Here is a 113,356-nt window from a genome sequence, read left to right as displayed (position 1 = left end):
CGCCGGCCGGCGTCGGGCTCGCTCTGGATGCGCCGCACGAGGGCGACCAGCTCGGTCTCGAAGGGCAGGAGTTCCTGCGGCTTTTCGGGCGTTCCGCGATGCCATTCGGGCCGGTTGGCGGCCACCGGCGCGAGATAGTCGAGATTCATGATCGGCGCCTGCGCGTAGCGGTCGCCGCGCCGCACCACCCAGTCCCAGGCGCAGCCGTCGATCAGATTGACCAGCTCGGTGTTGTTGGGCTGGAGAACGGCGTTGATGCCGAGTTCGCGCAGCATGGTGGCGAGCGACTGCGCGATGCTCGTGTCGGTGGGATAGAGGGTGGAATAGGCGAGGTTGATGTCGAGATTGCGCCCCGCGAGCGGACCCTTGTCCGCCGGCCAGTTGACGATCCCGTCGCCGTCCGTGTCGGTGAAGCCCATCTTGGCGAGCGCGGCTTTGGCGCCGGGCAGGTCGTAGGGGTAGAAGACCGTCATGTCGGGCGAGCCGAAGTCGCTCTCGGGATGGAGGCCGCCGGCAAAGGGAATGATGAACGGCCCGCGCACCAGGGACTGGCCGAGCGCCTGCCGGTCGATCCCCTGCGAGACGATGCGGCGGAACTCGCCGTTGCGGTTCAACTCGCGGATCGCCCGGTCGCGGTCGGAGGCGGCGCCGCAGACGGTGGAGTAGTTCGGAAGCACGCTCCAGTCGATCGAGCGAGGCCCCCAGATGACCTGCGTCGGGAAGTCCGGCTTCTGAGCCTGGCGCATGGATTCCAGATAAAGGCTGGGGTCCTCGAGATTGGCGTAGTCCGCCGAGCCCGCCACCGTCTGGATCGTGCGGTCCTCCCAGGTCGAGAGCTTGTACTGCACCTCGTCGAGATAGGGGAGCTGGTTGCCCTTGTCGTCCACCTCGTAGAAATACGGATTGCGGCGCATCACCATGATCTGGTTCGGCCGGTACTCCGTCACGGTCCAGGGGCCCATCGTCACCCAGGGCGTCTTGTCGGGCGAAAGCGCCGTGGCGTAGCTGCCGTAGGTCGCGTCCTTGTTATACTTAGGGTGCAGGGGTTTCAGGATGTGCGCGGGGCCGGGGCACATCTTCTGGTAGCCCATCTGGTAGAGCGTCGTGACCGGGAAGGCCTCGGTGAAGACCCAGCGGATGGTCGCGTCGTCCACTTTCTCCAGCTTGGTGCCCTCGCCATAGGCGGCCGGGCGGCCCCAGGCGGCGACATTGGGGTCGTTCATGTTGTCTTCCCAATGGAAGACGACGTCGTCGGCCGTGAAGGGCTGGCCGTCCGACCATTTGGCGCCCTTCAGGAGATGCATGGTCAGGGCGTGGCCGTCCGTCGACCATTCCCAGCTGGTGGCGAGCTGGGGCAGGGGCTCGGTGTTCTCGGCCGTCAGCATCCAGGCCGGCGCGTTGCGCACCAGACACTGGCTGATGATCTCCTCGACGCCGCCCCAGGCGAGCACGTTGCCCGCCGCCCAGTTCCAGCCCTGCGGGCGCGAGCCCGACACATGGCGCAGGACGCCGCCATAGACGCCCGGTCCCTCGACGCTCGACGTGTCGACCACGATGGGCCGCTCGGGCAGGCGGTCCTTGACGGGCGGAAGCTTGCCCTCGGTAACGAGGTCGGCGACCCAGCCGGGCTCGCCGTAGCGCTCCAGCGCCTCGACCCGCATCAGCTTGTCGCGCGCGATGCGCACGCCCTCGCCCTTCTGCAGGCTCTGCCCGACCGGAGCCGGCTCGGGGCCTTTCAGCGCCTGCGCCGAGGCCCCGTCCACGAGCATCGCCACCGAGAGGGCCGCCAGCGCGGTGCCCGCAAACCACTTCGTCATGCGTCCGTTCCTCCCAATTCGAGCCGCAGGCCGGATCTGACGCCCGGTCCTGCCGCCCTTTTCGCAGTCTGTTCGCTCAGATGCCGTTGGCTATTCGGTCACGCGCCGCTGGCTATTCGGTTCAGGCGCCGGGGCGCTGGCCGAGCGCGCCCATCGTGCGCCGGGCCGCCGTCGCCTCGCGCACCTCCTCCACGGAGCGCACCTCGCGCCGCGCCGCGCCGGCCCATTGGCGCGTCGGCACGGTGCCGCGCGACAGGCGCTCGCGCGCGGCGGGAATGGCGTCGGCATATTGCGGAAGCCAGGCGGCCTGGGCCACCAGCATCTCGTCCACCATCTGCCAGACCTCCTCGGGCGAGCAGATCGCGCCCACCAGCGGGTCGTGCAGCACGGAGAGCTTGAGGAGATCGACATCGCCCGTCACGGCCGCCCGGACCGCCATGCGCTGAACGTCCACCGAGGCCTGGCAGGTGGCCGCGCAGCCGAGCGGCAGCGTCAGGTCCGACACCATGTTGAGGCCGAACCGGTCCACGAAGCCGGTGGATTCCACGATGCAGTCGGCCGGCAGATTGGTGATGATGCCCCGGTTCTTGACGTTGAAATGTCCGCGATAGGTGCGCCCGGTTTCCAGCGCCTCGATGATGTGGCTGGCATGCTCGTCGGTGCGGCGCGCCGGGTCGAGCCGCTGACCGGCCTCCTCCAGGAAGGCGGGGAAATCCGTCTCGAACCAGTTCCGGCTTTCGGTGGAGTAGCGCAGGTATCCACCCGTCTCGCCGTGAATCCAGTCAGACATGTCGATCCAGCGGCCGATCTCGTCGGGCCGCTTGCGATACCAGGGCAGGTATTCCGACAGGTGCCCGTTGGACTCTGTGGAGTAGAAGCCGAAGCGCTTCAGGACGTCGATGCGCACCTTTTCCTGTTGCGAGAAGACGGGATGGCGCTCGAAGGCGGCGACGAGCTCGTCCTTTTCGATGTGCCGCCCGTTGTGACGCAGGTCCACGTACCAGGTCTGGTGGTTGATGCCGGTGCAGATATAGTCGAGCTCTTCGCGCGGGACGCCCAAGGCGCTGGCGATCTGGCGCCAGCCGTTCTGCACGCCGTGGCACAGGCCGATCGTGTCGACGCCGCCATGGTCGATCGCCGCCCAGGTGTTGATGGCCATCGGGTTGGCGTAGTTCAGGAGCCGCGCGCCGGGCTCCGCCACTTCGCGGATGTCGCGGCAGAAATCGAGGATCGCCGGCACGTTGCGCTGGCCGTAGAGAATGCCGCCGGCGCAGATCGTGTCGCCGACGCATTGGTCGACGCCGTATTTCAGCGGGATCTGGATGTCGCTGGCATAGGCTTCGAGCCCGCCGATGCGCGTGCAGTTGATGACGTAGCGCGCGCCCTCCAGCGCCCGGCGCCGGTCGCCCTCGGCCACGACCGTGGTCGGCAGGCCGTTGGCCTCGACGATCCGGCGCACGATCTCCTCGGCCATGGCGAGGTTGCGCGGGTTGATGTCGGTGAGCGCGATCCGCGCGTCCCGGAGCTCGGGCACGCACAGGATGTCGGATACCAGCTTCTTGGTGAAGCCGATCGAACCGGCTCCGATGATGGCGATCGTCACGGACATCGCTGCGCCTCCCTTGCATCTTCTCTTGGGCCGACCAAGTCCCACCCGGTGAAAATCGGATCACCGGACCGGCTCCCGTCTCCCGACCCCTCGCCCTGCCTCAGGCCTTGGCGATCGCGCCTTAGCCGGGCAGGCGCCAAGCCTCGGCCCCTGCCGCGACGGGTCGAAACGGATCGGCCTGTTCGTCTCGGGGGGAGGTTATCGCCAGGCTCCGAAGCCGCGAAAGAAGCAAAATGTCCGATGACGGGTAAAATCGTGCTGCCCGTCGCGGCCGCCAGCAGCGCGGCGTCTTAGAGCCTGTTTGGAAACTCGGTCGGGTCGGTTCGACGGTGCTTTTTCGCTGTCACCCCAGGGCGAGACATGCCGCGCAAGCGCAGCAGTGCTGCGCAAGCGCATCAGATGTTTCGCCCGTCCGCATGGACCGTTGCCAATCCTCGTCGATGCGCCTTCGCATCACTCAAGTTTGGCGCCTCGCGACACCCAAAAATCCCTCGCCGGGCCTCCGCCGCCGAATTTCCAAACAGACTCTTAGCCGACTGACGCCGCGTTCACCGCGTACATGCCGCTGGTGCGAAAATCGCTCGGGCTGGTGCCGTAGGCGCGCCGAAAGGCCTTGGCGAAATAGTTGGGATCGTCGAAACCGCAGTCGATCGCAATGGCCTTGACCGGCTGCTCGCCGCTGGCCAACAGCCGCGCGGCGCGGCGCATGCGCTCGTTCAGGACGAACTCGCCCGGCGAGATGCCCTCGGCCGCCGTGAACAGGCGGGTGAAATGCGCGCGGCTGAAACCGGCGAGATGGGCGAGATCGTCCACCGACAGGCGCGCCGTCAGATGGTCGCGCACATGCGTCTTGACGAGCTCCATCGCGCAGCGCGTGCCCGCGCCGTCGTCGGCCGCCGGGCGGCCGGGGCCGAGAATGTCGTCGTAGAGCGCCATCTGCGCGGCATAGGCATGGGCTGAGGCCGCGCCGGGCGTCGTCCCGCCGCCCTCGGTGAGCTTCAGGCATTCTCCGGCAATGACGTCCACCGTCGCCTTCGCCAGCCGGAAGACCGGCCCGGCATGCTCCTGCACCGCGCGGTGAACGCGCAGCGCCTCGCCCCCGTACATGGAGATCCAGAAGAACTCCCAGTGCCCGCCCTTGGGCACGGTGTAGACGTGGTTCGAAGGGATGAGCACCAGCATGGTGTGGCCGGGGCCGACCTCGAAGCTGCGGCGCTCGAACACGAGCTGACCCGCGCCCGAGATCGTGTGCTGGAGCACGGTGAAGGGCGCGCTGCCGCGCTTCTGCCCGTCCCAGCGATAGCCGGCGTCGTCACTGAGGTGATCGTAGCCGGTGGAGGTCGGCATCGTGTGCAGGCGGTGGCGGCTGCGCGCCAGCGTCACGATGCGCATGGCCGAGCCCTGCGCCCGGAAGCGACGCAAAAGCGCCTCGTCCATGTTGGCCTCCGCCGCCACCCGTCAGGCGGCGTCGCGGCGGCCGTCCGGCTTCGGACGCGCCCATTCGGGAATGAAGGTCCCGTGGGCGCGCAGCAAATCCTCGGTCAGTCGCCAGATCTGGTCGAGGTCGAGCTCGGCTGCCGTGTGCGGGTCCATCATGGCCGCATGATAGATGTGTTCCGGCTTTTCCTCTACCAGCGCAGCCACCGTCAGTTCCTGCACGTTGATGTTGGTGCGCATGAGGGCGGCGAGCTGCGGCGGCAGGCGACCGATGCGGGTCGGCTGGATGCCGCTGGAATCCACGAGGCAGGGAACCTCGACCGCCGCCGCATCCGGCAGTGAGGAAATGCAGCCGTTGTTTCTGATGTTGCCGTAGATCACCGAGGGCTCGCCGGTCCAGACCGAGTTCACGATCGAGGAGGCGTATTCGTGCGAGGCCTTCACCTCGATTCGCTCGGCGGCGCGATAGGTCTGGACCTGGCTTTTCCAGCGCTCGATCTGCTCGACGCAGCGCTTGGGATATTCGTCGAGCGGGATGCCGTAGCGCTCGATCAGATCCTCTCGCCCTTCCTTGATGAAATAGGGCGTGTATTCGGCGAAATGCTCCGAGCTTTCCGTCACGAAATAGCCGAGCCGTGTCAGCATCTCGTAGCGCACCTTGTTGGGGCAGCGCGGATTCCAGTGCGAGGGCTTAGGGATGCGGCCCGCTCGGTAGCCTTCCAGAAGCGCGGGGTAGAGATCGATATAGGACCCGTCCTTCTGCCGATGTTCGAACTCGAGATAGAAGGCCATGTGATTGATGCCGGCCGCCCGGTAGCGGATCTCCTCCAGCGGAATGTCGAGGTCGCGCGCCAGTTCGAAGGCGGTGCCCTGCACGGAATGGCAGAGGCCGACCTGCCGGATGTGCGGGTACTTCTCCGCGATGGCCCAGGTGTTGATCGCCATCGGGTTGACGTATTGCAGGAGGATCGCGTCCGGGCAGACCTCGGTCATGTCCGCGCAGATCGCCCAGAGATGGGGCACCGTGCGAAGGCCGCGCATGATGCCGCCGACCCCCAGCGTGTCGGCGATGGTCTGGCGCAGGCCGTAGCGCTTGGGCACCTCGAAATCGGTGACGGTCGCCGGCTCGTAGCCGCCGATCTGGAAGGCGACCACCACGAAGTTCGCCCCCTCCAGCGCCGCGCGCCGATCCGTGAACGTCGTGACGCTGGCCTTCACCCCCAGCGTCGCGATCAGCTTGCGGGCGACGATCTCGCTCTCGTCCAGCCGCTGGCGGTCGATGTCCATCAGGCGGATCTCGATGCCGCCGAGCGCGGGCCGCTGCAGGATGTCGCCGACGATGTTCTTCATGAAGGTGGTGGAGCCGGCACCGATGAAGGTCAGCCTGGGCTTGGACATGAGCGGACGCTCCCTTGATCCGGTCGCCGAAGGGTTTGCTTGCCGATCGGCGTTTTTGTGTTTCCGACCGGGACCCTAGCCGATGGCTCCATCGCTAACCTAGCGGGGATATTATGCCAGAACGGGTAATATCATGCTCGAATGCTCCGCGGTCCTGAACCGTCCGATTGCCGCCCCTCGTGGCCGACAGGCGAAGGCGCGACGGAGAAAGGCGAAGCCGGCCGGGTCTTGGCCGCATCGGACCTCGGCGGCGGTCTCTCCAGGCTCTTTCGAGGGCAGGCTCCCAACGGCCAGCATATCGTAAGTAATCATTTCTATTTTTCGAGAATATATATTTCTCATGCCACCTTGAGAATTTTTTTGACTGAAACGTGGGATCGGTGCGACGAGATTCGATTCTCGTTTAGCAAAGACATAACCAAGTCGTGAGAACCTTATGGAAGAGAGAACATCCGAACAGAACGTTATTTCTTACCTTGGGTCATCCGATGCGTCTGAACATGAAACTGAAACTCGGTGCGAGCTTCGGCGCGATCCTCGCGTTGATGGGTGGCGTCGGCTATCTCGGCGTCACGTCTCTGGGCAGCACCAATGCCATGTTGCAGAAGTTCGTCGACCGGCCGTTCCGTCAGGTCGACGAAGTCAACGACATGCAGACCTCCCTGGAAGTCGTTCGGCGCAATATTCTGACCTCCTTCTTCACGGCCGATGCCGAGCTCCTGAAGCCGACGGTCGCTGAATACGATCAGAACTGGCAGTCGATCGACACGAAGCTCAGCGACGTCATGCGGACGATGACGCCGGAGTGGCGCGAGCGCTTCAAGGACGTCGCGCCCATGATGGCCGAGTTGAAGGCCATCTCGGACGAGACCTTCACGGCCGGACAGGCCGCCGATTCCTCCGCCGCCATGAACGCCTTCCTCAAGACGGACGATCCGCTGACGGCCTTGATAGCCAAGCTGGCGGCCGTTCAAGGCGCGGTGGCGCCCACCAACATGGCGGCGCTGGGCGCGCGCGAGACGATCCAGTCCCTGATCTCGGACGTTCTCGAAGCGCAGCTCCAAATGGCCCGGTCGCTTTCCTTGTCCGACGACGCGGCCATCGGCAAGGCGAGCGAGCGGCTGAACGTCTTGGATGCCGAAATCCGCGGCTCTCTCTCCTCGCTCTCCGCCTCCGGCATCGTTCCGGCGGCGGACATGCAGGCCTTGCAGGGCGCCTGGACGACCCTGTTCCAGCCTCTTCGGGAGGCGACGGACTACGGCGTCAAGAATTGGCTGACCCGGGCCAAGGAACTGTCCGACACCAAGCAGAGCCCGCTGGCCATCGCCGCCGCGCAGCGGCTCAACGAGCTTTCCGACGCCGCGACCGAGACCGCGCAGACGTTCCTGAAGGACGCCAATGCGGATTATTCCGTCACGCGCCTCAGCCTGCTCGCCCTGATCGCCGGCGCTATCGTCCTCGGCGGGGCGGCGGCGGCCTGGATGTCGTTCTCGATCGCGCGCCGATTGGGCTTCGCGACCAAGGTCGCCGACAAGATCGGATCGGGAGACCTGTCCCAGCGCATCGACGTGAAGGGCTCCGACGAGATCAGCGATCTCTTGAGCGCGATGAACCGCATGAGCCAGAACCTGTCGCGGATCGCCTCCGACATGACGGGTTCGGCCGGGCATGTGGCGACCGGTTCGATGCATTCGGCGACGACCGCCGAACAGCTTTCGTCCGGGTCCTCGGAGCAGGCGGCCGCCTCGGAAGAGGCCTCCGCCGCCATTGAGGAGATGAGCGCCAACATCCGGCAGAACGCCGAGAACGCTTCCACCACCGAGCGGATCGCCGTTCAGGCCTCCGTGAGCGCGCAGAAGACGGGCGAGGCCGTCAACGCCTCCGTCGCCGCCATGCGCACGATCGCGGAGAAGATCTCCGTCGTGCAGGAAATCGCCCGGCAGACGGACCTTCTCGCTCTCAACGCGGCGATCGAGGCCGCCCGCGCCGGCCAGCACGGCAAGGGCTTCGCCGTGGTCGCCTCGGAAGTTCGCAAGCTCGCCGAGCGCTCTCAGGCGGCGGCCGCCGAGATCGGCGTCCTGTCGACGCAGTCGCTCCTGACCTCGGAAGAAGCGGGGCAGATGCTGGACGCGCTGGTGCCGGACATCCAAAAGACCTCGGACCTCGTGTCCGAAATCTCTGCCGCCTGCCGAGAGCAATCCATCGGCGTCGATCAGATCAACCAGGCGATCCAGCAGCTCGATCAGGTCACCCAGGCCAATGCCGGCGCGGCCAACGAGATGTCGGCGACGGCCGGCCAGCTTTCGGCCGAAGCGCAGCGCCTGCAGGAAGCCGCGCGGTTCTTCAAGATCGCGCCCGACGCCGGGCGCGCCATGCCCGAGCCCGCCAGCGCGCCAGCCCCCAAACGCGTCGCCGCGCCGGCTCGCCCGGCCGCGCGAGCCAAAGCCCCGTCGCCCGTCTCGAAGAGCGGCATCGCGCTCGACCTGCCCGCGCCGCACGACGACGTCTTCGACCGAATGAGCGCCTGAGTGAAGTATCGACCCGCGGCTCTCGCTCCCATCAGGGGCGAGAGCGCTTGCCGCGCTGGGATGAGAGGTGGCGCGGGGTGGAAGTCGCCTTGCGGTTCGTTGTCCCGCCATCCCTTTCAGGGGGAGAAGGGAACTGCCGTCGAGGCCGAAAGGCGGGGCTTCACGGCGGCCCATAGTCGGTCGCAAACCGAGATCGTCAGAGTCTCGATGGGCATGATCGCCCAAGCTAGAAGAACGGAGACCCCAACCGACACGGTGCCGATGATCGCGAAGGCGAGCGGCGTATCAAAACCAGTCTTCGCGGCCAGAACGGCAAGACCACAGGTGAGCGAGACTATCACGCTGTAATGCGTGAGATACATCAGGAACGAGATCCGGCCCAGAAACTGGGAAAGTCGGTTTGACAGGAACGACTTTGCGGCGCCCGATAGATTGACGCCCACGACGACGGCGATCGCGAGCAGGATCATCGATTGCCTGTTGGACGGATCGGTCAACGCAAGAGTGCCGCCAGCAAAGATGGCCGCCGCCAGAAGCGGCAGGCCGAGATCGAAGCTGAAGGTCCGACCGAGCCTTGCCCAACCCCCTTCGTGTCGGACGTGGCCGATCAGCGCTCCGGCGAAGAAGCAGCAGACCAACGCGTTGACCACAAACAAACCCAGGAAGGCCAATGCGAGGGCCGTTTTCGTGAACCGAAGCTTGAGCGTCGCCGATAGGAAGGCGAAGAGCAGAAACGATCCCATCATTTCCGACTTCATCGTCCAAAGGAACGTCGCGAACTCGCCGCTCGACGGGCGGACATAGACGGTCGCCAACGCGTAGGACAACCAGTCGCCCAGCGAGATTGCCTCGCTAGGGGCCGGGCGGAGAAAGCGGGTGTTCATTACCTCGGACGCGGCCGTGACGTTGTTCCACCCCGCGTTGACGACCATCATGGTCAGAGCCGTCGTCGCCAAAATGGGAAGCGTCAGCCGAGGATAGCGTTTCACCGCGGACCGCTGGATGGCGAGATAGCTGCGGCTGCGCCAAACCGAAATCGTGAGTGCGTCTCCTGACAGGACGAAAAAGATCATGACGGCGAGCGCGCCGTTGAACAAGGATGCCGTAACGATATTCTTCAGACCCGGGATTGCATCTGCGAATGCCATGTAGAAACCGTGATAAACGGTGACCGATAAGGCAGCCCAACCCCGCAATCCATCGAGCTCCATGGCCCGCTCCACAGGCGGCGGCTGCAACTCGGATGGCGCCTGGCCAGATACGGGAAGCATCATCGAACCTCGGAGGCATGAGACAGGCGCCCGAAATGCTCTGCCGTCGAGAGATCGTCGCGCAAGCGCGTGTATCAGCAAGTCGCCGAATGGAAAGACGAAATTCGAGCGAACCCGTTCGGCTTACGCAAGGTTCGGTTTTGACAAATCAAGTGTATCCTTTTTGCCTCGAACTCTGCTCATTTCAGAAGAGGCGAGATTCACTAACGGCTATCGCGCGAGCGAGGAATGCCATCAACCGTTCGGTTCCGACCGCGCTTTTGTTCGCTCGATCGGCATGCGTGCGCCGCACGCTTTGGATGCTTCCTGACGGGCCAGAGGCTTTGCCGATCCCGCCGACCGTTTCCCAAGGATGGAGCAGGGGCTAATCGAATGAGGGCGTAGTATTCATTTTGGTGTAGCGCGCAAAATCGAATGGCCTTCGACGCAAGATCGGATGGCAAGAGTTTCGACCGTCTCAAGGCCCATTTGAAGGGCCTTTGATGATCAGTTCGCCCGCGCGCCTCGGTCCGTGGCCTCCCGTCACATAGGTGACCCCTTCCTCTTCCATCGCGAACCCATCGAAGATCCTGCGAACCTCGGTGTGGTCGTTGAGGGAGAGGATGAACCGTCCTTTGATCAAGCGCAGCTGCTCGGCCATCTCGGCGAACTGATCGCGGGTGAAGGCGTCTCGGCCGTAAAAGTGCTCCGTCCCGAAGTATGGTGGGTCGAGGTAGAAGAGCATGCCCGGCCGATCGTAGCGCCGAATGAACTCCTGCCAGGACAGCCGCTCGATGACGACGCCAGCGAGGCGCTCGTGGATGGCTTCCAGCATCGGCCCCAGCTTAGTGACGTTGAAGCGGGAGCCGCTGTTCGTGGAGACGCCGAAGGTCCGGCTCGTCACCTTTCCGCCGAACGACAGGCGTTGGAGATAGAGGAAGCGCGCCGACCGCTCCAGGTCGGTCAACGTGGATGGGTCCGTGGCCGACAGGCGCTCGAACTCGCGGCGCGACGCGATCTGGAAGCGCAGCATGTCGAGGAAGGCGACGTAGTGGCGCTGCAGGATGCGGAAGAATGTCGCGACGTCGCCAGAGATGTCGTTCACCGCCTCGAAGCGGGGCGCGAGCGAGCGTCGTAGGAAGACGCCGCCCATGCCGACGAAGGGTTCTGCATAGCCGTCATGTGGGGTCGCATCGATCCGGGCGATGATGCGACGAGCGAGGTTGCGTTTGCCGCCGATGTAGCCGGCAGCGGGAGCGGCCGGGGAAACCGGCTTCAGCTCGAATTCCATGCTTAACGAAGCTTTCAAGGGTCAGCTGTCAAAAGCGCCTCGCTGCCCAGCAGCAGCGGCGAGGTGACGTTAACTCCGGTGTCGTCATGCGGGGGCCGTCTGCCAAGAAAGACCCCGTAGCCGGTTCGAAGCCGGCCCTCGCCACACAAAGGCTGTGGCGAGGGATGGCCTCAGAACGCGAAGTAGAAGAGCGCGCACCACATGAGCGTCGCCAGAGCGAAGCCAAGGGGCAGACCTCGCATCGTTATGCCCGGCCGAGGTTCCGCGCGGACCTGACGCAGGAGCGCGCTCGCGACGATCGGCCGGGGACTGATCATCGGGCCAATCCGCGATAGACCGGGCGCAGCGTGTCGGCTCCCTTGATGTGCGCGGCCATCGCCGGATGCGTGCCGTCTGTCCCGAGCGTGACCTTCACCGAGGTGCCGGCCGCGTGCGCCTTGCCCGGCGTTCCAAACGCGCCATCCGCTGCGCCGGTCCACGGGCTGATGCCGCTCGCAGGGACGAAACTCGCCGTGTAGGGCGAGGCCGAACCGCTCACGAAGGCCACGCGCGGCCCGCCCTGGCCTCCGATATCGACGTTCGAAGAGTTGCCCGGCTCGAAGACCAGGTTGTCGTTGGCGATCGGCGGCGTGTCGGTCTGGATGGTGGTCGCGCCGATTGCCACGGCCGACGTGAGCGTGCCGTTGTAGGTCGAGACCTTCCAGAGGCTGGGGCTCGACGGCTCCGAGCAGATGCTCGCGAAATCAAACAGCACGTCCGGCCCGCCGTTGACGCCGACTTGCCCCTGGAGCGCCGTGTTGAACTGGTCGCGGCGTCCGCCGGCCTCGAAGCCGGCGACGGGAACCTGATTGGCGAGGTCGGTGCATTTCCAGGCGTTGTCGACCGTGCGCGGCTGGATGTTGCTCTGGATGATCGTTCGCACGCCCCCCTTGCGCGCCGACGCCCAGATGATCCGATTGTCCGAGATGATGTCGGCGATCGGCCGCGTTCCAACGAGTTCGTTGGTGCCCAGGCCGATGTGGATGTCAGTGAACCGCCCCGCTTCGAGCAGCGCGAGGATCTTCGGGCTGTTGGCCGTTTGTTCGGCCGTGCGCCCGCCGACGCCCATCGACATGAACGGAAGGCCCTCCGCATAGGCCGCGCGCTTGTGATAGCCGCCGCCCAGGCGACCGAGCCCGCCCGTGTCGTTCTGCTGTCGGAAGATGGAGTCGCCGAAGAAGCCGAGCGAGGCATAGGCACCGCCCAGGGCACTGACCATCATCGACGGGAAGAAGATGTTCAGCGAATCCGGCGAGCCCGTTGCCGTCATCGCGCCGGTCGCGTCGATGTCGTCGGGCAGATCGCTGGGGACGCCGCGCCACGACAGGTTGAGGTCCGTCGAATAATCGCAGTAGGGCGCGCTCTGCCCGCTCGCGAGGTCGAAGTAGTGACGATATTCCACGATCGAACGAGCCGTGAAGGACGCCACGCCGAAGTCGTTCGGGAAGATCGGGTCGCACTGGAACTCGGTCGCGCCGGCGGGGATCGTGAAGGACCGCGCTCCCTTGTAGGTCACGGGCACGACGACGCCGTTGTAGACCACGGAGGCCTTCGCGATCGTGATGTCCTGCGCGGCCGCGACCTCGCGCTGCGAATAGTTGCCGTTCGTCCAGAACGGGCAGAACGACGGCTGGAGGAAGGGCGGCGCGAATATCCCGACATGATAGGCGCGCCGACCCTTGAACCGCGTCTTGGAGCCGGATGTCGGCAGGACGTTGTTGCAGATCAGGCCACCCATGACCGCGTTCGTCAGGCGGCGCTGCGTGCGGGTGCCACGCGGATCGAGCAGGTAGGCGCTGGCGCGGATACGCTCCTTCAGCCGGCGTGCTGCCTGGGTCACCATATGGATGCCGTCGAACGTGTAGACGCCCGCCGCCGTCACGACACTGGTGTCGGCGTTGGACCGTTATCCTGTGGAGCTACCGGATGACGACGCAGATGCCGCAGAAGGTCGCGGAATTCCTGGGCTACCAAGCGAGCGCGTGGGGTGACGACGATGCCGGGAACACGGTCGTCGGCAGCGTGGCGGGCGGGTCCCGCCACCTTCCGAAGCCGGGCGGGGGTTCGACGCCGGGCAAGGGCGGCGCGGGCGCGGGCGACATGGGAGCGAAGAGCGGCGCCAAGCTCGGCGCGAAGCCGGCGGCAGCCGCTGCGGGAGGTCCGGACGCGGGTCTGGACGCTTGACGTTCGGAGGCGGCGGCGCCAAGGTGCGGCCGTCTCCCCGTTCGACGCGGGAGGGCAAACCGAAGTCCACCTCGGAGTGCTGGCCGTGGACGGAGGTCTCCCCACATGCGGGAGGGCAAACCCGAGATCACGGTCTCGCCAGACCCCCACACCGAGTTCTCCCCACACGCGGGAGGGAAACGAAAAAGGCACCCGCGAGGGTGCCTTTCGTCTTTCCGGGGGCCGCGTCCCCCGTCAGGCATACAGGAGCTTCCAGATGGCGACGGCGGCGGGCAGGACGCCGAGGATCAGGAGGGCGGGCGCGGCCTTCGCGAGCACGATCAGGAAGGCGCGGCCGAGGCGGTGTCCGATGCTGGGGGTCATGTCCGATCTCCTCTCGATGTGGCCGCCCCGGCGGCCGTTCCGGCCTCTCCATGTGGCATCGCGGCCGGGGGTAGCTGCCTCGACCGCGCAGCGGGCGACGCTTCGCGCTTGGGCATCGGCGCCCCCGCCCGAGCATGCCGTAGAGGCGTTACGGAACGGCGTCTACGGGCGGTCGGATTCGATCGGATCGGGCTTGCGGACGGCAGCGCGGCGCTCGTACCGGGATAGCGTCTGAGCCTCGGCGGTATAGTGCCAGAGCGCGAGGCCACCGACGAGCCACCAGCCGGACTCAATCGTGCGATCGAGGCTGCCGCTCCAGAACATGAGGCCACCGTACACGAGGGCGGCGGCCCCGCCGAGGTAGCCCCCGGCAAGGACGAGCCGCCGCGTCCAAGGGCGGCGGTGGAACGCGTTGGTCAAGGTGATCGGCAGCATGGCGGCGGGGCCTCCTCGGTGGTTGGGAGACAAGCGTGAGGCCCGGCCGTTCGGGCGTCCAGGTCAGACCGCCGCCGGCCGCACCCGCAGGCCCAGCGCATGGGCAACGGCGACGGTCTCGGCGGCGGCAACGGCGGCCGCCAGGGTCGTGAAATACCGCGGCCTTCCGGGGCCGCCGCGTCCACGTCGCATGATGACGACGTAGCAGCAGTCGGCGAGGCTCGTGACCGCGATCGTCGCAACCGTCCGGCCGTCGCGATGGACGGCCGAGGTCCAACGAGGGCAGGCGAACTCTTCCTGCGACTGCCACGACAGGACGCGGATGCCTGCGGCGCGTTCGGGGTCCGCGCGGGGATCGAGCGCGATGGCGCGGAGGGTGGCGGGGAGCGCGCGCACGGCTACCGCCCCGCCGGAGCGTAGGACGGGTCCGCCGCGCGCACGATGGCGCGCTGCCGGTCGTCCAGCCGCCCCCAGGCGGTGGACGGCGTGCCGTAGCCCGTGCCGACGAGCAGGTCGTGACGGTCGAGCGCGAGGCAGAGCGTGAGCCATTCCGAGGTCGATGCCTTGCCGTAGTCCTCGATCGACTTGTCGCCCGCCTTGATCGCGGCGAGCGCCTTGGTCTCCATGTACATGAATTGGTCTCCAGAGGGCTCAGCCCCTCGCCAAGCCGCCGCGCTGCGCGGCGGCCGGGACAGGGGCGGGCAGAATGCCCACCGCCTTGTCACCCCTTCGCGGCCCGGTAGGCGTTCGACCCCGCGTCCGCCTCGCGGGCAATCTCGGGGTGCCGCGCGCGGACCCGGTCGGCCCCGTCGCTCGTGCCGCCCCACACGCCCCGGCCGTACTCGTCCATCGCCACCCGCCACCACGCCTGGCGCGTGCCGTCGAGCGCGATGTCGGTGTCGCCCAGTGGGATCGCGGCATGATGGGTCAGGACGAGGTAGAGCCGGGCCATCGCGCGGCCGGAAGAGCAGCCCGCCGTCCCGCCCGTGGCGAAGGCCAGAATCTGGTCGGCGACCGTACCGGACTTCTGGCCTACGGTCTGGAGGTCCAAGGCGTGGCGGATCGCGCCCGCGCGGACGCGCGGGTGCATTGCAGTCTCGATGTCCATGATGGCCTCTCTGGCGAACCGCTCCCCAACACGTCACCGGAAGGATGACCGGCGACGTGTTGGGGAGCGGCGGGCCGTGGCCCGCCGGGTGCGCCGTCAGATGGGGAGGGACTTGTCGAGCGCGTCGTACTCAGCACGAGCGGACTCGAAGTCGGCGGGGCGCCCCTCGATCTGGGCGAGACGACGCAGGAGCAAGACGGCCTCAAAGTCGCCAGCGGTGCACTTTGCCGCCTCGCGGACGACAAGGCCGACGAGGTGCAGAACGTCGGGTGTAAGGCCCTCGCGACGCACTTCTTCCGCCGCTTCGTCGCATCCCTCTTGAGCGGCGACGGCGTAGTCCTGCGGCTGATAGTAAGGCTCGCCCGTCTCGATCGAGCCGCGCGCGAGCGAGAGGGTGGCGAAAACGAAAGATTCGCTGACGGGCTTGCTCATCGATGATGCCTCTTGTGTCGGGGTGTGAGGGGTGCCGTCGTGGCCGTCACTCTCCGGGCCGTCGCGATGCGCGACGGTCGGCAGAAGGGCGGGCATGGTGCCCGCCCGGTTCGTCAGGCGGCGACGTCGGCCGCGGAGCGTTGACGGTACGTCCCGACCTCGACGCCGAAGCGCTCTACGATCCTGTGGTTGTGGTTGTGGGCTTCGTAGGTGCCCTTGGGCATCCGCACCGCCACGAAGTCGCCTTCGCGACGCTGGTGGTCCGGCACCCTCTCCAGAACGATCGTCTCGCCTCCGATCTCCGAAATCTGGCGCGCGGCATCCGCGATCCCGTCCTCGTCGGTGATCTCGTCCGACCGTACGTGCACCGTACCGCCGAGCGTCAGCAGCAGGACGGGAGCGTGCTCGCTCCGGAGTTCCGCCACATGTGCCGCCTCGATCTCCTCGTCGGTGATCTCGTCGCCGACGACGTAGAATTCACGCATCGTCTCGGCGGTGTTGCGGACGTCGATGGCACCATAGGCGACACCCTCTCGGATCGCCTGCTTGAGGTCGTCGATGTCGGTGATGATCTGCTGCTCGCTCATGCATGTCTCCAAGTTGGGGTGTTGCGAGGGTGCCGTCGTGGCCGTCCCTCTCCGGGCCGTCGCAACGCGCGGCGACCGGGAGAAGGGCGGGCATGATGCCCGCCCGGATCGTCAGGCGTCCTCGACTTCGAAGAACCGCTCGACGGTCTCGGCGTCGGCGTACCGCTCGGCGAACTCGCGGGCCTCCTCGACGGTGACGGGGATCAGGCCCTCGCCGCCCTGTAGGCCGCCACTCACCCGCTCGGCCCATCGGGACCGCGCGCCACCTTCCCCAGCGAGGAAGAAGCGGCTTCCGGACGTGCGGTAGAGCGTGGTGTCCTCGTACTCGAAGTCGCGAGGGTAGCCGCGCTCGTGACGGCAGACCGTTTCGGCCTTGGTCGTGTCGTAGCGCAGGCCGCCGACGACTTTCTTGATGTCCATACTTTGCCTCCTTGTGGCTGGTTCGAGGGTTCTGGCCGTCCCCCATCGGGCCGCTTCGCGATCGGGAGCGGTCGGGTGGGAGGCGGGGATCAGACTACACCCCCTCCCGTCGTCCCCAGCGCCGCCAGCGCCTCGGCCAGCACCGCGCCGGGGTCGACGCCGAGGCGGTCGGCCTCCGCGGTGAGGCGGTCGGCCGGGTCCGCGGGGAGCCGCAGGAGGCGGGTCGCGGAGTGCCTGCGTCGGTAGCGCAGGCTGCGCTCCGCGTCGGTCATCGGGCGGTCGCCGATCGGCTTGGCGCCGCGGCGGCGGTCGGGGGTGTCGGTCTCGCTCATCGTGCCTCGTGTCTCGCCCCGTCATGTGACGGTGAGTAAAGCATGATGCAGCCCGACACGCGGCGTCAATCGTTTTTTCAAGACGAAAATGGTGACGTGGCGACTAGACCGAAGATCAACGCCATAGCATATCACTTGATCCTGCCCGAACCATCAATTGTTGACACGAGCGTACATGGAGTTTTTGAGGACGAGTCCTTTTGACGAGCGAGGAGTTGCTCAAGGACTCGCTAGAATCTCAGGATAGATACTTCTCAAAGCGGCAAGGACCCGAAGATAAACGCAAAGGACTCGCGATGGAACGGCGTAGGACTCGCAAGGATTCGAGCGGGCGACGGGGCGGCGGGAAGGATCGGCCGATCCGAGCGCTTCGAAGCAAGCCGGGGCGCGTCGGCGCGTCCCTTCAGGGCCGCAGGAGCGTCGGCCGGAGCGTCCCCGATCGGCAGCGGGCGCGGACGCTGGCGGGCACCCCGCCGCGGCCGGGGAAGGCGCGGCATAGCGCGGACATGACCTGCTCGGCGCCTGGCGCGTCCGTGGCGAGGATCATGAGGGCCGCGTCGGCCAGCGCCGCCCGGATCGCGTCGTCCGTCGCAAGCGGCGACCCGGCCTTGCCCGCCTCGCGCTGGCGCTCGCGCGAACGGCGCTTGGCCTCGCGCATGTACGCGCGACGCTCGTCGGCGGCCAGGTCGCGGACGGCGGGGGGGCTGGCCCGCCTGCTGCGCGGCCAGCGCGTCGTAGAGAGTGCGCAGGGGGTCGGCGACGGGGGCGGGCGTCGGCGGGTCCGGACTGGGGCTGCCGACCACCGTGCCTCGATCTGAACTTCTGCTCAACGGTAGTTTGACAGGTCAAACGTCAGAACGGGCAATCGGGATCGAGGTACGGTCGAGCCGACCAGCGGCCGGCCGCCTCGTCGCGCGCGAGCCGTTCGCAGAGCGCCAGCACACCTGACCAGTCGAGCCATCCGTCGCGGCCATCACGTACGCCAATGATCTCCTTGAATGCCTCGATCCGGGCACGCCGTTCCGGCGTCGCCGGCTCGCGAAGTCCGCTGAACTCCCGGCACGCTCGGTCGATCGTATCGGCCGCTGGGCGGCAGTAGCGGCCGTCCTCATAGATCCATTCCATCGCCTCGGCGGCGGCGATCAGCGTTCGACGTGCCTCCGGCTCGAAGCGCCACGGTCGCGGCGCGCGATCGGAGAGGATGCGGCGGACGAAATCCGGGAAGCGCGAAGCGCCGCCGTCCGCGTCGCTGACCGCCCGTTGGTAGGCTCGGGTCACCGGACGGGTGTCTCTGAGCGGCGTCTGAAGGGAGATGAAGTCCCTGAACTTATAGCCGTAGAGCGGCGAGCCGCCGGAAGCCCACAGCACCGCGACCAGGCAGCGGACTTCGAGACTGGTCCAGAACGGCCCGCCGACGATCGGCATGGGAACCGCAACGACGGCACGCGTCGGCTTCGCCGCGGCTGTCGCGAGGCGGGCGGCTGCGGCCTTCTCGGTCCATCTGCGGCCCCGGATCAGCGCGACGTGCTCGCCGTCCGCAACGGCGTAGATCGACAACGGCGCCAGGGTTGCGAGGGCGTCCAACAGACGCTTGCGCTGCGCGCGGGCCGTCCCCGCCTTCACCTCCGCGCCGGCCTTCGGCCACATGCGTTCGGCCAACTCGACGATCCGAACGACACGCTCGCCGTCGCCCGGCAGGACGCTCTCCACGAGGCTGCGCAGCTTCTGGGCGGTCGGGGACAGAGTCGCCGCGACCGCCTCCCGCTTCGGCTTCCCCCGCGCGACGGACAGAGCGCGCGCGACCTTCGATCGGCCGATCCCGAGCGTGTCCGCGACCTGCCGTGCCGGGACGGTCTTGCCCGCGTCCTCGGCCATCATCTCGGCCACCACGCGGATCGCGTGACGGTCGAGGGCGCGGCTCTCGAAGCTGCTCTTCGCGGGCGGACGCTTCCGGCGCTGGACGTACCTCTCGACCATGAAGCGCGCGACGCTCCTGGCCGTGGAGCGCACCTCGGCGTCGGAAAGCTCACCGCCGTCGGGACGGCGGTCACGCCAGCCGCGAAGCCCGGCATCGCCCCATGCAGCGATCTCATCGACCCGACGCTCCGACTTCGGCATCCGCCCCCATCGTTCGATCGCCTGCTTGCTCAGCCAAGCGAACGCCTCCGGCGCGACGCTCATAGATTCTTGACGATTGCGGCCCTGTCGCGCATCATCACCCCCGTACCCACACACATATGACCCGGCCGGGGTTGCACCCCCACATGGCCGGGTCGATGGGTCCAAGGGTCCGGGCGTATCGCCTCCGCGTCAAGCGCCCAACCACGGCGCCCGAGGTGGGCCGCACCGTCGCTCCGCTCCCCAGCCCTTCCCGACAGAATCCCTCTATACGATAAGGGCAAAACGGAACGCGGTAGCCGAAAGCCCTGTGGCGCAGGGCTTTGACGCATCTCCGGCTGTAACGCGTACTCTTCGTCGTCCGCTGGAATGCTTCGAGGTTCGAACCGTCTCGAACCTGTCCGATCGGGCCTACGAACCGCCGGGGTTGCGGAGCAGCATCCACGGCTCGACGCCCAGGCCCTCGGCGATCCGCTCGATGTTGTCGAGCGAGACGTTGCGCTCCCCGCGCTCGACGCCGCCCAGATAGGTCCGGTCCATCTCGATCTCCAGGGCGAACGCCTGCTGGCTCAGTCCGCGCGCGTTCCGGAGCGTGCGGATGTTGGTGGCGATGACGGATCGCAGGTGGCCGGGATGGACGCGCTTCACCGCGCCAAAGCACCCGATAGATGCATTTAAGGCGACGGGTTTTAAGCATCATTAGGATGGTGCCTTTAAGCATCATGGCGTCCGCAAGGATCGAAGCCCTTCCCCGCCACCGCTCACAAGGACTCACGTTGCGTATCCTTCCCGCCCTCCTGGCGACGCTGATCTGCGCGGCGCCCGTTCACGCCCGAACCCTCGACATGCCCGACGATGCAACCGCCTCGCTCCTGCGCGCCTACTTGGCGAACACCCCGCCGGACTTCGAGACCATGGCATCGAACTCCAACGCGGTCCGTCAGGCCTCTGAGTTCGATCGGGCGGCGACGCTCGCGTCGGAGGCCGATCGGCTGCGCCGGGACTACACGTCGATGGAGGAAGTCGACGGAATCGTGCTCCGGCTCTCCGATACGCTGGGCGAGTACGATGCGGCCGGCGGCGGCTTCCCGCTGCGCACCTTCGGCCCCGACATCTACATGCCGCTTGGCGACGCCCGGATCGTGTTCGACAACCACCGGGAGTTCGCCGTCTGGAAGCTTCCGGTCGCGGAGGCACGGGACGTGCTGGCGAAGACGGAACGTCGGGGACGCTCGATCGAACTGGAGCTGACGGTCCGGCCGTTCGCGGTTTCGCGCGAGCGCGACTACGGCGGCTCCGTGCGCACGCAGGTGCAGTCGGTCCGCATCAGCTCGGGCGGCAAGGCGCTCGGCGAGATCGTCTCCGACGAGCCGCCCCAGCCTGTGCAGCGGGCGGGCGCCGCGGCCGCCGCCGCCATCCCCGACGAGCGTCTGGACATGCTCGGCCTGAAGGTCGGGTCGTCCCATGCTGACTTCGTCAGGTGGGCGGAGAAGAATGGCTTCACCAGCGCGACGATGGACCAGCCGTGGGCGTTCGTCGCGGGACTGGACTTCACGGCCAAGCCCAAAGGCCTGCTGCCGGCCATGTTCTCGCCGAAGCCTTGGGGCGACTTCACTGCGATGCCCATCGTAGGGGGCGGGTTCGATTGCAGGAGCGAGATCGACAAGGAGAGGCTGTGCGGCACCGTGCAGTTCTCTCCGGAACCGACGATGGAGGCCAAGCGAGTGCTCTCCATGCGCATGGCGCAGACGATCGTCGGCCTGACGCCCGAGCAGGTCGTCGCCAAGCTCGGCGAGAAGTACGGGCCGCACACGGACGCCTTCGACGTGGTGGTGTCGGGTAAGGACGAGCACCGGGCGCGCCAGTATGTGTGGGGCGCTCCGTTCCCGCTCGACGACGATCGGAGCCGTGCCGTCAGCTTCGCCAGACAGGACAATAACTGGCAGATCGAGGCCGTGGTCTTCGAGCCAGAGGTGAACCGGACGGTGCTCCTGCTCCAACTCATCGGCACCCGGAACGGCGGCGACGCCCTGTCCGGCGCGTCCGACGTGCGACTGTGAGGGAGGCGGCGATGGCCAAGCTCATAGCGATCACCGGGACCGTCACCGAACTCAGCAACTCGGAGATCGGCAAGCATTGGACCGACTACGGAACGGTCCACATCCGCGGGGACGACGGGACGGTGACCCGCATCCAGAACGCGGTCGTGACCTCCGAGATGCCGAATGCGCTGAATGTCGGAACGCGGGGCACCTTCCACTTCCGCAAGATCCGCACATGGGGGCAGATCGTCGGGCGCAAGCGGCTTCTGGCCGCCTGCGAGGTGGACGGCACGCTGCGGACCGCGTCCATGCGTCAGGGCATCGTCATCTACGCCGTCTGCCTGATCCTGTCAGTCCTGCTCATCCCGATCGTGGTCGGTCTCGTCGCGTTCCCAATGGTCGCGGTCATGCTGGCCTCAATGATCCGGACGCAACGCCAGATCGCTACGCTTCGGCGGGCATCCCCCCTTGGCTCGGAGGTCCTGAATGTCCGCACGATCTGAGGTCCGCATCCTCGCAGCCATCGCAGTCCTGTTGTCCCTTCCGTCGGCTGCCGTTGCACAGTCCGACCTAGCGCGGTCGATCGCGGCCGGCGCCAAGCGCGGAGCCGCGCGCTTCGAGACCATCTACCGGGAGACGGGGATCAGCGGCGTCTCCGAGGCGGTCGAAGCCTGTTACCGCTCGCCGCGATCACGGCAGGGCATCGGGGCGCTGGCGGAGTGCGCCGGCCTCGACATCATGGGGGCGAACGTAGACGGCCAAGCCGTCGCCAGCCTCGGCGTGCCGGGCTACGGCTTCTTTTCGGGGCCGGCACTGGAGAAGCGGGTCGCGGCCGGGATGAAGGCGGCCGGTCTGTCGAAGGTGGAGCGCCGCGAGTTTGACCGGGCCATCATGGCCTACCTGAACGGCAGCGCCGAGACCTCCACTGCCAGCGCGACACCTTCGGCAGCGGCCGAGGTCATGTCCCTCCGTTCCCTCGACGGGCTGCCCTTCGACCACAACGGGTCCGAGATGATCGTGGACGCCGCGAAGGGCGTGATCGTCTATGCCAAGCCCAAGGCCTCGATCGTCGGCACGGTGGAGCCGGGGACTGTCCTCTTCCGGGGCGAGCCATGGAGTCTCGATCCGCGGTCCTCGCCGATCCGTGGAAAGGCCTACGTGTTCCGGAAGGGCTGCGCGCCCGCCCCGTACGAGGTGCGTGGCACGTACCGCGGCGAGGGCTTCGTCCTGACAGGCATCGCGCCCGTGCGGGCCAAGGAATCGTGCGCCGTCACCGGCGCCAGCACCTCGTCGGGGAACGCGCGGCTGGCGTTCGAGAGCACCTACATGGACGAGTGAGGCACGATCGGAGACGGGCGGGCCATCGTAACGAACCCCTTCATGACGTAGCCAGCGTCTTGGCGTGCCCGTTCCACCAAGTGGAAGGTCAAGCGGGTCTTGAGCGAGGAGCGCAACGGATTGCTAGCCGGCCGCCAGCGCACCGTGCAGGAAGCGTACCAGCCGCTCATGATGAAGGTTCTGCGCGTCGGCTGAGAGCGGACCGTGGTCCTCGCCCTCGTCGTAGTGGACCTCCGGCCTGCGGCCATGCTGCCGGAGCCGCGCTTCGAGGCGACGCGTCATCTCCACGGTCCAGATCGCATCGCTCGTGCCAGCGCTGAGCATCAGTGGTCCGCCGTAGCGCTCGATCTCGATTGGCGCGGTGGGCAGCAGCGCGTACGACGACCGTCGCCACGTCCAAGCCCGTTGCGCGGGGTCCCAGGACCGCCAGTTCGGATCGTCCGCATCCCGCTCGCCCGCCGCGTCGAACCCCCCGCACACGACGTCGGGCGCGGCATGGACGGCGACGGCATCGGGCAGGCCGGCTATGCCGTCGCGCGCCATCAGAGCCGTCAGGAGAAGGGCATGCTCGGCCCCGCGCGAGGCGCCAACCAGCCCAACGCGTCCGTTCGACAGCGGATGGGAGCGCAAGGCAGCGAGCGCGTCCACGGAGCGGTCCAGCGGCACGTCGACGATGCGGCCGGCATGCCAGGGCGAGCCGCCGGTCGCGTAACGAAGCGGCAGGGCGAGGAAGCCGTGGGCGGCCAGAAGCGTGGCGGTGGCATCGATCCAGCCGGACCAAGCGCCTTCCGAGCCATGGAACAGCAACACGGCGGGAAACGGTCCCTCGTTCGACGGGGCATGGGCCGCACCGAAGGCGACGATCTCGTGCTGGATGATGCGCAGCATGTACGTGCTCCTCTGGATCAATCAGCCCACGCCTGTAGCATCACTACATTCGAACGGCTGCCTCTCTGTATCCGCTCTTGGGCAGGTTGGAGCATCGCATGCGACACCTCGAAAGGGTCGAGAGCGGATGGACCACTTCCGGGCATCCGCGTTCTCGGTGTCGATCGGCACGACCGGGTGGTTAGCGGATGGTCGGCTTCGCGGAGGAATGATCGGAAAGCTGCCGTTCTTCAGTGGTTCGTGGCTGTACCCGCCATTCGGTAAGTTGTTGGCGCTGCTCTGAGATGGGGAGAGAGACGCTTGTCGTCCGGCTTGTCGCCATAAAAATATGACGACGAATGTCATGTTTTGCGGTAGGCACGACCGGACCCGAGATATCCGGAAAGGCTGTCGGAACGTGGTGGCTGCCTCTTCGAAGGCCGACGATCTTGCCGGTATCTACCTGAGGGAGTGGCGCTCGCTGCTCTCGATCCTCCGGCGTCGGACCGGCTCGGTCGACATCGCGGAGGAGGCCGTTCAGGAGACATGGCTGCGCATCGCCAGCCCGTCGGAGACTGCGCCCGTAATCCTCGATCGACACGCCTATCTCCTGCGGATCGCCGGCAACATCGCGATCGACCTCATTCGTCGCGAAGGCCGACGCGAGGCTCTGCCGCTGACCGAAGCCGTTCTGGCGACCTTCGCCGACGCGGCACCGTCGCCCGAGGCGCAGGCGATCGACCGAGACGAGTTGCGGGCCCTGGTTCGCGCCCTGGCGCTACTCCCCCCAAAGCCGCGTCAGGCCCTCCTGATGGCGCGTTGCGACCAGCTTACCCATGCCGAGATCGCCGAGCGGCTCGGTGTGTCGTCCAGCATGGTGGCCAAGTATCTTGTGCAGGCGCTGCGCCATTGCCGCGACCATCTTCCCCGCGACCGCTGAGCCGCGACAACTGCAAGTTCGCTCGCGCCGTGTCGTCATAGGGTAGGGACAGGCTTGAGCCGTCCCGGGTGCGGAGCGAAGACGAACGGATGACGGGCGAAGGCGCAACGGGCTTGCAGGACCACGAAGACGCGCACCGCGAGTTGAGCGACGAGGCGATCAGTTGGATCGTCAGGCTTCGGTCCGGCGAAGCCAGCCTTGCCGAACACGATGCCTTCGCCACCTGGCGCCTGCGCAGTCCCGATCACGAGAGCGCGGCGCGGGACGCGGAACGCTTGTGGGGCCTGCTGGGTCCTGCGGGGGACGCCGAGAGGGACGGTCGGAAGCGGCGGTCGAGACGTGCCGTGCTCGGCGGCGCCGCTGGCCTGCTCATCCTGGCGGGCAGCGTCTACAGCCTCCGTCACACAGGCGGGAGCGGGATCGCGACCGCGATTGCGGAGCGCCGGACGCTCACGCTCGATGACGGCTCCACGATCGACATGAACGCCGCCACCCGCATGCGTCCGTCCTTCTCTCAAAGCCTTCGCCTCGTGCGCCTGGACGCCGGTCAGGCGACCTTCATGGTGGCGAAGGACGCCGCTCGCCCGTTCGTGGTGGAAACGTCCCGTGGCCGCATCCAAGCCATCGGCACGGTGTTCGACGTGAACCTCGGGTCGGAGGCCGACACGATCAGCGTGTTGGAAGGGCGCGTGCGGGTGGAGGGCGACCGGTCGGGCTCCTTCGAACTCGCCGCCGGGCAGGGCGCGCAAATCGGCGCGTCCAGCGCCCCGGTCGCGCCTCTCGACGTGGAGGTCGAGACGGCTTGGCGCCAGGGGCGGCTCCGGTTCGACGCCCGGCCTTTGGGCGATGTCGTGGCGGAACTCGGCCGCTATCGGTCCGAGCCCATCCTCGTTCTCGATCCCCAGCTCAAATCGCTATCGGTTACCGGCAGCTTCCGTCTCGACGACCCGGAGAGCGTCCTGTTGGCCATCGAGGCGACGCTGCCGGTCCGTGTCCACCGCCTGCCCTTCGTCACCCTCATCCGCTGATCGCAAAAAATCTCCGCTGCCGCTGCAAGATCGCCTGTCCCCCGTCGTCTTCCATGCAGGCGGGCCGCGATGGGGATCGCGCTCGCGGGGACATATCTGACGAGGGGTATCGAGCGTGGTCGGACGCAAGGAATCAATCCGTGGAGCTTGGCACGCGATGCTCGTGCTGTCGGGCGCCTCGATCGGCGCGAGCGTGCTGGCCATAGCGGCGACGCATGCCCAGGAGGCGGCTGTTGCCTACGATCTCCCGGCCCAGCCGCTCGGGCGGGCCCTGACGCAGGCGGCCGAACGGTCGGGCCTTCAGATCATCTTCTCCTCCGACCTCACCGAAGGGCGACGCAGCCCGGCGCTGCGTGGCTCGTTCACGCCAGCGGCCGCCATGGAACAGCTCCTGGCCGGGACCGATCTCGAGCCCGTCTTCGGGGCGGACGGGACGGTCACCGTGCGGCGGGAGGGCGCCGTGGAGGTGGAGGGCAGCGCTCAGGACGCTGCCCTTCCCGTCGGCGCCGGAGCGCCCACGGATGCGGTCATGCTCGACACGGTGGTGGTGACCGCTTCCCGCTCGCCCCAGCAGATCTCCGAGACCGCGCGCACCATCTACGTAGTGGAGGGCGAGGCGATACAGGCCCAGGCTCGGGCCGGCCAGTCGCTCCAAACGATCCTCGGGCAGCGCATTCCGAGCTTCGACGTGGCCAGCCGGGGCGCCCGCACCGCCTTCGGACAGAACCTGCGCGGCCGCACGGCCCTGATCCTGATCGACGGCATCTCGCTCAACTCGGCCCGCGGCCTGTCGCGCCAGTTCGACTCGATCGACCCCTTCAACATCGAGCGCGTCGAGGTCCTGTCGGGCGCGACCGCCATCTACGGCGGCAACGCCACCGGCGGCATCATCAATATCATTACCAAGACGGGCGAGAACGCCGAGGCCGGCCTGCACGGCGAGGTGATGGGCGGCATCGAGACCGGCTTCCAGTCGGGCCGCGACCGCGACCTCAAGGGCGGCGCGGCGATCACTTGGAAGGACGACACATGGGATGCGCGGATCTCGCTCGCGGGCCGCGACTATGGTGCCTACTACGACGGGTCGGGCACGCTCCTCATTCCCGACATCACCCAGACCTCCTACGCCTACAATTCCAGCATCGATCTCATGGGCTCACTTGGCTACCAGATCGATCCGGGACGTCGCCTTGAGGTGACGGGGCAGTTCTACGACAGCGGGCAGGACAGCCCGATCGGGCTCTACTTCGGCCCCAACCTGTCGGCCTTGCGCAACCCGTCCCTGTTCGAGACGCGCGAAGGCTACCAGTCCGACGTCGACCCTCAGACGAAGCGCTCGCTTCTCAACGCCAGCTATTCCGACGAGGACGTGTTCGGCCAACAACTCCTGCTCCAGGCCTTCTTCCGCAACGAGGAGATCGGCTTCCACCCCTTCCCCGGAACGGCCGGGCGCTCGCTCTACTTCGGCGCCAGCCAGCAGGACACGGACTACTACGGCTTCAAGGCCGCGCTGGTCGCCAAGCCCCTCGACCGGCTCTCGATCACCTACGGTGTCGACGGCGACGTCGACGACTTCTCCGCGACGCAATCGATCTTCGACAACCGGATCGCGGCCCAGAGCGGGGCTTTACGTTTCCAGACGCTGGGGGTGACGGGACTCTACCCCGACATCAAGGTCTCGACGCTGGCGAGCTTCGCGGACGCCAAGTTCGAGGCGACCGATAGCCTGACCCTGTCCGGGGGTGTGCGCTACCAGTATGTCCATACGGACGTGTCGGACTTCGTCGGCGCTGCTCAACAGACGCAGATCCTTCTGGGGCTCGGCCGCACGGCCGACGCCATCCCCGGCGGCTCGATCGATTACGGCGCGACGCTCTTCAACGCGGGCGCGACCTACGCCCTGACCGATGCCAGCCAGATCTACGCCAATTTCTCGCAAGGGTTCGAGCTACCCGATCCCGGCAAGTACTACGGCATCGGCACCTACGCGCTTCGGGGCAGTCGCTACGTCCTCCTGAACGGTGTCGACGTCGCCTCGTCCGCGCTTCAGGAGGTGAAGACAAACTCGTTCGAGGGCGGCTACCGCTTCGACGATGGTCTGTGGAACCTCCAGCTCGCCGGCTACTACTCCCTGTCCGACAAGGTGGTGGACATCAACCGCCAGACCCTGACGATCGACGTGCGCGACCAGGACAAGCGTGTCTACGGCTTCGAAGCGGGCGGTGGCGTCCAGCTTCCCTACGGCTTCGACACGGGCGCGAACCTCCATCTCGTGCGCACGGAGATCGACCGGAACGGCAACTGGCTGCGCGACACGATCGGTACCAGTAGCGTCTCCAAGCTCGGCGGCCATCTCGGCTGGACCAACGAGGCGTTGAGCGTGCGGCTGGATGGACAGCACACGTTCGATCTCTCCGACGACTTAGGCGGCGAGATCGAGGGTTACACGCTGTTCGACCTGACGGGCTCCTACCGGTTCGCCGAGCAGGACCTGACCGTCGACTTCGGCGTCCTAAACCTCTTCGACAAGGACTACACAACCGTCTGGGGGCAGCGCGCCGCCAACCTCTACGGCGCGCTCGCAAGCGAGGCGATCTTCGACTATCGCGGCCGAGGCCGGACCTTCTCTGTCTCCATGTCCAAGGCGTTCTGATGACCGCACCTCTCAGCGGGGTGGCACGGGTCGCCCCGGAGGGCCGGCTCTACGCCGTCCTTGGCGGGCTCTATCTGGCGCAGGGCGTGCCAACCTACCTTCTCCTGGTCGCCCTGCCGCCGCTGATGCGCGAGGGCGGCGCGTCGCGAACGGCGATCGGCCTCTTCTCGCTCTTGATGATCCCGCTGATCCTGAAGTTCGCCTGGGCGCCGCTGGTGGATCGCTTTTCCCTGGTGGCGTCGCTCGGGCACCGGCGCGGCTGGATCGTGCCGACGCAGGTGCTGGTGAGCACTGGCATCGCCGCCATGGCATTCGTTTCCCCGAGCGACGTCGGGGCGATCTTCGCGATCGCGACCGCGATCACGCTTCTGTCCTCGACACAGGACATCGCGACCGACGGCTACGCGGCACGCATGCTGACGGCGCGCACGCGTCCCGTCGGCAACGCGATCCAGGCCGGCGCGGTGGCGCTCGGCGTGATCCTCGGTGGGACGCTGGCCTTAATTCTCTTTGGATACCTTGGTTGGCGCGTAACGCTCCTGACGGTTGCCGTGCTGTCGCTCCTGCCGCTTCTGGTCACGCCGTGGATGGGCGAGGAGGAGACGGATCCCAATTCGGCCGGGACCCGTCCCTCGCTTCTCGCGTTCTTCCAGCGTCCGGATGCGTGGGTTCTTCTGGGCTTTGCACTGACCTACCGGGCGAGCGAAGGCCTCGTGCGCGGCATGGAGGGGGCCTACCTCTTGGATGCCGGCCTGCCGGTCGCCTGGATCGGCACCCTGTCGGGCGCGGCAGCCGCGACGTCGGGGCTGCTCGGCGCGCTCGCGGCCGCGCTCGCGATCCGGCGCCTCGGCCTGACCGCGACGCTGATCGGTTTGGGGGCGCTGCGCACCCTCTGCTTCCTGGCCTTCTCACTGAACGCCTTCGCGCTTTGGCCGGGCGTGGAGGTCGCCATGGCGGCCTCGGCGTTCCAGACCTTCCTGCGCTACATGGAACTCGTCGCCCTCTATTCGCTGTTCATGGGCTTGGCCTCGCGCGACCAGCCGGGCACCGACTTCACGCTCCTGACCTGCGCCGAACTGGTGGTCTACATGGCCGGCTCGTCGCTGGCCGGCTTCGTCGCCGATCTCTTCGGCTACGCCAACCTCTTCGCGACCGCGACCATACTGTCCGGTCTCGGGATCGCCGTAGCTTGGATGCTGCTCGCTAGGCTGCCGCGACCGAGCGTTTGAATGTCGGCTTTCGGGAATGCTCTGACAGTCCCGGAACGACGTAGAGGGGTCGGAAGCGGATGAACCGCTTCTGGCCTACCGCTTGACCCAATAGAGTCCGATGCGTGGATCGCGGTCTAGCCTGCCTGTCTCGTACAACTCACGGCGCAATAAGGCCCAATCGCCGAAGGTATGCAGCTCTTTCAATAGCTCGTTGACCTCCTTTTCAGGGTAGCGACGATCTCCATCGAAATGACGAAGAAGATGGTTCAGGACCAACTCTTTGTCGGCTGCCTTACGAGGCCAGCGTGTCACTATACCGCTTGCGTCTATCAGAGCTGTCATCGATCACGATCCCTTCCGTGGCTTCCTCATCCCATGACTTCTAACTGGCCGATCGAACAATGGAACGACCGCTTTCGGGATCGTGGTGCAGTGTCGGAGACGTCTCGAAGGGGTCTATAGCGGCGGTTCGGCGGGACCGTGCCTCGGCCACGATGCGAGAAACGGTCGGCTGGCTTACCCCATAGAGCCTCGCCATGTCGGCGGCGGTCCTGCGCCCCGACAGGACGCTCTCCGCGATCTCCTCCCGCTGGCGCTGGCCGAGCTTTGGTCGACGCCCGCCGACGCGACCCTCGGCCCGCGCCTGACGAAGACCGGCCGCCGTCCTCTCGCGAATGAGTCCCCGCTCGAACTCCGCGAACGCCCCGATCATGTGCGCCATCATCCTGCCGGCCGGGGTGGTCGTGTCGATGGCCTCCGTGAGGGAGCGGAAGCCGGCCCCAGCAGCTTCCACCTTCTCCAAGATCGTCAAGGCGTCGCGGAGGGATCGCGATAAGCGATCCATTTTCCAGACCACGAGCGTGTCGCCCGGCCGAAGGTGGTCGAGCAGCCGATGGAGTTCCGGGCGTTCCCAGCGCCCGCCTGATGCGACCTCCTCGTAGACCCGCTCGCATCCGGCTTGGCGCAGCGCGCGGGCCTGCGCGGTAGTGGACTGATCTTCATTGGTTGAAACGCGAGCGTAGCCGAGGAGCACCGAGGGAGCCTTTCGCAAACGGCCGTTTGGGGACGGGCGCGACGCGCTGCGGTCGCGCCGAGCCTTCGGCCTTTCACAATCCTCTTGCGCTGGCTCCGCATCCCGCAAGAGGTTTCCGGAAGACGTGATGGCAGCCCGCTACCGAACTGTCAGGGCCTGCTAAGGTCGCCACAACCTGGGAGGGATCATGAAGCTTCTGTCGGCTAGCATACGCAACTTCCGCTCCTACCGTGACACGGTATCGATCGGGTTCGGGAACTTCACAGCGGTGATCGGCCGGAACGACGTGGGCAAGAGCACTCTGCTCGAAGCACTGGAGGTCTTTTTCAACCATCAACTCATCAAGCTCGACCAGGACGACCCGTGCGTCCACGGGGCGGACAAGGTCATCGAGATCGGGTGCGTGTTCGACAACCACCCAACGGAACTCACGATCGACGCCGTGTCTCCGACGACACTCGAGGCGGAGTTCCTACTGAACCGGGACGGGCGGCTGGAGATCGTGAAGCAGTTCGACTGCTCGGGGCGGACGGTCAAGGAGGCGGTGTTCGCGCGCGCGAGTCACCCGACCCACGACAAGCTCCGGGACCTCCTGAAGCTCAAGAACACGGACTTGAAGGCGAGAGCGACCGAACTGGGGGTGAAGAAGGGGGAAGCCATCGACTTCCGGTCGAATGCCGCCCTCCGCCGCGCCATCCGCGACGCGGTAGGCGACGAGGCCCGAGAGGAAACCTTGATCCCTCTCGCGGCCGAGGACGGCAAGAAGGTGTGGGACCAGTTGGAGAAGCATCTGCCGGCCTTCGCCCTGTTCCAGTCGGACCGGCCGAGCCGGGACGATGACCGAGAGGTGTCAGACCCCATGAAGGTCGCGATGGCGCTCGCCTTGAAGGAGGTCGAGGCCGAACTGAACGCGATCAAGGACCGGGTGCAGGCCAGCGTCATGGAGGTTGCCGAAAGGACCCTCGCGAAGCTCCGTGAGATGGACCCCGCACTCGCCGGGCAACTCACCCCGACCATCAAGACCGAGCCGAAGTGGGACGCCTTCAAGCTGAGCCTAACGGGCGACCACCAAATCCCCATCAACAAGCGTGGTAGCGGTGTCCGCCGTCTCATCCTCCTGAACTTCTTCCGAGCGGAGGCGGAGCGCCGACGCGGGGCGGACGGTTCGAGGAATGTCATCTACGCCGTCGAGGAGCCGGAAAGCTCGCAGCATCCAGACAACCAAGTGATGCTGATCAAGGCTCTCCTCGCCCTCGGCGAGGACCCCGGCACGCAGGTGTTGATCACCACCCACGTGCCTGCGGTGGCGGCCATGGTGCCCGTCGACGCGATCCGGCTCGTCAAGCGAGACGGGGACGGTCACCCTCGTCTCTGGGTCGGCGGCGACGACGTGTATCGCGAGACCGCGGAAGCCTTGGGGGTGCTACCGGATCGGCGAGCCCGTGTCGCGGTGTATGTCGAGGGACCTCACGACGTGACGTTCCTCACCATCATGGGGCGCCTCTACCGCAGCGAGGATGCTGGTCTGATCGACCTAGAGAACGACCACCGCGTGGCGTTCGTCCCGACCGGAGGAGGGAACCTCAAGCACTGGGTAAACAAGCAGTACCTCCGGAACGCCGAACTGACCGAGGTCCACATTTACGACCGGGATGACCAGCAGAATCCCAAGTACGGCGAACAGGTCGCTGCCGTGAACGCCCGGCAGGGGCGGGACATCGCCTTTCTGACCGACCGGAGGGAGATGGAGAACTACCTTCACCCCGACTGCGTGACGGCCACCTTCGGGGGATGCCCTGCCTTCACCGAGTGGTGCGACGTTCCAACACTCGTGGCCGAGCAGGTCCATGCCGCCAGCGCGTCGCCGAACCCCTGGGGGACGTTGGACCCGGAGAAGCAGTCGAAGAAGGCGTCGCGCGCCAAGTCGCGCCTGAACCAGGAGGCCGCGGCTGCGATGACGCTGGTCCAACTCAAGGCGGTCGACACGAACGGCGAAATCCTCGGGTGGCTGGTCGCGATCCGCGAGCGGGCGGATGCCTGAACGGCTTCGCCGGCCGCTGTACTGACTGGCGGCCTGCGTTGTCCTTCTCCGTTAGGACCTCCCCGTTTTCCAGTCCCGCAAGGACCGAAGCGAAGCGGGCGTAGGGGCGCCGCGTCGCCTAACAGGCACCGAAGGTGCCCCAGCGCCTGTGTGTCAACGGGGATGGCCTATCCCTCGGGCGCGATCGGCTGCCCTCGCTTCTGCGCCATCACCCCCGCCGCGTTGGCCGCGACGTGGTCGAGCAGCACTTCCGCGCCCCGCTCCAGGTAGCGTCGCACCACGGCCCCGTCGACGAGGAGGAACTGCAAGTGCGTCGCCGTCGTGATCTCCCGCGCATAGGCCAGCGCCTCGCTGGAGAAGTCGCTCGTCGTCACCACGGCCACGACGTGCGCCTTCGAGTAGATGGCAAGCCCGACCTCCTTCGCGACGTCGCCGAGGGCGACCCTTGAGCCTACGCACTTGCACTGGAAGTTCCAGCGCGAGAACAAGAGGTTCTTGCCCTCTGCGGTCAGGTCGACCTCGGCGTGAGCAGTGTCGCGGCTTCGCAGGCGGAACGCGCGGGGCTCCAAGCCTATGTCGATGATCATCCGCAGGGCCAGAAGCTCCAGCCCCAGGCCCCGGTCGTAGGTTTCCGAGCTTTCGAGGAGCCGCTGCACTTCTGACCGGGGCGTGTCGATCCGCGCGCGCAGGTCGGCTGGGACGACCTGGTCGAAGTCCGGCACGATCGACGCCAGAGGGATGCCCATAAGCTTGGGCGAAGGCGTGACCGCGCCGCTCTTTCCGCCTCGTCCCGAAGACCCGGAGGCTGGAAGCTCCAGCCAGCCGCCGTTGGCGAGCGGCTTGAGGACCTTCGCGCGGAACTGGTCCTCGTCGAAGCGGGCGCGGTGGTCACGGAGACACTCGTCGATGACACGCTTGGCCGGAAGTTCCGACGCCCCCTCGGCCTCGGCCACGCGCCGAAGGATCTGGAGGAAGATCTGCTGGCCGAGCGGCAGGTCGGCGAAGTCCGAACGCTCCGTAGCCGAGATGCCGAGGACGGCCTTCATGACTTCCTCGTCGGGCTGCGGGTTCTCTCTCCCCTCCTTGGTGAAGAGGCCCCCGTGCACCATCCAGTTCAGGAGCGTGGTGTGGTCCGTCGTTCCGACCGACAACCCCTGAATGCCCCCGCTCTCAAGTTCGCGCTTGAGGCCGTCCTTGCTCACGGGATCGCCACGCGCGTTCAGTGACCGCACGGCGTCGACGACTGCCATCCCGTTCCTAGTGTCGACGATGTGACGGACGAGAAGCCGCGACGCCGCGACCGCGTCCGGGGCCGCGCGTACCCTTTCCCCAGCCGCCGTCAGCCCGAGCGGCGAGCGGATCATCAAACCAAGGCTCGTCAGGGTCGCCGAGACGTTCGTCTTGGCGCGCTTGTTCCCGGCCCCCTTGAAGAACTCGGCGTCCCATGCGGCTGCGACCGCGTCGAAGTCGGGGGCAAGCTCGGCTAGCGTCTCAAGCGGCCGCCGAACGTCACCGATGATGCCCGGGGAGAAGTCATTGAAGGACGGGAGGCGGCTCAAGCGGCGTCCCTCAACGGCACCCCGATCGCCTCCGCAACGCTCCGGCCGACGGCGGCCGCCAGCGGCGGCGGGACGGCGTTCCCGATCTGGCGCCACTGCTGCTCAACGGTCCCGGCAAGCTCGAACCCGTCGGGGAAGGATTGGAGCCGCTTGATCTCGGAGACCCGCAGGATTCGGTTGCGCCAGTGGAACGGCCCCATGTTGTTGGACCGACGGGCCTGGATCGTCCACGACGGCATTGCGGGGCTCAGCTTGAGGAGGAACGACCAGTACCGTCCGCGCCACTTGAACTGCGGGTCCGGGTGGCCGCGCTTGTCGGTGAAGAACAGGTAGTTGTCCCCCGGCGGCACCTGACGGAGCAGATCGTGGTGCCGTCCGCCCGCGAAGTGCCCGACGTCGGAGGCGTTCTCCTCGGTGTCGAGGTCCGTCAGCACCTCGCCTGCGGTGATCCAAGGCAGGAGGCCCTTCGACGGGTCCTTGGAGTGAGTCGGAGCCGGGAGCCTGACCTTGCGGTCTAGTGTCCCAACGACGAAGCAACGCTCGCGGATCTGCGGCACGCCGTAGTCCGCCGCGTTCAGGACGCCGGTCGTCACCTTGTACCCAAGCCGCTCCGCCCGGTCGACGATCGTGTCCAGCGCGTCGGCGTGCACCTTATAGGCGAGGCCCTTGACGTTCTCCAGGACGAAGGCGCGGGGGCGGACCCAGTCCAGCATGTCGAGGTAGCCGTTCACGGTCTCCCAGCCGTTCGGGTCGTCCAGAGCCCGCAGCTTCTCCTTTCGGTAGAAGCGGCTCTTCGAGAACGGGGGGCAAGGCGGCCCGCCGGCCACGAGGTCCACCTCGCCAACTCGCCCGCCAAGGGCCTTCACGACGTCGTCGCGCGTCAGGGACCCGATCCGCCCGACGAGGAAGGCCGTCGCCGGCATGCTCCGCTTCCATGTGGTGGCGCAGAGGGCCTCCGCGTCGGAGGCGAGCACTGTCCGGAACCCTGCCTCGTGCAGGCCGAGGTCGAGGCCACCGCAGCCGCTGAACAGGCTGACGCTTCGCATTCCCGTCTCCTATCGGTCGACTGTGGCGAGGACGGCCTCGACCATGCGTCTGGCAAGCGGCGGCGGCACGGCGTTGCCCATCTGCCGAACTCTCTCGCGTCGGCTGCCGAGGATGCGGTAGTCACGCGGAAACCCCTGCAAGGCAGCAAGCTCGACCGTCCGAAGGCGCCGGTTCGCCCAATGGAAAGGACCTGTCCAAGGGCCGGGCGAGGCCGCGATCGTCCACGACGGGCGGTCGGGAGAGAGCTTCAGGAGGAAGTTCCAGAAGCGCGTCTCGGTGACGAACGTCGGATCTGGATGCCCGGCCCACGCCGTGTGCGCTTTGTAGTTCCATCCCGGCGGCACGGCGCGCAGGTGCTCCGCCCATCGTCCGGAGACCAACTCCTCCGGCTCGAAGAACTCAGGCCGGTCGAAGCCTTCGAGCGCCTCGCCTGCGGTGATAGCCCGAGGCAGTAGAAGCTCGTCCTTGAGCGAGTGCGTCGGGTTGGGCGCGGTCGGCGCGGACTTCTTGGACCCCAGCAGGAAGACGCGCTCGCGCGTCTGCGCCACGCCGTGCTCGGCGGCGTTCGCGGTCACCTGCGTGACGTGGTAGCCGGCCACCTCGGCCGCGTGCCGGAAGCCGTCCAGAACGGGGCGGTTACGAGGATGCTTGATGCTTGGGACGTTCTCGAACACGAAGCCGTCCGCGTTCGCCTCGTAGATCAAACGCCAGAACTCCTCGACGAGCGTCCGCCGCGCGTCGGGACGCGCCTCGGTGGGGGCTGGCGGACGCTCCATCGCGACGCCCGCGGCCCGAGCGCGGCGGTAGCGGGACTCCTCGCCGTCCTCGACCCAGTAGGCGGCCTTCGAAAAGGGCTGGCATGGGGCGCCCCCGACCACGATCAGCGGGTCTCCGGGCGCGAGCCGGGCGGCGGCGCGAAGGTCCAGCCCCGTCACCGCAGCCACGTCCCCCTCAAGGACCTCGCCATGGAAGGCGGCGTTCGCGCGCAGCGTCCGGCAGGCGACGGCGTCGATCTCCACGGACGCGCGCACGTCGCACCCTGCGGCCGTCGCGCCGACGCTTAGCCCGCCCGCGCCGGCGAACAGGTCGATGACGGGAAGGCGGGCGGCACGGGACCGGCGGCGCGGAGCCGCAACGGATCGTCCGGCGTCGGAAGCTATTGGCTCGGCGGAATGGTCCAGAAGGTCCATGCCGTCAGTTCCTGCCTAGGTCGAGCGGTAGCTGGGCGTCGCAGCCCCGCTCCACCAACTGGTCGACGGCATGGCGCACGAGCCAGGACACGCTGACCTTATGCCGGGCGGCAAGCTCCTTCAGAGCGCGCTCCTGCTCGCGGGAGAGCGAGGCCGTCACGCGCACGGCACCATCCTGGCCGACAACCGCCATACCCGCCTCCGCTGCAATCTGCTGCACTGTTCTGCACGGAAGATGGGTTCGGTACAACGGAGGGGGGCCTTAGATCACAGAAATCGATCGACATTGAACCCGACGGAGGGTTCCCAGGGCTGACTGCGGAGCACGGCGAACTTCCGCCTCCTTCACGCGCGATGTGGAGGCACGGACAAGGTCAGCCCCGAGGTCCGGAGCGCCGTCATGCGCGCCATCCGTTCGTCGAATACGAAGCCCGAGCGGGCGGTCCGCTCCATCGCGCACGCGATTGGACTGTGGTTCCGCCTGCATCGAAGGGACCTCTCAGGAACGCCCGACCTTGTCCTGCCGAGGCACCGCACCGCCGTCTTCCTTTCCGAAAACGCGGACGGATCACTGGCAGGCCAAGTTCGACCGTAACGTCGCCCGCGACGCGAAGGCGCGGAGTGAACTCGCGGCGCTGGGCTGGAAGGTAGTCGTGGTGTGGGAGTGCGACGTGAAGAACCATAAGGCTGTACGCGCGATCCTACGTGACACGCTCTCGTGCAACAGTCCCGCATAGACATCGCAAGGCTGAGGCGGCCGAGAACTAGGCTGCTCGTCGGCGGCAACAGTCACGACATGCGCGACGGCAGCCCGTCCCAGTTGTCCAGTCCGAAGGGCCGAAGCGAAGCGGAGCAGGCGGAGGCGCCCCGCGCCCCTCAGGAGCGCCGTGGGGCGCGCCGGAGCCTGTGCGTCAATGGGGGCGGGCGGGGTCAGGAGTGAGGCTTCGTTCACTACCCGACGAGCCTGACGTGAGGAGGTGAACGTTCCTTCATCACCGTTCGCGACAGTGAAGGTCCATTCACTGGACGGGACATCGCATGAAAGCTGTCGAAATCTTCGCCGGGGCTGGCGGCTTCTCGCTCGGGCTCAAGCAGGCGGGCGTCGAGGTGCTCGCTGCGTATGACTTCGAGCCGAGGGCGATCGCGGTGCATGAGGCGAACCTCGCCCGCCCACTCGACAAGCTGACCGGCCGCCGCCGAAGCAAGGTCGCGAACCTCGGGCGAGGCGACGCGGCGCAGCCCGATCTCGGGGACCTTCTTGCGGCCGCGCCGAGGATCGCCGCCTTTGCACCCGACCTGATCGTAGGCGGCCCACCCTGTCAGCCCTGGTCGTCGGCGAACAAGAACACGTCGACGCCGAAGGGCGAGAAATCGCCGAACGCTGCCTTAACGGAGGCCTTCTCGATCATCGTGACCCACGCGAGACCGAGATTTTTCGTGATGGAGAACGTACCCCGACTTCGAAGCTTTGACATGTACCGTCGCATCCGGGAAGTGTTCCATCGCGCTGGATACGGACTGACGGAAGCGGTGGTCGACGCCTCATGGTACGGCGTCGGGCAGGCCCGCCGGCGCCTCCTGCTGTGCGGTTGCCTGGGTGAGGACGACGGGTGGCTGCTCGACCACATCGAGGCGGCGAAGCAGCCTCGCCGGACGAGCGTCGCCGACGTGCTGGGTCCCGACTTCGGGGCGGTCTTCTTCCGCCGCGGTCACAACGACGGGGAGCGGCGGTCGATCTGGCTAAGCGCGGAGCCGAGCCCGACGATCACCTCTGGCTTCCGCCGTCGTGCAGGCCAGAAAGGGTACAAGGTCCGGAAGGCCGACCGTGAAACCTACGAGCGACTGAACGACGCGGGGAAGGCCGAGCTCCGTCGGGCCTACTGGCAGAAGCCAGGTGGCAAGAGCAGCCGTGGCACCCGCGACGTCGACCAGCCCGCGCCGACGTTCCTCGGTGGCGCTCTGACACCTCCGGTTCCCAGCTACGAGCTGAAGGAGGGGGATGTCCTGCACCCGTCGTCACTTCCTATCATGACGATCGACCAAATGTCCCTGATCGCGGGCTTCCCGTCGGACTGGAACTGGTCTCCCGCAGGCTCCGACAGCGCGAAGACGCAGATGATTGCCAATGCGGTCGCCCCGCCCGTGGGGCGCATGATCGCCACTTGCATTCAGGACTACGCGGCCGGGACGATCCCGCAGAAGGAGGTTCGGCTGCGGGACGGGTACAAGGGTTGGCTTGAGAAGAAAAACCACCTGACCGACGACGCTGTGGCCCAACTCCTGACGGACACGCGGGCGGTTTACCGTCTGCTCGGCCAGCGCGAGCTGGAAGACCTCGACCATGCGCTCGCGCGCTTGAAGAAGGTTCCTGCGTTCGCGGCCTGCAAGGCGGCCCGGCGGTCCAACCTCGTCCGATCGCTCCGCTACTGGGTCCTGCACGAGGAGTACAGACTGGAGGTCGCGCGCGAGGGTCGCATTCGGCGGTACGGCGCCGACATATCCCGATGGGACTTCTACGGGCCGAAGGAACAGAAGGCCAAGGGCAAGGTGGGCGACGTCGCGGCCGTAGGGTGACAGACCCTCTCCCGGTCCTTGCGGACCGGCTCCTCCCCTCCCCGGAGGGGAAGGGCTCACACCCCTCGCGGGGCGTCGTCGATCCGGCCGGCTCGCGACGGCTGCGCCGTCACTCCCCGTCCGCGGTTCGAGCAAAGCGGACTCGCTTTGTCCTGAACGGTCGCACCTGCATGGGTCCCTTGCTGTTGAGGTAGGGCGCTAGGTCCAAGTCCTTCGGCAGCGCCATGGCCGCCAGGACCTCGACCTCATCGGCGCGCAGGCGCTTCGAGCCGTAGGAGGCCTCGACAGATTGCGGGACGTGCCCGGTCTGGAGACTGGAAGTCCGTGGATCGATCTTGGCGATGCGGAGGAAGTCCTTGGCGGTGTGGCGCGAGGAGTGGAAGACGGCCGACAGGCGGTTGTGCAGCCCGCAGGCCCGAAGGCGCGCGCCCTGCCGCTTGGAGGCGGTGTCCGCCGGGTCCGCGATCTTGTGATGCAGGTGCGGGAACACCCAGTCGGAATCCGGTCGATTCTTGGCGTAACGGATGAATCCGACGTCTGTCAGGGCTTGGTGCAGGGCGAACAGGCGGCGGCTCCCCTCGTTCTTCACCTGCCGTTCCTGGTCCTTGCCGTTCACCAGCAGGTATCGGGAAAGGTCGGCGGCCCAGAGGCCCGGCTGCACCTCAACGATGTCTCCCCCTTGAAGGTAAGCAAGTTCGCCGATCCGGGCGCCGGTCAGCGTCCCGAGCAGGGGGAGCCAGTAGTCGTCGGGTCGATCCTCAAGGACGGCGCTCGCGAACCAGCGGTTCAGGTCCGCCACCGCGAACGGCTCGCGCACCACGGCCTTGGGGGCGTGTCTCGGTGCCTTCACCCGCACGTCGGCGAAGGGGCTGCGAAGGGTCAGGTCCATCGCCAACCACCCGAACGCCCCGGCGATGGCCTGACAGTAGCCGAGGATGGTCGTCTCGGAGCGGCAGGGTGGGACAGCCTCGCCGCGAGCTCGCGCTGCCGCGACCATGGCGACAACCTCGGCGGCGGTGCGCCCCTTGTAGGCCGGGAACTTCATCCAGTTGGTCGGAAGGTCGGCCAAGCCTTCGGCGAAGGTGCGCAGGTCGCGGGGGACGTAGTTGGCCAACGGCTTGTCCCCGACGATGGAGATGAACTCCCTGAGCTTGCTCCGCAGGCCGTTCACGTAGGAGGCGCCCCGGTCGTCCTTCGCGACGGACTCGACGTAGCTTTCCATGCACTCGCTGAGGAGCGGCAGGGGAGGAGCTTCCGGAACGGGCGGAGCGGCCGGTGCGTCAGACACAACGTGAACCATGGGCGCGCGATTCAAGATGCTGTCGTACGTTCGCCGTTCGGACACCCACGCCGAGTCGTCCAGCGCCATCGCCATGCCGATGCCGTCCAACCGTTTCCGAACAGACTCCAGGGCCTTGCGCTTCGCCTCGTAGCCGTGGGCGGCCTCGCGGTGATGCGCCGCCAGCGCCCGCGACGCGGGGTCGTCGTGCATCTCGTAGTCCGCGGCAGACCGCTCCGACGAGGCCTTGAGACCTGCCCATCGTGTCTCGCGCTCGATCGCGTCGAGTTCAGAGGCGAGCGCCCCGAGGCTTCGGTTCAGGGTGTCGCGATCGGCCATGCCTGCGTCCAGAAGTGCGTGACAGTGGGCCGCGAGCGTAACCGCGCGGCGTTGCGCTTCCGTTGCCGTCAGAAGGCCGAGAGGAACGCGGATCGGCGTCCGCCCCAAGAATTCGACGTGGGCAGCAGGGACTCGAAGCTGGAAGCGCCAGCCGCTGGGGCGCCGGGAGAGGTACACGTTGGGTTCCGCCCTGGGTACACGGCTGGGTACAGCCGGGGTTCAGGCGGGAAATTCTTCAACAATTTCAATGGGTTGTTGTGGCGGAGAGGGAGGGATTTGAACCCCCGATGCCCTTGCAGGCATGCCGCATTTCGAGTGCGGTGCATTCAACCACTCTGCCACCTCTCCGTTTGAGGTCGGCTCCGAGAAGCCGCTAGCGCATGCGCTTGGTGTGGTCGGCGCCAGTGGCGCTGGGAGGGTGCTTAACCAACTCTCGGCGGTGTGACAAGAGCCAATTTGGGCGCTTGTCGCAAATCTGCGATCTTCGGCTGAGCCATGGGGAAATGCGGTGTCCAAGGCTGGTTCGAGGCTGGAGTGAAGCCTTGGAGGTGAAGAAGAGGCGACGCCTGCCGGCTGACGATGGACGAATGGGTGGCCGAGTTGGCGCACCTATCAACATACAACGAGGAGGGCTTGTCGATTGGCCAGCGTTGGGGCCTGCTCCTGGCACCCTGGCACCCTGGCACCCTGGCACCCTGGCACCCTGGCACCCTGGCACCCTGGCACCCTGGCACCCTGGCACCCTGGCACCCTGGCACCCTGGCACCCTGGCGTCGCCTTATCCCACGGCAGAGCGGTCTTTACCCAACTGTGGTGCGTTTGGCGGTAGGAGGACGGAGCCTACGCCCACTCTGTCATCGATCCTTCCTGCATCGACGACAGAGTGCGACGTCCGAGGCAACCGCAGTCGAGCGGAAGGGCTGAGTGCGATGTCCCTGCACAGTGCAATATCGCCTCTCGACGACATCCACTCCGCCGAGCGGCCGGCGCCTCAGTGCCGCGCGGCCGCGTCCGCGCCGATGCGTCGTCCATCGGCTTGGTCGAAGAGATGGCTGGAGCGGGGTTCGATGTGGATGGGGACGGTCTCGCCGGGGCGCAAGGACAGGCGTTCGCGGAAGAGGCAGGAGATGGGCTGGTCACCGAGGCGGCCCGCCACCATGACCTCCGAGCCGGTCGGCTCCACCACGTCGATGCGGATGGGAACGCCGCCTTCGCCGATCCGGATATGTTCGGGGCGCACGCCGTAGGTCGCCTCGCCCGGGCGCACGGGGCCGAGGCTCGTGGGTAGGGGGAGGCGGTGGCCGTCGCCGGTGACGAAACCGTCCGCTTCGACGCGGCCCGACACGAAGTTCATGGCGGGCGAGCCGATGAAGCCGGCGACGAACGTGTTGGCCGGGCGGTCGTAGAGATCGAGCGGCGCGCCGACCTGCTCCACCCGCCCGTCGCGCATCACGACGATCTTGTCGGCCATGGTCATGGCCTCGATCTGGTCGTGCGTGACATAGACCGTGGTGGTGCCGAGCCGGCCGTGCAGGTTCTTGATCTCGGCGCGCATGGACACGCGCAGCTTGGCGTCGAGGTTGGACAGAGGCTCGTCGAACAGGAAGACCTGCGGATCGCGCACGATGGCGCGGCCCATGGCGACGCGCTGGCGCTGGCCGCCCGAAAGCTGGCGCGGGAAGCGGTCGAGCAGGGTCGACAGGCCGAGGATGTCGGCCGCCGGGCGCACGCGCTTCTCGATCTCGGCCTTGGCGACGTTCTTGAGCTTCAGGGCGAAGCCCATGTTCTCGGCCACCGACATGTGGGGATAGAGCGCGTAGTTCTGGAACACCATGGCGATGTCCCGTTCCTTGGCGGGCAGGTCGTTGACGACGCGGCTACCGATCAGGATCTCGCCGCCGGAGATTTCCTCCAGGCCCGCCAGCATGCGCAGCAGGGTGGACTTGCCGCAGCCCGACGGGCCGACCAGCACGACGAACTCGCCGTCCGCGATGTCGATCGACACGCCGTGGATGGTGGCGACGCTGCCGAAGCTCTTCTTCACGTTCCGAATGGTGACGGAGGCCATGGGTGGGTCCTTTCTTCAGCGCTATTTCACCGCGCCCGCCGTCAGGCCGGCGACGATCTGGCGCTGGGCAACGAGGGTGAGCACGAGGACGGGCAGGGTGACGACCAGGGCGGCGGCGGCGAGCGGCCCCCAGCTCACCTGCTCGAAGGAGAGCATGTTGTAGACGGCGACCGGCAGGGTGCGCGTTTCGCGGCTGGCGAGCACGATGCCGAAGACGAAATTGTTCCAGGAGAAGATGACGGCGAGAATCAGCGAGACGACGATGCCGGGCCGGGCGATCGGCAGGGCGACGCGGGCGAAGACCTGCCAGCTCGTGGCGCCGTCGATGCGCGCGGCCTCCTCCAGCTCCATCGGCGTCGTCTCGAAATAGCCGATCATTACCCAGATGACGATCGGCACGGTGACCACGAGATGGATGATGATCTGCGGCCAGAGCGTGCCGAGCAGGCCGACATTCTGGAACAGGAGAAAGAGCGGAATGAGGAAGGAGAGGCCCGGCGTCATGCGCGCGATCATGATGACGATCGCGGCCTTGTTGGCGCGCAGCCGGGCGATGCCGTAGCCGGCGGGAACGCCGACGAGAAGGGCGAGCAGCGTCGCGGTGCCCGTCACCAGAACCGAGTTCCAGAAATAAAGGAGGAAGTCGTTCTCGGCGAAGATGCGGGTGTAGTTGCCCCAAGCGAGGCGCTCCGGGATCAGGATGGGCGGATAGGCACCGTTGTCGATCTCGAACTTCAAGGAGAGCGACAGCATCCAGACGAAGAAGAACACGGCCGGCGAGACGATGACGAGGCCGCAGAAGAGCAGCGCGAGACGGTTGAAGAGACGGCGGAGCTTCATGGCGAACCTCAATCGTTCCACTTCGCCCGCTGCTTCAGATGCAGCATGACGAGCGACATGGCGACGATGATGACGAAGAAGATCACGGCGATCGCCGAGCCATAGCCGATATCGTAATAGGAGAAGGCGACGTTGTAGAGATAGATGTTGATCGTCTCCGAGGCCGTGCCCGGCCCGCCCTGCGTCATCGCGTAGATGATGTCGAAGCTCTTCAGCGCGTCGATGGAGCGGATGATGACGGCCACCATCATGAAGGGTGCGATCAGAGGCAGGGTGATGTAGCGGAACTTCTGCCAGCCGCTCGCCCCGTCGATCTCGGCGCCCTCGTAGGGCTCGCGCGGCAGCGAGGCGAGGCCGCCCAGCACGATCAGCATGACCAGCGGCGTCCATTGCCAGGTTTCCACCAGCACCAGCGAGGGGATGACGGTCGCCTGATCGTAGATCCAGGACTGCTCGGGCAGGCCGACCACTGACAGGAGATAGTTGAGGACGCCGAGCGAGGGATTGAACATCATGGTCCAGACCAGCGCGATGGCGACGGGCGTCGCCATCATCGGCATGACGAAGATGGCGCGCAGCACGCCGCGCAGCGGCATCTTGGAATCGAACAGAACCGCCGCCAGCGTGCCGAGCACGAGCGGCGCGACCACCGAGAGCAGGGTGTAGAACAGCGTGTGGCCCATCGATTCCCAGAAGCGGGCATCGGTCGCGAGCCTTGCGTAGTTCTCCCAGCCGACGAAGCTGGTCTCGCCGCCGAGCCGCCAGGCATGGGCGCTCATCCAGAGTGTGAAGACCCACGGGAAGACGATCACCGCCACGGTGACGGCGAGCGCGGGGATGACGAAGGGCCAGTAGTGCGGGCGCAGGCGCGCCCGCTTGCGCGAGGCGGCCGGTGCCGCCCCGCTGTCGCCGGCCTCGGAGACCAGTGCGCTCATCAGGCCTCGCTCCGCTCCAAGATCGGCTTGAACTGCTCGGAGGCCTTCTTCAGCTCGGCCGCCGGATCGGCGCCGCCCAGGAGATTGGTGAGCGCCACGCCGTAGACGTCGCGGAACTCCGTGATCGGGATGACCACGGGCAGGGCGATCTGGCTGACCTTGGCCGAGCCAGCCACGGCATCGGCCCACTCGGCCGGCATGGTGACACCCTTGCGCACCTCCGCGTCCTCCACCACCGAGGTGCGGAAGGGCACGCCGGCACCGGCCTGGAAGAGCCGCGCGCCCATCTCCTTCGACACCGCCCACTGGCAGTAGAGATAGGCCGCTTCCTTCTTGGCGGAGGCTTCCGTCACGGCGATGCCGTCGCCCAGCGTCGGCGCGGCGCGGCCGGCCGGGCCGGCGGGCACGACGCTGTAGCCGACCTTGCCGACGACGCGCGAAAGCTCGGGATTCTCCAGCGGCGCGGCGAAGCCGCAGCCATCGAACCACATGCCGACCTTGCCCTGCAGGAAGGCGGACTGGCATTCGGCCCAGTTGAAGCCGGTGACGCCGCGCGGAGCGCATTCGGTCATCAGGGCCTGGTAGAGCTTGGCGGCCTCGACGCCCTTTTCGTCGTCGGCCAGGATCTCGCCGTTCGGGCCGATGGCCTGCTGGCCGAAGCCCAGCATGAGCGAGGTCCAGACCGGCGTATTGGCGTTCTTCATGCCGCGCGCCACGAAGCCGGACGTGCCGGCCGACTTGTCGGTGAGCGCCTTGGCCGCCGCCAGAAGGGCGTCGAACGTCTCGGGGAAGGCGATGTTCTTGGCGGCGAAGAGTTCCTTGTTCCAGTAGACGATCCAATAGTCCACGGAGAAGGGCAGGGCGCGGATCTTGCCGCTCGTGTCCTTGGCGTAGGACAAGCCGGCGGGCGCGAAGTCGGATTCGGTGAGCGAAGCGTCGGTGAGCGAGGCGTCCGCCAGGAAGGGCGAGAGATCGGCGAGCCAGCCGGCCTTCTCGTATTGCCGCTTCTGGGCGTGGAAGCTGATATGGATGACGTCGAAGCTGGGCTTGCCCGAGGTCAGCTCGATCACCGCCTTCTGGCGCTGCTGCTGCTCGGGCGTCGCCTCGGCGTTCACCTTGATGCCCGTCAGCGCCTCGAACTCGGCCTGGTGCTTGCGCAGGAGTTCGCCGCGCGGGTTCTTGGTGAGATTGACCTCCAGCACCGTGCCGGCATGTTTCTTCCAGTCGACGCCGGCGGCGAAGCTCGGCCGCAGGCCGGCCAGCGCGAAGGCGCCTGTGGCGGCGGTACCGGCCAGGAACTGGCGGCGCGACAGAGCGATGGTGCGATGGGTCATGGTTCTTCCTCCCTTTTTTCGTTGATCCGGGCGGCGTCCTCCAACGTCCGTCCCGGCGCGCTCGTTCTCGTCTAAACGGTGAGCGCCAATCGTCTGGCATTGTTGACATGGGCGGCGATGGCCTCGGCCGCGCGCGCCGGATTTCGGCTTTCGATGGCGGCGAGCACGTCGAGATGCTCGCGCATGACGGGCACGACGCGCCCGTCGATGCGGTAGCGCTCGTGATGGATCAGCCGGAGCTTCACCGAGTTCACGCGGTAGGCCATGGCGATGATGGAATTGCCGAGCGCGTCGATGAACGTGTCGTGCAGCCGCCAGTCGATCGCCTGCGCCTCGGCCTCTTCCTCCACCGTGAGCCGGCGCGCCAGCGCTCGGCCCAGCATGGCTTCGTGTTCGGCCCGGATCGCGGCCAGCGTCTCGTCGCTGGCTGAGGTGGTGAAGACCGCGACCGCTTCCTTTTCCAGAAACAGGCGGAACTGGAAGGCCTCGCGGATGAGGTTCAGGTCCACATGGGCGATCTGGATGCCGCGCTGGGGCACGGTGGTGAGCAGTCCCTCCGACTCCAGGCGCGGGATGATCTCGCGGATGGCGCCGAGCGGCAGACCGGTGCGGGCGACGAGCTGGCGCTGCGAGACGAACTCGCCGGGCGTGAAGTCGCGCGCGATCAGCTTCTCGATGATGCTCTCATAGGCGCGCTCGCGCAGCTTGAGCGCGTCGCCGCCCTTGGCCTTGCCCGTTTCCGGCCCGCCCTCGGGCAGGCCCGCTGGCAAGCCGTCCGGCCCCGCCTCCGCGTCCATGGCCCGCGGCGCCTTCAGGCGGCCGCCGCGGCCGCGCCGAGGCCGTCGAGCGCCGCGCCGAGCCGGCTCGCGCCTTCGCTCGGGGTGGGCAGGAGCGGCGCGCGGGTGCGGGCAAATCCCGGCTCGCCCGTGCGATGGGCGACCAGCGCCTTGACCGCCGGGGTGACGGGAAAGCCAAGCACGGCCTCGACCAGCTGGTGCACGTCCTGGTCGTCGCGCCCTTCGCGGATCATCGGCAGGAGCCGGTCGGGAATGATGTTGGCCATGCCGGAGATCGCGCCCTGCGCGCCCAGCCGCACGCCGGCGGCCAGGCTCCGCTCGTCGCCGATCAGGATGGCGATGTCCTTGTGCTCGGCGAGCAGCCGCTCGGTGTAGGGCCAGTTGCCCGAGGAATCCTTGACGCCCATGATCGCGGCCGGGAACGCGGCGCGGATGCGCCCGATCAGCGGCACCGACAGCTCGACGGCGGTGACGGAGGGAATGTTGTAGAGGATGATACCGCGCGCCTTGTCGCCCAGCGCGCCGAGCACTTGCGTGAACCAGCCGAAGAGCCCGTCCTCGCTCAGATTCTTGAAATAGGAGGGCGGGGCGAGCAGCACGCCGCGCGCGCCGCCGTCCAGAAGCTCGGCGGCCTGTTCGATCGCGTCTCCCGCCGCGTTGGCCATGACGCAGCCGATCGTCTCACCCGGCGCGATGCCGCCGTCGCGGAAGGCGTGCAACAGGGCCGAGCGCTCGGTGCGCGAGATCGAGGCGCCTTCGCCGGTCGTGCCGAACAGCGTCACGCTGCCACAGCCCTGGTCGAGGCACCAGCGGGCATGACGAACCATCCGCCCCGCGTCGATCGCCCCTGCCTCGTCGAACGCCGTCACCAGCGCGGCCGACAGCCCGAAAACCTGCTCACCCACAACATGATCCTCCCGTTGTGCCAACAGTTTGCTGACATGTCAGCGATATGTCAATGCGTCGGCAGAGGGGATGTTAATGCTTGTTTCACGTGAGACAGGGCGGAACTGTTCAACTGGAGGACTGAGAAGCAGTTGATTGAACTCACATCCCCAATCGAAAGCCTCTTATGAATGAGGGCCTTACCGAGACCTTCATCGATTGGATTTTCTGTAACCTTCGTTGGTCAAACGCGGCTCCGTTTGGCGAAGGAAGTCCTTCCCCAGTTGCCAGCACCGTCCGCATTCGCTCGCCCGGCATTCCAATTGTTTGAGCGCAAAAACAAGCGCATTCAAATTGCGGCAACTGAACTTTGCCGGCTTATCCCATTATCCGCATACTCTCCCTCAAGCGGATAGACGTCACGCTCGCTCGACCCGCGTCCCGGCTTAGCCGCACGAGACTGTCCCTGCCTGCCGTCAGCCTTTAGGATGGCTTGCTGGTGAATCGGGAGAGTGACGCATGACGGATCGCGCGGATGGTTTCGAGGCGGAGGACACGAAGGCGCCTGAAATCGTCGCGGACCTGCGAGCCAGCCTGACCTATGCCTCGTTCCAGAACGCGGTGCCGGTGCTGGCGAGCCTCGCTCTCTCCAACCCCGGCCCGGAGCCGCTCGCCGGCCTGCGGCTCGAGCTCGATTCCGTGCCGCCCTTCCTGCGGGCGAAGCGCTGGGTGGTGGATCGGCTGGGGCCGGGTGAGACGCTGGCGCTGAGCGATCGGCGCGTCGAGCTCGACGCCGCCTATCTCGCGGGGCTGAACGAGGCCGAGCGCGGCGAGGCGCGGTTTCGCCTCCTGCGCGGCGAGGCGGTCCTGGCCGAGGCGGTCCATCCCGTCCGGCTTCTGGCGCGAGACGAATGGGGCGGGGCCGGCGACATGGCGCAGCTTCTGCCGGCCTTCGTCATGCCGAACGACCCGGCGATCGCGCCCATCCTGCGCGCGGCGGCCGAAACGCTCATAGCGCACGGCCATTCCGGCGCGATGGACGGGTATCAGAGCGGCGACCCGCGCCGGGCCTATATGCTGGCCGCCGCGCTCTATACCAGCGTCGCCGGCCTGGGCCTCCATTATGCCGAGCCGCCGGCCAGCTTCGAACGGCAGGGGCAGAAGATCCGCCGGCCCGCCAGCATCGCGCGCGACGGGCTCGCCACCTGCCTCGACACGAGCCTGCTTCTTGCAGCCGCGCTGGAGGCGGCGGGGCTGAACGCCGTGGCGCTGCTGCTTCAGGGCCATGCGGCGACGGGCGTCTGGCTGACACCACGCACCCTGCCGCGCGCGGTGGAAACCGATGTCGTGGACCTTCGCAAGGCGCTTGCCGCGCGTGAGCTTCTCGTGTTCGAGACGACCGGCGTCACCTTCCGCCCGGCCATGGGCTTCGAGCAGGCCTGCCGCGAGGGCGCGGCGCTGCTGGCCGACGAGGCGCGGCGCCCCTTCGTCTGCGCGGTGGACATGGCCCGCGCCCGCAGCGGCGGCATCCAGCCCCTGGCCTCGCACGAGCCCGCCGCGCCGGGGGACGCCGCTTCGGACAGCGAGGTCGCCGCGCCTGCCCTGCCGGCCCTGCCGGATTTCGGCGCCGTTCCCACTGAGGTGGCGGAGGAGAAGCCGAACACGCCGGGTGGGCGGATCGACCGTTGGCAGCGCAAGCTGCTCGACCTCTCCTTGCGCAACAAGCTCCTGAACTTCAGTCAGACCGCCTCCACGGTCGCCTTCCTTTGCCCCAACGTGGCGGCGCTGGAGGATCGGCTGGCCGGCGGGCAGGCCATGCGCCTCGTTTCCATCCCCGAGCAGAATCCTCTGGGCGAGCGCGACGCGGCGCTGTTTCGCGAAACGCGCGGGGAGGACTTGCAGGCGCGCTTTGCCGCCGACGCGCTGGAGCGCGGCGAACTCGCCTCGCCCTTCGATCCCAAGTCGCTGGAGTCGAGGCTGACGGCGCTCTACCGCCAGTCCCGCAGCGATTTGGCCGAGGGCGGCACCAACACGCTTTACATGGCGGTCGGCTTCCTGCGCTGGAAGAAGAAGGCCGACGACGAGCGCATTTATCGCGCGCCGCTTCTCCTTTTGCCGGCAAAGCTGGAGCGGCGCAGCGCTTCCTCGCCCTTCCGCCTCGCTCACCACGAGGACGAGATCCGTTTCAATGCCACGCTGCTGCAATTCCTGGAGCGGGATTTCGGCCTGAGCGTGCCCTCGCTTGCCGGCGAACTGCCAGGCGATGAGACGGGGATCGACGTTGCCGAGGTTCTGCGCCGGATGCGACAGGCGGTGCGCGACGTGCCGGGCTTCGAGGTGGTGGACGAGGCGGCGCTCGCCACCTTCTCCTTCGCCAAATATCTGATGTGGAAGGACCTGACCGAGCGCACCGACGCGCTGCGCCAGAACCGTCTGGTGCGCCATCTCATCGACACGCCGGAACAGGCCTTCGCCGACACGGTGCCCTTTCGCGAGGCGCGAGAGATCGACCGGACCTATGCCCAGGCCGAGATCGTGACGCCCCTGCCGGCCGACTCCTCGCAGATCGTGGCGACGCTCGCCGCCGCCGAGGGCAAGGATTTCGTGGTGGTCGGCCCGCCCGGTACCGGCAAGAGCCAGACCATCGCCAACATGATCGCCCAATGTCTTGCGCATCGGCGCACGGTTCTCTTCGTGGCCGAGAAGACCGCCGCGCTCGACGTCGTCTATCGCCGCCTGCGCGAGCATGGCTTGGGCGAGCACTGCCTGGAACTGCACTCCTCCAAGGCCGACCGGCGCCATTTCCTCGCCCAGCTTCGCAATGCCTGGGAAAGCGGCGCGGCCCGCAGCCCGGACTGGGTGGACCTGAACGGCCGGCTGCAACTGCGCCGCGACACGCTGAACAGCTATGCCGAGGCCCTGCATGGCGCCGGCCGCTGCGGTCTGACGCCTTATCGCGCCATGGGCCTGACGCTGCGCGGCGCGGAAACCCACGCGCCCGCGCTCGGCTGGCCGCACAAGGACGTGCACGATGCCGTCCACTACGCCGCGCTGGAAGAGCTGGCCGGCGGACTCGGCCGCACGGTCGCCGCCGTCGAGCTCCGCCCCTGTCTTGCGCTGGTGGATGTCGACGAATGGACCTCCGCCTGGGCCGAACGGCTCCTGGCCGAGGCGCGCCTGTCGCGCCAGGCGCTGGACGCCCTGCTCGCGGCCGCCAGCGCCTTGCGCGGCCGCGTCGGTCTGACGCCCAGCGCGCCAGAGCAGGTCGAAGAGGTCAGGCGCTTGGCGGCGCTGGCCGCCGCGCTCCAGCCGGGGGACGGTTCGCTCGCCTTCGACCCCGGCTTTGCCGGCTTGCGCGAGAGCTTCGGCGCGCTGGAGGCGACGGTCTCGGCCTTCCGCACGGAGGAAGGGCGCCTGTCCGCCAGCTACGAGCGGGAGGAGTTGCGCCGCGTGCCGGTGGAGGATCTCGACCGGCGGCTGCGCGAAGCGGGCGCGAGCTTCTGGCCTTTCTCCTGGTTCAAGCGGCGCGGCGTCGCGCGGCTTCTGGGAACCTATGCCCGCGCGGGCGCCCCGACGCCGGAAACCGATCTGCCCGTTCTGCGCCGGCTCCAGGCCCTCGCCGTACAAGCGGAGGCGAGCCCGCTCGCCGGGCGTCTTCCCGGCTTTGCCGGCATCGAGAGCGATCTCGCGCAGCTCTCCGCCCGCTTCGTCGCGGCCGACCGGCTGCGCGCCGCCGTGCTTCGCCTCGGCGAGCCGAAGGGCGAAACGGAGGTAATCCTTTCCGCGCTTCTGCCGGTGCTGGGCACGCTGACCGAGGCGAGCCCCTTGATCGAGGCTGCCCGCGCGCTGGAGGCGGCGGAGGCCCGGTGGCGGGAGGCCGAGCAGGCGTGGCGCGAGGCGAGTGGCGGCGTGCCGCTCGTGCCTCCCAAAGGCTCGACGCTCGCCGATCTCGCCGCGCTGCTCGGTGAGTTGGAGGCAAGCCGGGGTCTCCTGCGCGACTGGACCTCTTGGTGCGCCATCCGCCGCCGCGCGCTGGCCGAGGGGCTGGCGCCGCTGGTGGCCGATCTCGAAAGCGGCGCGGTCGTGCCCGAGGCGGCTGGCGCCGCCTTCGCGCTCGCCTATGCCCGCTGGTGGCTGCCGCTGGCGATCGACGCCGATCCTCGCCTTCGCGATTTCCGCCGCTTCCAGCACGAGCACGCGATCGACGATTTCCGCGCGCTGGACGATCTCGTGCGCAAGGCCGCTTCGGCGCGCATTCGCGAGGCGCTGACCCATGGCCTACCGGAGCCGCAGTCGGTGCCGCGCAAGTCCGAGCTCGGCCTCCTGCGCCATCAGATGGAGCTGAAGCGGCCGAGCCGATCGATCCGCGAGATGATCGGCGCCATGCCCGAAAGCTTCGCGCGGCTGGCGCCTTGCGTTCTCATGTCGCCTCTGTCGATCGCGCAATACCTGCCGCCCGATCAGGCGCTGTTCGACGTCGTGATTTTCGACGAGGCCTCGCAGATCACCACCTGGGACGCGGTCGGCGCCGTGGCGCGCGGGCGCCAGACCATTATCGTGGGCGATCCCAAGCAGCTGCCGCCGACCAACTTCTTCGGCCGCGCCGAAACGGAGGAGGACGCGCCCGACTTCGAGCGGGACCTGGAAAGCATCCTCGACGAGGCCAAGGCGTCCGGCCTGCCGGTGCACGACCTGCGCTGGCACTACCGCTCGCGCCACGAATCGCTGATCGCCTTTTCGAACCATCATTACTACGACAACCGGCTCATCACCTTCCCCTCGCCGGTGACGGAGGACCACGCCGTTTCATTGCGCCACCTGCCCGACGCCGTCTACGACCGGGGCAAGAGCCGCACCAACCGGGACGAGGCGCGCGCCATCGCGGCCGAGGTCGCAGGCCGCCTTCGCGCCGCGCTGGCGCTGCCGGAGGACAAGCGCCCGACGCTCGGCGTCATCACCTTCAACAGCCAGCAGCAAGGGCTGATCCAGGACCTTCTGGACGAGGCGCGGCGGGACGACCCGTCGCTCGAATGGTTCTTCGAGGACGAGCGGCTTGAGCCGGTCTTCGTCAAGAACCTCGAAAACGTCCAAGGCGACGAGCGCGACGTCATTCTCTTCTCCATGACCTTCGGCAAGGACGCCGCTGGCAAGCTCGCCATGGATTTCGGCGCGCTGAACCGCGAGGGCGGCGAGCGACGGCTGAACGTGGCGGTAACGCGCGCTCGCGCCGAGCTGCGCATCTTCTCCTCGATCAAGGCCGAGTCGATCGACCTGTCGCGCAGCAAGGCGCTCGGCGTGCGCCATCTCAAGACGTTCCTCGACTATGCCGACCGGGGCGCCGTGGCGCTGCCGGCGGTGGAGGAAGGCTCGCTCGGCGGCGTGGAATCGCCCTTCGAGGCGGCAGTGGCCGAGGCGCTTACGAGGCGCGGCTGGATCGTCGTGCCGCAGGTCGGCGTCTCCGGCTTCCGTGTCGATCTCGCCATTCGGCATCCCGACCATGCCGGCGCGTTTCTGGCCGGCGTCGAATGTGACGGGGCGACCTATCACCGATCGGCCACGGCGCGCGACCGCGACAAGGTGCGCGAGCAGGTGCTTCTGGGTCTCGGCTGGCGCATCCTGCGCGTCTGGTCCACCGACTGGTGGTTCGATCCGCTCGGCGCCACCGTGCGGCTCGATCAGGCGCTGAAAGGCCTGGTGGCCGAAAGCCGGGCGCGCGCCGAGGCGGAGGCGGAGCGCGCAAGGGTGCTGGCCGGGGAGGGGGCGCCCGCCGCCGCCTCCTGACCGCCGTCAGCTCTCGGCGGCGTCCCGCGTCATCGCGCGGGCCGTGTCGGCGAAGTTGACGGCGAGCCTAGCCGGGCGCAGCCGGCGATAGGCGACGGCGAGTTCCACCTGGGGCGCGGGCGCGCGAAGGTCGCGGTAGCGCACGCCCGCGATGCCCAGTTGGCGCAACGCATCGGGCACAAGCGAGAAACCCAGCTCGGCCGAAACGAGGCTCAGCACGGAGGCGATCTGCGGGCCGGACTGGCCGAGGGCGGGCTCGAAACCCGCCGCGCGGCAGGCCTCGACCGCCGCGTCGTGCAGGCTGGTGCCGACGCGGCGGGGCGTCAGGAGAAGGGGCTCGTTCCGTAGCGCCAGAAGATCGAGCGGCCCGGTCCCGTCCGCCGCCGGGTGCGCGGCGGGAAGTGCGGCGACCAGCCGCTCGCGCACCAGCGCAAAGGCCTGGATCGGCGAGTCCGGCGACAGGGCCGGGCGAAGGATCGCCGCGTCCAGCCGCCCGTCCTCCAGCCCGCCCAGCAGCACGGCGGAATTGGCCTCCTCCAGCCGCAGGTCGGCGTCGGGAAACCGCCGGCGGAAGGCGCGAATGCTGGCGCTCAGCACGGGATGGAGCACCGAGCTGCCGGTGAAGCCGAGCCGCAGCGTGCCCGTTTCGCCCCGCTCGGCCCGGCGCGCCGCCTCGGCCGCCTCCAGCGCGCGCTCCGGCAAGGGTCGCACCTTGTCCAGAAAGGCGCGGCCGGCTTCCGTCAGCTCCGCCCCATGCGGCACGCGGTGGAACAGGCGCGCGCCGATCTCCCGCTCCAGATCCTTGATTTGAAGGCTGAGCGGCGGCTGGCCGATGCCGAGCCGCGCGGCGGCGCGGGTGAAATTCCCTTCCTCGGCGACCGCGAGGAAATAGCGGATGTGGCGAAGCTCCATGCCATATGCATAGGCTATCACGATTGCCATTTCCATATATTGGACGCATGGGGCTGGGCGGGACTATATCCCCGGCATCAGGAGCGCCTGACGGACCTTGCACGGAGTGAGGGCTGCGTGATCACCGCCCGCGAACGGGGCGCGAAGCCAGGGGATGCGAGGGCGCATCGCTTTAAACTTCGCAGCCGACGCGGCGACGAGACCACGCGGCCAGCCAAGCTCGCGAGATCGCGTTCGGTGCTCCCAGCCGAGGTTTCCCGTCATGAGCCGTTCCCTTGCCGCCAGCAGCGCGTCCGCCCTTCTTCCGCCTCTGCCACCAGCCGCGTCCGGCTTTATCCGACACGGCACGCGCGAGCACCAGCGGGCGGGCGTCGCGCTGTTCCTGCTCGGCTTTGCCAGCTTCTCGCTGATCTACTGCGTCCAGCCGCTTCTGCCGGCCTTCGCGGCGAGCTTCCATGTCAGCCCGGCGGAAAGCTCGCTCGCCCTGTCGCTGACCACGGGGTGCCTTGCCGTCTCCATTCTCCTGGCGGGCGCGTTTTCGCAGGCGCTCGGCCGGCGCGGGCTGATGTTCGCCTCCATGGCCGGGGCCTCCGTCCTCAATCTCGCGGCGGCGCTGAGCCCCGGCTGGCACGGGCTTCTGGCGGCGCGGGCTCTGGAGGGCTTCGTGCTGGGCGGCGTGCCGGCGGTCGCCATGGCCTGGCTGGCGGAGGAGATCGAACCCGCCCACCTCGGCCGCACGATGGGCCTTTATGTCGGCGGCACCGCCTTCGGCGCCATGGTCGGGCGGGTCGGGCTCGGCGTCGCCACGGAGTTCGTGTCCTGGCGTCTCGGCATGGGGCTGCTCGGCGCGCTGTGCCTTGTCGCCGCGCTCGGCTTTCTCGTGCTCCTGCCGCCCTCGCGCCATTTCGAGGCGCGGCGCGGCTTCGACGCTCGCTTTCATCTGCGCACCTGGGGCCGGCATCTCCGCAATCCCGCGCTTCTCAGCCTTTATGCCGTGGGCTTCCTGCTCACCAGCATCTTCGTCACGCTGTTCAACTACTCCACCTTCCGCCTCACCGGCGCGCCCTATGGGCTGGGGCAGACGCAGGTCAGCCTCATCTTCCTCGCCTATGGCTTCGGCATCGTCTCCTCCTCGCTGGCCGGGCGCCTGTCCGACCGGTTCGGGCGCCGGCCGCTGCTTCTCGTCGGCTTTCTCCTGATGCTCGCCGGCATCCTTCTGACGCTGCTGAGCTCGCTCATCGCCATCGGTCTCGGCATCGCCCTCGTCACGACCGGCTTCTTCATCGGCCATTCCGTCGCCAGCGGTTCGGTCGGGGCGCTGGCGCACGGGGCCAAGGGGCACGCGACCTCGCTCTATCTCCTGATCTACTATCTCGGCGCCAGCGTCACAGGCGCGCTGGGCGGCTGGGTCTGGCAGGAGGGCGGCTGGCCGGCCATCGGGGCGATGACTAGCGGCTTCGCCCTGGCCGGCCTCCTGTTGTCGCAGACGCTTCCCGCCCAGCCCAAGCCGCAAGGCTGACGTTTGCTTATCGACAACGGCGAAGGGCGAGCGTGCCTATGGCCGCCCCTCTCAAGGCCAGCGGAAACGCCGCCCGCTAGCCTTTTCCCCGTTTCGCGATATGCTCGCGCCCAGTCAGGACGTACCAGGCTCGCAAAACACCTGTTTGGCGAGGCGAGATCGGTTTTTTCACAAAAGCGACATGCGGCTCTTTCCAAAGCCGAGAAAGACGGCTATATCGCCAATCACCGACGGCGACACGCCGACGGGACATGGCGCGGGGTGGAGCAGCCCGGTAGCTCGTCAGGCTCATAACCTGAAGGTCGCAAGTTCAAATCTTGCCCCCGCAACCATAGACGGACGACGAATAACCGGCAGCTTCGGCTGGCGGACATGGCGCGGGGTGGAGCAGCCCGGTAGCTCGTCAGGCTCATAACCTGAAGGTCGCAAGTTCAAATCTTGCCCCCGCAACCATTAGATTCGGTCGACTCCACCGGACACCTTTCCCGAGACGAACTTTTTTGAGACGCTGGTCAACCCGAAGTCTTCGGCGCTGGCTTGCTCGGAACGACATTCATGTCGCAGTCACTTTCCTGAAGGACTGTGCGTGAACCGGCGCATGGCGAGTTTTGGCGGTAATCTTTGCTTAAGCGCGGCACCCGAGGAAATCGATGTCAACATGAGCGTCTGAGCTTCCGCTCGACATGGCGGTTTGCTGGCGTTTCGTCGCGTCTTTGCGAAGTCACGACGCTTGGGAAGAGCTGTCGCCGCGAACGTTCGGGATTGGGTGCCCGGTGAAGCGTCCGCTGCGGCTTCGAGCTAGACAAACGCGATCCGCGCTCGTACGCGGCAATTCAACTTGATGGGTTTCGGAGATATTGGAGCGGGCGATGGGATTCGAACCCACGACCCCAACCTTGGCAAGGTTGTGCTCTACCACTGAGCTACGCCCGCCCGCTCTCCTGTCCGCCTCGGCGCCGTGGCCGCTGCGGATGGACGGCTTATGGACCAAGGGGGTCGATTTGGCAACAGAAAAAACGCACAAGCGTCGCAAAGGGCGAAAGGAATCGGAGGAACAAAGACTTGGCGCGTAGGGGTGTCGCGGGCGCTCGGTGACGGGCGTGGGAGAAGCGATTCTATCCGGGGCGAGCCGTCTTCTCCGGCGCCGGCTTTGGGGCCTCTTCCCGAGCGGCGCGCGCGCCGACGGGTCGCATCAGGCCTCGCGCCGCTTGACGCGGCGGGAGTGCCGGTGGCACGAGCGATGCGTGGGACGAGCGGCAGGGAGAGACTCCATGGTCGGGCAGGCTGACGGCGAATCCGGCGCTTCGGGCGCGGCGCTCTCTCGGGACGACGAAGCGCTTCGCGCGCTGGCGCCCGCGCTGGCCGAGCGCCTCGCGTCGCTCGGCATCCCGACCCGGACCCTCCAGCACGAGCCGGTCTTCACCGTGGACGAGTCGCAGGACCTGCACCGCGCCATTCTCGGCGCCCACACCAAGAACCTGTTCCTGAAGGACAAGAAGAGCCGGCTCTTCCTCGTGGTCGCCGAGCACAGCACGGCGGTCGATCTCAAGGGCCTGCACACGCGCATCGGCGCGCAGGGGCGCCTGTCCTTCGGCTCGCCCGAGCAGATGCGCGAGAGGCTCGGCGTCGAGCCCGGCTCTGTCACCGCCTTCGGCATCGTCAACGACGGGGAAGGCGCGGTGACGCTCGTTCTTGATGAGCGGCTGCTCCAGCACGATATCCTCAACTGCCATCCCCTGACGAACCGCGGGACGACCTCGATCGCGCGGGATCATCTCCTGGCCCTGTTCGCTTCGGTGCGGCACGACCCTCTCGTCGTGCGGCTCGAGGCCGACACGGCCGAACTTGCGAGCGGACAGACCTCATGAGCGACAATCCCTACGCTTCGAGCCTTTCGGGCTTCGGCCGGCAGACCGTGGCCCCCGGCGGCGCCCAGCGGGGCGCCCAGGCAAGCCCGCAGGCCGGCGCGCCCGCGCCCGGCGGCGCGGCGGGCGGCGAGCTCGTCAAGGACACGACCACGGCCAACTTCTCCGCCGACGTCATTCGCGAATCGCGCAACCAGCCCGTTCTGGTGGATTTCTGGGCGCCCTGGTGCGGCCCCTGCAAGCAGCTGACCCCTGTTATCGAGCGCGTGGTGCGCGCCGCGAACGGCCGTGTGAAGCTCGTGAAGATGAACATCGACGAGCATCCCTCGATCGCCGGCCAGCTCGGCGTCCAGTCCATTCCCGCCGTCTTCGCCTTCGTCGACGGCCAGCCGGTGGACGGCTTCATGGGCGCGCTGCCCGAGAGCGAGGTGAAGGCCTTCATCGATCGCTTGGTGAAGATGGGCGGCGGCGGCGCGGGCGGCGATCCGCTGGAGGAGGCGATCGCGCAGGCCACCGAGCTCCTGGCGGCGGGCGAGGCGGCGGGGGCGGCGCAGCTCTTCTCCGCCGTGCTCCAGCATGATCCCGAAAATGCCAAGGCGGGCGCGGGCCTTGCCGAGTGTTTCCTCGCCGCTGGCCAAAGCGACCGGGCGCAGGCGGTGATCGACCAGATGCCGCCCGAGGCGCTGAACGATCCGGCCTTCGCCACCGTGAAGACCAAGCTGAAGCTCGCCGAGGAACTGGCGGGGCTGGGCGACGCCGCCGAACTCCAGGCCCGGCTGGAGGGCAACCCGGACGACCATCAGGCGCGCTTCGACCTCGCTCTGATCGCGCAGGCCAAGGGCCAGCGGGACGTGGCCGCCGGTCATCTCCTGGAGATCGTCAAGCGGGACCGGACCTTCGCGGACGACGGCGCCCGGCGCAAGCTCCTGGAATTCTTCGACGCCTGGGGGCCCACCGACCCCGCGACCAAGGAAGGCCGCCGAGGCCTGTCCTCGCTTCTGTTCCGCTAAGGTCGCAGAAGGCCAGGCGGTTGGAGCATTCGGCGGCGGGGAGCCCGAAAGGGCGTCTTCGCCGTTCGGAGTCCGAGCGTGATTGGTGGATATCGGTGCAGGTCGGTAATCATCGATGCCGATGGGCGGAGCCTTACCCGTACACCCGCGCGATGAAGCCACGGAGGAACGCGACTGGGTTTTCCCTTTGTGACGGGCGCGTGAGCGCGTGGGATCGGCTCAGCTACGCTTTCCAGCGGGCTCCGTTGCTTAGGTCTTTGGGACTCTGGGCGCGGCGGACATGGACGGCGTAAGGGTCGGCCAAGTGGCTCGTCGCTGGGCTCCCTGCACCAGATCGGCCGGGAACCGTACAGCCCCGCCTACAGCGCCGCTGCTGGATAACTCACAGGTCGTTTCGGTTCCGTTCCGTTTCTGCTCTCCGACTGTCGGCTGCTGACTCGCAACCGCTATCGTGGGAGAAAGCTCGCCACGCAGAGGACAAGCAAGGTCTGACCAATCGATCGTGGAATGCGTGATCTCTCGGAACTCGGGACAAGCTCCTCGGAATCGACTGGCCGGAACTTCTTCCAAGCTCCTGTCTCTGCGAAGGCGTGATTCGGCGTCTTGGTATCGATCGCGCGTCGCTCCTCGCGGGCAATGAAATCTTCAACCCGGTTCGCTCTAGCACGTGTTGCGTGGACCTCTAACAAAGCTGGAGGACTGCCTTCTCTCTACCGGGGACCACGTTCGCATCACACCGCTTCTGGCCGGCGGCTGGAAGCCTGGAGGATAAAACGCTTCGGCCATGCGCACCTCCTCACCCGCCCATGGCCGAACGGCTCGCGGCCTCCATTTCCTTTCGGATGACCGATCTCGCGCCTTCCTTCTCGCTCCGCACGCCCGAAGACGATTCGCTGCCGCGCCGCGTCTGCGACCATTGCGGGTTCGTCGCCTATGAAAATCCGAAGATCGTGGTGGGATCGGTGGTGCGGTTCGAGGACCGCATTCTCCTGTGCCGACGCGCGATCGAGCCGGGGCGGGGGCGGTGGACCATTCCGGCCGGCTATCTCGAACTGAACGAGACGCCCGATGCCGGCGCCCGGCGCGAGGCGTTCGAAGAGGCCGGCGCGCGTATCGCCATCTCGCGCCTGCTCGCGGTCTATTCCGTTCCGCGCATCAGCCAGGTGCAGCTGATCTATCGCGCGCGGCTCGTCGATCCCGCCTTGGCGGCGGGGCCGGAAAGCCTGGAACTCAAGCTCGTTCGCCCCGAGGACATTCCCTGGGACGAGTTGGCCTTTCCCTCCGTCCACTGGGCTCTGCGCCACGATGCCGAGGCGGAAGCCGGCGCGCCGCCCGTGCCCTTCGGCAATCCGGACGGCGAGACGGGCGAGCGCATGCCGGATGGGCGGGCGGTCGGCGACGAGTCGCTTTAGAGCCGCCGCAGGACCTCGCGGGATCAGTCGGCCAGTCTTCTCGCTGGGGACTTTATCGCGAATGTCGGGCTCAGGCGCGGAGCATCATGACAGCCCCGCCTCGTTACCGAACAGAATCCCTTTGGTCATCCCCTCGGAGGATGCGCCAGGCGATCTGAGTTGTCCTGTTTCACGTGAAACTTTCGTTAAGAGGTTGGGGCGCCGACAGGGGCTGCTTGGCGAGATGCATCGGCCCAAACGGGTAGTTTATCCCCTCGCATCCGACGCCAAAAATGCAGCGTCGCAAATCCTGGGGCGAAATGCCCCAAGCGGCTGACCGCCCGGGGCTTGATGTCGAATGTCGTGCTGCCTGCCGGTGCTCAGGCGCTGGCGTCTTCGGCCGTCCGCCGGATTTCAGCGACGAGTTCGGCGGGGAGATTGAGCCGGGCGGCCAGAAGGTCGAGATAGGCGCGCTCGGCCGGAAGGTCGGGGTCGATCGCGAGCAGCGAGGCCGTGTAGACCTCGACCGCCGCCTCCTGCGACGGGGCGCGGCGCACGAGTTCGTCCACCGAGAGCGGCTGGTGGATTTCCTGCATGAGCAGACGCTTCTCCTCGGCGTCCAGATCGAGATCTTCCAGCCGGCCGAAGATGCGGCGTTCTTCCTCGGCGTCGATCGTGCCGTCGGCCTTGGCCGCCGCGATCATGGCGGAGAGCAGAAGCTGGGCGCGGTCCTGCGCTTCCGAGCCGGTCGGATGGAAGCTGGGATTGCTGGTCTCTGGAATCTCGCCGGGCGCGATGGGGCGGATCGGCCCGGGCTGGCCGGCGGCGAGGCTCGCCTGGTTCTGCGCCTGCCAGTTCGTGTAGGCCTTGTAGCCGAGGCCCGCGATCAGGGCGAGACCGCCGAGCTTCACGGCCGAGCCGCCGAAACTCTTCTTGCCTTTGCCGCCGCCGCGTCGCAGCAGCTGCGAGACGAGGCCGCCGGCCAGCGCGCCGCCGATCGCCTTGCCGGCGAAGCCGCCCCTGCCCCGGCCGCCCGAAAGCACGCTGGCGGCGAGATCGCCGATGCCGCCGCCCGAGCGCGCGCCCGTGCCTCCGAGCGCGCCGGAGAGGAGCTTGCCGAGCCCGTCCTGCAAGGTTTCGCCCGTGGAGGCGCGGCCCGTGCCGCCGGTGGGAAAAGCTCCGCCGCCCTGCGCGGCGCGCCCGGTGCCGAGAAACTGGTCGAGAAGCTTCTGTGCGTCGATCATGCCGCGTGTCTCCAAATGGGCCTGGAGCCTCCATTTGGGACGGGGCAGGGGCCGGGCCAACCACTGGCGGCCCGGCGCGCGATCACGGTTTCTTGTCGAAGAGCGGTTCGGTGGCGTGGCGCTTCAGAAGCGGAAACTGCAGGAGCATGAAGACCATGGTGATGGGCATCGTGCCCCAGACCTTGAACGCGACCCAGAAATCGGTCGAGAACAAGCGCCAGACCACCTCGTTGAGAATGGCGAGGAAGACGAAGAACAGGCCCCAGCGCAGCGTCAGCTTGCGCCAGCCCTCGTCGTCCAGCTTGAAGGCCTGGTCGAAGACGTAGCCGAGCAGCGACTTGCCGAAGAACAGGCCGCCGAGCAGCACGGCGGCGAACAGCGCGTTGACGATGGTCGGCTTCATCTTGATGAAGACCTCGTCCTGCAGCCAAAGCGTCAGCGAGCCGAAGACCAGCACCACCGCGCCCGACACGATGGGCATGATCGGCAGGGTGCGCACCATGATCCAGGAGACGAGAAGCGCGATCAGCGTCGCCGCCATGAACAGGGCGGTGGCGACGAAGAGCGGGCCGCCGAGTTCGCCAAGCGCAGGAAAGGCGCGCACGATCGCCTCGCCCCGATTGTTGGCGAAGAAGAAGACGACGAGCGGCCCGAGTTCGAGCGCGAACTTGACGAGCGGGTTCATCTCGCGCCGCCCCGGCGTGTTCGGGGCTTTTTCGAGGATGGGATCGGAGGACATCGAGCGGTTCCCTTTCGGGGATGGTGTCGGGCGGCGAGGCGGCGAAATTCAGGCGGTGCCGGCGCGCCCGGCAATGGCGTCGGCGAAGTCGCGCGCCTTGAAGGGCTCGAGATCGTCCACCCCTTCGCCGACGCCGACGAAGAAGACCGGCAGCTTGTGCTTGGCCGCGATGGCGACGAGGATGCCGCCGCGCGCCGTGCCGTCGAGCTTGGTCATGACGAGGCCGTTGACGCCCGCCACGTTGCGGAAGATCTCGACCTGGTTCAGCGCGTTCTGCCCGGTCGTGGCGTCCAGCGTCTGGAGCACGGTGTGCGGCGCGTCGGGGTCGCGCTTCTGGAGGACGCGCACGATCTTGGCGAGCTCGTCCATCAGCTCGGTCCGATTCTGCAACCGGCCCGCCGTGTCGATGATGAGCACGTCCGAACCGTTGGCGACCGCCTCGTCATAGGCCTCGAAGGCAAGGCCCGCCGCGTCCGCGCCGATCGGCTTGGAGACGACGGTGGAGCCGGTGCGCTCGCCCCAGATCTTGAGCTGTTCCACCGCCGCCGCGCGGAACGTGTCGCCCGCGCCGAGCGTCACGGTCAGCCCGCCGCGCGTGAGCTTGGCCGCGAGCTTGCCGATCGTCGTGGTCTTGCCCGTGCCGTTGACGCCGACCACGAGAATGACATGCGGCTTCACCTCGAGGTCGAGTTCCAGCGGTTTGGCGACGGGGGCGAGCGCGCGCTCCACCTCGTCGGCCAGGATCTGGCGCACGGCTTCGCCGGAGATTTCCTTGCCGAAGCGCCCATCCGACAGGCGGTCGGTGATGCGCATCGCGGTCTCGACGCCGAGATCGGCCTGGATCAGGACGTCCTCGAACTCTTGCAGCGTCTGCTCGTCCAGCCGGCGCTTGGTGAAAAGCGCGGTGATCTGGCCGGAAAGCTGCGAGGAGGAGCGGGCGAGGCCTTCGCGCAGCCGCTGGAAGAAGGGCTTGCGAGATTCTTGGGGGGCGCCGAGATCGGGGCCGCGTTCGCGCAGCGCCCAGCCTTCGCCATCGGTCGCCTGGCGCGCGGGCGAGAGCGGCGAAGCGGCGATGCCGCCCAGCGCGCCGACGCTTGGGTCTACGGCGACATCGGCGCGATCCGGCGCGTCGGAACCGCCAGCGGACGCGGCGGCCGTGTCTTCCGGCTCCTCGGGCGGCAGCGGGGCGTCGAGCCAGGCGAACTCGTCGTGCGTTTCCTCACTGTCGATCTCGGAAAGGGGCGCGGTCTCGGAAAGGGGCAGAGTTTCGGCGGGCGGCAGGGCCTCGATCGGCGCCAGCGGATCGACGGGCGGCTGCACCTCGGCCATCGTGCCGCCGTCTCCGGAGAGGATCGCCGCCTCGGCCGGGTCCAGCGCGGCGGGCGCGACCTCGGCTTCGGCATCGTCCGGTGTGTCGCGGTCGCCTTCGAGCCAGGAGAAGTCGGCCTCCGGCTCGGCGGCCGGCGGGCGGGCCTCGTCGAGGAAGGCGAGCGACTCGCTCGGCGCGTCCGGGGCGTCGACGACGTGGTAAGAGACGGGGGCGGGTGACTCGATGGCGGCATGCGCGGGAGCCGGCTCGGGCTCCGCCGTGCGGATGGTCGGAGGTTCGAAGGCGACGGAAGCAGCGGGCGCGACCGGCTCGACCGGAGGCTGCGACGGCTCGAACGCGCGCGCTTCAGTGTCTGCCGGAACCTCAAACGTTGGTTTCTCGATCAGGCGAGCAGGCGCCTCAGCGTGATCGGCGGGCGAGAAGGGGCCGGCCTCGATGGGGGCCGGACCCTCTTCCCGGTCAGTTACGGAGTTTTTTTTTCAGCCGCGACGCCGGAGGCGTCGTCATCGCGGCTGACCAGCGGCGTGATGCCGCCGCCCGCCGGCTCGGCGGCGGAGGCGCCGGCTTCGGCATCCGTGTCGGTGGAGGCGGCGGCGGGCTGATGAATCTCGGGCGCCGTCGCGTCCGGCCGTGCGGCGGTCGTGTCCTGCGTGCGGGCGAGGCCGCCCTCATGCTGGGTGCGATCCTCCTCCTTCGCTCCGAAGGAGAAGAGACGACGGAAAAAACCCTTGTTCTCGGCCATGATGCTTAGAGTCCGATCGATGTCAGGCCGCCGCGCGGGCGGCCGAGGAGGGGACGGCGAGCAGGCGCTCGCCCGTCTCGCCTGTAATGGTAGCGTCCACGACCTCGCCGGGGAGGCCGCTGTGCAGTTCGGTCACGGTGAAGTCTTCCGTGCGGCCCAGTCCCTCGCGCTCGATCAGCACCCGCGCCGGGCGTCCGACCGAGCGCTGGAGGTGCCGGCGATAGGCCGCATCCCCCGCCGCGCGCAGCCGGGCGGCGCGCGCCTTGCCGACGGCTTTGGGCAGCTGGGGCATCCGCGCGGCGGGCGTTCCCTCTCGCGGCGAGAAGGGGAAGACGTGGAGATGGGTGAGGCCGCATTCCTCCACGAGCGCCAGCGTGTTCTCGAACATCGCGTCCGTCTCGGTCGGGAAGCCGGCGATGAGATCGGCGCCGAAGACCATGTCGGGCCGCGCTTGGCGCAGCTCGTGGCAGAAGCGGATGGAGTCTTCCCGCGAATGGCGGCGCTTCATGCGCTTCAGGATCATGTTGTCGCCGGCCTGCAGCGACAGGTGCAGATGCGGCATGACGCGCGGCTCGCAGGCGATCGCCTCCACCAGCGCCTCGTCGGCCTCCACCGAATCGATCGAGGACAGGCGCAGGCGCTGAAGGTCCGGCACATGACGGAGCAGGCTCTGGACCAGGGTGCCGAGGCGTGGGTTCCCCGGCAGGTCGGCGCCCCAGCTCGTCATGTCGACGCCCGACAGAACCACCTCGCCATAGCCGTTGCCGACGAGGCGCTTCACCTGCTCCACCGCCGCGCCCATGGGCACGGAGCGCGAATTGCCCCGGCCGAAGGGGATGATGCAGAAGGTGCAGCGATGGTCGCAGCCGTTCTGCACCTGGACGATGGCGCGGGCGCGTCCCTCGATCGCGTCCACCATGTGGCCCGCCGTCTCGCGCACGCTCATGATGTCGTTGACGCGGATCTTCTCCGCCGCCGCGACGCCGAAATCGGGCAGGGCGCGGTAGCTCTCGGCGCGAAGCTTTTCCTCGTTGCCTATCACGGCATCGACCTCCGCCATGGCGGCGAAGCTTGCCCCTTGCGTCTGCGCGGCGCAGCCGGTGACGACGATGCGCGCATTCGGATTGTCGCGCCGGGCGCGGCGCACGCTCTGGCGCGCCTGGCGCACGGCCTCGGCGGTGACGGCGCAGGTGTTGATGATGATGGCCGGCTGACCGTCCGCGCCGAGCCCCGCCGCGCCGGCCTCGCGCTTCATCACCTCCGCCTCGAACGTGTTGAGCCGGCAGCCGAAGGAAATGACCTCGATCCCGCCGCCCGTCTTTTCGGAGCTCATCTTTTCGGGGCTCGGCCCTTCGCCGTCGCTCATGGCATCACCTCGGCGGGTGCCTCGTCGCGGGCGAACGCGCCCGTCGCGGGGTCGAGCGTGCCGGACCATTCCCATTCCGCCGGGCCGGTCATCAGAACGTGGTCGTCGCTCCGCCACTCGATCCGGAGATCGCCGCCGGGCACGGTGACGGTGACGCTGCGGCCCGTGCGACCGGTGCGCGCGGCCGAGACGGCGGCCGCGCAGGCCGCCGAGCCGCAGGCGCGCGTCAACCCCGCGCCGCGCTCCCAGGTGCGGATGCGCAGGGATTCCGGGCCGGTCACCTGCGCGAGGGAGATGTTGGCGCGGTCGGGAAACAGCGGGTGGTGCTCCAAGATCGGCCCGAACCGATCAAGGGCAAAGGACCAGACATCGTCCTTGACCCAGAAGATTGCGTGCGGATTGCCCATGGAGGCGACGGAGGGCGAATGGAGGATCGGCGCGTCGATCGGCCCGATCTGCAATTCGATGGCCCGCGTGTCGGCGAACTCCTCCGAAAGCGGGATCGACTGCCAGTCGAAGCGCGGCTTGCCCATGTCGACGGTGAGCAGCCCGTCCTCGCGCTCGAAGGCTTCGAGCAGCCCCGCCTTGGTCTCGAACAGGAAGTCGCGCTGCCCGGTCTCTGCGCTGAGCGCCTGCACCACGCAGCGCGTGCCGTTGCCGCAGGCGCCCGCTTCCGTGCCGTCAGAGTTGAGGATGCGGACATAGGCGAAGGTGCCTGCGGACACGGGATCGTGGATCGCCATGATCTGATCGAAATGCGTTTCCGCCCGCGCGGCAAGCGCGCGCGCGGCTTCGGGCGTGATGCGCGCCGATTGCCCGCGCAGGTCCGCGACGAGGATCTCGTTGCCGAGACCGTTCATGCGGGCGAAGGGAATCGAATGGGCCATGGCGTCTTGGAACCGGAGCGGAGCGGCGTTTTTCGCCTATATGGCAAGAACGCCGGGCCAATGCTACCCGCCCCGGCCTCGCCGGGGCGGGCGGCCGGTTCCCCGCACGAACTCTCGCGCGCCTTACATCTCCTCGCCGAGTGCGTAGAGGCGCAGGCGATGCCCGTCGGGGTCGAGCGCCACGAAGGATCGGCCGAAGTCGAGATCGGTGGGCGGTAGGGCGATCTCGGCGCCCTTGTCCCGCCACTCGGCGTAGGCCGCGTCCACCGCTGCGCCGTCCGCCAGCTTGAAGCCGATCTCCGCCCCGCCCGGCGCGCTTTCGGGCGCGGGCTCGACGCCGCCCCGCTTCCACAGACCCAGCATGAGATCGGAGGTGAGCGGCAGAAGCGCGAAGGTTGGGCTGAGTTCCACCGGCGCGCGGCCGAGCAGGCGCTCGTAGAAGGCGGCGCTCGCGGCCGGATCGGCGACGTAGAGAAGGATGTTGGAGGCGGTAAGCATGGAAACGTTCCTCGTCGGTTTGACGAGGCAGGGTCTACGCCCCGCTGCTGTCAGTTTCTGTCAGCAGCGGGCATGCCGCGTCGCGCTCCGAGGCTCACGACGCGTTACGATGGAAGTAGTAGGCCGCGAGCGCGAGCCCGACGGCGATCACCACGCCGCGCACCACGCCCTGCGGCAGGCGGCGCGCCGCCCAGACGCCGCACCAGCCGCCCAGCGCAACGCCCGGCGCCATGAGAGCGGCATGCAGCCAGGCGACCACGCCGCCCGAAACGAACACGGCGATGGCGACCAGCGCGATCACCGTCGCCAGCATGTTCTTCAAGGCGTTCAGCCGGTGATAGTCGCCGCTCTCAGTGAGCCCGAGCGTCGCCAGCATCATGATGCCCATGCCCGCGCCGAAGAAGCCGCCATAGATCGCGGTGAAGAACTGGAGGAAGGGGCTGGCGAGGCTGCGGCCCTGCCGCGCGTCCTCCTGATGCGGCCTCCGTGGCGTCAGCCAGGGGCCGGCGGCAAACAGCGCGGTGGCCGCCACCAGCAGCCAGGGCACAAGGCTCTGGAACTGCGGATTGTCGAGCGAGAGGAGAATCAGCGCCCCGCCGAGCGAGCCGAGCACGGAGACGAGGGCGAGCACGAGCGCGCCGCGCCACATCCGCTTGATGTCGCTCCAATAGGCCAGCGTCGAGGTAACGTAGCCGGGGAACTGCACGATCGAGGACGTGGCATTGGCGGAGATCGGCGAAACGCCGCCTAGCGTCATGGCGCCGAAGGTCAGGAACGTGCCCCCGCCCGCCACGGCGTTGATCGCGCCCGCGAAGAAGCCGGACAGGAAAAGGAGAACGGCTTCGAGAAGGGACATGGCGCACGCGGAAAGGGGAGAGGAGGCGGGACAAGCGGTTTTTAGAGACTGTTTGACAACTCGGTCGGGTCGGTCCGCCAGTGCTTTTCCACCGCCGCTTCGTTGCCAATCCTCGCCGATGCCGCCAGCATCACTCAAGTTTGGCGCCTCGCGAGCGTCGAAAAATCACCCCACGGCCCTCCGCCGCCGAGTTGTCAAACAGTCTCTAAGCGAGAGCCCGATCGCGGGAAAGAGGGGGCACGGAGGCGCGCGCAGACCAAGTGGGGCGACAAAATGGTTCGGCCTACCTAGACAATAAGCCGTTTAGCGGCTATAGGCGCCTCGTTTTCCTCAGAAAAACTTGACCGTTTCAAACGGCCATGACCGGGCAACCGGCATGTAACGAAGATGAGGCCAATGCCATGAATATCATCGCTGAACTCGACGCCCAAGAAGCCGCCCGCATCGCCGCCATCCGCACGCTTCCGGCCTTCTCGCCGGGCGACACGCTGCGCGTCAACGTGCGCGTCACGGAAGGCACCCGCACCCGCGTGCAGGCCTATGAAGGCGTGTGCATCGCGCGTTCGGGCGCCGGCTTCCAAGAGAGCTTCACCGTCCGCAAGATCTCCTACGGCGAAGGCGTCGAGCGCGTTTTCCCGGTCTACTCGCCGCAGCTGGAGTCGGTCGAGGTCGTGCGCCGCGGTCGCGTGCGTCGCGCCAAGCTCTACTACCTGCGCGATCGTCGCGGCAAGTCGGCCCGTATCGTTGAGGCCACCAACGTGCGCGCCCGCAAGCTGAACGACGACGCCCGCGCGGTCGCCGCCGACGAGCGCGCCGCCAAGGAAGCCGCCAAGGTTGCGAAGAAGGCTTCTGCCGAGTAAGGCATCCTCGCTTTCGAAGTCTTTGCAAAGGGCGGCCTTCGAGCCGCCCTTTCGCGTTTTGGCCGATCCGAAGGAGACGCGTCATGGACGCCTATTTCGACGCCAATCTCGCCAACTGGAACGAGCGGGCGCGCCTGCACGCCAGCGACACGACCGGCTCCTACCGCATCGCCCAGGTCCTTGCCGGCGGCTCCTCGCTTCATGCGATCGAAGCCGAGGAGATCGGGGCGCTGGCCGGGCTCGATGTCGTGCATCTCCAGTGCCATATCGGGCTGGATACGCTGTCGCTGAAGCATCTGGGCGCGCGCTCCGTCACCGGGCTCGACTTCTCGCCGGACGCGTTAGAGGCCGCCCGCGCCTTCGCCGCCAAGGCGGGCACCAAGGCGCGCTTCGTGGAAGGCTCGCTTTACGACGCGCCGAACGCGCTTGGCGCGCAATACGACCTCGCCTTCGTCACCTGGGGCGCCATCAACTGGCTGCCCGACATCCGGGGCTGGGCCGAGGTCGTGGCCGCCGTGCTGCGCCCCGGCGGGCGGCTCTATCTTCTTGAAGGCCATCCGCTTCTCAACCAGTGCGAATGGCGCGACGGGCGCCCGGCGATCACTTACGACCACCGGACCCCGAAGGCGCAGCCGCTCGCCTTCGACGAGACGCAGACCTACACCGGCGACGCCCGGCCGCTGACGCAGACGCGAAACTACGAGTGGATCCACCCGATCGGCGACATCGTCACCGCGCTGATCCAGGCCGGGCTGCGGATCGACTTCCTGCATGAGCACGAGCGGATCGCCTGGCGCGCCTTTCCCGAGATGATCGAGGTGGGCGTCGATCTCTTCGTCCTGCCGCCCGGCCTGCCCCGCATGCCGCTCAGCTTCTCGATCGGCGCGACCAGGAGCGCCTGACAAGACATCCGGCCAATGGGGCGTCGAGACAGTTTCGTCTCGGCGAGGTTTACGTCGAACGAGGCCAGCCGACCCCCTGAAATCCGTCGGGCGCTCCAGTCGCCCTGACCCCATCGAGGCGGCCTCCAACAAGGGGCCGCCACACGCCGCGACCACAAGGATGCGCGTATCATGAGTTTCCGTTCCCGCCTTCGGCGCATTCCCGTCGACCGTTTCCTCCTTATGCTGATCGCCACCGTCGCGATCGCCGCCGTGCTGCCCGCGCGCGGCGAGGTGGCCGAGGCCTTCGACTGGATCACCTACGGCGCCATCGCGCTCCTGTTCTTTCTCTACGGCGCGCGCCTGTCGCCCCAGGCGGTCTGGGCCGGCCTTCTCCATTGGCGGCTGCAGGGCTTCGTCTTCCTCTCGACCTTCGCGCTATTTCCGCTGATCGGCCTACTCGTTGCGCCGCTGGCCGGCCGCGTCCTGCCGGCGGAGCTGGCGCTCGGCCTGTTCTACCTCACGCTGCTCCCGTCCACGGTGCAGTCCTCGATCGCCTTCACCTCGATCGCGGGGGGCAATGTGCCGGCGGCGCTGACCAGCGCCTCCGTGTCCAACATGCTAGGCGTCGTCGTCACGCCCGCGCTGGTTCTCCTGCTGGCCAGCGGCGGCGGGGCGGGCGCCTTTTCCTTCGATTCGATCGAGAAGATCGCGCTGCAGATCCTGGCGCCCTTCGTCGCCGGGCAGATCGCCCGGCCGCTGATCGGCGGCTGGCTCGCTCGCCACAAGCCGGTGACGGTGGTGGTGGATCGGGGCTCCATCCTGCTCGTGGTCTATGCCGCCTTCTCGGAGGGCGTGGTGGCCGGCGTCTGGTCGAGCCTCGGCTGGCAGCAGCTTCTGATCGTCGTCCTGTTCGACGTCGCGATCCTTGCCGTCGCCCTGTCGATCACGACGCTTCTGGCCCGCAAGCTCGGCTTCAACAAGCAGGACGAGATCGCCATCGTCTTCTGCGGCTCCAAGAAGAGCATGGCGACCGGCATTCCCATGGCCGGCATTCTCTTCGCGGGACACGCCATGGCGCTGGTGGTGCTGCCGCTCATGCTGTTCCACCAGATCCAGCTCTTCGCCTGCGCCGCGCTCGCCCAGCGCTATGCCCGCCAGACCCGCGCCGTCCCGCCCCCGAGCGTGGCGGAAGCGGCAGCCGAGGAGCGCGACAGCGTGGACCGGGCGGCCGCCACGACCAACCCCTGACGACGCCGGCCGGGGATCAGGCTTTCGCGAGCGCCGGGGAAATGGGAACGCCGCGTTCTTGGCAGACCCGCCCCCGGCATGAGAGCCTCGCCCGATCGCCCTCCCACGCGGAACCTCCCTTTCATGCTGCATCGCCGTTCCTTCTTTTCGCTTGCGCTCGCTCTCGCCGCCTCCGCCCCCGCCCTGGCGCAAGGTCCCGCCCTGCCGGACCTGAAAGGCCGCGAGCTCGTGGTGGTGACGGAGAACGCCTACCCGCCGTTGCAATATGTCGATCCGAAAAGCGGGCAGGCGATTGGCTGGGAATATGACGCGATGAACGACATCGCCCGGCGGCTGAACGCCAAGGTGCGATACGAGAACGCCTCCTGGGACGCGATGATCGAGGCCGTCGCCGCGCGCCAATACGACATCGGCATGACCGGCATTACCATTCGCGACGACCGCAAGCAGCGCGTCGACTTCTCCGATCCCTATCTGCGCTCGCAGATGGTCATGATCGTGCGCGCCAATGAGAGCCGCTTTGCCGACGCTGCCGGTTTCAAGGCGCTGGACAGCGGCCTCGTCGGCGCGCAGGTCGGCACCACGCCCTTCTTCACAGCCGTCTACGAGGTGCTGGACGGCAACGAGCAGAACCCGCGCATCAAGCTGTTCGAGACCTTCGGCGCGCAGGTCCAGGCGCTGCGCGCGGGCGATGTCGATCTCGTGCTGAGCGACATGGCCGGTGGCCAGGCCTCCGTCGCCGCATCCGGCGGGGCGCTGAAGATCGTCGGCCAGCCGCTCGGCAACGACGATTTCGGCTTCATCTTCGCCAAGGGCTCCGACCTCGTCGCCCCGGTCAACGCCGCCATCGCCGCCTTGAAGGGCGACGGCACGTTCGACCGCCTCACGCAGAAGTGGTTCGTGGACACCAAGCTCGGCCAGCCGTGAGCCGTCCCCTCCCGCCTCGGGGCCTGCTGGCGCGGCTCCGCGCCCCCGACTTTCCCTGGTGGCTGGTGGCGCTCGCCGGTCTCGGCCTCGGCGCCGGCGGCTGGATCGCCTCGCAAGCCGGGCTGCGGCAGACCATCGCCATTCTCGCGGGCGGCCTCGTCACCACGCTGGAGGTCACCGCGCTGGGTTTCGCCGGGGCGCTGGCGCTGGGCTTTCTCATCGCGCTGGCCGGGCGCGCCCGCTTGCGCTGGCTGCGCAACCTCGCCCGCCTCTATGTCGAGATCGTGCGCGGCGTACCCGTCTTGGTGCTCCTGTTCTGGATCGCCTTCGCCGGCGTTCCCGCCGCCGTCGCCGGCTGGAACGGGCTCACCGCGCCCCTGCGCGAGGCCGGCCTCCTGCCCGAGCTTCTGGTGCGCGACGTCTCGCTTCTCATGCGCGGCGTCCTCGCCCTCGTTGTCGCCTATTCCGCCTTTATCGCCGAAATCGTTCGCGCTGGCCTCGAATCCGTGCCCCCGGGCCAGCGGGAGGCCGCCTCCGCCCTCGGCCTGTCCCGCCTCCAGCGCCTTCGCCTCGTGGTCCTTCCCCAGGCCATCCGCACCGTCCTGCCGCCGCTGGGCAACGATCTGGTCTCCATGGTCAAGGACTCTTCGCTCGTCTCCGTGCTGGGCGTCGCCGACATCACCCAGATGGGCAAGGTCTACGCCTCCGGCTCCTTCCGCTTCTTCGAGACCTATTCCGTCACCGCCTTCCTCTACCTCCTCCTCACCGTCCCCCTGTCCCTCGCCGCTCGCGCCCTGGAGCGCCGGCTGAGGCGGTGAGGGCAGGGGCGCTGCCCCTGCACCCCGGCAGGGGAAATGATTTCCCCTGCACCCCTCGTTTCTCTTGGCATGTGTCCGAACCCCGGGAGGGCCAGCGGCCCTCCCGGGGTTCGGAAAAGGTCCCAAAAGAAAGGAAGGGTTCGGGAAGTCATTTCCGAGCGGGGCTCGGGGCGGCAGCCCCGCTCTGCGCTCACCGCCGCATCAGGCATTGCGCACGCGGGCGTGGGGGCGTATTTTGGAACGATGCGAAAGAGCGCGATATCCATGGGCCGTCTGCCGACCACGCTGGGATTCTCCCCGGTGGAGGATCGCGCGCGCATGCCCGGGCGCTTTTTCTACCGGCAGATTTCGGCCGTTCTGCTTACGCGCTGAAGCCGCGCGCCGTCGGCGGCGCCTCTGTTTTTCCACTTGTTCGATTCTATCCGGCGCGGCGGCCCTGTGAGGCCGAACCGCCTTTTGAAGACGCGAAAGCCCATGAGCCAGACCGCAAAACCCCGCACGCTCTACGACAAGATCTGGGACGACCACCTGATCTCGACCGACGAGAACGGCGGCAGCCTCCTCTATATCGACCGCCATCTCGTCCATGAGGTGACGAGCCCGCAGGCCTTCGAGGGTCTGCGCGTGGCCGGGCGCAAGGTGCGCCATCCCTCGCGCACGCTGGCGGTGGTGGACCACAACGTGCCGACCTACGACCGGCGCGGTGGCATTCACAACGAGGAAAGCCGCATTCAGGTCGAGACGCTGGCCAAGAACGCGGCCGAGTTCGGGGTCGAGTATTTCAACGAGATCGACAAGCGGCAGGGCATCGTCCACATCATCGGGCCGGAGCAGGGCTTCACCCTGCCGGGCATGACGATCGTCTGCGGCGACTCGCACACCTCGACCCACGGCGCCTTCGGAGCCCTGGCGCACGGCATCGGCACGTCGGAGGTCGAGCATGTGCTCGCCACGCAGACGCTGATCCAGCAGAAGGCCAAGAACATGCTCGTCCAGGTGGACGGGACCTTGCCCGCGGGCGTGACCGCCAAGGACATCATCCTCGCCATCATCGGCCAGATCGGCACGGCGGGCGGCACGGGCTACGTCATCGAATATGCCGGCGAGGCGATCCGAGCCCTGTCGATGGAAGGCCGGATGACGATCTGCAACATGTCGATCGAAGGCGGGGCTCGGGCGGGCCTGATCGCGGCCGACGAGACGACGTTCCGCTATATCGAGGGTCGTCCGCGCGCGCCGCAGGGTGCCGCCCTCGAGCAGGCGGTGGCCTATTGGAAGACGCTGCACACGGACGAGGGCGCCCATTTCGACAAGATCGTGCGGCTCGACGCGGCCAACCTGCCGCCGATCGTCTCCTGGGGCTCCTCGCCGGAGGATGTCGTGGCGGTGGACGGCGTGGTGCCGAACCCTGACGAGATCGAGGACGAGGCCAAGCGCGACACCAAGCGCCGCGCGCTCGACTATATGGGCCTCCAGCCCGGCACGCGGATGACCGACATCACGATCGACCGCGTCTTCATCGGCTCCTGCACCAATGGCCGCATCGAGGATCTGCGGGCGGTCGCCAAGGTCGTGGAAGGGCGCAAGGTGGCGGACGGCGTCTCGGCCATGATCGTGCCGGGCTCGGGGCTCGTGAAGATCCAGGCCGAGGAAGAGGGGCTGGACAAGGTGTTCCTGGAGGCCGGTTTCGACTGGCGCGAGCCGGGCTGCTCCATGTGCCTCGGCATGAACGAGGACCGGCTGAAGCCGCACGAGCGCTGCGCCTCGACCTCGAACCGCAATTTCGAGGGGCGCCAGGGCTTCAAGGGCCGCACCCATCTCGTCTCGCCGGCCATGGCGGCAGCCGCCGCCGTCACCGGACGCTTCGTCGATATTCGCGAGTGGAAGTAAGGCGAGCGCGGCGGGGCGAGGCTCTCGTCGCGACGCTTACAGGAACAGATGGGAGCGGGGCGCAGCCGAGAGGCGGGCGCCCCGTTTTCGCGTCAGCCCATCAGCAGCCGCGCGGCGGGGCGGATCGCCGGGGCGCTGGCGATCGCATCGCCCACCACGCGGTCGCGCCCGTGGGATTTGGCGACATAGAGCAGCGTGTCGGCGCGGCCCGCCGCGTCCCACAGGCGCTCGCCGGCGGCAACGGCCACGACGCCGAAGCTGGCGGTGACGGAAAGCTGCGCGAGATCGAAAGGCCAGCGGACGGCGCGCAGCGCGCTCTGCAAGCGGAGGGCAAGGGTCTGCGCCTCGGAGAGGTCGCAGGCGCGCAGGAACACCGCGAACTCCTCGCCGCCGAAGCGGCAGACGCAGCCGCGATTCCCCACCATGCGCTCCAGCAGGGCGGCAAAGCCGCAGATCACGGCGTCTCCCGCCTCGTGCCCGTGCCGGTCGTTGATCTGCTTGAAGAAGTCGAGATCGGCCAAAACCAGGGCGTCGGGGGCCGAGCCATGCGCAGCGCGGCGCAGCTCGGCGACGCGCCGCTCGAAGCCGCGCCGGTTGAGAACGAGCGTCAGCGCGTCCACGTCGGAGGAGAGGCGGTGATGCTCGATCAGGTCCATGCCGATCGCCACCAGAACGCTGAAGGCCATGAGGACGCCGGTCACCGCGCCGCTCAGCTGGAACACGAAGGCCCAGGGCGAGTCGCGCCAGTTCGTCACCGTCATCGGCTGGTCGAGCGGCGAGGACAGGAAGGCGAGGTTCTGCAGGCTGAGGCTCGCGGCGACGAGAACGCAGAGCCAGAACAGCGCCCGGTCGATCCAGCGCTTCGAGAGGCCCGCCATGGTGCCCGCCGCCAGCAGCATCAGAACAGCGCAGCCGGCCTGGATGGAGAAGATCTCGAACTGCGCGCTGCCCGACAGGAACAGCGCCAGAAAGGCGCAGAAAAGGCTCGCCGCGATCGTCCCCGCCAGAAGGGCGTAGCGCGGCCGGCGACCGGCGCGCGAGGCCAGCGCGAGATTGGCCCCCGTCAGGGCGAAGAGAAACAAGGAGTCCTCGAAGAGCGGCTTGACGATCGCGCCTTCCCCGGCGGGGATGACGGTCATTCCGTAGGCGAGCGCCGCGAGCGAGAAGCAGCCGCTCCAGGCATAGAGGCCCGGTCCGAACCGCCCGAGGGCTGCGAACGCGATTCCGAACAGCAGAAAGGTGGCGGGAACCGCCCAGGCCAGAATATCCGCCTGCATGAAACCTCCCCCCTCGGATCGGGAGCCAGAGTCGCAGCGCACGGCCTATCGCCGGCAGAGAATCGGGCGTCGTCCCGGCAATCTGCGGCACGGATGGTTGTCGACGCGTTAACGAATTGGAGTCCGCTGGGCGCCGGAGGCGATTCTTCAAGGGGCGGTTTCATGGGTGGGCTTGGGCTACAGATGGTTTGCGGCCGGGGCGCGGGATAAGCGCCTTGACCCGCCTGGCGATCCGCCGCACACCAGGGACATGAGCGCCAGCGAGCCCCTTCCCGATGTCGAGATCGGCCTTCTCAGGCTGAAGGACGCGCGCGATCTCGCGCCCCTGCTCTCGGCCTACAACCAGGCCATGTTTCGCGGGGCGCCCGGCGCGCCCGACACGTTCTATGCCGAGCAGCTCCTGCAGGATCGCACGGGCGAGATTCTGGGCGCGCGGGTGGACGGGGCGCTGGTCGGCTTTCTCGTGTTCTACGACCTGCCCGATCCCTGGACCGGGATGCGCGCCGGCATGGCCGACCATGTGTTCGTGGACCAGCGCCACCGACGCAAGGGCATCGCCAAGGCGATGGTGGACGTTCTGGCCGAGGAGGCGGACGGGCGCGGCTGGTCGCGCCTCGTCCTCCATGCGCCGCGCCATGGCGGCTCGGGCCGCCATCTCTACGAGAAGGTCGCCGAGCCGGCCGACTGGTCGAGCTACGTCATCCGCTTCCTCGACCGATAGGGCATCCGGCCGCAAGCGCCCCACGCCCCCACGCTCTGCGCCCCCGCGTCGCAGGCCGGCCGAGGCGGCGTCATATAATCGGTTTGGATCGCGCCCGGTGCCGAAACCTTGGCCTTGCGGCTTGATTTCGCACGGCGAAGGGGCTTTTAGAAATTCTCCAGACGCTGGGGACGGCGAGCCGCCGCCCGCGGCCGAACCGATTCGCGACCGCAACCCTTCGCGACTGCTTCAGGAGTCGTTCTTGTCCAAGATCCAATCCAACCGACCCTTGTCGCCGCACCTTTCGGTGTATCGCTTCCGTCCGACCATGGCGATGTCGATCCTCCATCGCATCACCGGCGGCGCCCTGTATTTCGGCACGGCGCTCGTGGTCTGGTGGCTCCTGGCGGCGGCGAGCGGCGAGGCGGCCTTCGGCCATGCCTCGGCCTTCTTCGGCTCGATCTTCGGCCGGCTGATCCTGTTTGGCTACAGCTGGGCCCTCCTGCACCACGCCGCCGGCGGCATCCGCCACCTGATCTGGGACACCGGAACCGGCCTCGGCCGCGAGGAATCCACCCGCTTCGCCATCGCCACGCTCATCGCCTCCCTGGTCGGGACGGTTTTGTTGTGGCTCGTCGTCGCCATCTTCTGAAGGAGAAGCGCCATGGACATGAGAACGCCCCTCAAGCGCGTGCGCGGTTCCGGCGCGGCCGGCGAAGGCACGGGCCATTTCTGGCTGCAGCGCGTCACCGCGATCGCCAACCTCTTCCTGATCGCCTTCTTCATCGTGCTTCTGATCTCGCTGCATGACGAGAGCTACGAGACAGTGCGCGCGGCGCTGGCCAATCCGATCGTCGGCCTCGTCATGGCGCTCTGCGTCGTCGTGCCCTGCATCCATATGCGCCTGGGCATGCAAACGATCATCGAGGACTATTTCCACGGCGCGCTGAAGCTGCCGCTGGTGATCCTCAACACGTTCTTCGCGTTTCTCGTCGGCGCGGCCGCCGTGTTCGCGATCCTCAAGATGAGCCTGGGAGCTTAATCGCCATGGCGACCGCACAGCCGCACCGCACCGCCGCCCCGGGCCAGAACGGCAAGGCCTACGAGTTCATCGACCACGTGTTCGACGTCGTGGTGGTGGGCGCCGGCGGCGCCGGCCTCCGCGCCACGCTCGGCGCCGCGCAGGCGGGCCTGAAAACCGCCTGCATCACCAAGGTCTTCCCGACCCGCTCGCACACGGTGGCGGCCCAGGGCGGCGTCGCCGCCTCGCTCGGAAACATGGGCGAGGACAATTGGCGCTGGCACATGTACGACACCGTCAAGGGGTCGGACTGGCTGGGCGACCAGGACGCGATCGAATATCTCGTGCGCAACGCGCCCGCCGCCGTCTACGAGCTCGAGCATTTCGGCGTGCCCTTCTCGCGCACGCAGGACGGCAAGATCTACCAGCGGCCCTTCGGCGGCATGACCACCGACTTCGGCAACGGCCCGCCGGCGCAGCGCACCTGCGCCGCCGCCGATCGCACCGGCCACGCCATCCTGCACACGCTCTATGGCCAGTCGCTGCGCTATTCCTCGGAATTCTTCATCGAGTATTTCGCGATCGACCTGATCATGGACGAGGAAGGCGCCTGCCGTGGCGTCGTCGCCCTCAACATGGACGACGGCTCGATCCACCGCTTCACCGCCAAGAAGACGATTCTCGCGACCGGCGGCTACGGCCGCGCCTATTTCTCCGCCACCTCGGCCCACACCTGCACGGGCGACGGCAACGCCATGGTGCTGCGCGCCGGCCTGCCGCTGCAGGACATGGAGTTCGTGCAGTTCCACCCGACCGGCATCTACGGCGCGGGCTGCCTCATCACCGAGGGCGCGCGCGGCGAGGGCGGCTATCTCACGAACTCGGAAGGCGAGCGCTTCATGGAGCGCTACGCCCCGTCGGCCAAGGATCTCGCCTCGCGCGACGTCGTGTCCCGCTCCATGACCATGGAGATCCGGGAAGGGCGGGGCGTGGGCAAGAACAAGGACCACATCTTCCTGCATCTCGACCATCTCGACCCGAAGATCCTGCACGAGCGCCTGCCGGGCATTTCGGAATCGGCGCGCATCTTCGCCGGCGTCGACGTGACCAAGGAGCCGATCCCGGTCCTTCCGACGGTCCACTACAACATGGGCGGCATCCCGACGAACTATCACGGCGAGGTGCTGACCAAGAAGGACGGCGATCCCGACGCCGTGGTGCCGGGCCTGATGGCGGTGGGCGAGGCGGCCTGCGTGTCGGTCCACGGCGCCAATCGTCTCGGCTCCAACTCGCTGATCGATCTCGTCGTGTTCGGCCGCGCCGCGGCGCTGCGCTGCGTCGACACGGTGACGCCGGGTGAGAGCCAGGCGCCGCTGCCCAAGGGCGCCGGCGAGAACTCGCTCGCCCGCCTCGACCGCTTCCGCTACGCGAACGGCTCGACCTCGACGGCGGACCTGCGCGGCGCCATGCAGCGCACGATGCAGTCGAACTGCGCCGTGTTCCGCACCGGCGAAGTGCTGGAAGAAGGGCACCAGAAGATCCACGACGTCTGGCGCTCGTCGGACGACGTTCGCGTCACCGACCGCTCGCTGATCTGGAACACGGACCTGATCGAGACCCTGGAATACGACAACCTGATCTCCCAGGCCGTCGTCACCATGGACTCCGCGCTGGCCCGCCAGGAATCGCGCGGCGCCCATGCGCGCGAGGACTTCCCCGATCGCGACGACAAGACGTGGATGAAGCACACGCTCTCGTTCTGCGATACGGACAACAAGACCATCCGCCTGGACGACCGCCCGGTACACACCTACACCATGTCGAACCAGATCGAGTACATCGCGCCCAAGAAGCGCGTTTACTGATCGAGCCACGGCAAATGCCATCGGTTCGCTCCGAGGAGAGAACCGATGGCGTCGACGGGGCACGATAGACGCCGGCCGGTCGCCTGATCCGGCACGGGGCGGTCTTTCCCGCCCCTCGTGCCTTTGCTATCTCGTCCTTATGAGAACCCCTGCGCTGCGCGCGATCGGTGAGAGCATTCTGCGGCGCGGCCGGACCTTTCGCTTCGCCGTGAAGCAGCGGCTGCGGCTGACCGACCGGCCGACGCTGGTGGTCTATCCCGGGCGCCTTGCCGACGGGCGGCTCTCGCTCCTGGGCCGCGTTCTGGAGGACGAAGGCGTGTTCGGTGCGCCGCATTCCAACTCCACGCTCTGGAACCTCTATCTCACCTTCAAGCGCTACGAGACCGACGAGATCGGCGGCGCGCGCCTCCACTGGGAGGGGCTGGGCAGCGCGGGCGAGGTGGTCAGCAATCGCGACGGCTATTTCCGCATCCAGGCCGAGGGGCTGACCATGCCGGAGGGCGACAAGCCCTGGGCGACGCTGCGCGTCACGCTGCAAAAAGCGCGGGGCTACGATTTCGAGCCGCTCTCGGTCGAGGCGCGGGCGCGCGTCGTGTCAAACCATGCGCGCTTCGGCATCATCTCGGACATCGACGACACGATCATCCACACCGGCGCCTTCAAGATGCTGCGCCATTGGCGCATCGTGACGGCCAATTCGCCCGAGGCGAGGCTGCCCTTTCCCGGCGTGTCGCGTTTCTACCGCGCGCTGACGGAGGGTGCGGCGGGGCCGGACACGAATCCCGTCTTCTACGTCTCCTCCAGTCCCTGGAATCTTGCCGACATCTTCGAACGCTTCATGGTGCTGCGGAGCATTCCGGTCGGCCCCATGCTCCTGCGCTCGCTTTCCTCCGACGCGCTCGGCTGGCTCCTGCGCCGCCACCACGGGCACAAGGACGGGATGATCGATGCCGTGTTGGCGGCCTATCCCGAACTGCCCTTCGTGCTGATCGGCGATAGCGGGCAGAAGGACGCGGCCGTCTACGCCAAGGCCGTGGAGCGCCATCCTGGCCGGGTTCTGGCCGTGCATATCCACGACGTCTTGCCCGAGGGCTCGCCGATGGAGGCGGTGAAGGAGGCGCTGGCGCGCATTGAGGCGGCGGGCGTGCCGACCACGATGGGCCGCACGCTGGCCGACGCCGCGCGCCAGGCCGAGGGCGCCGGGCTCGTGGCCGGCGGAACCGAGCAGGCCGTGCTGGCCGAGATCGCGGCCGAGGAGGGCAAGCCGAGCCGCTTCGGGCGCTTTCCCGCCATCGTCCAGCCCTGAGCCGTCGCGCGCGCGAAGGGCTGGAAAAGAATTCGAAAGCTCCCGTCTCCTACAATCGTTTAAAGCGGCGCCCGCGCGCTTTGGCCGTGTTGCACCGCCGCGCTATTCGTGTTTAGCCCCATTCTAAAGAACTGACGTCGCATCGGAACATCGTCCCATGGTGGAACTCAGCCTTCCCAAGAACTCGGTCGTCGGCAAGGGCAAGACCTGGCCGAAGCCGGCTGGCGCCAAAACCGTGCGCGAGTTCGGCATCTATCGCTGGTCTCCGGACGACGGGCAGAACCCGCGCGTCGACACGTTCTATGTCGATACCGACGATTGCGGGCCGATGGTGCTCGACGCGCTGCTCTGGATCAAGAACAACGTCGATTCGACCCTGACGCTGCGCCGCTCCTGCCGCGAGGGCATCTGCGGCTCCTGCGCCATGAACATCGACGGCTCCAACACGCTGGCCTGCACCAAGGGCATGGACGAAGTGTCGGGCGCGGTGAAGGTCTATCCGCTGCCGCACATGCCGGTGGTCAAGGACCTCGTGCCCGATCTCACCGTGCCCTACGCGCAGCTTCGCTCCATCGAGCCCTGGCTGAAGACCGAGACGCCCGAGCCCGAGAAGGAATGGCGCCAGAGCCATGACGACCGCGAGAAGCTCGACGGCCTCTACGAGTGCATCCTCTGCTTCTGCTGCCAGACCTCTTGCCCCAGCTACTGGTGGAACGGCGACCGCTATCTCGGCCCCGCCGTGCTGCTCCAGGCCTATCGCTGGCTGATCGATTCGCGCGACGAGGCGACCGGCGACCGCTTGGACCAGCTGGAAGACCCCTTCCGCCTTTATCGCTGCCACACGATCATGAACTGCACGCAGGCCTGCCCCAAGGGCCTGAACCCGGCCAAGGCGATCGCCGAGATCAAGAAAATGATGGTCGAGCGTCGCGTCTGATCTCTGTTGCGCGATTCTTTGTCGCGCGAGATCATTCTTTCGTCGCCGCCCTGCATCCGCCGTCTTGCCCGTGCCGTATCTCCGGTACACGAGACGGCGGAGCTTTTTGCCATGATGCGTTCCAAATTCCTTCGGCCGGGCGTCGTCGCGCTCGGCCTTCTGGCGTCGCTCGCCCCGGCGGCGGCGCAGGCCGAGGAGGCGATCTTCGCCGGCGGCTGCTTCTGGTCCATGGAGACCGATCTCGACCGCGTCGACGGCGTCACCTCGACCACGTCCGGCTATATCGGCGGCACGCTGAAGAACCCGACCTATCAGGATGTCGTCACCGAGCGCACCGGCCATTACGAGGCGGTGAAGGTGACGTTCGATCCCGCCAAGATCTCCTACGACAAGCTTCTCTCGGCCTATTGGCATTCGATCGACCCGACCGACGCGGGCGGCCAGTTCTGCGATCGCGGCCCGTCCTATCGCACGGCGATCTTCCCGCTGAACGATTCGCAGCGGCAGGCGGCCGAGGCGTCCGCCAAACAGGTCTCCGTCGATCTGAAGCAGACGGTCGCGACACAGGTCCTGCCGACCGCGACCTTCTATGCCGCCGAGGACTATCACCAGGACTTCGCCAAGAAGAATCCCGCCCACTACAACGCCTATCGGATGGGCTGCGGGCGGGACCGGGCGGTGCGCGCGGTCTGGGGCGATAAGGCGCAGATGGGGCTGAAGCCGGCCCATAGCTGACGGCGGGGGCGGGGCGCGCTGTCGCACCGCGAAAATCTCCGTGCAAGGCCGGGAACCAAAGCGGGCCTTCACGCTTCTTCCCGCAACGACGCCGGCGCGGCGTATCGCGCGCCGGCCCTTGCACGGACTTTCGCAGGAGCATTCGATGGCCAAGGCGGGCACCACCCCGATCCATCCCACCAAGAACTCGATGAACGAGAACCTTCGGGCCTCGATGATCGAGCTTTTGCAAAAGCATCTCGCCTCGTCGATCGACTTGTCCTACTCGGCCAAGCAGGCGCATTGGAACGTCAAGGGTTCCAACTTCATCGGCGTCCATCTCCTGTTCGACCGGCTGCACGAAGAGGCCGAAGGCTATGTCGACACGATCGCCGAGCGCCTGACGGCACTGGGCGGCCAAGCGCGCGGCACGGTGCAGGCCTCCTCCGAATCGACGTTGCTCGACCCTTATCCGCTCGATCTCGTGGACTCGATGGACCACCTGAAGCGGCTCGCCGACAATTACGCCAAGTGGGGCGGCGCCCTGCGCGAGGCGGTGAAGGAAGCCGACGACGCGGGCGACGACCTGACCGCCGATCTCTTCACCGAAGTCGGCCGCGCGATCGACAAGTCGCTCTACTTCCTGGAAAGCCACTTCCAGCGCGCCTGAGATCGCGGGCGGCTTCCGCAAGGAGCCCTCACGATTTCGGCAAGGGCCGACAGCGGGACGAACGCTGTCGGCCTTTTTGCGTTGTGAGTTTAAGGTGCGGCGTGCACCTTGCGCGCGGACAGGAGGCTCGGCCCATGCGACATCCCCAACTTCCCAGCGAGGGCGGCTGCCGCTGCGGCGCGGTGCGGCTTCGCATCACCGCCGCGCCCATCGCCACCATGGCCTGCCACTGCAAGGGCTGCCAACGCATGACCTCCAGCGCCTATTCGCTGAGCGCCATGGTGCCGGCCGATGGGTTCGAAGTGGTTCAGGGCGAGCCCGTCCGAGGCGGGCTCAAGCAGGGCGGCATCCACCATTTCCTCTGCCCGGACTGCGGAACCTGGCTGTTCACCCGCTGGGACGGCATGGACGATCTCGTCAACCTGCGCCCGACCCTTATGGACGACACGACCTGGTACGCGCCCTTCATGGAAACCTATAACAGCGAGAAGCTCGTCTTCGCCGAGACCGGAGCCAGAATGAGCTTCGACACGTTTCCCGACGAGAGTGAGTTTCCCCACATTCTCCAGGCCTATGCGGCGGCCATCGCCAGCGCCTGATCGGCCCTTAGGGCCGTGAGACGGCGGAGCATTCGACGCGAAAGCGATAGGGGTGGCGAGCCGCGTCCCTCGGGCCGGGCTTGCCCCGCCCGGCCGGAATCGCCATCTGAAGGTCTGCCGCTGGCGGAGCGCTTGCATCGCGCCAACGCCCCTGCCATGCCGCGTTTGAGGCTGTTATGGACCATGGACAGGCCTTGTGTCGGATCAGCGAAGATCAGGCCGCGAGGAGGAGAGATCGGTCAAGACTGGCCGTCTTGACCGATCTTTCTGACGCTGCGGATGGGTTCGCCGATCCGACCCTTCGGGCCGACCGCCCCAAGCCGCCGGGGGGCGTCGCCGGCCTTGCCCATAGCCCCGCTATGGGCTGCACCCGGCTCCTACCCGGCGACTTGGGTCGGACGGCACAAGGCCTGTCCATGGTCCATAACAGCCTCTAACCTCCCGCGTCCCCGCAGCCGAGCGATCCGCCTTGTCCCTTCTCGGAGACCTGTTTTCGCCCCGCACCGTGCCGGTGCTCGTGCCCATGCCGGCCGAGCGGCCCTATAGTTACGTGGTGCCTGAGGGAATGGAGGTCGAGCCGGGCTCGATCGTGCAGGTGCCGCTCGGGCCCCGCCAGGTCGCGGGCGTCGTGTGGGACGGGCAGACGGACGCGGTGGACCCCAAGAAGCTGAAGGCGATCACCCATGCCTTCGACTGCCCTCCCTTGTCGGAGGCGATGCGCCGCTTCGTGGACTGGGTGGCCGACTACACGCTCTCGCCGCCCGGCCTCGTCGCGCGCATGGTCCTGCGGGTGCCGGTGGCCTTCGATCCCGAGCCGCTGGTGGACGGTCTGCGGCTGACCGAGGCGCGGCCCGAGCGCCTGACGCCGGCCCGCCAACGCCTGCTCGAGACAGCGGGCGCGGGCGGCGAATGGACCCGGCCGGGGCTTCTCCACGCCAGCGGCGTCTCGGCCTCGGTGCTGGACGGACTGGTGAAGGCGGGCAGTTTCGAGACCGTCAAGCTGCCGCCCCATCCCATCGTCTTTCCGCCCGACACGGCGTTTGGCCGCGCCGAACTCAGCCCCGACCAGCGCGAGGCGGCGGACCGGCTCTGCGAGGCGGTGGAGGAGGGGAGCTTTTCCGTCTCGCTCCTGGAAGGCGTCACCGGCTCGGGCAAGACGGAGGTCTATTTCGAGGCGGTGGCCAAGGCGCTGGAAACGGGCCGGCAGGTTCTGATTCTCTTGCCCGAGATTGCGCTGACGCAGAGCTTCATCGACCGGTTCCACCAGCGCTTCGGCACCGAGCCGGCGCAGTGGCATTCGGACGTGGCGCCGCGCAATCGCGAGCGCGTCTGGCGCCAACTGGCGGAAGGGCGGGTGCGGGTCGTGGCAGGCGCCCGCTCGGCGCTGTTCCTGCCGTTCCAGGACCTCGGGCTGGTGGTCGTCGACGAGGAGCACGACCCCGCCTACAAGCAGGAGGACCGCACCTTCTACCACGCGCGGGACATGGCCGTGGTGCGCGGGCAGATCGGGGCTTGCCCGGTGATTCTGGCCTCCGCCACGCCCTCGCTGGAAACGCGGGTCAACGCGCGCTCGGGGCGCTACCGCCATGTGCCGCTCACCGGCCGCTTCCAGGCCGCTGCCCTCCCAAGCCTGCAGCTCGTGGACCTGCGCCGCCACCCTCCGGCGCGCGGCCGCTTCGTCTCGCCAGTGCTTCTCACCGCGATCGAGGAGACGATCGCGCGCGGCGAGCAGGCGCTCCTGTTTCTCAACCGGCGCGGCTATGCGCCGCTGACCCTCTGCCGCGCCTGCGGCCATCGCTTCCAGTGCCGGCAGTGCTCCTCCTGGCTGGTGGACCATCGGCTGCGCGGCGTGCTCCAATGCCACCATTGTGGTCATTCCGAACGCCGGCCCGAGGCCTGCCCCGCCTGCGGCACGCTGGACCATCTCGTCGCCTGCGGGCCCGGGGTGGAGCGCGTCGCCGAGGAAATGCTCCAGAGTTTCCCCGAAGCGCGCACGATTCTCCTATCCTCGGACCTGCCGGGCGGCGCGCGGCGGCTGCGGCGCGAGCTCGACGCGGTGGCCGAGGGCGAGGCCGACATCGTCATCGGCACGCAGCTCGTCGCAAAGGGGCACCATTTCCCGCTGATGACACTGGTCGGCGCCGTGGATGCCGATCTCGGCCTCGCCAATGGCGATCCGCGCGCCGCTGAGCGCACCTTCCAGCTTCTGCATCAGGTGACCGGCCGTGCCGGGCGCTCGGGTCTGCCGAGCCGGGGGCTGATCCAGACCTTCGCGCCCGAGCATGCCGTGATGCAGGCGATCGCCGCGGGCGACCCCGAGCGCTTCTACGAGCGCGAAACGGCCGAGCGCGAGCGGGCCGGCCTGCCGCCCTTCGGCCGGCTGGCGGCGCTGATCGTCTCGGCCGATTCGCGGCGCGAGGCGGAGGAATACGGCCGCCTCCTCAGGCTCGCCGCGCCGCAGGACGGCGATCTCGAAGTGCTCGGCCCCGCCGAGGCGCCGCTCGGGCTCGTGCGCGGGCGCCACCGCTTCCGGCTCTTGATCCAGGGCGGGCGGCGGGCGCCGCTGCAAAGCTTCGTGCGGGCCATGATGGCGAACGCCCCGCGTCCGCGCGGCTCGGTGCAGGTTCAGATCGACATCGACCCGCAAAGCTTCCTATGAGGGGCCGAACGTAGAGAGGGGAGGGGACAGGCATGAGGAAGACCGGATGCCACGAGGCGCGCCGGCTGCGAGCCGGCCCCGCCTTGGTGATCGCGCTTCTGGCGGGGCTCGCAAGCGCGCCGCTGGCCGATGCGCAAGAGGCCGCGCCCCCTGTCCCCACCGCCGATCCTACCGCGCCGCCCGAGACGATGCCTCCAACCGGCTCGGACATCATCGCCTGGTATCCCGCGCCCTCGCGCTGCGCCTATTTCACGCCGGAGGACGCTGCGCGCTTCCAGCCGGACCGGCCCGAGACCTGGCGCTTCCGCTTCCTGATTCTGGCCGCAACGCCCAAGCCCGGCGAATCGACAGCCCAAGCCGAGCGCGGATACGTCATGAAGGACGGGCTCCTGCGCGAGCTAGAAACGGTGCGCAGCGGCCCCGACGCGGACGGGGCGAGCGTCACGGTCTGGCGCTCGGTCGGCGAGCCACGCCTCAACATCACCACGACCCTCAAGGTCGACGGCGAGGAGCGCGGGGCGCCGCGCCAGCGCGGCACGCTGGCCACGATCCGGGGCGACGGCCGCGAGGTGAGCGAGATCAACGGCACCTGCGCGCCATGAGCCGGCTTGACCTTCGCGCCGTCCTCGCGTCCATCACCCCGAGTTGTTTCCCTCCGGCGGGTTGACCGTCGATCCGTTCACCTTTTCGCGAGCGCCCGCCCATGTCCCTCGTCCTGCCCGACAACCTGCCCGACCTCCTGCCCTTTCTGGCCGCCTGCATTTCGGTGGTCTACGGCCTCTTCGCCATGTTCGCCCCGCGCCTGTTCCTGCGCGCCCACGGGCTCGACACGATGGAGGCGCGGCGCACGGGGCTGGCCGAAATCCGGGGCACGATCGCGGGCTTTCCCCTGGGGCTCGGGGTCGCGCTTCTGACGCTCGGCTCCTATCAGACGCTGATTCAGCTCTCGATCGGCGCGGCCTGGCTCTTCGTCGCCTTCGGACGGCTCGTCTCCATCCTGTCGGACCAGGGCGCCTCGATTCTCAACTGGACCCTGTTTCTGTTCAACCTCGCGCTTGCCGCCCTGTGTCTCGCCCCGGCCTTCGGCCTCGTCTCGGCGTGAGCCCGCGCGCGGCGTAAAGCCGTTTGCGCCTTCGATAAAATGGGCGTCGAAGCTCCATTGTCGTCCCCGGATCGCTGTGTTAGACGGGCTTCATTCCGGCGCGGCGGGTTGTTTGTTCCCATCCGTCGCCATTTTTTTGACCCGTTTCAGGTGTCGCGCTCGGCTCCCCCCGCGAGGCGCCTCGAACCAGACGTGAAGAGACGCTCGTCCGTGGCAACATCATCCTCTCCGGTTTCCGGAGTCGCAGAACGCTACGCCCAGTCCCTCTTCGAACTCGCGCGTGACGAGGGTTCGCTCGAGACGGTGGAACGGGAACTGGTGCAGTTCCAGTCCCTGATCGAAGAGAATGCCGACTTCCGCCGTCTGGTCGAAAGCCCCGCTTTCAGCTCCGACGTCCAGCTTCAGGCGATCGACGCGATCGTCGCCGCCACGGGGCCGACGCCGCTCGTCGGCAACTTTCTCAAGGTCGTGGCCGGCAATCGCCGCCTCTTCGCCCTGCCCGCCATCGTCCGGGGTTTCCGGGAGATGGCCGCCGCCCATCGCGGCGAGGTCGAGGCGGAGGTCGTGAGCGCCCATCCCCTGACCGACGAGCAGCGCCGCGAGCTGGCGGACGCGCTCGGCAACTACACCCACAAGTCGGTGACGATGCGCGAGAGCGTCGATCCCTCGCTTCTCGGCGGCCTCGTGGTCCGCATCGGTTCGCGACAGGTCGACACCTCGCTTCGCACCAAACTCTCATCCCTTAAGCTTGCGCTGAAAGAGGTCGGCTGATGGACATCCGGGCCGCGGAAATTTCCGCAATCCTCAAGAACCAGATCAAGAACTTCGGCAGCGAGGCGGAAGTCTCCGAGGTCGGTACGGTTCTGTCCGTCGGTGACGGTATCGCCCGTGTCTACGGTCTCGACCAGTGCCAGGCCGGCGAGATGGTCGAGTTCCCCGGCGGCGTGCGCGGCATGGCGCTGAATCTCGAAACCGACAATGTCGGCGTCGTGATCTTCGGCTCCGACCGCGACATCAAGGAAGGCGACACGGTTCGCCGCACCGGCGCAATCGTGGACGTTCCGGTCGGCAAGGGCCTGCTCGGCCGCGTGGTCGATGGTCTCGGCAACCCGATCGACGGCAAGGGCCCCATCGAGGGCGCCGAGCGCCGCCGTGTCGACGTCAAGGCGCCGGGCATCATTCCGCGCAAGTCGGTGCATGAGCCGATGTCGACCGGCCTCAAGGCCATCGACGCGCTGATCCCGATCGGTCGCGGCCAGCGCGAGCTGGTGATCGGCGATCGCCAGACCGGCAAGACCGCCATTCTGCTCGACACGTTCCTCAATCAGAAGCCGGCGCACGACGCGGGCAACGAGAAGGAGCGCCTCTACTGCATCTACGTCGCGATCGGCCAGAAGCGCTCGACCGTGGCGCAGTTCGTCCGCACGCTCGAAGAGCGCGGCGCCATGCAGTATTCGATCGTCGTCGCCGCGACGGCGTCCGACCCTGCCCCGTTGCAGTACATCGCGCCCTTCGCCGGCTGCGCCATGGGCGAGTATTTCCGCGACAACGGCATGCATGCCGTGATCGCCTATGACGATCTGTCCAAGCAGGCCGTCTCCTACCGCCAGATGTCGCTCCTGCTGCGCCGCCCGCCGGGCCGCGAAGCCTATCCCGGCGACGTGTTCTACCTGCACTCGCGCCTCCTGGAGCGCGCGGCCAAGCTCAACGACGACATGGGCGCCGGCTCGCTGACCGCTCTTCCGGTCATCGAGACGCAGGCCAACGATGTGTCGGCCTATATCCCGACCAACGTGATCTCGATCACCGACGGCCAGATCTTCCTCGAGACCAACCTGTTCTACCAGGGCATCCGCCCGGCGGTGAACGTCGGCCTTTCGGTCTCGCGCGTCGGCTCCGCCGCGCAGATCAAGGCGATGAAGCAGGTTGCTGGCTCGATCAAGGGCGAGCTCGCCCAGTATCGCGAGATGGCCGCATTCGCGCAGTTCGGCTCGGATCTCGATGCGGCGACGCAGCGGCTCCTGAATCGCGGCGCGCGCCTCACCGAGCTCCTGAAGCAGCCGCAGTTCTCGCCGCTGAAGACGGAAGAGCAGGTCGCGGTGATCTTCGCCGGCACGCAGGGCTACCTCGACAAGCTCAAGGTGACCGACGTCAGCCGCTTCGAGGAAGGCCTCCTGTCGCTTCTGCGCACGGAGCACAAGGCGATCCTCGACGCGATCGCCACCGAGAAGCAACTGTCGGACGACACGCGCACCAAGCTCAAGGGCGCGCTCGACCAGTTCGCGAAGTCCTTCGCCTAAGATCGGCCAGCGCCGGATAGGAGACGCACCAGACCCATGGCTTCGCTCAAGGATCTGAGAAACCGCATCGCCTCGGTGAAGGCGACGCAGAAGATCACCAAGGCCATGCAGATGGTCGCGGCGGCCAAGCTTCGTCGCGCCCAGGATGCGGCCGAGGCGGCGCGTCCCTATTCCGAGCGCATCGCGTCGGTGATGCGCAACATCGCCGGGGCGATGGAGGGCGGCGAAGCCACCTCGCCGCTCATGGCCGGGACGGGCAAGGACGACACGCATCTGCTCGTCGTCTTCACGAGCGATCGCGGCCTGTGCGGCGGCTTCAACGCGCAGATCGTGCGTCTGGTGCGTGACCATGTCCGCCGCCTGGAGGGGGCGGGCAAGACGGTGAAGATCATCTCCGTCGGCAAGAAGGGCACGGACATCATGCGCCGCGACTTCGGCTCGAAGATCGTCGCGCGTCTCGACCATAGCGGCCACCGCACGGCGAACTTCGCCGCCGCCGAGACCGTCGCCGACATGGTGATGGACATGTTCTCGAAGGGCGAGTTCGACGTCGCGACCATCTTCTTCTCGGCTTTCGAGAACGTGATCACGCAGCGCCCGACCGCCCAGCGCATCATCCCCGCCGATGTCGGCGTGGCGGAAGGCGAGGCTCCGGCCCCGGCGACCCAAGCCGGCGCGCTCTACGAGTACGAGCCGGAGCCCGAGGCGATCCTGGCCGACCTCATCCCGCGCAACATCAAGGTGCAGGTGTTCCGGGCGCTGCTCGAAAACGCCGCGTCCGAGCAGGGCGCGCGCATGAGCGCCATGGACAACGCCACGCGCAATGCCGGCGACATGATCAACAAGCTGTCGATCTCCTACAACCGCCAGCGCCAGGCGCAGATCACGACGGAACTGATCGAGATCATCGCGGGCGCCGAAGCGCTCTGATGGATTGCGGTCGGTGCCGTGAAGGGCGCCGGCCGGTTTTACCAGACGACGGACGCGGGAGGCGGAAACGCCGGGACGCGCCGACACCCACATTCGAGAGGAGGCCGTGATGGCTGACACATTGGATCGGACCGTCATGACGGGCCGCGTCGCGCAGGTCATCGGCGCCGTCGTCGACGTCGAATTCGACGGCAAGCTGCCGGAAATCCTGAACGCGCTGGAAACCCAGAACAACGGCAACCGCCTCGTTCTGGAAGTGGCGCAGCATCTGGGCGAGAATACCGTCCGCACCATCGCCATGGACCTGACCGAGGGTCTGGTGCGTGGCCAGCCGGTGCGCGACACCGGCGGCCCGATCGAAGTGCCCGTCGGCGACGGCACGCTCGGCCGCATCATGAACGTCATCGGCGAGCCGATCGACGAGGTCGGCCCGATCGAGTACACGCAGAAGCGCGGCATCCACCAGCCGGCGCCTCCCTATGTCGAGCAGAACCCCGAGTCGCAGATCCTCGTCACCGGCATCAAGGTCATCGACCTGCTCGCGCCCTATGCGCGCGGCGGCAAGATCGGCCTGTTCGGCGGCGCCGGCGTCGGCAAAACGGTTCTGATCCAGGAACTGATCAACAACGTCGCGAAGGCGCACGGCGGCTATTCCGTCTTCGCCGGCGTCGGCGAGCGCACCCGCGAGGGCAACGATCTCTATCACGAGATGATCGAGTCCGGCGTGAACAAAGACCCGCACGAGAACGGCGGCTCCACCGCCGGCTCCAAGGCGGCCCTGGTCTACGGCCAGATGAACGAGCCCCCCGGCGCCCGCGCTCGCGTCGCGCTGACCGGCCTCACGATCGCGGAAAACTTCCGCGACCAGGGTCAGGACGTGCTCTTCTTCGTCGACAACATCTTCCGCTTCACGCAGGCGGGTTCGGAAGTGTCGGCGCTTCTCGGCCGTATTCCTTCGGCCGTGGGCTATCAGCCGACGCTGGCGACCGACATGGGCGCCATGCAGGAGCGCATCACCACGACCACCAAGGGCTCGATCACGTCCGTGCAGGCCATCTACGTGCCCGCAGACGACTTGACCGACCCGGCGCCCGCGACCTCCTTCGCGCACTTGGACGCGACGACGGTTCTCAACCGCGCGATCTCGGAAAAGGGCATCTACCCCGCGGTGGACCCGCTCGACTCCACGTCACGCATGCTCTCGCCCATGATCATCGGCGAAGAGCATTACGGCACGGCCCGCAAGGTCCAGCAGATCCTGCAGAAGTACAAGTCGCTGCAGGACATCATCGCCATTCTGGGCATGGACGAGCTGTCCGAAGAGGACAAGCTGACGGTGGCGCGCGCCCGCAAGATCGAACGCTTCCTCTCGCAGCCCTTCTTCGTGGCCGAGGTCTTCACCGGCTCGCCGGGCCAGCTCGTGCCGCTCGAGGACACGATCCGCTCGTTCAAGGGCCTCGTCGAGGGCGAGTACGACCATCTGCCGGAAGCGGCCTTCTACATGGTCGGTTCGATCGACCAGGCCATCGAGAAGGCCCAGAAGCTCGCCGCGCAGGCGTAAGGGCTGGCGTGCCGGCTTCGGTCGGCGCACCCATGCGGCATTAGATGGCGGGTTCAGCTCGCCATCGTCCCTCAGACATCAGGCGGCACGGCATCTGGCTGCGCCGCCCGGCCGCTCCCCCGACGGGAGCGCGGAAGGCAGGACCATCGTGGCTAGCGGCTTCAAGTTCGAACTGGTGTCTCCCGAGCGTCTGCTCCTCTCGGAGCAGGTCACGTCCGTGTTGGCGCCCGGCACCGAAGGTTACTTCACCGTCATGGCCGGCCACGCGCCGCTCATGGCGACGCTGAAGCCGGGCATGGTCGAGGCCGCGCTCGTCTCCGGCGGCACCAAGCGCATCTATGTGCAGGGCGGCTTCGCCGACATCAACGCGGAAAGCTTCACGCTTCTCGCCGAGCATGCGACCCCGGCGGAAGAGCTGAAGGCCGAGGAGATCGATCAGCAGATCGGCGAACTGGAAACCACGCTCGCCAGCGCATCCGACGACGAGGTGCGGGCGCGCACGGAGCAGCGTCTGGCCGATCTGCGCAACGCACGCGTTTCCCTCTAAGCCAGCATCATATCTCGATTTCGAAAAGCCCGGCCGCGAGGTCGGGCTTTTTCGTTTGGGGCAATAGCCAGCAGGTCGCTCGTCAATAGGAGCCGCGATGTCGATGAACAAAGCTTCTGATTGCCGGAGCGGATACGCAGACTGTGGTGCGTAGGCGGATCGCCATCGCCATCTCCAACAGACGCCCGCCAAGTGGCCAAGGAAGGGGTGCCCAGCGCCTCCGACCTCGTTGACGTCTCAGATGACATCCTCGCCGCCGAAGGCGCTGGGATAGCGCAGAATGCCGCTCCAACCTTCCAACGCGCCTGGCACGAGTTCCAGCGCCTGAAAATTTGGCCCGGCCCAGGGCACGGTGGCGCCGCGCGCGAGACGCGCGTCGAAGCCGAGCCGGCCGTAGAAGGCGGGGTCCCCCAGCACGAAGACCGAGCGCCAGCCCTCATTCGTGGCGCGCTGCAGCCCATAGCGGATGAGATGGCTGCCGATGCCTTCGCCCTGATGGTCGGGCACGGTGGCGACGGGCGCCAGCGCCAGCGCCCGGTCTGCGCCGCGAAGGGCCGAGAAGAGGGCATGGGCGACGAGATAGTCGCCCTTAGCCGCCACGACGGAGATGATCTCGTGCCCGTCCTGGATGATCGCCTGGGGTAGGCGCGCTTCCTCGTCGCCGCCAAAGGCGCTGGCGTGGATCGTCTCGATCGCCGCCAACTCGCCTTCGCGCATGTCGCGGTAGACGATCGGCCCTTCCGTGGAGAACGCCATCAGCCCTGGCCCTCCAGATGACGGAACGCCGCGATGACGCGCTCATACACCTCGCGCTTGAACGGCACGACGAGATCGAGCGCCTCGTCCATCGTCTTCCAGGCCCATTCGTCGAACTCGGCGCTGTGGCCGCCCGGCGGCGGATCGATCGCGATCTCGCTGTCTTCCCCGAGGAAGCGGAAGGCGAACCACATCTGCTTCTGACCCCGGAACTTGCCCTTGAGGGCGATGCCGACGAGCTCGGGCGGCAGTTCATAGGTCAGCCAGTCCGGCGTCTGCGCCAGAAGCTCCACCGAGCGGATGCCGGTTTCCTCGTAAAGCTCGCGCTCGGCGGCCAGACGCGGGTTCTCGTCCTGGTCGATACCGCCCTGCGGCATCTGCCAAAGTTTGGCCGCGCCGTCCATTTCGCCTTGGGGCTCGGGGATGCGGCGACCCAGGAAGATTTTGTTGTCGCGGTTCAGGACCATGACCCCGACACAGGGACGGTAGGGAAGGCTTGCAGGATCGTTGGTCAAGACAGCTCCTCTCGAATCACGAGCGTGACGCAACTTATCGCACCGCAGTAACAAGCGGGAGATTTTCGTCAAAAGGAAGCGATGAGAGCCGCCAGCAAACTGCCGCAGGGTTTTCCTGCGACGGCGAGGCTCAGCTCCTGGCTTCCGGATCAGAGGCCAAGGCGGAGACGGGCACGATCTCGACGCCGCGCGCCGAGGCTTCCGCCGCCCATTGGGCGATCGACAGGACTGAGCCTTCGAAGGCGCTGGCGACGCCGATCGCGGTGCCCTTGGCGCGCGCGATGCGCTCCAGCGTGTCGAGCTGGCGCCGGATCGCTTCCGGGCTGCGATCGTCGTCCAGCACGAGATCGGACGCGGCGAAGGGCGTGCCGCCGGCCACCGCCACGTCGCGGCTGGCCGAGCGCGGCGAGGTGCCGTCGTCGAGATAGAGAAGGCCGCGCCGGGAGAGTTCAGCGAGGAAGGGTTCGAGCGCTGCCGGGTCCGCGTTGAACCGCGCGCCCATGAAGTTCATAACGCCGACATAGTTGGTCAGGCGCCCCATGGCCCAATGAAGCTGGTCGAACTGGCCGTTCGCCGCGTCGGCCACGGTCTGCGTGTGCTCGCCCGGCGAGACCTGCGGATAGCCGAAGGGCTCCATCGGCGCTTGCAGGAGAAGCTCGTGGCCGTTGCGGCGCGCGGCCTGCATCCACCGATCGAGGCTGTTGCCCGCCGCCGCGAAGGCAAGCGTCACGCCGGGCGGCAGGATCTGAACGGCCTTCTGCGTTCCCGTCTGGCTGATCCCGAGGCCGCCCACGACGATGGCGACGCGCGTTCCGCCGGTCTGCGCCGGGGTGCCGGAATAGACGTCGAGCGGGCGCCGTCCGTCTCCCGCGCGCACGGGCAGGGGGCCGAACGCGCTGTTCTCGAGAAGCGCCTCCTCGGGCAGATGGGCGAAGGAGGCGGGCTGGCGCAGCGAGCCCGGCTCCAGCACGCGCACAGAACCGGTTTCCAGCCCGTCGAGATCGTTGGTCTGCCGGATAAATCCGTCGCCATTGGCGATGGTCACGCCGCCGCCCGCGCTGGGGCGCACGATGGACGGGCCGGCAGGTTTGGGCGCTTCCTTGGCCTCGGGCAGCGCGGCTACGGTGACGGGTGCGGCGGGAGGCGGCTGGAAGTCGGGCTGAAACAGGAAGGTCGCCGCAGAACCGGCCAGAACGGTGGCGCCGAAGGCCGCCATGCGCAGACGCGGCCAAAGCCGGCCATTCGCCGCCGCCCGATTGCCCGCCGTCAGTTCCAGACCCAATGGCCGATACAGCTCTTCCCGCATGCACCACCTGTAGAGCGGGAGGCTGGATCGGAGCTTTCAGCGAGCCGGGAGTGCGGCACGAAAAAAGGCCCCGGCGGGTGCCGGGGCCTTGTCTTGCGGTGCAGCGGTCGTTCAGTTGGCGACGGCGGCGGAGTCCTGCTTGGGCGGGAAGGCCGCATTGGTCTTCTCGCCGCGCAGGAGTTCCAGCGCGTACTGCATCTGAAGGTCGTCCTTGGCCTCGGGCGGAACGTAGTCGAGCGAGCCGGAGCCCTCCTCGCCTTCCTCGGCGCCCTGGATATGGCCGCGCAGCGAGGATTCGCCGAGCTTCAGATCCTCGTCGGCGCCAAGGCCCATCTGCGCCTTGATTTCCTCGGGCAGCGGCTGGTCCACGACGATGTCGGGGCGGATGCCGCGTCCCTGGATGGAGGAGCCCGACGGCGTGTAGTAGAGCGCCGTGGTGAGGCGCAGCGCGCCGTTGGCGCCCAGCGGAATGATGGTCTGCACCGAACCCTTGCCGAAGGAGCGCGTGCCGACGACCGTGGCGCGGCGCTGGTCCTGCAGAGCGCCAGCGACGATTTCCGAGGCCGAGGCCGAACCGCCGTTGACCAGAACCACCAGCGGCTTGCCGTCGATGTCGTCGCCCGGCCGCGCGTTGTAGCGGCGGGTTTCCTCAGCGTTGCGGCCACGCGTCGAGACGATCTCGCCGCTCTGGAGGAACGCGTCGGAGACGCTGACGGCTTCGTCCAGCAGACCGCCCGGATTCCGGCGCAGGTCGAGCACGTAGCCCTTCAGCTTGTCGCCCGGGATCTTGGCCTTGATGTCCTTGATCGCGTCCTCGAGCCCGGTCGTGGTCTGCTCGTTGAAGCGCAGGAGCTTGATGTAGCCGACATCGTTCTCGACCGTGTGGCGCACGGAGGGAACCTTGATCTCGGCGCGCTCCACCGACAGGCGGACGGGCTGCGCCGCGCCTTCGCGCACGATGGTCAGCTCGACCTTGGTGCCGATCTCGCCCTTCATCTTCTCGACGGCCTGGGCGAGGTTGAGGCCGCGCACCTGCTCGCCGTTGATCTCGGCGATCAGATCGCCCGCCAGCACGCCCGCCTTGTCGGCCGGGGTGCCCTCGAAGGGCGAGATCACCTTGACCAGCTCGTTCTCCATCGTGACCTCGATGCCGAGGCCGCCGAACTCGCCGCGCGTTTCCGTGCGCATGTCCGCCGCTTCCTTGGCGTTCATGTAGCTGGAATGCGGGTCGAGCGAGGTGAGCATGCCGTTGATGGCCGTCTCGATCAGCTTTTGATCGTCGGGCACGTCGACATATTGCGCGCGCACGCGCTCGAACACGTCGCCGAAAATGGCCAGCTGGCGATAGGTGTCCGAACCCGCCGCATTGGCGACGCCGCTGTGCGGGCCGACGAAGGCGGTCATGGCGGTGGCACCCAGAAGCGCTCCCGCGAAGAGAATGGAGAGCTTACGTATCATTCCTCGTCCTTCCAGATGATCCATCCGTCCACCAGGGGGTCGGATCGACCGGTTTCCCGTCCTTGCGAAATTCCACGTAGAGCGAGGGTTCGGCACTCGACATGTCCGTCTTCGCGGCGCTCGCCACCCGCATCGCGCCCATGGTAGCCAGCGGCTCGCCCGCAAGCACGGTCTGCCCGACGCTGACGTCGATACGGCCCATGCCGGCCAATACGATATGATAGCCGTCGCCGGCGTCGAGGATCAAGAGCTGCCCGTAGGAGCGGAAGGGGGCCGAATACAGAACCGTCGCGTCCGAGGGCGAGGTCACGACATCGCCGACCCGCGATGCGAACGTCTCGCCGGAGGCCTGACGGCCGGTTCCGTTGTCCTGCCCGAACCGACCCGTTTCCCGGCCCGCGACGGGCCGAACGAGGCTCCCTTTCAATGTCGAAAATGCGGCGGAGGGCGCAAGCCGCGTCATTTCGCGCTTGAGCGCGGCGATGTCGTAGCTTTTGCCGGAAGCCGCTGGCGGCGTTGCGGTTTCGCCGCCCGCCGGTGCCTCCTTGGAGGCTTGGCTCGCGGCCGCTTCCGCGGCGCGCCGGGCGAGCTCCGCTGCGAGGCGCTCGCGCTCCTCGATCTCGCGGGCGCGCGCCGCTTCGCCTTCCAGCGAGGCGATCAGATCCTGCAGCGTGGTGGCCTTGGCGCCGAGTTCGGCCGCGCGGCGGGTTTCCTCGCCGATGCGCCCGCGCCCCTCGGCTTCCAGCTTCTGCTTCTCCTCGAACAGGCGCGACAGGCGCGCTTCCTCTTCCTGCGTCCGGGCGAGCGCATCGGCAAAGCGCGTCTTCTCGTCCGAAAGCTGCTGGCGCACCGCGACCAGCCTTTCCAGGTCGCCGCGCAGCTTGTCGGTCTCGGCGCGGATCTCCGGCACCACGGCGCCGAGCAGAATGGCGCTGCGAACCGAGCCGAGTGCGTCATCGGGTCGCACCAAGAGCGCGGGCGGCGGCTTGCGTCCCATGCGCTGCAGGGCGCCCAGCACCTCTGCCAGAACACCGCGCCGCTCGCGCAGCGAGACCTTGAGCCGGCCTTCCTCTTCCCCGAGCTGGCCGATCCTGTCCTCGCTCTTCGACACCTCGCCCGACAGGCGCTTCTGCTCGGCGGCGGCCTCGATCATCGCGGTGCGGATGCGCTGTCGGTCGGCCTGGAGGGCGGCGACCTCGCGGTCGATCCGCGCGGCGGTTTCCTTGGAAAGGGTGATCTCGTCGCCGAGCCGGCGTAAGTCCGCCTCCGTGCGGGCGCGCTCGGCCGCCAGCGCCTCGGCGCGGGAGCGATGCGGGCCGATATCCTGCGACGCGGAGATTTCGCCGTCCGGGCCGCGCGATAGGAGAATGGAGCCGACCGGAGCAGGGTCGAGATCGCCCCCCTCGCGCGCGAAAGCCGGCTGAAACGCGGCCAGACCCGTGGAAGCGCAGAGCATAGCGGACAGGAAAACGCGAAGCGCGGGCGCCGCGTCGCGCCGCGTCCGTTTCATCGCTGGTCTTTGCCTCTCGCCCTGCAAACGCTGTCCGTCCCGGCTTCCCATTCCCAGACCCGCGAGGCTAGGAGAGGATGCTTAAGATTCCATCAACCATGACCCATCCGCCGATCGCCTCGTGCCGCGCGCAAGCCCAGCGAAAGCAAGGGGATAGGATGGACAGGCGCGCCCGCGCCCGCCCGTTCTCCCTTTTCATCCCACACACGGCAGGCCAGGGATAGGCGGGTCAGACCCGATGGTAGGGATGGCCGGAGAGAATGGTGGCCGCGCGGTAAAGCTGTTCGGCCAGGAGAATGCGCACGACCTGATGCGGGAAGGTCAGCCGCCCGAAGGCGACGACGCGCAGCGCGCTCTTTCGCAAGTCGTCCGACAAGCCATCCGGCCCACCGATGACGAGCGCGAGGTCGCGCAGGCCCTCGTCGCGCAAGCTGCCGAGATCGGCCGCGAACTCCTCCGAGGAGGGCGTCTTGCCGGTCTCGTCGAGGACGATCAGCCGGCAATTTTCGGGCAGGGCGGCGAGCAGCCGCGCCGCCTCGTCGCGCTTGCGCTCCGGGACGGTCGAGAAGCGGGATTCCGGCAGTTCCACGACGCCCGCGAAGTCGAGCCCCAGCGGTGGGCCGGCCTTGCGCAGACGGTCGAGATAGCGGGCGCAGAGCTCCTGCTCCGGCCCAGCCTTCATCCGCCCGATGGCGGCCAGAGTCAGGCGCATGGCGAGGCCGCCGGGCGCTGCCGCCCGGCTCGGTTTCGAAGCGCTGAGCTCAATGCAGCTTCGTGTCGCTGCCTTCGCTGACGCTCCACATCTTTTCGATATTGTAGAAGGAGCGCACTTCCGGCCGGAAGATATGGATGATGATGTCGCCGGTGTCGATCAGGACCCAGTCGCCATTCTCCAGGCCTTCGACCTTGGCCTGGCCGTAGCCGCCATCCTTCAGGTCGCGCAGGAGATGGTCGGCGACGGCCGAAACGTGGCGGTGCGAGCGACCGGACGCGATGACCATGTGGTCGGCCAGCGCGGAGCGGCCAGCCAGATTGATCGCGACCACGTCTTCGGCCTTGGAGTCGTCAAGGCTCGCGGTTACGACGTCGATGACGGACCGGGCCGTGGACGTGTCGGCGGCGGTGACGTCGGAAGGAACGGCAAGGTCGCCCTTCAGTTCAGCGGCAGAAGTCAGCGAAGTTCTCCTTCAAGGGTCGCGATCGGGAGGCCAAAATCCTCCGTCTCAGGGGAGGCGGGCGCGTTCGCCCCCGTCTCCAAAAGAAAAATGGCAAGGATCTCTGTTGCTTTCAAGACGAGACGCTCGCCCGCAACATCGTGGATGACAGCCGCGACCGGGGCCCGTGCAGGAACACCCAGGCCGGCGGGGCATGGAAGGCGAGGCGGGCGCACTCCGCCTCCGGAATGCGAAACCGCGACAGGCTGCGCGCCGCGCTGGAAGACAGAAGCGCCAGGGTCGAGCCCGGCCGGTCCACCACGGCGATCGGCAGGGCGCTGGCGATGGCGCGCCAGTCCTGCCAACGATGGAAGCCGGCGAGACTGTCGGCCCCCATCACCCAGACGAAGCGTGCCAGCGGGCAGCGACGCTTCACCAGCCGCACCGTGTCGGCGCTGTAGCGGATCTGGTGCGCCGCCTCGAAGGCGGTGACGAGAATGCGCGGGTCCTCCACCAGCGCGCGGGAGGCCGCCAGCCGCTCGGCCAGCGGGCGCAGGTTGCGATGGTCCTTCAGCGGATTGCCGGGTGAGACCATCCACCAGATGCGGTCGAGCGACAGGCGCCGAAGCGCCGTCTCGGCGACGAGGAGATGGCCCTCGTGCGCGGGGTTGAAGGAGCCGCCGAAGAGCCCGACGCGAAGGCCGGGCTCGACATGCGGGATCGCCAGATCGGCGGAAGAAAGGGTCGCCGTTTCGGCGCTGGATGCGGTCACGGACGAAGCTGACCGGTGCCCGACACGCGGTAGTTGAAGGTCGTGAGCTGCTCGACGCCGACGGGCCCGCGCGCATGCATCTTGCCCGTCGCGATGCCGATCTCGCCGCCGAATCCGAACTCGCCGCCGTCGGCGAACTGGGTCGAGGCATTGTGCAGGAGGATGGCCGAATCCACCGAGCGGAAGAAGCGCTCCACCGCCGCAGCATTCTCGGTGACGATCGCCTCGGTATGATGCGAGGAATAGCGGGCGATATGGTCGATCGCGCCGTCCACCCCGTCCACCAGCGCCACCGAGATGATGGCGTCGAGATACTCGGTGCGGAAGTCCTCCTCGCTCGCCGGCAAAGCCTTCGGGTCGAGACGGCGGACGGCCTCGCTGCCGCGCACCTCGCAGCCCGCCTCGCGCAGCGCGTCGAGGATCGGCACGAGATGCGTCCCGGCCACCGCCTCGTCCACCAGCAGCGTTTCCGCCGCGCCGCAGATGCCGGTGCGCCGCATCTTGGCGTTGACCGCGATACCCCTCGCCATGGCGAGATCGGCCGCGCGGTCGACATAGAGATGGCAGAGCCCTTCGAGATGGGCGAAGACCGGCACGCGCGCCTCGGACTGAACGCGCTCCACCAGGGAGCGCCCGCCGCGCGGCACGATCACGTCGATCGCGCCGTTCAGACCTCTCAGCATCTCGCCCACCGCCGCGCGGTCCGTGGTCGGCACGAGCTGGATCGCGTCCACCGGCAGGCCGGCTTGCCCCAGCCCCGCCTGCAGCGCGCGGTGGATCGCGGCGGAGGAGGCGGACGAGTCCGAGCCGCCGCGCAGGATCACGGCATTGCCCGCCTTGAGACAGAGCGCGCCCGCATCGGCGGTGACGTTGGGCCGGCTCTCGTAGATGACGCCGATCGTGCCGATGGGCGTGCGCACCCGGCGGATCAGGAGCCCGTTGGGCCGGGTCCATTCCGACACGGTCGATCCGACCGGATCGGGCAGGGCGGCGATCTCGCGAAGGCTCGCGGCGATGGCGCGGATGCGCGTCTCGTCCAGCCGCAGCCGGTCGCGGAACGAGGCCGCCATGCCGGCGCCTTCCGCGCGCCCGAGATCCGCGGCGTTGGCAAGAATGATGTCGGGCATCGCCCGCTCCACGGCCTCGGCCATGGCGAGAAGGGCGGCGCTCTTCTGCTCGGCCGAGGCCAGGGCGAGCTCGCGCGCGGCCAGACGGGCACGCTGGCCCATGTCCTGCATCACCGCTTCGACGCTCATCGCGCTCTGTCCTGCCTTATCGAGCATGATCCGTTCCTTCCGACACTTCCTCCTGCCCGACGCGGCCTACCACGAGATCGTCGCGGTGGATCATCGTCGCGCGGGCGCCGCCGCCGAGCCGCTCCTCGATCGCGGCCGAGCGCAGGCCTGCCACGAGCCGCGCTTCCGCCGCGTCGTAGGCGACGAGGCCGCGCGCGACCTCCGAGCCCGCTTCGTCCAGCACCAGGATCGTATCACCGCGCCGGAACTCGCCGTCCACCCGTTTTACGCCGGCGGGCAGCAGGCTCTTGCCGGCATGGAGCGCGCGCACCGCGCCGTCGTCCACGGTGAGGCGGCCGGTGGCGTTGAGATGGCCGGCGATCCAGCGCTTGCGCGAGCGCACGGGGTCGGCGCCCGCGCGAAACAGGGTCTGCCGCTCGCCGCGCCGTATGGCGTCGATCGGGTTGTCGCGATTGCCGAGCGTGATGATCATCGCAGCGCCTGCGGCCGTGGCGATCTTGCCGGCGTCGATCTTGGTCTTCATGCCGCCGCGCGAGAAGATCGAGGCGGCGCCGCCCGCCATGGCCTCGATCTGCGGCGTGATCGCCTCCACCACCGGAATGTGGCGGGCGCTTGGGTTGTCAGCCGGCGGGGCGGTGTAGAGCCCGTCGATGTCGGAGAGAAGAATCAGGAGATCGGCCGACATCATGGTGGCGACGCGCGCGGCCAGCCGGTCGTTGTCGCCGTAGCGGATCTCGGCGGTCGCCACCGTGTCGTTCTCGTTGATGACGGGAACGGCGCCGAACTGCAAAAGCGTGCCGATCGTCGCGCGGGCGTTGAGATAGGGCCGGCGCTCCTCGGTGTCGCGCAGCGTCAGAAGAATCTGCCCGGCTTCCAGCTTGTGACGGCCGAGCGCTTCAGAGTAGGCGCGCGCCAGCGCGATCTGCCCGACGGCGGCGGCGGCCTGCGCCTCCTCCAGCTTCAGGGCGCCGGCCGGCAGCTTCATGATGGCGCGGCCGAGCGCGATGGCGCCGGACGAGACGAGCAGGACCTCGCGCCCTTCGCGGGCGAGCGCGGCCACGTCGTCGGTCAGCGAGCGCAGCCAGTCGAGCTTCAGCCCGCGCTCCCGGTCCACCAGGAGCGCTGAGCCGATCTTGACGACGATGCGACCGAAGCCGTCCAGCGCGTCGCTCATCCCCGCCAGTCCTCGTCCGACAGGTTGGCGCCGAAGCGGCGGCGGTCCTCGCTCGCCTGCTCGTCGGCCGCCTCGCCGTCGAAATCGGCGATCTCGCGGCGCAGGCGACGCAGCGCCTCGGGCATGCCGTGGCGGGTGATGGCGGAGAGCACGATGGGCTTGACGCCCGCCACCGCTTCCAGCTGCTCCAGCTTGTCGCGCCGCGTCTCGTCGTCCACCGTGTCGACTTGGCTCAGCGCCACGATCTCAGGCTTCTCGATCAGTTCGGGGTCGTAGAGTTCCAGTTCCCGGCGCACGGTCTCGTAGGCTTTGGCGACGTCCTCCTCGACGGCGGAAACGAGGTGGAGCAGGACGCGCGTGCGCTCGACATGGCCGAGGAACCGGTCGCCGATGCCCACGCCCTCGTGCGCGCCCTCGATCAGGCCGGGAATGTCGGCGATGACGAACTCGTGCCCGTCCACCGTCGCGACGCCGAGGTTGGGATAGAGCGTGGTGAAGGGATAGTTGGCGATCTTCGGCCGCGCGGCGGTGCAGCTGGCGAGGAAGGTCGACTTGCCGGCATTGGGCAGGCCGACGAGGCCGGCATCGGCGATGAGCTTGAGCTGGAACCAGAGCGTCAGCTCCTCGCCCTCCAGGCCCGGATTGGCGCGGTGCGGCGCCTGGTTGACCGAGGACTTGAACTGCCAGTTGCCGAAGCCGCCATTGCCGCCGGCGGCGATGCGCACCTTCTGCCCGATCTCGGTGAGATCGGCGAGCAGCGTCTCTTCGTCCTCGGCATAGATCTGCGTGCCGACGGGGACCTTCAATGTCACGTCGTCGCCCTTGGCGCCGGTGCGGTTGCGGCCCATGCCGTGCATGCCGATCTTGGCCCGGAAATGCTGCTGGTAGCGATAGTCGATCAGCGTGTTGAGCCCCGAGACGGCCTCGATGAACACGTCGCCGCCGCGCCCGCCGTCGCCGCCGTCCGGGCCGCCGAACTCGATGAACTTCTCGCGCCGAAAGGACACGGCGCCGGCTCCGCCGTCGCCCGAGCGCACATAGACTTTGACCCGGTCCAGAAATTTCATCGTTGCGTCTTTCGAATCCTGCTGCCGGCATCGAGGCCGGATCGGCATAAGGGGCGGGTTCGTCCGCCTCGTTTTGATTGAGAGCCTATCCCGCGAATTCGAATCCGCGCGAAAGGCTCTCGGCCTCTCATGTCTTTCGCATCGCCCGACGGCGAGGCGTCTCCGCCTTGCCTGGACATGCTCCCGGCCCTGGCCGGAGGGCTCGAAGGGGCATGGGATCGGACCCGCCGCCTTGCCGGCAGTGATCCTACGGATGCGGCGCCTTGGCAAGGTGGCGCTGCAAATCCGCCTCGCTCTTGCTGAACGTGACCTCGGAGCGCGCAAGGGGCACGCCGAGAAGGCGCACCGTCACATGGTTCTCCAGCGTCCCGTCGCCATTTGCCGTCATCACGTGCCGGAACGCGAGGCGCAGCGCCCGCCCGCCCGGTGCATAGCCGGTGTAGCGCAGCTCGACGCCCGCGGCCGTGCGCTCCCCCTCCACCGGAACGGCGGGGCGCAGCCGGCCGTCCCGCCCTTCCGTTTCCACCGTGCCGCGAACGAGCGGCCCGGCAAAGCGGAGATGCCAGCGTTGCAACCGCACGCCCTCAGGAAAGCGAAAGCGCTCGTCCAGCAGGAGCGTATTGCCCTCGACCCGGCCCTGGAAGCCGGCAGTGAAGGGCTCCGGCGAGAAGAACAGGGTCCGCACCTCGCCGGCGCTGACGCTTCGCCCGGCGAAGAAGCCGGCGAGATCGAACAGCGCGGCGTCCGCCCGCGCCGCATGAGTCTGCGCGAGCGAGGCCGTGAGCCCGAGCGCTAGGCCGAGCGCCGCGCGTCGGAGAAGCGCTGCGCTCACCGCCATCCACGCCCGCCCCAGGACTTCAGGGATTCCCAGGTGCGCCGGTCCATCCCATAGGTCTCGCTGGCGACGCGCCCGGCCACCAGCGAGGTGGACAGCCCGGTGCCGCGATAGCCGAAGCCGCATTTCTGGATCACCCGGCGCGAGGCGCCGTTGACGACGCGGCAGCGCACTTCCACCGTGCCGAGCTCCAACGCGCCGAAAGCATGGTCGATCATCGCCTGCGCCGCTTCCGTGGCGAAGCCCTTGCCCCAGAAGGGCCGGCCGATCCAGTAGCCGAGTTCGGCCGTGTTCTGGCGCTCCGTCGCCTGCAGGCTGCAAAGGCCGAGAAACCCGCCGGTCTCCCGCGTGGTGATCGCGAAGATCAACTCGCCGTCCACCGCCGCCAGGAAGCTCTCGGCATGGCCGAGGCTGTAGGGGTGGGGAATGCGCGAGGTCATCTCCGCGATCTGCCGGTCGTTGGCATGGCGCGCGATGTCGGGCGCGTCGCTCATGCGCACGGGGCGCAGGACGAGCCGGGCGGTGGCGAGCCGACTTTCGTCGTCTTCCTCGCCGGGGGGAAACTCCGCTGAGAGCATGGAACCGGTCCTCTGGATGAAACGGAAAACGGGGAGATGGCGGCCCATCTCCCCGTTTCGTTCCTGTCCCGTCGGAGCGGGTCAGAGGCCGGGTCGGTGGGACGCCGGCGCTCGTGAGCTACCGGTCACTCGGCGGCTTCGGCTTTCGGCATGACGGAAACGTAGGTTCGGCCTTGCGCCTTCGCCTGGAAGACGACGGTGCCCTGCGAGGTGGCGAAGAGCGTGTGGTCGCGGCCGATGCCGACATTGGTGCCGGGGTGCCAGCGGGTGCCGCGCTGACGCACGAGAATGTTGCCGGCCACGACGTTCTCGCCGCCGAACTTCTTCACGCCAAGGCGCTTGGACTCGGAATCGCGACCGTTGCGGGATGAACCGCCTGCCTTTTTATGTGCCATGGGAACTCTCCTGAAGTCTGATCTCGCGACGGGGGACCGCCAAGGGCGATCACGCAGCGCGCCGCGTTGGGTTCAAAACATGTGGACGGGAGCCGCCGATGCAAGCCCGAAGGGCTTCGGCGGCGCCCCGATCAAGCCTCGGCTTCGGCCGTGGCCTTCTTGGCCGCACGGGGCTTCTTGGCGGCTTCGCCTTCCTCGGTCGAGGCGGCGGCGGAAGCGGCCTTGCCGTCGGTCAGGATCTCGGCGATGCGCACGAGGGTCAGGTCCTGGCGGTGGCCGCGCGTGCGCTTGGAGTTCTGGCGGCGACGCTTCTTGAACGAGATGACCTTCGGGCCGCGCGTCTGCTCGACGATCTCGGCGGTCACGGTGGCGCCGGCCACGAAGGGCGCGCCGATCGTGGTGCCGACCATCAGCACCTCGTTGAAGGTGACGCGATCGCCAGCTTCGCCGACGAGGCGCTCGATCTCGAATTCGTCGTTGGCGGCGACGCGGTACTGCTTGCCGCCGGTCTTGATCACTGCGAACATGAGTTCAACCTTTTTGGGTCCGGCTCTCGGCGCCAAAGGCACCCGGGCCGTCTTCTTTTGGTTCTTGGAAGGCCCCCGGCGCATCGCGACGCACCACGGGACGCGCCTGCCATAACCGCCGAGCCACCTTTCGTCAAGGTTTTGCGACGGTTTCCCGCGCCGCCATTTCGCGCTCGTGCCTGAGCAGCCACGTCTTGCGCCAAAGCTTGCCGCCATAGCCCGTCAGGGCGCCGTCCGCGCCGATCACGCGGTGGCACGGAACGAGCAGCGCGATCGGGTTCGCGCCGTTGGCGCGCGCCACAGCCCGCACCGCAGCCGGCCGGCCCAGGTGCCGGGCGACCTCGCCATAGGAGCGCGTCTGCCCGGCCGGAATGCGCGCAAGTTCGTCCCACACCTCGCGCTCGAAGGCGCTGCCGAGACCCTTGAGCGGCAGGTCGGCGGGAAAGGGCATGCCGCCGAAATAGGTCGTCAGCGCTGCCTCGACGCGAGCGAGCATGGGGCTGGCGCGAAAGGCGATCGGCCCCGCCTTGGCCCGCAGGCGCTCGATCTCGCGCGGCAGGGCGATCCGCTCGGCGAACTCCAGAAGATGCAGATCACTCTCGCCGGCAATGGCCAGCATGGGGCCGATCGGCGTGTCGAGCCAGCTTGCCGCGAGCGTCGGCAGGAGAATGGCGCGCGCCGGCGCGTCGGTCACCAGCCGCGTGATCGCCTCGCGGAACTCGCGTCCCGAGCCGGGACCGGCGTCCGGCGGGGCGTCCGTCACCTCGGCTCCCTTGCGCAGGACGGCCTTGGCCATGTCAGAGCGTGCGCCGTCCATAGGGGTAGTCGGGTAGGACCGAGCGCACGGCGAGCGCCCGGAAATAGATCAGGAGAAAGGCCTCGAAGCTCGTGTTGTAGACGCCGCGCCCTTCGATCAGCCCGCCCATCAGCACCAGGAAGGCGGCGAGCGCGGCGGCGAGGGATTCGGGCGTGCGCATGCGGAACGGCGCGACGAAGGCGACATAGAACAGGGCGCCGACATAGGCGGCGAGGCCGAGATAGCCGCCTTCGCCGATCGCCATGATGTAGGAACTGTGCGGCTGGCGGATGGCGCCGAAGGGCAGGAGCAGGTCGAACAGCCGGTCCGAGATAGCCGATCCCGGCGAAAAGGCGCCGGGTCCGCGCCCGATCAGCCAATGGCCCTGAACCTCGTCCAGATACATCGACCAGATCACCGTGCGCCCGGTCAGGGTCGGGTCGCGGCCGAGCGCGGTGGTGACGGGCTCCCAGAGGTAAAGCGTGGCGAGGACGAGCGCGAGCACCGTGCCGATCAGGAGGCCGGAGCCGAGCGCGGTGGACAGGCGAGCGCGGATCAGCGTCGCCAGCAGCGCGAAGAAGCCGAGCGCCCCAAGGCTGACGGCCAGCGAGCCGGCCGAGCCCGACATGACGAGGCAGATGGCCGAGAGGGCGAACAAGGTGCCGGCCTTGAGCGGGCCCATCGTCGGCAGCGCGAAATAGGCGATCACCAGCGCCCACATGGCGGCGATGCCGAGGCTGTTCTTGCGCTGGAACAGCCCGCGCCAGACCATGTCGAACCCGTAGAGATGCGTGCCCCAGTCGGGAAACACGACGCTGACGACGAGCGATCCCGCCAGCATCGCGAACAGCGTCCAGAACAGGATCTTGAGCGAATGGCGCGGCGGCAACATCAGCCCGCAGGTCGCCGCCCCGAAAGCCATCAGGAACCAGAACAGGAGCGTGCGCACGGAAGTGACGAGGGAATCGCCGAGCGGCGTTGCCAGTACCCCGATCAGCAAAAAGGCGCCGAACGGGGCCAGGACCTGGGCCAAGGTTCGGCCCGAGCGGGTGTAGAGGTAGACCGCCGTGCAGGCGGCGATCGCGGCCCAGGTCAGGTAGCGGAAGGGCACGGAAAAGGGCGCGCCGCCCTCAAGGTTCTTTTCCGACAAGTCCAGGCTCGCCCAGTACCAGGCGGTGCTGAACTGGATGAGGCAGATCAGGAACAGGGCGTGGTAGGCACCGAAGCGCGAGGCAAGGCTGCCGAGCGAGAACCGGCTCCTGAACTCGGGTGAGGCGCTCCACGTCGTCATCGGAAATCTCCTTGGGCCTGCCCGCAAGAGCGCCCCGATCATGTCACGGATGGGGCCACGGGTGAAAGCCGGCCGGCTCCGGCCTTCGCACGGCCGGCGAGGCCATCGGGCCGTTTCGCACTGCGGCAATGACGCGGCGGGGGCGCGAAGGCAAGCCTTCGGCCGCCTCAGTCGTTCCAAGCAGGCTCTTTCGCGATCCTAGACGTTGGCTTCCCTCAGGGTCAGGACCGGGAGTCTTGATGGGCGCCTGGCGAGGCGCAGTGACGCCGTTCGACACCACCGATGGCCCAAACGTCGCTTTGCGCCGCCGCGACCATTCTATCGCGCTGCGGTCGCTTGACATTCCCCTTGGGGAATACAAAACATCACCCTTAACGAAGGCTTGACGATTTGGGAGCGATTTGCCGGGTTCGGGTCTGCAGGGTCTTGCTGGGCTGAACCGGAGGTTGCTTTCGTCTTCGAGGTTTCGCCTCTGCGTCGCTCGTTCCGGCACCGCGCCGAAAGAGCGGCGCCAGACCCGAAAGCCATCGAAACGAGCTAGAGCCAGCCGGCGGCGCCGGGTGCGGTCTTCGTTCGTCATCTTGCCTTGCAGCGTTTCGAAAGGCCCCACCGGGCCTCCGGTTCTTTGCGCCTGAATTCATCTGTATTATAAATCCATAAGGATATCTCATGGCCACCGACCCGACCCTTCAGGCGACGCTGAACCTGATCCTGGGCACCGCCGGCGACGACCGTCTCCTCGGCACCAGCGCCTCGGACCACATCGAGGGCCTCGACGGCAACGACACGATCTACGGCTTCGGCGGCAACAACACGCTGATCGGCGGCCTCGGCAACGACGCCCTCTACGGCGGCGACGGCAACGACCTCATCAACGGCAACAGCGGCAACGACCTCCTGTTCGGCGGCGCGGGCAACGACACGCTGTACGGCAGCGCGGGCAACGACACGCTGAACGGCGCGGCTGGCGACGACCATCTCTATGGCGGCACCGGCAACGACCTTCTGCTCGGCGGCAGCGGCAACGACCAGCTCTTCGGCGGCGAGAACAACGACGTTCTCTATGGCGACGCGGGCAATGACAGCCTGTTCGGCGGCATCGGTAGCGACAAGCTCTTCGGCGGAACGGGCGACGACAAGCTCTATGGCGAGGCCGGCAACGACACGCTCTTCGGCGGGGACGGCAACGACACGCTGGTGGGCGGCGTCGGCAACGACAATCTCCAAGGCGACGGCGGCAACGACCTGATCCATGGCGACGACGGCGACGACTCGATCTACGGCGGCGACGGCAACGACACGATGACCGGCGGCCTCGGCAACGACACGATCAACGGCGGCACGGGCGAAGACCTGCTGAACGGCGGCGACGGCAACGACAATCTCTACGGCGCGGCCGGCAACGACACGATCAGCGGCGGCGCTGGCAACGACCTGATCGACGGCGGCACCGGCAACGACGTGCTCTATGGCGATGCCGGCAACGACATCATCAACGCGGGCGACGGCGACGACAAGCTGTTCGGCGGCTTCGGCGACGACATCCTCATGGCCGGCCGCGGCAACGACACGCTGACCGGCGGCGAAGGCAAGGACCAGTTCTGGTTCGAGGCCAATTTCGGCAACGACCGCGTTCTCGACTACAAGGAAGGCGAGGACACGATCGGCTTCCGCAACGGCGTCTTCGCGGACGCGGCCGACGTTCTCGCCCATGCCGCGCAGGTCGGCAATTCGGTGGTCATCACCACCGACACCAACGACACGCTGGTTCTGGCCGGCGCCAAGCTCGCTGACATGACCACGTCGGACTTCTTCTTCTTCGCCTGATCGAAGCGAAGCGGCCTTCGGGCCGAACCTGACGACCCAGGGGTCGGGCGCGCGAGCGTCCGGCCCTTTTTCGTGCGCCGAGGCTGGCATCGAGGGCAGGGCGCTCCAACGCAAAACGCGCCGCTCCTTATGGAAAGCGACGCGTTTCGTATCGGTCCAAGCCTGCCCGTGAAGGTCGGGCGGGCGAAAAGCCTGGGAGGCTTAGCTGTCCATCTTCAGGGCGGCGATGAAGGCTTCCTGCGGAATGTCGACCTTGCCGAACTGGCGCATGCGCTTCTTGCCCTCTTTCTGCTTGTCGAGGAGCTTGCGCTTGCGCGAGGCGTCGCCGCCATAGCATTTGGCCGTCACGTCCTTGCGCAGGGCCGAGATCGTCTCGCGCGCGATCACCTTGCCGCCGATCGCCGCCTGGATCGGGATCTTGAACAGGTGGTTGGGGATCAGCTCCTTGAGCTTCTCGCACATGGCGCGGCCGCGCTTCTCCGCCTGGGTCCGGTGAACCAGCATGGACAGGGCGTCCACCGGCTCGGCGTTCACCAGCACCGTGAGCTTGACGAGATCGCCCTCGCGATAGTCCGCGAGCTGGTAGTCGAAGGAGGCATAGCCCTTGGAGATCGACTTCAGCCGGTCGTAGAAGTCGAACACGACCTCGTTGAGCGGCAGCTCGTAGCTGACCATGGCGCGCTTGCCGACATAGGACAGGTCGGTCTGCACGCCGCGCCGCTCCTGGCAGAGCGTCAGGATGTTGCCGAGATAGTCGTCCGGCGTCAGGATCGTCGCCTTGATCCAAGGCTCGTAGATCGCCTCGATCTTCATCGTGTCCGGCATGTCGGCCGGGTTGTGCAGTGGGACCGTGGTGCCGTCGATCAGCTTGATGTCGTAGACGACGGAGGGGGCGGTCGCGATCAGGTCGAGATCGAACTCGCGGCTGAGGCGCTCCTGGATGATCTCCAGATGAAGAAGCCCGAGGAAGCCGCAGCGGAAGCCGAAGCCGAGCGCGGCCGAGCTTTCCATCTCGAAGGAGAAGCTGGCGTCGTTGAGGCGCAGCCGGCCCATGGCGGCGCGCAGATCGTCGAAGGCGGCGGCGTCGGTCGGGAACAGGCCGCAGAAGACCACGGGCTGGGCCGGTTTGAAGCCGGGCAGCATCTCGGCGGTCTGGCGCTTGTCCTCGGTGATCGTGTCGCCGACGCGTGTGTCGGCCACTTCCTTGATCGAGGCGGTGATGAAGCCGATCTCGCCGGGGCCTAAGGCCTCCATGTTGATCATCTTGGGGGTGAAGACGCCGACCCGGTCCACCGGATACTTGGCGTCCGTGCCCATCATGCGGATGGTCTGGCCCTTCTTCAACTCGCCGTCGATCACGCGCACGAGCACGACGACGCCGAGATAGGCGTCGTACCAGCTATCCACCAGCATGGCTTTCAGCGGGGCCGAGCGATCGCCGGCCTTGGGCGCGGGCAGGCGCGTGACGATGGCCTCCAGAACCTCGTCGATGCCGATGCCGGATTTGGCCGAGATCATCACCGCGTCGGAGGCGTCGATGCCGATCACCTCCTCGATCTGCTCCTTCACCTTGTCCGGCTCGGCGGCGGGAAGGTCGATCTTGTTGAGGACGGGCACGATGTCGAGATCGTTGTCGAGCGCGAGATAGACATTGGCGAGCGTCTGCGCCTCGACGCCCTGCGCGGCGTCCACCACCAGGAGCGCGCCCTCGCAGGCCGAAAGCGAGCGCGAGACCTCGTAGGCGAAGTCGACATGGCCCGGCGTGTCGATGAGGTTCAGGACGTAGATTTCCCCGTCCCGCGCCTTGTAGTGGAGGCGAACGGTCTGCGCCTTGATGGTGATGCCCCGCTCGCGCTCGATATCCATCGAGTCGAGGACCTGTTCCTTGCCCGCCATCTCGCGCGCGTCGAGACCGCCGGTCGTTTGGATCAACCGGTCGGCGAGTGTGGATTTGCCATGGTCGATATGGGCGACGATGGAAAAGTTGCGGATGCGGGAAAGAGGCGTCTGGCTCATGACGCCCGCCTATATTGAATTTGATCCAAAATCGGAAATGAAATCGCGCTTTGGCCGCTCGGCACGAGGTCAAAAAGCGGCGGGCGAGCCTTCGACAAGCTCACCCGCGCACCATCAACGGAAGAAGAAGGGGCGCAGCCGCACGCCCACGACGTTGCCGGCGAAGGCCGCCACCATCCAGAGCCAGCCGTGTAGGCTGCCCGAGGCGATGCCGGAGAAATAGGCCCCGATATTGCAGCCATAGGCGATGCGCGCGCCATAGCCGAGCAGCAGCCCGCCGACCACCGCCGCCACCAGCGAGCGCAGCGGAATGCGAAGGCTGGGCGCGAAGCGGCCGGCAAGGCCCGCCGCCAGCATGGCGCCCGCGATGATGCCGAAATCCATGACCGAGGTGACATCGGCGAAGACGCTTTCCGACAGCGCCTTGGCATTGGCCGGCGTCTGCCAATAGGCCCAGGAGGCGGGGTCGAAGCCGATCAGCGCCGCACCCTTGGCGCCCCAGAGCGCGAAGGCCGAGGTGATGCCCCAGGGCCGGCCGGCGAGCGCCAGCGTCACGAAGTTGAGAAGCGCCAGCGCGACGGCACCCGCCACCACGGGCCAGGGCCCACGGGCAAAGCGCGAAAGCCCTTGGCGGGGCGAGGGGGCCTCCTGTTCCAGCGCGCCGTGGCGCTGGCGCTCCACCAGAACGGTGAGCCCGGCGATGGCGGCAAAGAGCGCGAGCGAGAGCGCGATGCCGCCCCCCGCGCCGAAGCTCTGCACCAGCGACACCGGCTCCAGGGCGGGCAAGCCCAGCCACCAGTCGAAATGCAATGTGCCGAGCACCGAGCCGATGATGAAGAAGAGGAGCGTCACCAGCATGCGCGCATTGCCGCCGCCGGCGGTGAAGAGCGTGCCCGAGGCGCAGCCGCCGCCCATCTGCATGCCGATGCCGAATATGAAGGCGCCGAACACGACGCCGGTGGAGAGCGGCGCGAGCGAGCCCTTCACCGGCAGGCCGAAGAGCGTGCCCGATGCGAGCACGGGGAAGAACAGGAGAACGGCGAGGGCGAGCATCACCATCTGCGCCCGCAGGCCCTTGCCCCGCCCGTCGAGAATGAAGACGCGCCAGGCCGAGGTGAAGCCGAAGGCGGCGTGGTAGAGCACGAGGCCCAGCGCCCCGCCGAGCAGGAGCAGCGCGCCCTGGCGCGGGCCGTAGACCGTCCCCAGCGCCAGCGTGCCGAGGGCAAGCGCGAAGGCGGCCGCGAGCGCCGGCGGGCGGATCGGCGGCGCGGAGAGGGCGGAAGCGGGCAGGGCGCGGCTCATGCCGGGCCTCCTTTCGGGGAGCGGGCGAAGGGCGAGTCGAAGTCTGACCGTAAGTTGGCCTTGTCTTTTCGCAAGCGCCAAGGATGGCATTCCAAGATGGCGCGCGCGGCTGCAACGATATTGCGCGAAAAGATGGCTAGGAGAAAATGCATTCCTCCAGGAGCGACTGACACATCCCTTTGGAAGACTGTCGAGAGCGGCGCAGACTCATAAGAGAGCGAAGCGCAGCCGATGCGGTGGCGCAGGCGTAAGCCTTCCTAGCGACGCAAGCGGGAAAGGCTGGATCAACCGGCTCAGTGAGTTTTATCGGCGTTCTGAAGGCGCGAACACAAATCCCCAGCCTCGCGAATGATCGCCTTTCAGCCCGGCCGACCACCGAGCGCCACAACTTCCTCCGCCGTGAGTTCGCGCACCGCGCCCTTGGGCAGGTCGCCGAGCGACACGGCGCCGATCCGCACGCGCACGAGGCGCAGCGTTTCCAGGCCGATGGCGGCGAGCAGGCGGCGGATGTGGCGGTT

The 113,356-nt window shown here is 67.7% G+C and carries 103 protein-coding genes and 4 tRNA genes (1 of these 107 cut by a window edge); 43 read left to right on the top strand and 64 right to left on the bottom strand.

The features are described 5' to 3' along the window. The 4 genes from AUL32_RS11430 to AUL32_RS11415 form a co-directional block, all read right to left on the bottom strand. Nucleotides 1-1,817 carry the 5' portion of an ABC transporter substrate-binding protein gene (locus AUL32_RS11430; protein ID WP_062114955.1) on the bottom strand. Its footprint begins 241 nt before the window's first position, so only the first 1,817 of its 2,058 coding nucleotides appear in the window; the start codon lies at nt 1,815-1,817; its stop codon lies off the left edge, out of view. Nucleotides 1,818-1,938: 121 nt separating this feature from the next. Further along, the gene (locus tag AUL32_RS11425; protein WP_062114951.1) at nt 1,939-3,426 is read right to left on the bottom strand and encodes an alpha-glucosidase/alpha-galactosidase; all 1,488 of its coding nucleotides are present in this window, start codon (nt 3,424-3,426) and stop codon (nt 1,939-1,941) included. Nucleotides 3,427-3,954: 528 nt separating this feature from the next. Beyond that, nucleotides 3,955-4,863: an AraC family transcriptional regulator gene (locus AUL32_RS11420; RefSeq protein WP_062115077.1), complete on the bottom strand. Its 909-nt coding sequence runs from the start codon at nt 4,861-4,863 to the stop codon at nt 3,955-3,957. Nucleotides 4,864-4,884: 21 nt separating this feature from the next. Then, the gene (locus tag AUL32_RS11415) at nt 4,885-6,261 is read right to left on the bottom strand and encodes an alpha-glucosidase/alpha-galactosidase (protein WP_062114948.1); all 1,377 of its coding nucleotides are present in this window, start codon (nt 6,259-6,261) and stop codon (nt 4,885-4,887) included. A gap of 500 nt (nt 6,262-6,761) precedes the next feature. On the opposite strand from AUL32_RS11415, the gene AUL32_RS11405 reads away from it, so the two are divergent. After that, entirely contained in the window at nt 6,762-8,789 is a 2,028-nt protein-coding gene (locus tag AUL32_RS11405) for a HAMP domain-containing methyl-accepting chemotaxis protein (RefSeq protein ID WP_244497824.1), read from the top strand. Nucleotides 8,790-8,905: 116 nt separating this feature from the next. Here the strand turns inward: AUL32_RS11405 and AUL32_RS11400 are convergent, their stop codons facing one another. The 3 genes from AUL32_RS11400 to AUL32_RS11390 all read right to left on the bottom strand — a co-directional run bounded on the left by AUL32_RS11400 (nt 8,906) and on the right by AUL32_RS11390 (nt 13,251). Further along, the gene (locus tag AUL32_RS11400; RefSeq protein ID WP_062114940.1) at nt 8,906-10,000 is read right to left on the bottom strand and encodes an acyltransferase family protein; all 1,095 of its coding nucleotides are present in this window, start codon (nt 9,998-10,000) and stop codon (nt 8,906-8,908) included. A 517-nt stretch (nt 10,001-10,517) separates the two neighbouring features. Beyond that, nucleotides 10,518-11,330 carry a DNA adenine methylase gene (locus AUL32_RS11395; RefSeq protein ID WP_062114937.1) on the bottom strand — a complete coding sequence of 271 codons (813 nt, stop codon included), beginning with the start codon at nt 11,328-11,330 and terminating at the stop codon, nt 10,518-10,520. A 313-nt stretch (nt 11,331-11,643) separates the two neighbouring features. Beyond that, nucleotides 11,644-13,251, bottom strand: coding sequence for an SGNH/GDSL hydrolase family protein (locus AUL32_RS11390; RefSeq protein WP_062114934.1), 1,608 nt, complete (start codon nt 13,249-13,251; stop codon nt 11,644-11,646). A gap of 44 nt (nt 13,252-13,295) precedes the next feature. Here AUL32_RS11390 and AUL32_RS11385 point away from each other — a divergent pair, with 44 nt between their 5' ends. Beyond that, nucleotides 13,296-13,553: a hypothetical protein gene (locus tag AUL32_RS11385; RefSeq protein ID WP_062114931.1), complete on the top strand. Its 258-nt coding sequence runs from the start codon at nt 13,296-13,298 to the stop codon at nt 13,551-13,553. 234 nt (nt 13,554-13,787) lie between these two features. On the opposite strand, the gene AUL32_RS26260 is transcribed toward AUL32_RS11385, so the two are convergent. The 12 genes from AUL32_RS26260 to AUL32_RS11330 all read right to left on the bottom strand — a co-directional run bounded on the left by AUL32_RS26260 (nt 13,788) and on the right by AUL32_RS11330 (nt 19,996). After that, nucleotides 13,788-13,916: a hypothetical protein gene (locus AUL32_RS26260; RefSeq protein WP_280137578.1), complete on the bottom strand. Its 129-nt coding sequence runs from the start codon at nt 13,914-13,916 to the stop codon at nt 13,788-13,790. 162 nt (nt 13,917-14,078) lie between these two features. After that, the gene (locus AUL32_RS11380; RefSeq protein ID WP_062114928.1) at nt 14,079-14,351 is read right to left on the bottom strand and encodes a hypothetical protein; all 273 of its coding nucleotides are present in this window, start codon (nt 14,349-14,351) and stop codon (nt 14,079-14,081) included. 63 nt (nt 14,352-14,414) lie between these two features. Beyond that, a complete protein-coding gene (locus tag AUL32_RS11375; RefSeq protein WP_062114925.1) occupies nt 14,415-14,747 on the bottom strand; it encodes a hypothetical protein in 333 nt (110 codons plus the stop codon). Nucleotides 14,748-14,749: 2 nt separating this feature from the next. Next, complete coding sequence (locus AUL32_RS11370) at nt 14,750-14,983, bottom strand: hypothetical protein (RefSeq protein ID WP_062114922.1); 234 nt, start codon at nt 14,981-14,983, stop codon at nt 14,750-14,752. A gap of 89 nt (nt 14,984-15,072) precedes the next feature. Further along, the gene (locus AUL32_RS11365) at nt 15,073-15,441 is read right to left on the bottom strand and encodes a hypothetical protein (RefSeq protein WP_156421435.1); all 369 of its coding nucleotides are present in this window, start codon (nt 15,439-15,441) and stop codon (nt 15,073-15,075) included. A 114-nt stretch (nt 15,442-15,555) separates the two neighbouring features. Continuing rightward, nucleotides 15,556-15,987, bottom strand: a complete 432-nt coding sequence (locus tag AUL32_RS11360) for a hypothetical protein (protein ID WP_062114916.1) — start codon at nt 15,985-15,987, stop codon at nt 15,556-15,558. A 17-nt stretch (nt 15,988-16,004) separates the two neighbouring features. Then, on the bottom strand, nt 16,005-16,478 hold the full coding sequence (locus AUL32_RS11355; protein WP_062114914.1) for a hypothetical protein: 474 nt from the start codon (nt 16,476-16,478) through the stop codon (nt 16,005-16,007). 111 nt (nt 16,479-16,589) lie between these two features. Further along, nucleotides 16,590-16,898 carry a hypothetical protein gene (locus AUL32_RS11350; RefSeq protein WP_062114911.1) on the bottom strand — a complete coding sequence of 103 codons (309 nt, stop codon included), beginning with the start codon at nt 16,896-16,898 and terminating at the stop codon, nt 16,590-16,592. Between the two features lie 89 nt (nt 16,899-16,987). Continuing rightward, nucleotides 16,988-17,230, bottom strand: a complete 243-nt coding sequence (locus tag AUL32_RS11345) for a hypothetical protein (RefSeq protein ID WP_062114908.1) — start codon at nt 17,228-17,230, stop codon at nt 16,988-16,990. Nucleotides 17,231-17,633: 403 nt separating this feature from the next. Beyond that, complete coding sequence (locus tag AUL32_RS11340; protein WP_062114906.1) at nt 17,634-17,888, bottom strand: hypothetical protein; 255 nt, start codon at nt 17,886-17,888, stop codon at nt 17,634-17,636. Nucleotides 17,889-18,082: 194 nt separating this feature from the next. After that, a complete protein-coding gene (locus AUL32_RS11335; protein WP_062114903.1) occupies nt 18,083-19,411 on the bottom strand; it encodes a hypothetical protein in 1,329 nt (442 codons plus the stop codon). 348 nt (nt 19,412-19,759) lie between these two features. Beyond that, on the bottom strand, nt 19,760-19,996 hold the full coding sequence (locus AUL32_RS11330) for a helix-turn-helix domain-containing protein (RefSeq protein WP_062114900.1): 237 nt from the start codon (nt 19,994-19,996) through the stop codon (nt 19,760-19,762). A gap of 128 nt (nt 19,997-20,124) precedes the next feature. Between AUL32_RS11330 and AUL32_RS11325 the strand changes: the two genes are divergently transcribed. From AUL32_RS11325 to AUL32_RS11315, 3 genes are read left to right on the top strand one after another with little or no spacing between them, the layout of a single operon-like run. Then, nucleotides 20,125-21,408, top strand: coding sequence for a hypothetical protein (locus AUL32_RS11325; RefSeq protein ID WP_062114897.1), 1,284 nt, complete (start codon nt 20,125-20,127; stop codon nt 21,406-21,408). Between the two features lie 11 nt (nt 21,409-21,419). Then, on the top strand, nt 21,420-21,893 hold the full coding sequence (locus tag AUL32_RS11320; RefSeq protein ID WP_062114894.1) for a hypothetical protein: 474 nt from the start codon (nt 21,420-21,422) through the stop codon (nt 21,891-21,893). After that, entirely contained in the window at nt 21,877-22,728 is an 852-nt protein-coding gene (locus AUL32_RS11315; protein WP_062114891.1) for a hypothetical protein, read from the top strand. The genes AUL32_RS11320 and AUL32_RS11315 overlap by 17 nt, the downstream gene beginning before the upstream one ends. Nucleotides 22,729-22,851: 123 nt before the next feature. Here AUL32_RS11315 and AUL32_RS11310 read toward each other — a convergent pair whose 3' ends face one another. Further along, nucleotides 22,852-23,616, bottom strand: a complete 765-nt coding sequence (locus AUL32_RS11310; protein ID WP_062114888.1) for an alpha/beta hydrolase family protein — start codon at nt 23,614-23,616, stop codon at nt 22,852-22,854. A gap of 397 nt (nt 23,617-24,013) precedes the next feature. On the opposite strand from AUL32_RS11310, the gene AUL32_RS11305 reads away from it, so the two are divergent. From AUL32_RS11305 to AUL32_RS11290, 4 genes are all read left to right on the top strand, one after another. Further along, nucleotides 24,014-24,535 (top strand): RNA polymerase sigma factor, encoded by a 522-nt coding sequence (locus AUL32_RS11305; RefSeq protein ID WP_244497822.1) that lies wholly within the window; start codon nt 24,014-24,016, stop codon nt 24,533-24,535. A 113-nt stretch (nt 24,536-24,648) separates the two neighbouring features. Continuing rightward, entirely contained in the window at nt 24,649-25,563 is a 915-nt protein-coding gene (locus AUL32_RS11300; protein ID WP_192847452.1) for a FecR family protein, read from the top strand. Between the two features lie 157 nt (nt 25,564-25,720). Continuing rightward, complete coding sequence (locus tag AUL32_RS11295) at nt 25,721-28,216, top strand: TonB-dependent siderophore receptor (protein ID WP_244497819.1); 2,496 nt, start codon at nt 25,721-25,723, stop codon at nt 28,214-28,216. Further along, complete coding sequence (locus AUL32_RS11290) at nt 28,216-29,445, top strand: RhtX/FptX family siderophore transporter (protein WP_062114882.1); 1,230 nt, start codon at nt 28,216-28,218, stop codon at nt 29,443-29,445. Before AUL32_RS11295 ends, AUL32_RS11290 begins: the two co-directional genes overlap by 1 nt. 75 nt (nt 29,446-29,520) lie before the next feature. On the opposite strand, the gene AUL32_RS24525 is transcribed toward AUL32_RS11290, so the two are convergent. Both AUL32_RS24525 and AUL32_RS11285 read right to left on the bottom strand, forming a co-directional pair. Further along, the gene (locus tag AUL32_RS24525; protein WP_082659562.1) at nt 29,521-29,769 is read right to left on the bottom strand and encodes a DUF2087 domain-containing protein; all 249 of its coding nucleotides are present in this window, start codon (nt 29,767-29,769) and stop codon (nt 29,521-29,523) included. A gap of 40 nt (nt 29,770-29,809) precedes the next feature. After that, a complete protein-coding gene (locus AUL32_RS11285; protein ID WP_202814396.1) occupies nt 29,810-30,460 on the bottom strand; it encodes a recombinase family protein in 651 nt (216 codons plus the stop codon). Nucleotides 30,461-30,647: 187 nt separating this feature from the next. Here AUL32_RS11285 and AUL32_RS11280 point away from each other — a divergent pair, with 187 nt between their 5' ends. Continuing rightward, nucleotides 30,648-32,501 carry an ATP-binding protein gene (locus AUL32_RS11280; RefSeq protein WP_062114879.1) on the top strand — a complete coding sequence of 618 codons (1,854 nt, stop codon included), beginning with the start codon at nt 30,648-30,650 and terminating at the stop codon, nt 32,499-32,501. A gap of 167 nt (nt 32,502-32,668) precedes the next feature. On the opposite strand, the gene AUL32_RS11275 is transcribed toward AUL32_RS11280, so the two are convergent. The 4 genes from AUL32_RS11275 to AUL32_RS11260 are packed head-to-tail and all read right to left on the bottom strand — an operon-like array spanning nt 32,669 to nt 36,490. After that, nucleotides 32,669-34,060 carry a restriction endonuclease gene (locus AUL32_RS11275; protein ID WP_062114876.1) on the bottom strand — a complete coding sequence of 464 codons (1,392 nt, stop codon included), beginning with the start codon at nt 34,058-34,060 and terminating at the stop codon, nt 32,669-32,671. Further along, complete coding sequence (locus tag AUL32_RS11270) at nt 34,057-35,106, bottom strand: DNA cytosine methyltransferase (RefSeq protein ID WP_062114873.1); 1,050 nt, start codon at nt 35,104-35,106, stop codon at nt 34,057-34,059. Before AUL32_RS11270 ends, AUL32_RS11275 begins: the two co-directional genes overlap by 4 nt. 9 nt (nt 35,107-35,115) lie before the next feature. Next, entirely contained in the window at nt 35,116-36,297 is a 1,182-nt protein-coding gene (locus AUL32_RS11265) for a DNA cytosine methyltransferase (protein ID WP_082659558.1), read from the bottom strand. Nucleotides 36,298-36,301: 4 nt separating this feature from the next. Continuing rightward, complete coding sequence (locus AUL32_RS11260) at nt 36,302-36,490, bottom strand: ribbon-helix-helix protein, CopG family (RefSeq protein ID WP_062114870.1); 189 nt, start codon at nt 36,488-36,490, stop codon at nt 36,302-36,304. A 207-nt stretch (nt 36,491-36,697) separates the two neighbouring features. On the opposite strand from AUL32_RS11260, the gene AUL32_RS25990 reads away from it, so the two are divergent. Then, entirely contained in the window at nt 36,698-36,892 is a 195-nt protein-coding gene (locus tag AUL32_RS25990) for a very short patch repair endonuclease (RefSeq protein WP_244497817.1), read from the top strand. 443 nt (nt 36,893-37,335) lie between these two features. Beyond that, the gene (locus AUL32_RS11255) at nt 37,336-38,871 is read left to right on the top strand and encodes a DNA cytosine methyltransferase (protein WP_062114867.1); all 1,536 of its coding nucleotides are present in this window, start codon (nt 37,336-37,338) and stop codon (nt 38,869-38,871) included. Nucleotides 38,872-38,980: 109 nt separating this feature from the next. Here the strand turns inward: AUL32_RS11255 and AUL32_RS11250 are convergent, their stop codons facing one another. The 8 genes from AUL32_RS11250 to AUL32_RS11215 form a co-directional block, all read right to left on the bottom strand. Then, nucleotides 38,981-40,489, bottom strand: coding sequence for a hypothetical protein (locus tag AUL32_RS11250; RefSeq protein ID WP_156421434.1), 1,509 nt, complete (start codon nt 40,487-40,489; stop codon nt 38,981-38,983). Nucleotides 40,490-40,747: 258 nt separating this feature from the next. Continuing rightward, nucleotides 40,748-40,837, bottom strand: a tRNA-Ser gene (locus tag AUL32_RS11245). A gap of 643 nt (nt 40,838-41,480) precedes the next feature. Continuing rightward, nucleotides 41,481-42,557, bottom strand: a complete 1,077-nt coding sequence (locus AUL32_RS11240; protein ID WP_062114861.1) for an ABC transporter ATP-binding protein — start codon at nt 42,555-42,557, stop codon at nt 41,481-41,483. Between the two features lie 21 nt (nt 42,558-42,578). Beyond that, complete coding sequence (locus AUL32_RS11235; protein WP_061973067.1) at nt 42,579-43,397, bottom strand: carbohydrate ABC transporter permease; 819 nt, start codon at nt 43,395-43,397, stop codon at nt 42,579-42,581. An 8-nt stretch (nt 43,398-43,405) separates the two neighbouring features. Continuing rightward, nucleotides 43,406-44,332 (bottom strand): carbohydrate ABC transporter permease, encoded by a 927-nt coding sequence (locus AUL32_RS11230; protein WP_061973065.1) that lies wholly within the window; start codon nt 44,330-44,332, stop codon nt 43,406-43,408. After that, the gene (locus AUL32_RS11225) at nt 44,332-45,666 is read right to left on the bottom strand and encodes an extracellular solute-binding protein (RefSeq protein ID WP_062114859.1); all 1,335 of its coding nucleotides are present in this window, start codon (nt 45,664-45,666) and stop codon (nt 44,332-44,334) included. Before AUL32_RS11225 ends, AUL32_RS11230 begins: the two co-directional genes overlap by 1 nt. Nucleotides 45,667-45,737: 71 nt before the next feature. After that, the gene (locus AUL32_RS11220) at nt 45,738-46,463 is read right to left on the bottom strand and encodes a GntR family transcriptional regulator (protein ID WP_082659554.1); all 726 of its coding nucleotides are present in this window, start codon (nt 46,461-46,463) and stop codon (nt 45,738-45,740) included. Nucleotides 46,464-46,477: 14 nt separating this feature from the next. Next, on the bottom strand, nt 46,478-47,368 hold the full coding sequence (locus tag AUL32_RS11215; RefSeq protein WP_062114856.1) for a dihydrodipicolinate synthase family protein: 891 nt from the start codon (nt 47,366-47,368) through the stop codon (nt 46,478-46,480). A gap of 499 nt (nt 47,369-47,867) precedes the next feature. Here AUL32_RS11215 and AUL32_RS11210 point away from each other — a divergent pair, with 499 nt between their 5' ends. Beyond that, nucleotides 47,868-53,129 carry a DUF4011 domain-containing protein gene (locus AUL32_RS11210; protein ID WP_062114853.1) on the top strand — a complete coding sequence of 1,754 codons (5,262 nt, stop codon included), beginning with the start codon at nt 47,868-47,870 and terminating at the stop codon, nt 53,127-53,129. 6 nt (nt 53,130-53,135) lie between these two features. On the opposite strand, the gene AUL32_RS11205 is transcribed toward AUL32_RS11210, so the two are convergent. Further along, a complete protein-coding gene (locus AUL32_RS11205; protein ID WP_062114850.1) occupies nt 53,136-54,041 on the bottom strand; it encodes a LysR family transcriptional regulator in 906 nt (301 codons plus the stop codon). Nucleotides 54,042-54,303: 262 nt separating this feature from the next. Between AUL32_RS11205 and AUL32_RS11200 the strand changes: the two genes are divergently transcribed. The 3 genes from AUL32_RS11200 (at nt 54,304) to AUL32_RS11190 (ending at nt 56,013) form a co-directional block, all read left to right on the top strand. Further along, a complete protein-coding gene (locus tag AUL32_RS11200; RefSeq protein ID WP_062114847.1) occupies nt 54,304-55,560 on the top strand; it encodes an MFS transporter in 1,257 nt (418 codons plus the stop codon). Between the two features lie 255 nt (nt 55,561-55,815). Continuing rightward, nucleotides 55,816-55,892 (top strand) — tRNA-Met (locus AUL32_RS11195). 44 nt (nt 55,893-55,936) lie between these two features. Then, nucleotides 55,937-56,013 (top strand) — tRNA-Met (locus tag AUL32_RS11190). 405 nt (nt 56,014-56,418) lie between these two features. Here AUL32_RS11190 and AUL32_RS11185 read toward each other — a convergent pair. After that, nucleotides 56,419-56,493, bottom strand: a tRNA-Gly gene (locus AUL32_RS11185). A 338-nt stretch (nt 56,494-56,831) separates the two neighbouring features. Between AUL32_RS11185 and AUL32_RS11180 the strand changes: the two genes are divergently transcribed. From AUL32_RS11180 to AUL32_RS11170, 3 genes are all read left to right on the top strand, one after another. Continuing rightward, on the top strand, nt 56,832-57,428 hold the full coding sequence (locus AUL32_RS11180; protein WP_082659552.1) for a prolyl-tRNA synthetase associated domain-containing protein: 597 nt from the start codon (nt 56,832-56,834) through the stop codon (nt 57,426-57,428). After that, entirely contained in the window at nt 57,425-58,435 is a 1,011-nt protein-coding gene (gene trxA / locus AUL32_RS11175; RefSeq protein ID WP_156421433.1) for a thioredoxin, read from the top strand. Before AUL32_RS11180 ends, trxA begins: the two co-directional genes overlap by 4 nt. 806 nt (nt 58,436-59,241) lie before the next feature. Then, nucleotides 59,242-59,847, top strand: coding sequence for an NUDIX hydrolase (locus AUL32_RS11170; RefSeq protein WP_244497816.1), 606 nt, complete (start codon nt 59,242-59,244; stop codon nt 59,845-59,847). A 359-nt stretch (nt 59,848-60,206) separates the two neighbouring features. Here the strand turns inward: AUL32_RS11170 and AUL32_RS11165 are convergent, their stop codons facing one another. From AUL32_RS11165 to AUL32_RS11130, 8 genes are all read right to left on the bottom strand, one after another. Beyond that, a complete protein-coding gene (locus AUL32_RS11165; protein WP_062114844.1) occupies nt 60,207-61,070 on the bottom strand; it encodes a tellurite resistance TerB family protein in 864 nt (287 codons plus the stop codon). Nucleotides 61,071-61,152: 82 nt separating this feature from the next. Then, complete coding sequence (locus tag AUL32_RS11160; protein WP_062114841.1) at nt 61,153-61,809, bottom strand: septation protein A; 657 nt, start codon at nt 61,807-61,809, stop codon at nt 61,153-61,155. Between the two features lie 48 nt (nt 61,810-61,857). Further along, nucleotides 61,858-63,576 carry a signal recognition particle-docking protein FtsY gene (gene ftsY / locus AUL32_RS25985; RefSeq protein ID WP_244497831.1) on the bottom strand — a complete coding sequence of 573 codons (1,719 nt, stop codon included), beginning with the start codon at nt 63,574-63,576 and terminating at the stop codon, nt 61,858-61,860. A gap of 26 nt (nt 63,577-63,602) precedes the next feature. After that, on the bottom strand, nt 63,603-63,881 hold the full coding sequence (locus AUL32_RS11150) for a hypothetical protein (RefSeq protein WP_061973051.1): 279 nt from the start codon (nt 63,879-63,881) through the stop codon (nt 63,603-63,605). A 22-nt stretch (nt 63,882-63,903) separates the two neighbouring features. Beyond that, the gene (gene mtaB / locus AUL32_RS11145) at nt 63,904-65,247 is read right to left on the bottom strand and encodes a tRNA (N(6)-L-threonylcarbamoyladenosine(37)-C(2))-methylthiotransferase MtaB (RefSeq protein WP_062114839.1); all 1,344 of its coding nucleotides are present in this window, start codon (nt 65,245-65,247) and stop codon (nt 63,904-63,906) included. After that, entirely contained in the window at nt 65,244-66,134 is an 891-nt protein-coding gene (gene dapF / locus AUL32_RS11140) for a diaminopimelate epimerase (RefSeq protein WP_062114836.1), read from the bottom strand. The genes mtaB and dapF overlap by 4 nt, the downstream gene beginning before the upstream one ends. 123 nt (nt 66,135-66,257) lie before the next feature. Further along, on the bottom strand, nt 66,258-66,632 hold the full coding sequence (locus tag AUL32_RS11135) for a VOC family protein (RefSeq protein ID WP_062114833.1): 375 nt from the start codon (nt 66,630-66,632) through the stop codon (nt 66,258-66,260). A 94-nt stretch (nt 66,633-66,726) separates the two neighbouring features. Continuing rightward, on the bottom strand, nt 66,727-67,488 hold the full coding sequence (locus tag AUL32_RS11130) for a sulfite exporter TauE/SafE family protein (protein WP_061973045.1): 762 nt from the start codon (nt 67,486-67,488) through the stop codon (nt 66,727-66,729). A 401-nt stretch (nt 67,489-67,889) separates the two neighbouring features. Here AUL32_RS11130 and rplS point away from each other — a divergent pair, with 401 nt between their 5' ends. The 6 genes from rplS to leuC all read left to right on the top strand — a co-directional run bounded on the left by rplS (nt 67,890) and on the right by leuC (nt 74,115). Then, on the top strand, nt 67,890-68,348 hold the full coding sequence (rplS, locus tag AUL32_RS11125; RefSeq protein ID WP_061973043.1) for a 50S ribosomal protein L19: 459 nt from the start codon (nt 67,890-67,892) through the stop codon (nt 68,346-68,348). 83 nt (nt 68,349-68,431) lie between these two features. After that, entirely contained in the window at nt 68,432-69,250 is an 819-nt protein-coding gene (locus tag AUL32_RS11120) for a class I SAM-dependent methyltransferase (protein WP_062114831.1), read from the top strand. 171 nt (nt 69,251-69,421) lie between these two features. Then, nucleotides 69,422-70,480: a bile acid:sodium symporter family protein gene (locus AUL32_RS11115; protein ID WP_062114828.1), complete on the top strand. Its 1,059-nt coding sequence runs from the start codon at nt 69,422-69,424 to the stop codon at nt 70,478-70,480. Nucleotides 70,481-70,603: 123 nt separating this feature from the next. Further along, on the top strand, nt 70,604-71,407 hold the full coding sequence (locus AUL32_RS11110) for a transporter substrate-binding domain-containing protein (protein WP_062114825.1): 804 nt from the start codon (nt 70,604-70,606) through the stop codon (nt 71,405-71,407). Beyond that, complete coding sequence (locus tag AUL32_RS11105; protein WP_062114822.1) at nt 71,404-72,225, top strand: amino acid ABC transporter permease; 822 nt, start codon at nt 71,404-71,406, stop codon at nt 72,223-72,225. Before AUL32_RS11110 ends, AUL32_RS11105 begins: the two co-directional genes overlap by 4 nt. 474 nt (nt 72,226-72,699) lie before the next feature. Continuing rightward, entirely contained in the window at nt 72,700-74,115 is a 1,416-nt protein-coding gene (leuC, locus tag AUL32_RS11100; RefSeq protein WP_062114820.1) for a 3-isopropylmalate dehydratase large subunit, read from the top strand. Between the two features lie 92 nt (nt 74,116-74,207). On the opposite strand, the gene AUL32_RS11095 is transcribed toward leuC, so the two are convergent. Then, on the bottom strand, nt 74,208-75,392 hold the full coding sequence (locus AUL32_RS11095; protein WP_062114809.1) for a GGDEF domain-containing protein: 1,185 nt from the start codon (nt 75,390-75,392) through the stop codon (nt 74,208-74,210). Between the two features lie 250 nt (nt 75,393-75,642). On the opposite strand from AUL32_RS11095, the gene AUL32_RS11090 reads away from it, so the two are divergent. The 17 genes from AUL32_RS11090 (at nt 75,643) to AUL32_RS11010 (ending at nt 92,303) form a co-directional block, all read left to right on the top strand. Further along, nucleotides 75,643-76,113 (top strand): GNAT family N-acetyltransferase, encoded by a 471-nt coding sequence (locus AUL32_RS11090; protein ID WP_061973033.1) that lies wholly within the window; start codon nt 75,643-75,645, stop codon nt 76,111-76,113. Nucleotides 76,114-76,354: 241 nt separating this feature from the next. Continuing rightward, nucleotides 76,355-76,744 (top strand): succinate dehydrogenase, cytochrome b556 subunit, encoded by a 390-nt coding sequence (gene sdhC / locus AUL32_RS11085; RefSeq protein WP_061973032.1) that lies wholly within the window; start codon nt 76,355-76,357, stop codon nt 76,742-76,744. 12 nt (nt 76,745-76,756) lie between these two features. Next, entirely contained in the window at nt 76,757-77,134 is a 378-nt protein-coding gene (gene sdhD / locus AUL32_RS11080) for a succinate dehydrogenase, hydrophobic membrane anchor protein (protein ID WP_061973030.1), read from the top strand. 5 nt (nt 77,135-77,139) lie between these two features. Then, complete coding sequence (gene sdhA, locus AUL32_RS11075; protein ID WP_061973029.1) at nt 77,140-78,978, top strand: succinate dehydrogenase flavoprotein subunit; 1,839 nt, start codon at nt 77,140-77,142, stop codon at nt 78,976-78,978. Between the two features lie 139 nt (nt 78,979-79,117). Beyond that, nucleotides 79,118-80,284 (top strand): App1 family protein, encoded by a 1,167-nt coding sequence (locus AUL32_RS11070; protein WP_062114805.1) that lies wholly within the window; start codon nt 79,118-79,120, stop codon nt 80,282-80,284. A gap of 157 nt (nt 80,285-80,441) precedes the next feature. Beyond that, the gene (locus AUL32_RS11065) at nt 80,442-81,221 is read left to right on the top strand and encodes a succinate dehydrogenase iron-sulfur subunit (RefSeq protein WP_061973024.1); all 780 of its coding nucleotides are present in this window, start codon (nt 80,442-80,444) and stop codon (nt 81,219-81,221) included. A 111-nt stretch (nt 81,222-81,332) separates the two neighbouring features. Next, a complete protein-coding gene (gene msrA / locus AUL32_RS11060; protein ID WP_156421431.1) occupies nt 81,333-81,956 on the top strand; it encodes a peptide-methionine (S)-S-oxide reductase MsrA in 624 nt (207 codons plus the stop codon). Between the two features lie 145 nt (nt 81,957-82,101). Further along, nucleotides 82,102-82,605 carry a DNA starvation/stationary phase protection protein Dps gene (dps, locus tag AUL32_RS11055; protein WP_061977542.1) on the top strand — a complete coding sequence of 168 codons (504 nt, stop codon included), beginning with the start codon at nt 82,102-82,104 and terminating at the stop codon, nt 82,603-82,605. A gap of 134 nt (nt 82,606-82,739) precedes the next feature. Next, the gene (locus AUL32_RS11050) at nt 82,740-83,204 is read left to right on the top strand and encodes a GFA family protein (RefSeq protein ID WP_062114801.1); all 465 of its coding nucleotides are present in this window, start codon (nt 82,740-82,742) and stop codon (nt 83,202-83,204) included. A 469-nt stretch (nt 83,205-83,673) separates the two neighbouring features. Continuing rightward, nucleotides 83,674-85,863 carry a primosomal protein N' gene (locus tag AUL32_RS11045; protein WP_062114798.1) on the top strand — a complete coding sequence of 730 codons (2,190 nt, stop codon included), beginning with the start codon at nt 83,674-83,676 and terminating at the stop codon, nt 85,861-85,863. Nucleotides 85,864-85,895: 32 nt separating this feature from the next. Next, nucleotides 85,896-86,465 (top strand): hypothetical protein, encoded by a 570-nt coding sequence (locus AUL32_RS11040; protein WP_062114797.1) that lies wholly within the window; start codon nt 85,896-85,898, stop codon nt 86,463-86,465. Nucleotides 86,466-86,566: 101 nt separating this feature from the next. Continuing rightward, on the top strand, nt 86,567-86,965 hold the full coding sequence (locus AUL32_RS11035; RefSeq protein WP_061973017.1) for an AGROH133_08824 family phage infection protein: 399 nt from the start codon (nt 86,567-86,569) through the stop codon (nt 86,963-86,965). Between the two features lie 210 nt (nt 86,966-87,175). Then, nucleotides 87,176-87,736, top strand: coding sequence for a F0F1 ATP synthase subunit delta (locus tag AUL32_RS11030; RefSeq protein ID WP_061973015.1), 561 nt, complete (start codon nt 87,176-87,178; stop codon nt 87,734-87,736). Beyond that, complete coding sequence (gene atpA / locus AUL32_RS11025; protein WP_061973013.1) at nt 87,736-89,265, top strand: F0F1 ATP synthase subunit alpha; 1,530 nt, start codon at nt 87,736-87,738, stop codon at nt 89,263-89,265. The genes AUL32_RS11030 and atpA overlap by 1 nt, the downstream gene beginning before the upstream one ends. A gap of 36 nt (nt 89,266-89,301) precedes the next feature. Next, nucleotides 89,302-90,195, top strand: coding sequence for a F0F1 ATP synthase subunit gamma (locus AUL32_RS11020; protein ID WP_062114794.1), 894 nt, complete (start codon nt 89,302-89,304; stop codon nt 90,193-90,195). 109 nt (nt 90,196-90,304) lie between these two features. Then, nucleotides 90,305-91,756 (top strand): F0F1 ATP synthase subunit beta, encoded by a 1,452-nt coding sequence (gene atpD / locus AUL32_RS11015; protein ID WP_061973010.1) that lies wholly within the window; start codon nt 90,305-90,307, stop codon nt 91,754-91,756. Nucleotides 91,757-91,904: 148 nt separating this feature from the next. Next, nucleotides 91,905-92,303: a F0F1 ATP synthase subunit epsilon gene (locus AUL32_RS11010; RefSeq protein WP_062114791.1), complete on the top strand. Its 399-nt coding sequence runs from the start codon at nt 91,905-91,907 to the stop codon at nt 92,301-92,303. A gap of 237 nt (nt 92,304-92,540) precedes the next feature. Here AUL32_RS11010 and AUL32_RS11005 read toward each other — a convergent pair whose 3' ends face one another. The 17 genes from AUL32_RS11005 to AUL32_RS10925 form a co-directional block, all read right to left on the bottom strand. Continuing rightward, a complete protein-coding gene (locus AUL32_RS11005; protein WP_061973007.1) occupies nt 92,541-93,059 on the bottom strand; it encodes a GNAT family N-acetyltransferase in 519 nt (172 codons plus the stop codon). Beyond that, nucleotides 93,059-93,574 (bottom strand): RNA pyrophosphohydrolase, encoded by a 516-nt coding sequence (locus AUL32_RS11000; RefSeq protein WP_156421430.1) that lies wholly within the window; start codon nt 93,572-93,574, stop codon nt 93,059-93,061. Before AUL32_RS11000 ends, AUL32_RS11005 begins: the two co-directional genes overlap by 1 nt. A 130-nt stretch (nt 93,575-93,704) precedes the next feature. Next, nucleotides 93,705-94,880: a divergent polysaccharide deacetylase family protein gene (locus AUL32_RS10995; protein WP_062114786.1), complete on the bottom strand. Its 1,176-nt coding sequence runs from the start codon at nt 94,878-94,880 to the stop codon at nt 93,705-93,707. A 111-nt stretch (nt 94,881-94,991) separates the two neighbouring features. Continuing rightward, the gene (locus AUL32_RS10990) at nt 94,992-96,338 is read right to left on the bottom strand and encodes a S41 family peptidase (protein WP_061973002.1); all 1,347 of its coding nucleotides are present in this window, start codon (nt 96,336-96,338) and stop codon (nt 94,992-94,994) included. Then, a complete protein-coding gene (locus AUL32_RS10985; protein ID WP_062114782.1) occupies nt 96,328-97,848 on the bottom strand; it encodes a murein hydrolase activator EnvC family protein in 1,521 nt (506 codons plus the stop codon). The genes AUL32_RS10990 and AUL32_RS10985 overlap by 11 nt, the downstream gene beginning before the upstream one ends. A 229-nt stretch (nt 97,849-98,077) precedes the next feature. Continuing rightward, nucleotides 98,078-98,560, bottom strand: a complete 483-nt coding sequence (gene rlmH, locus AUL32_RS10980; protein WP_062114778.1) for a 23S rRNA (pseudouridine(1915)-N(3))-methyltransferase RlmH — start codon at nt 98,558-98,560, stop codon at nt 98,078-98,080. Between the two features lie 49 nt (nt 98,561-98,609). Beyond that, nucleotides 98,610-98,939, bottom strand: coding sequence for a ribosome silencing factor (gene rsfS / locus AUL32_RS10975; RefSeq protein ID WP_061972998.1), 330 nt, complete (start codon nt 98,937-98,939; stop codon nt 98,610-98,612). Between the two features lie 196 nt (nt 98,940-99,135). Further along, entirely contained in the window at nt 99,136-99,774 is a 639-nt protein-coding gene (locus AUL32_RS10970; RefSeq protein ID WP_082659548.1) for a nicotinate-nucleotide adenylyltransferase, read from the bottom strand. Next, entirely contained in the window at nt 99,771-101,057 is a 1,287-nt protein-coding gene (locus tag AUL32_RS10965; protein ID WP_062114775.1) for a glutamate-5-semialdehyde dehydrogenase, read from the bottom strand. Before AUL32_RS10965 ends, AUL32_RS10970 begins: the two co-directional genes overlap by 4 nt. Continuing rightward, nucleotides 101,047-102,204 carry a glutamate 5-kinase gene (gene proB, locus AUL32_RS10960; RefSeq protein WP_062114774.1) on the bottom strand — a complete coding sequence of 386 codons (1,158 nt, stop codon included), beginning with the start codon at nt 102,202-102,204 and terminating at the stop codon, nt 101,047-101,049. Before proB ends, AUL32_RS10965 begins: the two co-directional genes overlap by 11 nt. Continuing rightward, complete coding sequence (obgE, locus tag AUL32_RS10955; protein WP_062114772.1) at nt 102,201-103,271, bottom strand: GTPase ObgE; 1,071 nt, start codon at nt 103,269-103,271, stop codon at nt 102,201-102,203. The genes proB and obgE overlap by 4 nt, the downstream gene beginning before the upstream one ends. 247 nt (nt 103,272-103,518) lie before the next feature. After that, nucleotides 103,519-104,103, bottom strand: a complete 585-nt coding sequence (locus AUL32_RS10950; RefSeq protein WP_192847451.1) for a DUF3833 family protein — start codon at nt 104,101-104,103, stop codon at nt 103,519-103,521. Next, on the bottom strand, nt 104,100-104,684 hold the full coding sequence (locus tag AUL32_RS10945) for a GNAT family N-acetyltransferase (RefSeq protein WP_061977538.1): 585 nt from the start codon (nt 104,682-104,684) through the stop codon (nt 104,100-104,102). The genes AUL32_RS10950 and AUL32_RS10945 overlap by 4 nt, the downstream gene beginning before the upstream one ends. A gap of 125 nt (nt 104,685-104,809) precedes the next feature. Further along, a complete protein-coding gene (gene rpmA, locus AUL32_RS10940; RefSeq protein WP_061972990.1) occupies nt 104,810-105,079 on the bottom strand; it encodes a 50S ribosomal protein L27 in 270 nt (89 codons plus the stop codon). 131 nt (nt 105,080-105,210) lie between these two features. Beyond that, nucleotides 105,211-105,606, bottom strand: a complete 396-nt coding sequence (rplU, locus tag AUL32_RS10935) for a 50S ribosomal protein L21 (RefSeq protein ID WP_061972988.1) — start codon at nt 105,604-105,606, stop codon at nt 105,211-105,213. Between the two features lie 133 nt (nt 105,607-105,739). Then, entirely contained in the window at nt 105,740-106,402 is a 663-nt protein-coding gene (locus AUL32_RS10930; protein ID WP_062114768.1) for a methylated-DNA--[protein]-cysteine S-methyltransferase, read from the bottom strand. Nucleotide 106,403: 1 nt separating this feature from the next. Then, the gene (locus tag AUL32_RS10925) at nt 106,404-107,693 is read right to left on the bottom strand and encodes an O-antigen ligase family protein (RefSeq protein WP_062114766.1); all 1,290 of its coding nucleotides are present in this window, start codon (nt 107,691-107,693) and stop codon (nt 106,404-106,406) included. A gap of 669 nt (nt 107,694-108,362) precedes the next feature. Between AUL32_RS10925 and AUL32_RS10920 the strand changes: the two genes are divergently transcribed. Next, on the top strand, nt 108,363-109,520 hold the full coding sequence (locus AUL32_RS10920; RefSeq protein ID WP_062114764.1) for a calcium-binding protein: 1,158 nt from the start codon (nt 108,363-108,365) through the stop codon (nt 109,518-109,520). A gap of 201 nt (nt 109,521-109,721) precedes the next feature. On the opposite strand, the gene lepA is transcribed toward AUL32_RS10920, so the two are convergent. Further along, nucleotides 109,722-111,536: a translation elongation factor 4 gene (gene lepA / locus AUL32_RS10915; protein ID WP_061972982.1), complete on the bottom strand. Its 1,815-nt coding sequence runs from the start codon at nt 111,534-111,536 to the stop codon at nt 109,722-109,724. A gap of 114 nt (nt 111,537-111,650) precedes the next feature. Beyond that, complete coding sequence (locus AUL32_RS10910) at nt 111,651-112,838, bottom strand: YeeE/YedE family protein (RefSeq protein WP_062114761.1); 1,188 nt, start codon at nt 112,836-112,838, stop codon at nt 111,651-111,653. Nucleotides 112,839-113,356: the final 518 nt, after the last annotated feature.

The sequence above is a fragment of the Aureimonas sp. AU40 genome (genome assembly GCF_001463785.1).
Taxonomy (GTDB): domain Bacteria; phylum Pseudomonadota; class Alphaproteobacteria; order Rhizobiales; family Rhizobiaceae; genus Aureimonas.
The sequence above is the reverse complement of the archived record's forward strand: the minus strand, read 5'-3'. Positions and strand labels throughout refer to the sequence as shown.

Bases quoted from the DNA above. Each gene is read 5' to 3' on its own strand.
- AUL32_RS11425 (WP_062114951.1), bottom strand. From the start codon at position 3,426: ATGTCCGTGACGATCGCCATCATCGGAGCCGGTTCGATCGGCTTCACC.
- AUL32_RS11420 (WP_062115077.1), bottom strand. From the start codon at position 4,863: ATGGACGAGGCGCTTTTGCGTCGCTTCCGGGCGCAGGGCTCGGCCATG.
- AUL32_RS11415 (WP_062114948.1), bottom strand. From the start codon at position 6,261: ATGTCCAAGCCCAGGCTGACCTTCATCGGTGCCGGCTCCACCACCTTC.
- AUL32_RS11405 (WP_244497824.1), top strand. From the start codon at position 6,762: ATGAAACTGAAACTCGGTGCGAGCTTCGGCGCGATCCTCGCGTTGATG.
- AUL32_RS11400 (WP_062114940.1), bottom strand. From the start codon at position 10,000: ATGGAGCTCGATGGATTGCGGGGTTGGGCTGCCTTATCGGTCACCGTT.
- AUL32_RS11395 (WP_062114937.1), bottom strand. From the start codon at position 11,330: ATGGAATTCGAGCTGAAGCCGGTTTCCCCGGCCGCTCCCGCTGCCGGC.
- AUL32_RS11385 (WP_062114931.1), top strand. From the start codon at position 13,296: ATGACGACGCAGATGCCGCAGAAGGTCGCGGAATTCCTGGGCTACCAA.
- AUL32_RS26260 (WP_280137578.1), bottom strand. From the start codon at position 13,916: ATGACCCCCAGCATCGGACACCGCCTCGGCCGCGCCTTCCTGATCGTG.
- AUL32_RS11380 (WP_062114928.1), bottom strand. From the start codon at position 14,351: ATGCTGCCGATCACCTTGACCAACGCGTTCCACCGCCGCCCTTGGACG.
- AUL32_RS11370 (WP_062114922.1), bottom strand. From the start codon at position 14,983: ATGTACATGGAGACCAAGGCGCTCGCCGCGATCAAGGCGGGCGACAAG.
- AUL32_RS11365 (WP_156421435.1), bottom strand. From the start codon at position 15,441: ATGCACCCGCGCGTCCGCGCGGGCGCGATCCGCCACGCCTTGGACCTC.
- AUL32_RS11360 (WP_062114916.1), bottom strand. From the start codon at position 15,987: ATGCCCGCCCTTCTGCCGACCGTCGCGCATCGCGACGGCCCGGAGAGT.
- AUL32_RS11355 (WP_062114914.1), bottom strand. From the start codon at position 16,478: ATGAGCGAGCAGCAGATCATCACCGACATCGACGACCTCAAGCAGGCG.
- AUL32_RS11350 (WP_062114911.1), bottom strand. From the start codon at position 16,898: ATGGACATCAAGAAAGTCGTCGGCGGCCTGCGCTACGACACGACCAAG.
- AUL32_RS11345 (WP_062114908.1), bottom strand. From the start codon at position 17,230: ATGAGCGAGACCGACACCCCCGACCGCCGCCGCGGCGCCAAGCCGATC.
- AUL32_RS11340 (WP_062114906.1), bottom strand. From the start codon at position 17,888: ATGCGCGAGGCCAAGCGCCGTTCGCGCGAGCGCCAGCGCGAGGCGGGC.
- AUL32_RS11335 (WP_062114903.1), bottom strand. From the start codon at position 19,411: ATGAGCGTCGCGCCGGAGGCGTTCGCTTGGCTGAGCAAGCAGGCGATC.
- AUL32_RS11320 (WP_062114894.1), top strand. From the start codon at position 21,420: ATGGCCAAGCTCATAGCGATCACCGGGACCGTCACCGAACTCAGCAAC.
- AUL32_RS11315 (WP_062114891.1), top strand. From the start codon at position 21,877: ATGTCCGCACGATCTGAGGTCCGCATCCTCGCAGCCATCGCAGTCCTG.
- AUL32_RS11310 (WP_062114888.1), bottom strand. From the start codon at position 23,616: ATGCTGCGCATCATCCAGCACGAGATCGTCGCCTTCGGTGCGGCCCAT.
- AUL32_RS11295 (WP_244497819.1), top strand. From the start codon at position 25,721: ATGCTCGTGCTGTCGGGCGCCTCGATCGGCGCGAGCGTGCTGGCCATA.
- AUL32_RS11290 (WP_062114882.1), top strand. From the start codon at position 28,216: ATGACCGCACCTCTCAGCGGGGTGGCACGGGTCGCCCCGGAGGGCCGG.
- AUL32_RS24525 (WP_082659562.1), bottom strand. From the start codon at position 29,769: ATGACAGCTCTGATAGACGCAAGCGGTATAGTGACACGCTGGCCTCGT.
- AUL32_RS11280 (WP_062114879.1), top strand. From the start codon at position 30,648: ATGAAGCTTCTGTCGGCTAGCATACGCAACTTCCGCTCCTACCGTGAC.
- AUL32_RS11270 (WP_062114873.1), bottom strand. From the start codon at position 35,106: ATGCGAAGCGTCAGCCTGTTCAGCGGCTGCGGTGGCCTCGACCTCGGC.
- AUL32_RS11265 (WP_082659558.1), bottom strand. From the start codon at position 36,297: ATGGACCTTCTGGACCATTCCGCCGAGCCAATAGCTTCCGACGCCGGA.
- AUL32_RS11260 (WP_062114870.1), bottom strand. From the start codon at position 36,490: ATGGCGGTTGTCGGCCAGGATGGTGCCGTGCGCGTGACGGCCTCGCTC.
- AUL32_RS25990 (WP_244497817.1), top strand. From the start codon at position 36,698: ATGCGCGCCATCCGTTCGTCGAATACGAAGCCCGAGCGGGCGGTCCGC.
- AUL32_RS11255 (WP_062114867.1), top strand. From the start codon at position 37,336: ATGAAAGCTGTCGAAATCTTCGCCGGGGCTGGCGGCTTCTCGCTCGGG.
- AUL32_RS11250 (WP_156421434.1), bottom strand. From the start codon at position 40,489: ATGGCCGATCGCGACACCCTGAACCGAAGCCTCGGGGCGCTCGCCTCT.
- AUL32_RS11240 (WP_062114861.1), bottom strand. From the start codon at position 42,557: ATGGCCTCCGTCACCATTCGGAACGTGAAGAAGAGCTTCGGCAGCGTC.
- AUL32_RS11235 (WP_061973067.1), bottom strand. From the start codon at position 43,397: ATGAAGCTCCGCCGTCTCTTCAACCGTCTCGCGCTGCTCTTCTGCGGC.
- AUL32_RS11230 (WP_061973065.1), bottom strand. From the start codon at position 44,332: ATGAGCGCACTGGTCTCCGAGGCCGGCGACAGCGGGGCGGCACCGGCC.
- AUL32_RS11225 (WP_062114859.1), bottom strand. From the start codon at position 45,666: ATGACCCATCGCACCATCGCTCTGTCGCGCCGCCAGTTCCTGGCCGGT.
- AUL32_RS11220 (WP_082659554.1), bottom strand. From the start codon at position 46,463: ATGGACGCGGAGGCGGGGCCGGACGGCTTGCCAGCGGGCCTGCCCGAG.
- AUL32_RS11210 (WP_062114853.1), top strand. From the start codon at position 47,868: ATGACGGATCGCGCGGATGGTTTCGAGGCGGAGGACACGAAGGCGCCT.
- AUL32_RS11205 (WP_062114850.1), bottom strand. From the start codon at position 54,041: ATGGAGCTTCGCCACATCCGCTATTTCCTCGCGGTCGCCGAGGAAGGG.
- AUL32_RS11200 (WP_062114847.1), top strand. From the start codon at position 54,304: ATGAGCCGTTCCCTTGCCGCCAGCAGCGCGTCCGCCCTTCTTCCGCCT.
- AUL32_RS11180 (WP_082659552.1), top strand. From the start codon at position 56,832: ATGGTCGGGCAGGCTGACGGCGAATCCGGCGCTTCGGGCGCGGCGCTC.
- trxA (WP_156421433.1), top strand. From the start codon at position 57,425: ATGAGCGACAATCCCTACGCTTCGAGCCTTTCGGGCTTCGGCCGGCAG.
- AUL32_RS11170 (WP_244497816.1), top strand. From the start codon at position 59,242: ATGGCCGAACGGCTCGCGGCCTCCATTTCCTTTCGGATGACCGATCTC.
- AUL32_RS11165 (WP_062114844.1), bottom strand. From the start codon at position 61,070: ATGATCGACGCACAGAAGCTTCTCGACCAGTTTCTCGGCACCGGGCGC.
- AUL32_RS11160 (WP_062114841.1), bottom strand. From the start codon at position 61,809: ATGTCCTCCGATCCCATCCTCGAAAAAGCCCCGAACACGCCGGGGCGG.
- AUL32_RS11150 (WP_061973051.1), bottom strand. From the start codon at position 63,881: ATGGCCGAGAACAAGGGTTTTTTCCGTCGTCTCTTCTCCTTCGGAGCG.
- mtaB (WP_062114839.1), bottom strand. From the start codon at position 65,247: ATGAGCGACGGCGAAGGGCCGAGCCCCGAAAAGATGAGCTCCGAAAAG.
- dapF (WP_062114836.1), bottom strand. From the start codon at position 66,134: ATGGCCCATTCGATTCCCTTCGCCCGCATGAACGGTCTCGGCAACGAG.
- AUL32_RS11135 (WP_062114833.1), bottom strand. From the start codon at position 66,632: ATGCTTACCGCCTCCAACATCCTTCTCTACGTCGCCGATCCGGCCGCG.
- AUL32_RS11130 (WP_061973045.1), bottom strand. From the start codon at position 67,488: ATGTCCCTTCTCGAAGCCGTTCTCCTTTTCCTGTCCGGCTTCTTCGCG.
- rplS (WP_061973043.1), top strand. From the start codon at position 67,890: ATGAATATCATCGCTGAACTCGACGCCCAAGAAGCCGCCCGCATCGCC.
- AUL32_RS11120 (WP_062114831.1), top strand. From the start codon at position 68,432: ATGGACGCCTATTTCGACGCCAATCTCGCCAACTGGAACGAGCGGGCG.
- AUL32_RS11115 (WP_062114828.1), top strand. From the start codon at position 69,422: ATGAGTTTCCGTTCCCGCCTTCGGCGCATTCCCGTCGACCGTTTCCTC.
- AUL32_RS11110 (WP_062114825.1), top strand. From the start codon at position 70,604: ATGCTGCATCGCCGTTCCTTCTTTTCGCTTGCGCTCGCTCTCGCCGCC.
- leuC (WP_062114820.1), top strand. From the start codon at position 72,700: ATGAGCCAGACCGCAAAACCCCGCACGCTCTACGACAAGATCTGGGAC.
- AUL32_RS11095 (WP_062114809.1), bottom strand. From the start codon at position 75,392: ATGCAGGCGGATATTCTGGCCTGGGCGGTTCCCGCCACCTTTCTGCTG.
- AUL32_RS11090 (WP_061973033.1), top strand. From the start codon at position 75,643: ATGAGCGCCAGCGAGCCCCTTCCCGATGTCGAGATCGGCCTTCTCAGG.
- sdhD (WP_061973030.1), top strand. From the start codon at position 76,757: ATGGACATGAGAACGCCCCTCAAGCGCGTGCGCGGTTCCGGCGCGGCC.
- sdhA (WP_061973029.1), top strand. From the start codon at position 77,140: ATGGCGACCGCACAGCCGCACCGCACCGCCGCCCCGGGCCAGAACGGC.
- AUL32_RS11070 (WP_062114805.1), top strand. From the start codon at position 79,118: ATGAGAACCCCTGCGCTGCGCGCGATCGGTGAGAGCATTCTGCGGCGC.
- AUL32_RS11065 (WP_061973024.1), top strand. From the start codon at position 80,442: ATGGTGGAACTCAGCCTTCCCAAGAACTCGGTCGTCGGCAAGGGCAAG.
- msrA (WP_156421431.1), top strand. From the start codon at position 81,333: ATGATGCGTTCCAAATTCCTTCGGCCGGGCGTCGTCGCGCTCGGCCTT.
- dps (WP_061977542.1), top strand. From the start codon at position 82,102: ATGGCCAAGGCGGGCACCACCCCGATCCATCCCACCAAGAACTCGATG.
- AUL32_RS11050 (WP_062114801.1), top strand. From the start codon at position 82,740: ATGCGACATCCCCAACTTCCCAGCGAGGGCGGCTGCCGCTGCGGCGCG.
- AUL32_RS11040 (WP_062114797.1), top strand. From the start codon at position 85,896: ATGAGGAAGACCGGATGCCACGAGGCGCGCCGGCTGCGAGCCGGCCCC.
- AUL32_RS11035 (WP_061973017.1), top strand. From the start codon at position 86,567: ATGTCCCTCGTCCTGCCCGACAACCTGCCCGACCTCCTGCCCTTTCTG.
- atpA (WP_061973013.1), top strand. From the start codon at position 87,736: ATGGACATCCGGGCCGCGGAAATTTCCGCAATCCTCAAGAACCAGATC.
- AUL32_RS11020 (WP_062114794.1), top strand. From the start codon at position 89,302: ATGGCTTCGCTCAAGGATCTGAGAAACCGCATCGCCTCGGTGAAGGCG.
- atpD (WP_061973010.1), top strand. From the start codon at position 90,305: ATGGCTGACACATTGGATCGGACCGTCATGACGGGCCGCGTCGCGCAG.
- AUL32_RS11005 (WP_061973007.1), bottom strand. From the start codon at position 93,059: ATGGCGTTCTCCACGGAAGGGCCGATCGTCTACCGCGACATGCGCGAA.
- AUL32_RS10995 (WP_062114786.1), bottom strand. From the start codon at position 94,880: ATGCGGGAAGAGCTGTATCGGCCATTGGGTCTGGAACTGACGGCGGGC.
- AUL32_RS10990 (WP_061973002.1), bottom strand. From the start codon at position 96,338: ATGATACGTAAGCTCTCCATTCTCTTCGCGGGAGCGCTTCTGGGTGCC.
- AUL32_RS10985 (WP_062114782.1), bottom strand. From the start codon at position 97,848: ATGAAACGGACGCGGCGCGACGCGGCGCCCGCGCTTCGCGTTTTCCTG.
- rlmH (WP_062114778.1), bottom strand. From the start codon at position 98,560: ATGCGCCTGACTCTGGCCGCCATCGGGCGGATGAAGGCTGGGCCGGAG.
- AUL32_RS10965 (WP_062114775.1), bottom strand. From the start codon at position 101,057: ATGCTCGATAAGGCAGGACAGAGCGCGATGAGCGTCGAAGCGGTGATG.
- proB (WP_062114774.1), bottom strand. From the start codon at position 102,204: ATGAGCGACGCGCTGGACGGCTTCGGTCGCATCGTCGTCAAGATCGGC.
- obgE (WP_062114772.1), bottom strand. From the start codon at position 103,271: ATGAAATTTCTGGACCGGGTCAAAGTCTATGTGCGCTCGGGCGACGGC.
- AUL32_RS10945 (WP_061977538.1), bottom strand. From the start codon at position 104,684: ATGCTCTCAGCGGAGTTTCCCCCCGGCGAGGAAGACGACGAAAGTCGG.
- rpmA (WP_061972990.1), bottom strand. From the start codon at position 105,079: ATGGCACATAAAAAGGCAGGCGGTTCATCCCGCAACGGTCGCGATTCC.
- rplU (WP_061972988.1), bottom strand. From the start codon at position 105,606: ATGTTCGCAGTGATCAAGACCGGCGGCAAGCAGTACCGCGTCGCCGCC.
- AUL32_RS10930 (WP_062114768.1), bottom strand. From the start codon at position 106,402: ATGGCCAAGGCCGTCCTGCGCAAGGGAGCCGAGGTGACGGACGCCCCG.
- AUL32_RS10925 (WP_062114766.1), bottom strand. From the start codon at position 107,693: ATGACGACGTGGAGCGCCTCACCCGAGTTCAGGAGCCGGTTCTCGCTC.
- AUL32_RS10920 (WP_062114764.1), top strand. From the start codon at position 108,363: ATGGCCACCGACCCGACCCTTCAGGCGACGCTGAACCTGATCCTGGGC.
- lepA (WP_061972982.1), bottom strand. From the start codon at position 111,536: ATGAGCCAGACGCCTCTTTCCCGCATCCGCAACTTTTCCATCGTCGCC.
- AUL32_RS10910 (WP_062114761.1), bottom strand. From the start codon at position 112,838: ATGAGCCGCGCCCTGCCCGCTTCCGCCCTCTCCGCGCCGCCGATCCGC.